This window comes from Bifidobacterium sp. ESL0690, assembly GCF_029392315.1.
In the GTDB taxonomy this organism is placed as follows: Bacteria; Actinomycetota; Actinomycetes; order Actinomycetales; family Bifidobacteriaceae; genus Bifidobacterium.
Genome location: NZ_CP113939.1, coordinates 2,249,188 through 2,364,530, shown reverse-complemented (window position 1 = coordinate 2,364,530; position 115,343 = coordinate 2,249,188). Strand labels below are relative to the sequence as shown.

The 115,343-nt window shown below is 55.8% G+C and carries 82 protein-coding genes and 5 tRNA genes (2 of these 87 only partly in view); 47 read left to right on the top strand and 40 right to left on the bottom strand.

Annotated features, from left to right (window positions below):
- The 6 genes from OZX62_RS09250 to OZX62_RS09225 all read left to right on the top strand — a co-directional run.
- A protein-coding gene (locus OZX62_RS09250) for an NAD(P)-dependent alcohol dehydrogenase (RefSeq protein ID WP_277175890.1) crosses the window boundary here: on the top strand, positions 1-942 show its 3' portion. 108 nt of this gene lie to the left of the window's left edge; 942 of the gene's 1,050 nt are visible here — the last part of the coding sequence; the start codon falls outside the window, past its left edge; it ends in the stop codon at positions 940-942.
- A 235-nt stretch (positions 943-1,177) separates the two neighbouring features.
- Complete coding sequence (locus tag OZX62_RS09245; RefSeq protein ID WP_277175889.1) at positions 1,178-1,522, top strand: DUF1516 family protein; 345 nt, start codon at positions 1,178-1,180, stop codon at positions 1,520-1,522.
- A gap of 237 nt (positions 1,523-1,759) precedes the next feature.
- Positions 1,760-2,134, top strand: a complete 375-nt coding sequence (locus OZX62_RS09240; RefSeq protein ID WP_277175888.1) for a DUF1516 family protein — start codon at positions 1,760-1,762, stop codon at positions 2,132-2,134.
- A gap of 314 nt (positions 2,135-2,448) precedes the next feature.
- Positions 2,449-2,521, top strand: a tRNA-Lys gene (locus OZX62_RS09235).
- Positions 2,522-3,637: 1,116 nt separating this feature from the next.
- Complete coding sequence (locus tag OZX62_RS09230; protein ID WP_277175887.1) at positions 3,638-5,476, top strand: C69 family dipeptidase; 1,839 nt, start codon at positions 3,638-3,640, stop codon at positions 5,474-5,476.
- Positions 5,477-5,819: 343 nt separating this feature from the next.
- The gene (locus OZX62_RS09225; RefSeq protein WP_277175886.1) at positions 5,820-5,990 is read left to right on the top strand and encodes a hypothetical protein; all 171 of its coding nucleotides are present in this window, start codon (positions 5,820-5,822) and stop codon (positions 5,988-5,990) included.
- 56 nt (positions 5,991-6,046) lie between these two features.
- Here OZX62_RS09225 and OZX62_RS09220 read toward each other — a convergent pair whose 3' ends face one another.
- Both OZX62_RS09220 and OZX62_RS09215 read right to left on the bottom strand, forming a co-directional pair.
- Positions 6,047-7,084 carry a glycosyltransferase family 2 protein gene (locus OZX62_RS09220; RefSeq protein WP_277175885.1) on the bottom strand — a complete coding sequence of 346 codons (1,038 nt, stop codon included), beginning with the start codon at positions 7,082-7,084 and terminating at the stop codon, positions 6,047-6,049.
- A 219-nt stretch (positions 7,085-7,303) separates the two neighbouring features.
- Entirely contained in the window at positions 7,304-8,068 is a 765-nt protein-coding gene (locus OZX62_RS09215; RefSeq protein ID WP_277175884.1) for a TetR/AcrR family transcriptional regulator, read from the bottom strand.
- A gap of 356 nt (positions 8,069-8,424) precedes the next feature.
- On the opposite strand from OZX62_RS09215, the gene ftsY reads away from it, so the two are divergent.
- The 3 genes from ftsY to OZX62_RS09200 all read left to right on the top strand — a co-directional run bounded on the left by ftsY (position 8,425) and on the right by OZX62_RS09200 (position 11,902).
- Entirely contained in the window at positions 8,425-9,702 is a 1,278-nt protein-coding gene (gene ftsY / locus OZX62_RS09210; protein ID WP_277177092.1) for a signal recognition particle-docking protein FtsY, read from the top strand.
- Positions 9,703-10,268: 566 nt separating this feature from the next.
- Entirely contained in the window at positions 10,269-11,564 is a 1,296-nt protein-coding gene (locus OZX62_RS09205) for an ammonium transporter (RefSeq protein WP_277175883.1), read from the top strand.
- On the top strand, positions 11,564-11,902 hold the full coding sequence (locus OZX62_RS09200) for a P-II family nitrogen regulator (RefSeq protein ID WP_277175882.1): 339 nt from the start codon (positions 11,564-11,566) through the stop codon (positions 11,900-11,902). Before OZX62_RS09205 ends, OZX62_RS09200 begins: the two co-directional genes overlap by 1 nt.
- Positions 11,903-11,971: 69 nt before the next feature.
- Here the strand turns inward: OZX62_RS09200 and OZX62_RS09195 are convergent, their stop codons facing one another.
- Complete coding sequence (locus OZX62_RS09195) at positions 11,972-12,253, bottom strand: type II toxin-antitoxin system YafQ family toxin (protein WP_277175881.1); 282 nt, start codon at positions 12,251-12,253, stop codon at positions 11,972-11,974.
- Positions 12,243-12,503 (bottom strand): type II toxin-antitoxin system RelB/DinJ family antitoxin, encoded by a 261-nt coding sequence (locus OZX62_RS09190; RefSeq protein ID WP_277175880.1) that lies wholly within the window; start codon positions 12,501-12,503, stop codon positions 12,243-12,245. The genes OZX62_RS09195 and OZX62_RS09190 overlap by 11 nt, the downstream gene beginning before the upstream one ends.
- Positions 12,504-13,042: 539 nt before the next feature.
- On the opposite strand from OZX62_RS09190, the gene OZX62_RS09185 reads away from it, so the two are divergent.
- The 3 genes from OZX62_RS09185 (at position 13,043) to OZX62_RS09175 (ending at position 19,921) form a co-directional block, all read left to right on the top strand.
- Entirely contained in the window at positions 13,043-16,180 is a 3,138-nt protein-coding gene (locus OZX62_RS09185) for a hypothetical protein (RefSeq protein ID WP_277175879.1), read from the top strand.
- A 224-nt stretch (positions 16,181-16,404) separates the two neighbouring features.
- Positions 16,405-18,435, top strand: a complete 2,031-nt coding sequence (locus OZX62_RS09180; RefSeq protein ID WP_277175878.1) for an isopeptide-forming domain-containing fimbrial protein — start codon at positions 16,405-16,407, stop codon at positions 18,433-18,435.
- A 325-nt stretch (positions 18,436-18,760) separates the two neighbouring features.
- Complete coding sequence (locus OZX62_RS09175) at positions 18,761-19,921, top strand: class C sortase (protein ID WP_277175877.1); 1,161 nt, start codon at positions 18,761-18,763, stop codon at positions 19,919-19,921.
- A gap of 334 nt (positions 19,922-20,255) precedes the next feature.
- Here OZX62_RS09175 and OZX62_RS09170 read toward each other — a convergent pair.
- Together OZX62_RS09170 and OZX62_RS09165 are read right to left on the bottom strand one after the other, a co-directional pair.
- Positions 20,256-20,343 (bottom strand) — tRNA-Ser (locus OZX62_RS09170).
- 495 nt (positions 20,344-20,838) lie between these two features.
- Positions 20,839-21,240, bottom strand: coding sequence for a glycerophosphodiester phosphodiesterase (locus tag OZX62_RS09165; protein WP_277142659.1), 402 nt, complete (start codon positions 21,238-21,240; stop codon positions 20,839-20,841).
- Positions 21,241-21,869: 629 nt separating this feature from the next.
- On the opposite strand from OZX62_RS09165, the gene OZX62_RS09160 reads away from it, so the two are divergent.
- Complete coding sequence (locus OZX62_RS09160; RefSeq protein ID WP_277175876.1) at positions 21,870-23,906, top strand: GH25 family lysozyme; 2,037 nt, start codon at positions 21,870-21,872, stop codon at positions 23,904-23,906.
- Between the two features lie 133 nt (positions 23,907-24,039).
- Here OZX62_RS09160 and rfbA read toward each other — a convergent pair whose 3' ends face one another.
- From rfbA to OZX62_RS09125, 7 genes are all read right to left on the bottom strand, one after another.
- Positions 24,040-24,927, bottom strand: coding sequence for a glucose-1-phosphate thymidylyltransferase RfbA (gene rfbA, locus OZX62_RS09155; RefSeq protein WP_277175875.1), 888 nt, complete (start codon positions 24,925-24,927; stop codon positions 24,040-24,042).
- Positions 24,928-24,940: 13 nt separating this feature from the next.
- Entirely contained in the window at positions 24,941-26,389 is a 1,449-nt protein-coding gene (locus OZX62_RS09150; RefSeq protein WP_277175874.1) for a bifunctional dTDP-4-dehydrorhamnose 3,5-epimerase family protein/NAD(P)-dependent oxidoreductase, read from the bottom strand.
- Positions 26,390-26,470: 81 nt separating this feature from the next.
- Positions 26,471-27,490 carry a dTDP-glucose 4,6-dehydratase gene (gene rfbB / locus OZX62_RS09145; RefSeq protein WP_277175873.1) on the bottom strand — a complete coding sequence of 340 codons (1,020 nt, stop codon included), beginning with the start codon at positions 27,488-27,490 and terminating at the stop codon, positions 26,471-26,473.
- A 133-nt stretch (positions 27,491-27,623) separates the two neighbouring features.
- Entirely contained in the window at positions 27,624-28,766 is a 1,143-nt protein-coding gene (locus OZX62_RS09140; protein ID WP_277175872.1) for an acyltransferase, read from the bottom strand.
- Between the two features lie 94 nt (positions 28,767-28,860).
- Entirely contained in the window at positions 28,861-29,967 is a 1,107-nt protein-coding gene (locus tag OZX62_RS09135; protein ID WP_277175871.1) for an acyltransferase, read from the bottom strand.
- 82 nt (positions 29,968-30,049) lie between these two features.
- Positions 30,050-30,820, bottom strand: coding sequence for an ABC transporter ATP-binding protein (locus OZX62_RS09130; protein ID WP_277175870.1), 771 nt, complete (start codon positions 30,818-30,820; stop codon positions 30,050-30,052).
- 1 nt (position 30,821) lies between these two features.
- Positions 30,822-31,685 carry an ABC transporter permease gene (locus OZX62_RS09125; protein ID WP_277175869.1) on the bottom strand — a complete coding sequence of 288 codons (864 nt, stop codon included), beginning with the start codon at positions 31,683-31,685 and terminating at the stop codon, positions 30,822-30,824.
- A gap of 173 nt (positions 31,686-31,858) precedes the next feature.
- Here OZX62_RS09125 and OZX62_RS09120 point away from each other — a divergent pair, with 173 nt between their 5' ends.
- A complete protein-coding gene (locus OZX62_RS09120; protein WP_277175868.1) occupies positions 31,859-32,692 on the top strand; it encodes an NAD(P)-dependent oxidoreductase in 834 nt (277 codons plus the stop codon).
- A gap of 79 nt (positions 32,693-32,771) precedes the next feature.
- On the opposite strand, the gene OZX62_RS09115 is transcribed toward OZX62_RS09120, so the two are convergent.
- Positions 32,772-33,860, bottom strand: coding sequence for an acyltransferase (locus OZX62_RS09115; protein ID WP_277175867.1), 1,089 nt, complete (start codon positions 33,858-33,860; stop codon positions 32,772-32,774).
- A gap of 24 nt (positions 33,861-33,884) precedes the next feature.
- Entirely contained in the window at positions 33,885-35,777 is a 1,893-nt protein-coding gene (locus OZX62_RS09110) for a rhamnan synthesis F family protein (protein WP_277175866.1), read from the bottom strand.
- A 183-nt stretch (positions 35,778-35,960) separates the two neighbouring features.
- Here OZX62_RS09110 and OZX62_RS09105 point away from each other — a divergent pair, with 183 nt between their 5' ends.
- Positions 35,961-37,352, top strand: a complete 1,392-nt coding sequence (locus OZX62_RS09105; RefSeq protein WP_277175865.1) for a DUF6056 family protein — start codon at positions 35,961-35,963, stop codon at positions 37,350-37,352.
- A 68-nt stretch (positions 37,353-37,420) separates the two neighbouring features.
- On the opposite strand, the gene OZX62_RS09100 is transcribed toward OZX62_RS09105, so the two are convergent.
- Positions 37,421-38,464, bottom strand: coding sequence for a glycosyltransferase family 2 protein (locus OZX62_RS09100; RefSeq protein WP_277175864.1), 1,044 nt, complete (start codon positions 38,462-38,464; stop codon positions 37,421-37,423).
- 154 nt (positions 38,465-38,618) lie between these two features.
- On the opposite strand from OZX62_RS09100, the gene OZX62_RS09095 reads away from it, so the two are divergent.
- Together OZX62_RS09095 and OZX62_RS09090 are read left to right on the top strand one after the other, a co-directional pair.
- Entirely contained in the window at positions 38,619-40,052 is a 1,434-nt protein-coding gene (locus OZX62_RS09095) for a DUF2142 domain-containing protein (protein WP_277175863.1), read from the top strand.
- 144 nt (positions 40,053-40,196) lie between these two features.
- A complete protein-coding gene (locus tag OZX62_RS09090; protein ID WP_348519294.1) occupies positions 40,197-41,162 on the top strand; it encodes a glycosyltransferase family 2 protein in 966 nt (321 codons plus the stop codon).
- 34 nt (positions 41,163-41,196) lie between these two features.
- Here OZX62_RS09090 and OZX62_RS09085 read toward each other — a convergent pair whose 3' ends face one another.
- Entirely contained in the window at positions 41,197-42,300 is a 1,104-nt protein-coding gene (locus OZX62_RS09085) for a glycosyltransferase (protein ID WP_277175862.1), read from the bottom strand.
- A 449-nt stretch (positions 42,301-42,749) separates the two neighbouring features.
- On the opposite strand from OZX62_RS09085, the gene mvk reads away from it, so the two are divergent.
- The 3 genes from mvk (at position 42,750) to OZX62_RS09070 (ending at position 45,753) form a co-directional block, all read left to right on the top strand.
- Complete coding sequence (gene mvk / locus OZX62_RS09080; RefSeq protein ID WP_277175861.1) at positions 42,750-43,817, top strand: mevalonate kinase; 1,068 nt, start codon at positions 42,750-42,752, stop codon at positions 43,815-43,817.
- A 170-nt stretch (positions 43,818-43,987) separates the two neighbouring features.
- Positions 43,988-45,142, top strand: coding sequence for a diphosphomevalonate decarboxylase (mvaD, locus tag OZX62_RS09075; protein ID WP_277175860.1), 1,155 nt, complete (start codon positions 43,988-43,990; stop codon positions 45,140-45,142).
- 62 nt (positions 45,143-45,204) lie between these two features.
- Complete coding sequence (locus tag OZX62_RS09070) at positions 45,205-45,753, top strand: GtrA family protein (protein ID WP_277175859.1); 549 nt, start codon at positions 45,205-45,207, stop codon at positions 45,751-45,753.
- Positions 45,754-46,010: 257 nt separating this feature from the next.
- Here the strand turns inward: OZX62_RS09070 and OZX62_RS09065 are convergent, their stop codons facing one another.
- Entirely contained in the window at positions 46,011-47,369 is a 1,359-nt protein-coding gene (locus OZX62_RS09065) for an MFS transporter (protein ID WP_277175858.1), read from the bottom strand.
- A 401-nt stretch (positions 47,370-47,770) separates the two neighbouring features.
- Here OZX62_RS09065 and OZX62_RS09060 point away from each other — a divergent pair, with 401 nt between their 5' ends.
- Positions 47,771-48,442: a histidine phosphatase family protein gene (locus OZX62_RS09060; RefSeq protein WP_277175857.1), complete on the top strand. Its 672-nt coding sequence runs from the start codon at positions 47,771-47,773 to the stop codon at positions 48,440-48,442.
- 81 nt (positions 48,443-48,523) lie between these two features.
- Positions 48,524-49,513 (top strand): hypothetical protein, encoded by a 990-nt coding sequence (locus OZX62_RS09055; RefSeq protein ID WP_277175856.1) that lies wholly within the window; start codon positions 48,524-48,526, stop codon positions 49,511-49,513.
- Between the two features lie 72 nt (positions 49,514-49,585).
- On the opposite strand, the gene OZX62_RS09050 is transcribed toward OZX62_RS09055, so the two are convergent.
- From OZX62_RS09050 to OZX62_RS09035, 4 genes are all read right to left on the bottom strand, one after another.
- The gene (locus OZX62_RS09050) at positions 49,586-49,768 is read right to left on the bottom strand and encodes a hypothetical protein (protein ID WP_277175855.1); all 183 of its coding nucleotides are present in this window, start codon (positions 49,766-49,768) and stop codon (positions 49,586-49,588) included.
- 333 nt (positions 49,769-50,101) lie between these two features.
- Positions 50,102-51,676, bottom strand: coding sequence for a DUF805 domain-containing protein (locus tag OZX62_RS09045; protein WP_277175854.1), 1,575 nt, complete (start codon positions 51,674-51,676; stop codon positions 50,102-50,104).
- A 209-nt stretch (positions 51,677-51,885) separates the two neighbouring features.
- Positions 51,886-52,704: an ABC transporter permease gene (locus OZX62_RS09040; protein WP_277175853.1), complete on the bottom strand. Its 819-nt coding sequence runs from the start codon at positions 52,702-52,704 to the stop codon at positions 51,886-51,888.
- Positions 52,705-52,919: 215 nt separating this feature from the next.
- Positions 52,920-53,981, bottom strand: a complete 1,062-nt coding sequence (locus tag OZX62_RS09035) for an ABC transporter substrate-binding protein (RefSeq protein WP_348519313.1) — start codon at positions 53,979-53,981, stop codon at positions 52,920-52,922.
- A 456-nt stretch (positions 53,982-54,437) separates the two neighbouring features.
- On the opposite strand from OZX62_RS09035, the gene OZX62_RS09030 reads away from it, so the two are divergent.
- Together OZX62_RS09030 and htpX are read left to right on the top strand one after the other, a co-directional pair.
- Entirely contained in the window at positions 54,438-55,901 is a 1,464-nt protein-coding gene (locus OZX62_RS09030; protein WP_277175851.1) for an FAD-dependent oxidoreductase, read from the top strand.
- 301 nt (positions 55,902-56,202) lie between these two features.
- Positions 56,203-57,171: a zinc metalloprotease HtpX gene (htpX, locus tag OZX62_RS09025; RefSeq protein WP_277175850.1), complete on the top strand. Its 969-nt coding sequence runs from the start codon at positions 56,203-56,205 to the stop codon at positions 57,169-57,171.
- A gap of 186 nt (positions 57,172-57,357) precedes the next feature.
- On the opposite strand, the gene OZX62_RS09020 is transcribed toward htpX, so the two are convergent.
- The gene (locus tag OZX62_RS09020; RefSeq protein WP_277175849.1) at positions 57,358-57,810 is read right to left on the bottom strand and encodes a DUF3021 domain-containing protein; all 453 of its coding nucleotides are present in this window, start codon (positions 57,808-57,810) and stop codon (positions 57,358-57,360) included.
- A 322-nt stretch (positions 57,811-58,132) separates the two neighbouring features.
- Here OZX62_RS09020 and OZX62_RS09015 point away from each other — a divergent pair.
- Positions 58,133-58,203: transfer RNA gene (locus tag OZX62_RS09015), tRNA-Gly, on the top strand.
- A 481-nt stretch (positions 58,204-58,684) separates the two neighbouring features.
- The gene (locus tag OZX62_RS09010) at positions 58,685-58,849 is read left to right on the top strand and encodes a hypothetical protein (protein WP_277175848.1); all 165 of its coding nucleotides are present in this window, start codon (positions 58,685-58,687) and stop codon (positions 58,847-58,849) included.
- Here the strand turns inward: OZX62_RS09010 and OZX62_RS09005 are convergent, their stop codons facing one another.
- Entirely contained in the window at positions 58,850-59,017 is a 168-nt protein-coding gene (locus tag OZX62_RS09005; RefSeq protein WP_277175847.1) for a hypothetical protein, read from the bottom strand.
- 348 nt (positions 59,018-59,365) lie between these two features.
- Between OZX62_RS09005 and fbaA the strand changes: the two genes are divergently transcribed.
- Entirely contained in the window at positions 59,366-60,433 is a 1,068-nt protein-coding gene (gene fbaA, locus OZX62_RS09000; RefSeq protein ID WP_277175846.1) for a class II fructose-bisphosphate aldolase, read from the top strand.
- A gap of 25 nt (positions 60,434-60,458) precedes the next feature.
- On the opposite strand, the gene OZX62_RS08995 is transcribed toward fbaA, so the two are convergent.
- Positions 60,459-62,837, bottom strand: coding sequence for a DUF2264 domain-containing protein (locus OZX62_RS08995; RefSeq protein ID WP_277175845.1), 2,379 nt, complete (start codon positions 62,835-62,837; stop codon positions 60,459-60,461).
- 259 nt (positions 62,838-63,096) lie between these two features.
- Positions 63,097-64,206: a LacI family DNA-binding transcriptional regulator gene (locus OZX62_RS08990; protein WP_277175844.1), complete on the bottom strand. Its 1,110-nt coding sequence runs from the start codon at positions 64,204-64,206 to the stop codon at positions 63,097-63,099.
- 168 nt (positions 64,207-64,374) lie between these two features.
- Here OZX62_RS08990 and uxaC point away from each other — a divergent pair, with 168 nt between their 5' ends.
- The 3 genes from uxaC (at position 64,375) to manD (ending at position 68,792) form a co-directional block, all read left to right on the top strand.
- Positions 64,375-65,823 (top strand): glucuronate isomerase, encoded by a 1,449-nt coding sequence (uxaC, locus tag OZX62_RS08985; RefSeq protein ID WP_277175843.1) that lies wholly within the window; start codon positions 64,375-64,377, stop codon positions 65,821-65,823.
- A gap of 112 nt (positions 65,824-65,935) precedes the next feature.
- Entirely contained in the window at positions 65,936-67,363 is a 1,428-nt protein-coding gene (locus OZX62_RS08980; protein ID WP_277175842.1) for a mannitol dehydrogenase family protein, read from the top strand.
- Between the two features lie 181 nt (positions 67,364-67,544).
- Positions 67,545-68,792 carry a D-mannonate dehydratase ManD gene (gene manD, locus OZX62_RS08975; RefSeq protein WP_277175841.1) on the top strand — a complete coding sequence of 416 codons (1,248 nt, stop codon included), beginning with the start codon at positions 67,545-67,547 and terminating at the stop codon, positions 68,790-68,792.
- 78 nt (positions 68,793-68,870) lie between these two features.
- Here the strand turns inward: manD and OZX62_RS08970 are convergent, their stop codons facing one another.
- On the bottom strand, positions 68,871-70,331 hold the full coding sequence (locus tag OZX62_RS08970; protein WP_277175840.1) for a glycosyl hydrolase family 30: 1,461 nt from the start codon (positions 70,329-70,331) through the stop codon (positions 68,871-68,873).
- A gap of 615 nt (positions 70,332-70,946) precedes the next feature.
- Between OZX62_RS08970 and OZX62_RS08965 the strand changes: the two genes are divergently transcribed.
- The 10 genes from OZX62_RS08965 (at position 70,947) to OZX62_RS08920 (ending at position 85,777) form a co-directional block, all read left to right on the top strand.
- Positions 70,947-72,305, top strand: a complete 1,359-nt coding sequence (locus OZX62_RS08965) for an extracellular solute-binding protein (RefSeq protein WP_277175839.1) — start codon at positions 70,947-70,949, stop codon at positions 72,303-72,305.
- Positions 72,306-72,525: 220 nt separating this feature from the next.
- Positions 72,526-73,533: a sugar ABC transporter permease gene (locus OZX62_RS08960; protein WP_277175838.1), complete on the top strand. Its 1,008-nt coding sequence runs from the start codon at positions 72,526-72,528 to the stop codon at positions 73,531-73,533.
- Position 73,534: 1 nt separating this feature from the next.
- Positions 73,535-74,440 carry a carbohydrate ABC transporter permease gene (locus tag OZX62_RS08955; RefSeq protein ID WP_277175837.1) on the top strand — a complete coding sequence of 302 codons (906 nt, stop codon included), beginning with the start codon at positions 73,535-73,537 and terminating at the stop codon, positions 74,438-74,440.
- Positions 74,441-74,667: 227 nt separating this feature from the next.
- Positions 74,668-75,558: a hypothetical protein gene (locus OZX62_RS08950; protein ID WP_277175836.1), complete on the top strand. Its 891-nt coding sequence runs from the start codon at positions 74,668-74,670 to the stop codon at positions 75,556-75,558.
- 119 nt (positions 75,559-75,677) lie between these two features.
- Complete coding sequence (locus tag OZX62_RS08945; protein ID WP_277175835.1) at positions 75,678-79,049, top strand: family 78 glycoside hydrolase catalytic domain; 3,372 nt, start codon at positions 75,678-75,680, stop codon at positions 79,047-79,049.
- Positions 79,050-79,150: 101 nt separating this feature from the next.
- Positions 79,151-80,674 (top strand): glutamate--tRNA ligase, encoded by a 1,524-nt coding sequence (gene gltX, locus OZX62_RS08940; RefSeq protein ID WP_277175834.1) that lies wholly within the window; start codon positions 79,151-79,153, stop codon positions 80,672-80,674.
- Positions 80,675-80,819: 145 nt separating this feature from the next.
- Positions 80,820-80,892: transfer RNA gene (locus OZX62_RS08935), tRNA-Glu, on the top strand.
- A 41-nt stretch (positions 80,893-80,933) separates the two neighbouring features.
- Positions 80,934-81,005, top strand: a tRNA-Gln gene (locus tag OZX62_RS08930).
- A gap of 128 nt (positions 81,006-81,133) precedes the next feature.
- On the top strand, positions 81,134-82,465 hold the full coding sequence (locus OZX62_RS08925) for a metallophosphoesterase (RefSeq protein WP_277175833.1): 1,332 nt from the start codon (positions 81,134-81,136) through the stop codon (positions 82,463-82,465).
- Between the two features lie 441 nt (positions 82,466-82,906).
- Positions 82,907-85,777, top strand: coding sequence for a BspA family leucine-rich repeat surface protein (locus tag OZX62_RS08920; protein WP_277175832.1), 2,871 nt, complete (start codon positions 82,907-82,909; stop codon positions 85,775-85,777).
- 969 nt (positions 85,778-86,746) lie between these two features.
- Here the strand turns inward: OZX62_RS08920 and OZX62_RS08915 are convergent.
- Entirely contained in the window at positions 86,747-86,911 is a 165-nt protein-coding gene (locus OZX62_RS08915; RefSeq protein ID WP_277175831.1) for a hypothetical protein, read from the bottom strand.
- A 669-nt stretch (positions 86,912-87,580) separates the two neighbouring features.
- Between OZX62_RS08915 and OZX62_RS08910 the strand changes: the two genes are divergently transcribed.
- On the top strand, positions 87,581-97,390 hold the full coding sequence (locus tag OZX62_RS08910; RefSeq protein ID WP_277175830.1) for an InlB B-repeat-containing protein: 9,810 nt from the start codon (positions 87,581-87,583) through the stop codon (positions 97,388-97,390).
- Positions 97,391-97,699: 309 nt separating this feature from the next.
- Here the strand turns inward: OZX62_RS08910 and OZX62_RS08905 are convergent, their stop codons facing one another.
- On the bottom strand, positions 97,700-98,524 hold the full coding sequence (locus OZX62_RS08905; protein ID WP_277175829.1) for an IclR family transcriptional regulator: 825 nt from the start codon (positions 98,522-98,524) through the stop codon (positions 97,700-97,702).
- 170 nt (positions 98,525-98,694) lie between these two features.
- Between OZX62_RS08905 and leuC the strand changes: the two genes are divergently transcribed.
- The gene (gene leuC / locus OZX62_RS08900) at positions 98,695-100,098 is read left to right on the top strand and encodes a 3-isopropylmalate dehydratase large subunit (RefSeq protein WP_277175828.1); all 1,404 of its coding nucleotides are present in this window, start codon (positions 98,695-98,697) and stop codon (positions 100,096-100,098) included.
- 68 nt (positions 100,099-100,166) lie between these two features.
- The gene (gene leuD / locus OZX62_RS08895) at positions 100,167-100,850 is read left to right on the top strand and encodes a 3-isopropylmalate dehydratase small subunit (protein ID WP_277175827.1); all 684 of its coding nucleotides are present in this window, start codon (positions 100,167-100,169) and stop codon (positions 100,848-100,850) included.
- A gap of 147 nt (positions 100,851-100,997) precedes the next feature.
- Here the strand turns inward: leuD and OZX62_RS08890 are convergent, their stop codons facing one another.
- Complete coding sequence (locus tag OZX62_RS08890; protein ID WP_277175826.1) at positions 100,998-101,987, bottom strand: NAD(P)-dependent alcohol dehydrogenase; 990 nt, start codon at positions 101,985-101,987, stop codon at positions 100,998-101,000.
- Between the two features lie 485 nt (positions 101,988-102,472).
- On the opposite strand from OZX62_RS08890, the gene murA reads away from it, so the two are divergent.
- From murA to OZX62_RS08870, 4 genes are all read left to right on the top strand, one after another.
- The gene (gene murA, locus OZX62_RS08885) at positions 102,473-103,798 is read left to right on the top strand and encodes a UDP-N-acetylglucosamine 1-carboxyvinyltransferase (protein ID WP_277175825.1); all 1,326 of its coding nucleotides are present in this window, start codon (positions 102,473-102,475) and stop codon (positions 103,796-103,798) included.
- A gap of 602 nt (positions 103,799-104,400) precedes the next feature.
- A complete protein-coding gene (gene dnaB / locus OZX62_RS08880; protein WP_277175824.1) occupies positions 104,401-105,834 on the top strand; it encodes a replicative DNA helicase in 1,434 nt (477 codons plus the stop codon).
- On the top strand, positions 105,834-107,489 hold the full coding sequence (locus OZX62_RS08875; RefSeq protein ID WP_277175823.1) for a Mur ligase family protein: 1,656 nt from the start codon (positions 105,834-105,836) through the stop codon (positions 107,487-107,489). Before dnaB ends, OZX62_RS08875 begins: the two co-directional genes overlap by 1 nt.
- Before the next feature lie 41 nt (positions 107,490-107,530).
- Positions 107,531-108,304, top strand: coding sequence for a glutamine amidotransferase (locus tag OZX62_RS08870; protein ID WP_277177090.1), 774 nt, complete (start codon positions 107,531-107,533; stop codon positions 108,302-108,304).
- Between the two features lie 30 nt (positions 108,305-108,334).
- Here the strand turns inward: OZX62_RS08870 and OZX62_RS08865 are convergent, their stop codons facing one another.
- The 10 genes from OZX62_RS08865 to uhpT form a co-directional block, all read right to left on the bottom strand.
- On the bottom strand, positions 108,335-108,844 hold the full coding sequence (locus tag OZX62_RS08865) for a hypothetical protein (RefSeq protein ID WP_277175822.1): 510 nt from the start codon (positions 108,842-108,844) through the stop codon (positions 108,335-108,337).
- A 107-nt stretch (positions 108,845-108,951) separates the two neighbouring features.
- The gene (locus OZX62_RS08860) at positions 108,952-109,359 is read right to left on the bottom strand and encodes a hypothetical protein (protein WP_277175821.1); all 408 of its coding nucleotides are present in this window, start codon (positions 109,357-109,359) and stop codon (positions 108,952-108,954) included.
- Positions 109,360-109,574: 215 nt separating this feature from the next.
- Positions 109,575-110,711, bottom strand: coding sequence for a hypothetical protein (locus OZX62_RS08855; protein WP_277175820.1), 1,137 nt, complete (start codon positions 110,709-110,711; stop codon positions 109,575-109,577).
- Between the two features lie 24 nt (positions 110,712-110,735).
- Positions 110,736-111,035, bottom strand: a complete 300-nt coding sequence (locus OZX62_RS08850) for a hypothetical protein (protein WP_277175819.1) — start codon at positions 111,033-111,035, stop codon at positions 110,736-110,738.
- Between the two features lie 21 nt (positions 111,036-111,056).
- The gene (locus OZX62_RS08845) at positions 111,057-111,356 is read right to left on the bottom strand and encodes a hypothetical protein (protein WP_277175818.1); all 300 of its coding nucleotides are present in this window, start codon (positions 111,354-111,356) and stop codon (positions 111,057-111,059) included.
- A complete protein-coding gene (locus OZX62_RS08840; RefSeq protein ID WP_277175817.1) occupies positions 111,356-111,841 on the bottom strand; it encodes a hypothetical protein in 486 nt (161 codons plus the stop codon). Before OZX62_RS08840 ends, OZX62_RS08845 begins: the two co-directional genes overlap by 1 nt.
- Positions 111,842-111,941: 100 nt before the next feature.
- Positions 111,942-112,187, bottom strand: a complete 246-nt coding sequence (locus OZX62_RS08835) for a hypothetical protein (protein ID WP_277175816.1) — start codon at positions 112,185-112,187, stop codon at positions 111,942-111,944.
- A gap of 94 nt (positions 112,188-112,281) precedes the next feature.
- Positions 112,282-114,066, bottom strand: a complete 1,785-nt coding sequence (locus OZX62_RS08830; RefSeq protein WP_277175815.1) for an alpha-amylase family glycosyl hydrolase — start codon at positions 114,064-114,066, stop codon at positions 112,282-112,284.
- Positions 114,067-114,233: 167 nt separating this feature from the next.
- Entirely contained in the window at positions 114,234-114,968 is a 735-nt protein-coding gene (locus OZX62_RS08825; protein ID WP_277175814.1) for a histidine phosphatase family protein, read from the bottom strand.
- Positions 114,965-115,343, bottom strand: the final stretch of a protein-coding gene (gene uhpT, locus OZX62_RS08820) for a hexose-6-phosphate:phosphate antiporter (RefSeq protein WP_277175813.1). 1,034 nt of this gene lie beyond the right edge of the window; only the last 379 of its 1,413 coding nucleotides appear in the window; the start codon falls outside the window, past its right edge — the gene reads right to left on this strand; the stop codon is at positions 114,965-114,967. The genes OZX62_RS08825 and uhpT overlap by 4 nt, the downstream gene beginning before the upstream one ends.

Below are 115,343 nucleotides of genomic sequence, written 5' to 3'. Positions count from 1 at the left end.
TGCTGCCATTCCGACGTTTCCGTATTCCGCGATTACACCCCGGAGACCGGTGACCACACCAAGCCGCCGTTCATCCTGGGCCATGAGACCTCCGGCTGGGTCGAAGAGGTTGGCCCCGGCGTCACCGGTTTCAACAAGGGCGATGCCTATCTGGTCTACGGCCCGACCGGCTGCGGCCACTGCAAGCGTTGCGTCGCCGGCGAGGAGAACTACTGCGAGAACATGGCCACCAACAAGTCGCTGGCCATCGGCCTCGGGCGCGACGGCGGCATGGCCGAGTACCTGACCGTCCCCGCGCGCAACCTCGTGCCGCTGGGTGACGCCGATCCGATTGCCGCGGCCCCGCTTGCCGACGCCGCGCTGACTCCGTATCACGCGATCAAGGCCGCGCTGCCTCACCTGCAGGGTGGCGGCAAGTATGCGCTCGTCATCGGTCTTGGCGGCCTGGGCCAGATCGCCATCCAGATTCTGAAGGCCATCACCGGCGCCACCATCATCGCCACCGACATGAAGCCCGAAGCCATGGCCAAGGCCGAGGAAAAGGGCGCCATCGTCGTCAAGGGCGATGAGCATGAGGTTGAGAACATCCGCAAGATCACCGGTGGCCACGGTGTTGATGCCGCCTTCGATTTCGTGGGCATCGCGCCGACCATCGCCGCCGCGCAGGCCGCTTCCGCCATCGATTCCCGCGTCACCATCGTCGGCATCGCCGGCGGCAAGGCTGAGTTCGATTGGTACAGCAACCCGTGGCAGCAGGAACTCACCAGCGTCTACTGGGGCTCCATGTCCGAGCTGCACGAAGTCGCCGCGCTCTATCGCCAAGGCCTGATCACCCCCGAGGTGGAGACCTACTCGATGGACCATGCGCTCGACGCCTACCACAACCTGGTCGACGGCAAGCTTTCCAAGCGCGCCGTCGTCGTCCCTCACATGGCTGAGTGAGCGGTAGCTGCTCTGATTAGCGGGTGGCAAGGCGTTTGTAACGAACGCTTCGCCACCCGATTTTTCGAGTAAAGTCAGCAATCTGTTTTGTAATTTGGGTTTGCCAATTATGCTGTTTTGTTTTAGTACGCCAACAATGAGCAATGTTGATAGTGAGGGCTGCGACCTATATATTGGGTTATAGCTTTATTGATAACTTTTCTTACCGTTGGGAGTAGATATGGTTTGGTCTTGGATGCATTTGGTTGTTGGAGTCGTGCTGATCGTCGCGGTGGCCGTGGGGCTTTTGGGGCCGGCGAGGATGACGAAGATCTGGGCGATGATTGCCCGCGTCTGCTACATTCTCATTATTCTGAGCGGTGTCTTTCTGATTGTGCACGCTTGGCCGCATATTACTGTGCTGTTGGTGGTGAAGATTATCCTCGCAGTCGCGCTCATTGCGCTGGCGGAAATCGGTTTCGCGAAGAAAAGCAAAGATACGGCGACAGCTGTGGCCATTTGGGTTCCGATCGCGCTTGTCGTTGTGGTCATGGTGGTCGGCCTTGTGGTCTCGCACGGCTTCCCGCTCGTCCTGCTGTAGTAAAGCAGGATTTCGTAAAGTAATCGTTTTTATAAAGGCGAAGCGTCATTTGGTTGGCGCTTCGCCTTTTTGTTCCCATTTGGACGTCAGCTTTTGCGACGGATTTGGTGAAAAACCATTCAAAAATCATTATTGCGGCATATTTTCTCGTCTAATCTAGTTATGGAATCGCTACGAAGCGGTTGTCGGGTAATTCCAGAGCATTTCGGAAGTTTGCGGAGAAACGGGAGAAGAAGTATGCGTGTTTGGCGTTGGTTGCATATTATTTCGGCGGTGGTGGCGTTGGCAGCTATGACTATCGGTGTGCTTGGCCCGCAGAATATGGTCGAGAACTGGGCTATGGTGGCGCGTGTCTGCTACATCATCCTGATGGTGAGCGCGGTGCCGACGATTCCGCACGCCTGGCGCACCAACTGGCCGATGGCCATCGTCAAGATCGTTGCGGCGATTGGGCTTATCGGTATGTGCGAGGTCGCGTTCGTGCATCGGCTTCATGGTTCGGCCCCGCTCCAGACACTCTGGATGCCGCTGCTTTTCGGCGTCGCGGTATTCGCGCTTGGCCTCTGGCTTGCGCGCGGCAAGCATCGTGGAAAGACCCCGACGGCACGGTGAAAAAACGATTGTTGGCGCGTCGAAACGCTAAGTGATTTGGCTGGATGATTGCACGCAGTTTGTGTAGATGACTCTGGGCGCGCTAACCATGCTGCTGTCAGAAAAGTGCATTTTAGCGTTGACAAGATGCGCTTTTTGGGCAATAAATGGTGTTGTTGCGGGAAAGTGCATTTTAGAACTTGCAAAAGTCTCTTTTTCAGCATTAGAACCGTGGGGAATGGATAATGGCACGTCGTGCTGAATGTGAAGCTCTGCCAACGACACGCAAAACCCGATACGCAAATCGAGAAGTGACTGTATAATGAAGTTTTGTTGCCCCTCTGGCTCAATGGTTAGAGCAGCGTCCTTTTAAGTCGTGGGTTGTGGGTTCGAGTCCCACGGGGGGCACTTTGTTTGTCCGATGATTCAATTGAAGAGTCATTGCTATTCCTGATTTGGCCTATAACCGGCCGACGAGCTTTCTTTGTTTATATAACAGCGCTTGCGTTATCACAGTGCTGCCAACCGGATTTGCAACTAATGGAATCACTATTTACTAAATTACGATTCCACTATCTGCAAAGTGCACATTGCGGTCATTAATAAGATACTCGTGAGTATCATACGCGTAAGTATCTTAGGGGGGAGAGGCGGCGCTTGTAGGTTGCTTCGGTTATTTCTGGGTGATTGCAGCTGTGACATTTTGGCTGGGACTTTTCGTGCGCGGGATTGCGTTCGGAGGGACTTTGGGCTGTGAAAAGGCGAACTTCGTATATCACTTGCGGAGAACATGCTACTTGAGGGTGAGTGGTGGAATCGTGTGGGTGAGCGGTGCTGAGACAGGGGTGAGCGGATTATATGAATCGCAAGTGGTGTTCGATTATATGCTCACAGAGAAAATCTGATAGTTAATTTTAGATATTTTATATCGGTTATTGGTTAGCTGGGTGCGATGTTGCGGAACCGGTACGGGCAAATATTTCGTTCGTTTCTTTTTGGGTAATGTATGCGGCAAACGTTGGACTAGGGTTTTGAGAAGCGCAAAAAATGTATTAAAATCAGATATCGAAACGTTTTATAATACTTTATTGCTAGTGAATGCTGTCCGAAGCGTTGCTGATTTCCGGAGACCATTTCAGCCAATTCGTTTCTGAAGTCAGCTTTGCGATGATGTCAATTAATTAGACAAATTTTCGATAGTCTGCTCAATTTACAGCATAAATTGTAATAGAATACATTTTGGCAGCTTGCAGTAGGCCCTCCGATCAGTGGACTTGGGGATTCACTTGGGGATTAATCGTGGCCTTCTGCACGCTGATTAATTTTTGGGGAACGAGGAATGCAAGGGCGCGCAAAGTCGTTCGTCCACATTCTGGCCACTATGGCTCACGGCGTTCGTTTCGGCTCTGTCAGCGTAGACGTTCGTTGCGATGTCGACGGTTTGTAGCTGCGTGACGGTGCGGGCACAAAGAAAGTTTGTTGGATGTCAGTGGCAAATTCTGGCGGGAAAAGTAAGGTTAGGGTATGCCTTGCACAACTTTACTTGTAGGAAAAAACGCCAGTTACGACGGTTCGACGATGATCGCGCGCGATGATGACAGCGGCCATGGCCGTTATGATCCGAAACGCTTGGTCGCGGTGCGGCCGGAGGACCAGCCTCGGCATTATCGTAGCGTGCTGAGCCATGTCGAAATCGAGCTTCCGGATAATCCGTGCGCCTATCTCATCGCTCCCAACGCTTTGCGCAACCGGGGGATTCTGGCTGAAGCTGGCGTCAGCGTCCGCAACGTCGCCATGAGCGCGACCGAGACCATCGCCGTTAACGAGCGCGTGCTCGGGGCGGATCCGATGGTGGTGTTGCATACCGTTCCCGTTCGTGGCAACGCAGCGGTTGAGGGCGCTGGCGCAAACGACGAGAGCGACACCAATGCAAGTCGCGATTCTGCCGCTGGTGACGGTGCTGATACGAATGCCGAGCCTTCTGTCGCGGCGTTCTGGGCCTCTGTGGGTGAACCGAAGCCGTACGATTCCGGGGTTGCCGACGATATTGTCAATTGTGGTTTGGATGCCTATCTTGACCATAATTCCGGTAGCTCCTGTACTGCTCCTTCTGCTGGGTCAGCTAGTGGTGCCACCTCTACGGTTTCTGGTGGAAATTCAGCTGCTTGTTCGTCCGTGACTTGCGCTGGTGCTGGCGCTCGCCAAGAGATTCCTGGCGGCATCGGCGAAGAAGACCTGATTACGTTGGTTTTGCCCTATGTCAGCACAGCCCGCGAAGGCGTAATGCGTCTCGGCTCGCTGCTGGAACGTTACGGCACCTACGAATCGAACGGCGTGAGCATTTCCGACACCGATGAAGTCTGGTACGTCGAGACCATCGGCGGTCACCACTGGATCGCCCGCCGCGTGCCTGATGACTGCTACGCTGCCATCCCCAACCAGCTTGGTCTTGATCACTTCGACCTCGATGAAGCGCTGGACGAAAGCCTTGGTGACAAGCGCGACTACCTGTGCTCCGCCGACCTGCGCGAGTTCATCGTCAACAACCACCTCGACCGCAGCATGGACACCACGCCCGAACACTTCAGGCACCTCAACCCGCGCAAGATCTTCGGTACGGCCACGACCAAGGACCATATCTACAACACCCCGCGTGCTTGGTATATGCAACGCTGCCTGAATCCGAGCGATGACTGGGATTCGCCGAACGCCCGCTATACGCCGATTTCCGATGACATTCCGTGGTGCCGCGTGCCGGAGAGCGAGGTGAGCATCGAGGATATGGACAACGTGCTGAGCTCGCATTATGAGGACACACCTTACGATCCCTACGGCCGCCTTGGCACGCCCGAGACCCGCCATCGCTACCGCCCAATTGGCATCAGCCGCACCGGTCATCTCGCCATCATGCAGATTCGTGGGTACGAGCCCGAGGCCTTCCGTTCCGTGATGTGGCTGGCGTTTGGCTCGCAGCCCACCACTTGCGTCGCGCCGTTCTATACCAACGTCGGCCGTACGCCGGACTATCTGCGCCAGACCACGGGCGAGGTCTCCACTTCCACGCTCTACTGGACCAACCGCCTCATCGCCGTGATCGCGGACGCACATTTCGACGCCAACAGCAACGCTATCGAGGCCTTCCGTGAGGACATCGCCGGCCACGGTCACGCTTTTGTCGCCGAAGCCGACACGAAACTGGACAAGGCATCGGATAAAAACGAAGCCCGTCGAATCATGGAAGCGGCGAACCAGCGCATGTCCGACTATCTCGAGGCACGAAGCCAGCAATTGCTGGGCAAAGTCCTCTTCACCTCGAGCGACCTGATGAACAACGCTTTCGCGCTTTCCGACCGTCCGCAGTGAAAGAGTCCATGGATATTTGCAACGAAACGTGGTTCTGAAACCCGTCGAGCCGGTACCCGAATCAATCGGATACCGGCTCGTGGCTTAACAGAAAGGACCATAATTATGCCCTACCGGTTTCGGTACCACCCGACAAAGTTTATAAGGCCACTTCAAATTTCGGATGGGCGATATTACCGTCGCCGATATAGACAATTATAGACTATTCCTGAGATTCAGTCTATTAGATATCATGAAATCATCGTTCGTCTCAGCGATATGACTCGAATGATCGTATGGTTCAACTGTTCCATGCGCCCTCGCCGCGTCCAGCGTGGCGTGGCCCAACAGATAAGGCAGTATTATGCCGAATAATCAGAAAGGACCAATTAGAAGCAACTATTTGCAGGAGTTCATCGCGACGATTCTTGCTGTCTTTGTCGTGAAGGCGGACAATGTCATCGTCGACATCGTATTGGTAGCCGTTGCCGGCTATCTGGTGATGATGGATTTCCGGGATAGGCGCAATCTCTGATTGGTAAAACCTGCCCGTGCAGTTCGGGCAGGGCCTTTCCGGCATGCGACAAAGGTTTAGTTAAATCCGATGATGTTTTCGGCTATGTTATAGCCCATGCGAATAATCCAGCGGCCTACGGAGCCCGGCAGGTTGATGGCCCGTGAAGGCAGCTGCCGGCGCACGTCGCGCGCGATGCGTGGCGAAACGGCCCGCTGGTGTTCCCAGAGTTCCCGCTTGATCTGATAGTTCGCGGGATTGCGCGAGAGGATAAGGAAGACGCTGGCGACGACGGACTCGATGGAAAGGAAATGGATCATATAGCGATAAAGCCCGTCGGGCACGTTCTGACGTTCCGGTGTGGCGGCGACCATCGCGCGATTGACGCGCACAAGTTGGTCCACACGCCGGATCATCACATCGGTCTGCACGCTCTGCCCGTCGCGCCCAATGAAGTAGTGGTACAGCGGTGTGCTGATATACATCAGCGATTTGACCCACGGGAACGGCTGGTAGGCGTAGATGAAATCGACGTAGAACGTATGCTCGGGCAGCTGGGTCTGGGCCGCGCGCAGGACTTCCGTGCGGAAAATCAGCGCGTGCATGATCATGTATTGTGCGATGCCGAAATGTTTGAGATCGTCCCAGTCAAGTTTCCGGTCCGCGTCCATCACGTTTTCGAATTTCACGACGTGCTTGCGCTTCTTGCCCACCTTGTCGTATACGTAATCGGTGACGAACATGTCGATCGGCTCGCTGGCCCCGCGCTGCCGCCGCATTACATTCATGAGCTGCTTGAGTGATTCCGCGCCCACCCAATCGTCGGCGTCGACGACCTTCAGATACATACCTTCCGCGTTGGCGATGCCGGTGTTGACCGCTCCGCCGTGGCCCTTGTTCTTTTGGTGGATGACGTGAATGATGCCGGGTTTCGAGGCCGCAAGCCGGTCCGCAAGTTCGGGGGTGCCGTCGGACGAACCGTCGTCGACAATGAGGACTTCGATGTCGTCGCTATCGGGATTCGCGGTCAACGATGAGACGCAACGTTCAAGGTAGGTGTCCATATTGAACGCAGGCACTACGAAAGTCAGCGTTTTCGAGTTAGTTTGCGGCATGGTTCCTCGTTAGTGGATATTCGCGGCGTTGGTGCGGCGAAACAAGCCCAATTTACCATGCAATCCCGAGAATGGCGGGGCTGAGCGCATGAATTGCGTCACTTTCTCCGTAAGTTGCGTCAAAAGTGTTATCAGATTGATTATTTATTACTGTCTAATTTGTTGGCAGCTTTTGGGATTATACGGATTTGGCATCGCCCGAATCGCTGCCGTTGCTTGTTACTCTTCGGTATTGGTATTATCGTTGCCATCCACGTCGCGAATATTGTCATTGTTGGCGTCTTTGACATCGATGTTTTTAACAGCAGAATCTTTGTTGTCGAAATTTTCGGTGTCAGCTTTTTCGACACCATCTTTATTATTGCCTTTGCCGGTCAAATCATTCTCGAACTGCAACTTCGGCTTGGCTTCAAGACGCGAAAGTCCGTGCCAGGCAAGATTGACAATATGCGCGGCGAGCTGTTCCTTGCTGATTTTCTTCTGGTTCGCGGCCCAGTACTGGCCGGTGAAGACGGTCATGCCGACAAGCATCTGCGCGTAATACGGAACGCCCTTGGCCGGAAGCTTGTGCTGTTTGAACGCTTTTGTGAGGATTTCCTCGACGCGCAAACTTACATCTCCGAGCAAGGAGCTGAACGAGCCGGCCGGGTCGGTGGTGGGGGAGTCGCGCACAAGTACGTTGAAGCCCTCGGAATTCTCCTCAATATAGGTGAGCAGCGCGAGCGCCGTGCGTTCCACGATCTGGCGTGGATGGGTGTCGCCGGCGGAAAGTGCGTCGATCAACGTGCTTGTGAGCTTCTGCATCTCGCGGTCGACGATGACGGCGTAAAGCCCTTCCTTGCCTCCGAAATGCTCGTAAACAATCGGCTTTGACACCTTCGCGGCGGCGGCGATTTCCTCAACGCTCACTGCTTCGTAGCCCTTGGCGGCGAAAAGCCCGCGCCCGACGGTGATCAGCTGTTCGCGGCGCTGGTACGAAGTCATTCTGGAAGCATTTGACATAGTTATATTGTATGTGAGCCTTGAACCAACGTTGCGTCGCGCCTCGCCAATAATCTTGAAGTATGAGTCTTATTATCAATCCGATGTTGATTGTCGCGGCGCTTGTTGTCGTCGCCGTCGTGCTTATTGCCGTGGCCGTGCTGGTGTCGCATTCGCACAAGAAAAACGCCGTTAACCCGCAGAATACCAACGTTTCCGAAGGCGCGAAAAGTGCTGAAGCTGGCGAAGCGAGCGGTGGCAAGGATAAGGAATCGTCTGAAACCGCAAAGACGGATGTCGGTAAGACCGGCAAGTCGAGTAAAGCCAGTGAGCCGAGCAAGTCAGATGAGTCGGGCAAAGTGAAGACCGGCGATACGGCGAAGAATGCCCAGAAAACCGGCGGGAAGAAAGCCAAAGGCGCTCAGAAGCTCAAGGGGGAGAAGGGCTCCGGAGGTAAATCTTCGGCTGGTGAAAAGTCGAGCGCGAAGAACACCACGGAGAAAGCCTCTCGGACGAAGAGCGCGAAGAAAACTCAGAAAGCCAACGATAAGAAGGGTTCTGGCAACAAACCTTCCTCTCAGGATAAGGCAAGTGCCAAAAGCGCGACTAAGGAAAGTTCCGAAGCGAAGAAGGGCGCGACCAAGCCTGATTCTTCTGCCGCAAGTGCTTCGAAGGAAGAGGCTCCCGCGAAGTCTGAGGTCGAGACTCCGGAACCTAAGGCGTCGCGAGGTGTTCGCCTCAAGGAGAAACTCAGCAAGTCTTCGAACCCGTTCGGGCGCGTGCTCTTCAACATCCTCGCCAAGGATCAGCTTTCCGAGTCCGATTGGGAGGACGTCGAAGACACGTTGCTGCTGGCCGATGTCGGCAGCGAGGCCAGCGAGAAGCTGGTGGACGAGTTGCGTAACGATGCCCGCATCACCGGCACCTCCGACCCGAAAGCCGTGCGCGAGGCCTTGCGTTCCAAGCTTATCGACCTGGTCGATTCCCAGCCCGACCGCGCGCTCAACGCGGACAAGCCCGATGCCAAGAAGCCGAGCGTCATCATCATGGTCGGCGTCAACGGCACCGGAAAGACCACGACCGCAGGCAAGCTCGCGCGTCTCTTCGTTTCGGAAGGCAAGAGCGTGATGCTCGCCGCCGCCGACACGTTCCGCGCCGCCGCCGCCGACCAACTCGAGACCTGGGGACAGAAGGTCGGTGTGCCGGTTGTGCGCAGCGAAAAGGAAGGTGGCGATCCAGCATCCGTCGCGTTCGACGCTTCCAAGCAGGCCAAGGAACAGAACGTCGACGTGTTGATTATCGATACCGCCGGCCGTCTGCAGAACAAGGCGAATCTCATGGACGAGCTCGGCAAGATTCGCCGCGTCACCGAAAAGAACCTGCCGGTCGACGAAGTGCTGCTGGTGCTCGACGCGGTTACCGGCCAGAACGGTATGGCGCAGGCCAAGGTCTTCGCGGAGGCCATCGGCATCACCGGCGTCGTGCTTTCGAAGCTCGACGGCTCGGCCAAGGGCGGCATCGTCATCTCCGTACAACAGGAGCTTGGTGTGCCGGTCAAGCTGGTCGGCCTCGGCGAAGGCCCCGACGATTTGGCTCCGTTCGATCCGGAAGGTTTCGTCGACGGTATCCTTGCCTGAGCCACCAACTTGGCTTTTGAATTATTCTGCCGTATTTACGATGTTCAGCCATCTGTTCTTGCGAAAATGACACTTTAGTGCTGGTAAACGGACTTTTATTTGTTGTTGCGTGCAGTTTTCCGGCATGTAAAAGCGTAAAAATATGTATGCTGCTGGTAAACGGACTTTTGGGTGTGGTTGCGTGCCGTTTCCCAGCACTGAAGTGTGGTGCTGCTGGAGAACGGACTCTTATTTGCCGTTAGGTGCGGTTTTCCAGCATTAATCTGTGGTGCTGCTGGTAAACGGATTTTTGGGTATGGTTATATGCAATTTTCCAGCACTAAAGTATGATGGTGCTGCTGGGAAACGTACTCTAAACTATCGTTATATGCGGTTTTCCAGCAGCAAAATATTGCTCGTGTTCCATAAGTGCAAGTAACCATTATGTTTCGATAGTGCCGTGAGTTTTACATCGCCGTAATCTCGCGTCAAACTTCTCCTTACGTTTTCCGTGTTTCATAGCCACATACGGTTCAGGGCGCGTCGAGCTCCGGCGCGCAGACAGGCCGGAGGAGAGGAAACGCGAAATGGATACTGGAAATGCCGCATGGATGTTGGTCTGTGCGTCGCTCGTCTTTCTGATGACGCCCGCGGTGGCGTTCTTCTACGGAGGCATGGTGCGCCGCAAGGCGGTACTGAACATGCTCATGCTTTCCGCGGGTGCGCTCGCGGTGAGCACCATCGTCTGGGCTCTGTGGGGCTGGTCGATTTCCTGGGGTGGTAAGGATATCGGCGGCGTCTTCGGCGACCCGGCCCACGGCTTCCTGCTCGGCGACACGATGAAAGTCGGCAAGGACGGCATCTTCACCGCCACAGGGCTGACGCCGAATGGCAACAAATATCCGGTGAGCATCGACGTCGCCTTCCAGCTGGCTTTCGCAATGATTACCGTCGCCCTGATTTCCGGTGCGCTCGCGGAACGCATCAAATACAGCACCTGGATGATTTTCGTGGCCATCTGGATCACACTCGATTACGCGCCCATGGCCCACATGGTTTGGAACGGTGGCCTGCTTTCACCCGATGGTCCGATTTCCAAGTTCATTGGCGCGCCCGTCCACGACTTTGCAGGCGGCACCGTCGTCCACATCAACGCGGCCGTCGCGGCGCTGGTCATCGTCCTCCTGATTGGCAAGCGCAAGGACTTCGGCAAGGCACCAATTCGCCCGCACAACGTCCCGTTCGTCATGCTCGGTGCGTTCCTGCTCTGGTTCGGCTGGTTCGGCTTCAACGCCGGCTCCGCCTTCGCGGCTAACGGCACCGCCGGTTACGCGTGGGTGAGCACTTCGCTTTCCGCCGCTGCAGCCATGCTGACATGGGGCTTTACCGAGAAAATTCGAACTGGCCACTACACGGCCGTCGGCGCGGCCTCCGGTATGGTGGCCGGCCTGGTCGGCATCACCCCGGCAGCCGATGTGGTCTCCCCGCTCTGGGCCATCGTCATCGGCGCCATCGTCGGTGTCCTGACCTGCCTGGCCTGCGGCTTGAAGTTCCGCTTCGGCTACGATGATTCCCTCGATGTGGTCGGCGTCCACGGCGTCGGCGGCCTGACCGGCACCATTTTGATCGGCTTCTTCGGCCAGGGCACGGGCCTCTTCGCCGGAGGCAGCTGGAGGCAGCTCGCGGTGCAGGTGGTCGTGGCGCTCGCCGCAGTCGTCTACTCAGCAGTGGTCACGTTCGTCATCGCGTTCATCCTGCAGAAGACCATCGGCTGGAGGGTGAACGAGGATCAGGAATTGAGCGGCGTCGACCTTGCCGACCAAGGCGAGAGCGCGTACGATTTTGCAGGTAAGGCCACGGCTCTCCTCAAGGAGATGAAGTAATGAAACTGATAACAGCGATTATCCAGCCACAAAAGTTCGACGAGGTCAAGGAGGCTCTTGCGGCCGCCGGTGTCGAAGGCATGACGGTCAGCGAAGTCAACGGTTGCGGCGAGCAGCACGGTTACACCGAGGTCTATCGCGGCGCGAGCTATTCGGTCAACCTCATCCCCAAGATTCGCGTGGAGGTGGCGGTGCGCGACGCCGACGCCGATCCGTTGGTCGACATCATCGTCAAAACCGCACGCAGTGGCAACATCGGTGACGGCAAGGTGTGGGTCCTCCCGCTGGATTCCGTCACCCGCGTCCGTACCGGCGAAACGGACGGTGACGCCATTTAAGATGCCATTTAGTTACCGAAGTCGGCCAGTTTGATGCAGAAACATCAAGCTGGCCGACTTTTATTTGTCTTATAGTAGTTGGTCGTGGGTTCCGGTACGTAGCAAGATGATAGTCACCGTTGACTTTCTCTTCTTGTAAACCAGTAACCAATCACCTTCAATATGAAGCTCGCGGCAACCAGACAAATCGCCGGTGAGTTTGTGATCCCGGAAATGGCCGGAAAGAAGGGCAGTGTCGTTGACTGCCAGAGCGTCGATTGCCCTTTCCAGCTCCGCCATGTCCCTGTGACGCCGTTTCATCGCTTTCACGTCGCGTTTGAATTGGGGACTGACCTCGAAATTATAAGGCATCGATCATATCCTTCACGTCCTGCGCGCTGCCTACGTATTCGGCAGGTTCGGACTCGGCGACTTTGACGGCCGTAGCGAGCGGGTCGGCGACCGGGCGGAACGGGAAACCGCCTTCGTGCACGGCTTGCGCCACGAACATGCTCACTGCACTCGACAGGTCGGTGCCCATTGAGCGGAACAGCTGTTCACCCTGCTCCTTGAGTGTGGGGTCGATTCGAATCTGCATTCGTGTTTTTGCGGCTGATACCAAATTAATCACCTCTTTTGGGTACAATAATACCCGTTTTAACAATATTTTGCAATATTTAGCTTTGATCAGACAGTGTCATTGCCCTTGACGATTTCAGGACGTACTGACGGATATTCTGAGAGCTATAAAACGTTTGATATTTTATTAGCAATATCACATTTAAAATAGCACAAAATGAAACATTCTTTGTTTAATCTATATTTTGCATAGTATAAATATTCATAATAGATTCTACTGAAATTCCTGCAAAATAAACTTCTATGTATAAAGGACGATGCTGTTAAGTGTGGTCCTAAAATGAGACAATACTCACATCTATGTATAAATATGTCTAATTTTTATTGAGTTTTTATGTCTTATGGAACCCGCACACTAGTACCCGTTTATTCCCTCGCGCGATGCTTAATCGGTAAACGCGCGTATTGCCTGGAACGACAATTTGATGGATTGAACTTGAAAAGAATGACATTTATACGCATATGCGGATAAATATAAAACTTTAAATTTCGATGTCATCCGATGTTGGGGAGGTGATTGCGATGAAGTCGAACGATTTTATAAATAAACAAATAACTCAAAAGCCAGCCGCAATCTCGCACCGTGGCCGCCTGCTTGCGGCAGTTGCCATCGCAGTGTCGCTGCTGCTGGGAAGTTGCGCGCTGAACCCGAATATAGCGACCGCAGTTTCAGGTAATATCAACGCTTTCGCGCAAAACGTCGCGGCACAGGATACGACGGCAACCCAAAGCGTCGCCGCGACGCAGGACGAAGTGACGAACCTTGCTTCCGGCAACAACGAGGCTCCCGATGCCGGCAACGACGTAACTATCGACGATTATCCGGCCTTGTGCGTCCAAGACACCGACAGCACAGTTCCCGCGGACAAACGCGTGGACTGCAAACCGAAGCTTTACAAATTCCTGGCCAACAACGACAAGATGCAGGGCAACAACGTCGACGACGAGTTGCGCATGGATTTCGTGCTGCGCATGCCGCACGGCATGGTGAATCCCAACTGCGTGGCTGTGTCAGCCATTTCCGATATTGGCGGCAATGGCGATTACAAGAAAAAGTACGTCAACGGGGAGAACCCGAAAATCGACTGTGGCATGCAGATGCTGGTCTCCCTATCCGGGACGCCTGGCACCGATCCCAACACCCAGTTGACGAGTTTTCCGTATCTCAACACCTACGGCGGCGACAGCGACCGTGCCGCAGATACGAATGCGCAACAAGCCGCCCTCAAATGGGCACAGAACGCGGAGGAGCGCTACACCATCCACAACGTGCTGGTTTCCGGCGACTACGATTACCTCACCATCTCCATTGTGGGCAACATCTACTACACAGGCAAGGACTTGGCTTCGGGCAACGTCGGCGGCACCGAATACGACCAGTACATCTATGCCGTGGCGGCGCCGGGCAGACAGATGAACGGGAAGATACCGGTCAGCAACCCTTGGGGTGGAGTGTATTCCTACTCCAAGCTCGATTCGCGTTACGTCACCAATATCAGTGAGGGCGTACCTTCGTATATGTATGCCAGCTCGTGCGGTTGGGGGTCTGGCACGGCGGCACAAAGGGTCCAACTGTGCAACGGCCCGACCGCCCATGTCGGCTTCGATGCGCATCCTAACCTGTGGAGCAGCGGACAGGCCAACTGGGGCTTGGTGACCGATTATGGCTTCCCCAGCCAGAAAACCGGCGCGGGCGTCGCTCCGGCCAACTCCTTCTTCGTTTTCTGGTACAACATCGGCTATAACGGCTACCCCTGCTCGCAAGTCACTTCGTTCTATTACCAATGGCTGGCGCTCAAAGATGGCAAGGACTGGGTGCCGGTGCAATCGCTGACGCCGAGCGCAGTGCGCGTTGATGGACAGACGGCTTATTCCAATTATGGAGGAAACGACAGCTATTCGGCCTTCAACAGCCCGAATAACCGCACATACAACAGCACACCGAACCACTTGATGGTTCCCGGCGCCGGTACCGACCCGGACAAACTGCAGGACGCCAAAGGCAACATCGATTTCGGCGCCATCAAGACGAAAGAAAAGCTCGACGGCTATTTTAAGCTCGTGACCTGGCCGATTTCCACCAACCCCGGTGTCAGCAATCAGAACAGCGCTGCGGCCTACGAAGGCTGCACGGTGCAGAACACACCGACCGGCGGACAGACGAGAAGCGTCCACGATGCCTTCAATCCGCTTTACAACAACGCTGATCCGACCAAGCCGCTGAGCATCACCTCCACGTCGACACAGGAGGAGATCAACAAGCTGGTCGACGTCGGCTGGACCATCGACACCGCGTTTGCCAACTACAGCATTCCGCGCCCGAAACCGCCGACGATCAATCCGTTCAACAGCTATGTGCACACCTCTTCGCGTACCATTACCGGCACGGGTATTCCCAAGGATACGGTGACGCTCTTCGCCGAGGACCAATCGCACATTATCAACCTCAACAAGCCGAACGACCCCGCGACGCGAGGTATCCGAATCGGTTCCACCGAAGTCAAACCGGATGGCAGCTGGTCCATTCCCGATAATCGCACGATTGACACCAACCTGCAGCACTCCATCCGCTACCATGCCTGGCAAACCGACAGCAATGATTTCAAGATTTCCTCGCTCTTCTCGAACGTCGTTCAGGGTAATTTCCAGCTCGAGATGAACAAGAACCCCGAAATCAAGCAGCTTACCGTGCCCCACACCGTGCGTAATAAGTCCGGGAAAAGCGAGATGCCGGCGGACGCGAAAGTGACCATCAAGGGATCGGCGGAAACGGTGAACCCGAACGACAGACTTAAGCTTTACGCGGTGGCGCAATCCGCGCCGATTCATCACGATACGATAACCGGCCAGCCGTATGATGACCCGAACAACCCGCAGCCGCCTGCGGACACCTACTTGCTGAAGGATTTCGGCGCGCTCGACGCCGCGGGTCAAGAGCAGCGGCAGGATCAGAGCAGTGGGCATTGGCTCACCGATTGGACCTGGCAGGGGCCGGTATCGACCCTTACGCAAGGTGAGAACGCCGGGAAGGTCCTGTTCACCATCGTCGCGGTGCTTGACAACTCGGACACGCACGTACTGACCTTCGGCCAGGTGCGCAACCAGCTGATCGATACCTATCCGACGGCCGTTCAAGTCACGTCGGTGAGTCGTAGAGACGGGATTTCCGGGACGGTGACCGACACCGCACGCGCCAGCATCGACCCGTCACCGGTCAGCAAGCTCACGGGGATGGAGGGCAACCACGTTACCGCGACTTGGCCGGATGGCAGCGAGACCAGCACCACCACCGACAAGGATGCGAAATGGCATATCGATGTTCCGACGTTCATGCCGCCGGGGAAGTTGAGCGTCACCTCGATGGACCGCGCGGGAACGCTGGACTTTATCTACAACATCAACACGCTCGCGGAGCTTGATGGCAACGAACCGGGCAATCAGTCGGACGCGGTCAGTGCAGAACTGGCGGAGCCGGAACCCGTCTGGGCGCTGCCGTTCACCGGTTGGCGCCGGTGGTGGCTACTGATTGTCGCCGCTGCGGTTGCGCTGGTGAGTGTGGCAGGGTACGTCTACCTGACCCGATTCAAGAAGAAGGTCGGGGCGCATACCGGAGGGCGCCGGTCGCACCAGGCGCACCGCGGAGCGCACATTAAGCGGTGAGTTCGTCGTTTCGTCAACGGTTTCGTATGAATGGACCTGCGTTTCATTTCGTGGGAATCGTTCTTGCGCATGCCGTGATGCGCCTGAATGAGTGTTCGTTGTTCGTAAATCGCGACGCACATAATGCAAAATTTAAAGATTTGGCCTGACGAAACCTTGGAAACAAAGGTGACACGGGCCGATAACCAATATCCGTACCAAGTGAGGAAAGAAAGACAAGGGATATGAGTTTCAAAACCACCATACACAAGCTCGCAGGAGCTGCGCTTGCCGCCGCCACGCTGCTGGCAGTGGCGCCGGTGGGTGCCGCAAACGCAGAGGGGGACGGTGCCATCTCCGTGCCCACCGCCATCGCGGGATCATACGCGGGCGAGACCATCGCCATTCAGGGTGACAAGTCCATGCTCGAAGGCCACCAGTTCAAGGCCGTGCGCATCGGTACCTACGCGAACGCCAAAGGCATTGTGAACGGCGACGGGACGACAGGCGTGCTGAACGCCGTGTCCGTCGGCACCGACCCGCAGATTACCGCCGAGGCCGCCACCGCGTTGCGCGAGGTCAAGGGCAGCGACGCGGATGTGCACTATCAGGGCAACCCCGTCGGCGAGGTCGCGGCTAAATGGCTCGGCTTTGCGGGCCAGGCGAACAGCGACACCGCCAATGAGGACACGACTTCCAACAACGGTGGCGTCGGTCACGCTTGGGACGGCAAGCTGCGTCAGTTCGTCAGCAACGTCTTCTACAGCGCCAAATTCGGGGCTTTGCTGGGTGCCGCTGCGGCACAGCCCACCGATGCTTCTGCTGCTACGGTTACCGGCGACAAGATGACCGTGAGCATTTCCGGCCTGCTGCCGGGCATCTATATGGTCGACGACGTCACCGGCGAGGCGGGCGCTGCTGGTGCGGCCGGCAAGTCCGGCGCTGCTGCTCCGAAGGCCGCCGGCAACTCCATCCCGATGCTTGTAAGCACCGGAATCACTTCCGAAGGCGTGACCTACAACAAGATCGGCACCTCCAAGGAGACGCTCGGCGTGGTCGATATGAAGAATGATGCGCCGACGGTCGACAAAGCGCTTGATACCGATGAGAACAACAACGCTTCCATCGGCGGCAAACTGCATTATAAACTCACCGGCAGCGTTCCGCTGACCACCGGCTTCCACCGCTATATCTACACCATGGTCGATCGTCCTCAGCAGCTCGGTCTGCATTTCGTCTCCGGTTCCGAAAAGGTGATGGTCGGCACCACCCAGCTCAGCGCCGCGAACGGTGACTACAAGGTGACCGCTCATGCTGCGGCAGACGGCAAGTTCCAAGACATCCCGGGTGATGATTCCACCGATTACGTGGTCTTCGACCTTTCTCCGAGCATCTTGAAGTTCCGTTATCGAGATTCGATAGTCATTACGTACACGATGTCGATTACCGATGACGCCGATGGCGGCCAGCTACAGAATGGTGCGACGCTCAGTTATTCCAGCGATATCAACAACCAGCCGAGCGCTGCCAATTCCAGCGATCCGACCGTCGCCACCATCGACCCGGCCACCGGCAACGTGAGCAACGGCGCTGGCAACGGCTCCCTCGCTTCCAATGCCACCAGCCCGGAGAACCCCGCCTCCGTGGCGAGCTTCCGCAAGTTCTCGGTCGTCACCAAGCCCAAGCTGGCGTGGGACAATGCCAAGGATGAGGCTACTCGGGACGCCATCGACGGGCTGACGGGTGTGAAGTACCAGCTGTTTGCGGCCGATGCCAAGCCGTCTGAGGCAAAAGCGGGTGAAGGGTCTGCTATGGCAAGCGCGCTCAAGTTCATCAAGCTGGGCGACGGCCATTACAAGCTGGTTGCCGCGCAGAACGCCAGTAACAACACTTTCGTTTCTGACCTAGAGGTTGGCAGCGACGGCAAGTTGACGTTCGACGGTCTGGGCAAGGGCGATTACTCCGTTAGGGAGCTCACCCGTCCGGCCGGTTACTCCGACACCTTCATGCCCGTGTTCAATGTGCATGTTGAGGCCGATGCAGCCAATGCCGGAAAGTCTATCTATACCAACGAAAGCGACTCCTGGAATTTGGTTGCGCCGCACGCTACGGCCGTTTCGAGCGACAAGCCGATCGTGGTTTTGGCCATCACTTCCATCTCGCAGCTTCCTCTGACCGGTGGCGCCGGCATCATCCTCGCGCTGCTTGTCATCGTGCTGCTGGCGGTGGCTACGGGCACGCTGATCATGGTCCGTCGTCGCCTTCGTCAGGAGTAATGAGCTGGTAAAGCCTTGAAATCATTGTATTTTGATGATTTTGAGGTAAAAATATCGATAAAATTACAAGCGCGCAGCACGGAACAGCAAAAATGAACAAGTTGTGGTTTCTGTGCTGCGCAATCGTCGTGTCCCGCAATCCGAAAATATCAAATCGTTGAAATTCCAACGTTCCTCAAATCCGTGGATTCTCTGCTGAAAGCAAGGAACGCGAAATTCCCATCAATAAACGTTGAGTGCTGAGTGTTAAGCGCCAAATTCTTGATTCCTGAACGTTACTTTTATCTATTCACTACGAAGGATGACAGCGATTGGAGGTTTACCCTTGCTATTCCCCGATTTCGACGCGATTATGCGCGGCAAAACTGCCGAATCGAGCACTGCTCGCAGGGTTGTCATCCGCGTTGTTGACGTGTTGCTGGTATGCTGCGCCGTCTCGCTGGTCGTTGCCATTGCGTGGTTCCCGACTGTGTGGACGATTCAGACGTATCGGCAGAGCCGGTTGGTCGAAAATTCTGCAAGCCGTGTCGAGCGTTGGCCGCGAGGCAAGGTCGTTAACGAATACAATCGCGCCCTAGCTTATAACCGGCGTATAGCGGCCTCCGGGCAGAACGCGTTGGGGGAGTTCGTCGATCCATTTGCGACTGGTTCTTCCGGATCTTCGGGATTTGTAAAGTCGGGTAATTCGGTGGGTGTGCACGGTTCGGTCAGCTCGCCGGGTTCGTCCGGTTTGTCCAAGATGACCGGCTCACTTGGTGCGTCCGGTTCGTCGGGTGCGTCCAACGCGTCCGGTTCGTCTGATTCGACACCATCCAAGCCGAAAACACTGAGTGACGACGACCGCGAATACCAAAGTCTTCTCAATGTCGGCGACGGGGTGATGGGCAATGTCCGCATCCCCAAGATTTCGGTGAACATGCCGATTTACCACGGCACCTCTGACGACGCGCTGCTCCATGGTGCCGGTCACCTTTACGGCACAAGCCTGCCCATCGGCGGCAAATCGACGAACGCCGTCCTAAGTGGCCATCGCGGGCTGAGCAGCGCCCTGCTGTTCACGCGCCTCGACGAGCTCAAGCGCGGCGACATCTTCTATGTCCAGACGCTCGGACGCACGATGGGCTATCGCGTCACCGGCATCCACGTCATCGACCCGCAAGACACCCACCTTTACCGCGTGGTGCCTGGCCGCGACCTGGTGACGCTCATGACCTGCACCCCTTACGCCATCAATACGCAGCGCCTTGTCATCACCGCCACCCGGCAATCCATCCCTCATCCAATTCCCAATCCCAATAATGCTAAAGGAGATCCCATGCTCATCGCCATTCTCATCGCTCTAGCCGTCCTCATCGTCGGTCTCATCGCTGTAAAACTGTCGCGCCGCAGCTTCGTCCCGGCACGTCACCGCCGTGTTAATTCCGTCTTTCAGAAGGCGAAAAAACGGAACGGCTACCCAACTGATTCGCAGAATATTCTGTATTAGTTTTATAAGAAGTTGTTTAAATATTCTCGGCGGTAAGTCGATATTCTGGCCGGTATCTACGATATTTTCTGGGCGATACCGGATATTTTTTGGCTATCACTCATAACCGGACATTTCTAACAATAGAGTTGTAGTTTCAACCCGATAGGGGGTAAAGCAGCTGCACTTTTCCGGTGCCTTTTTCTCGGTGCTTTCCCCGGGTTATAGGCCAGAATATTTGGTTTGTAATCCGGGGTTTGGCCTTATGGAAGTAAGTGTTTCGTCCTGTTATTTTTCCCACCGTTTTGGCAGAAAAAATCCCGGAAACCTTGGTATTTCAGGGCTTCCGGGCTACTGGCGGAGAATACGAGATTCGAACTCGTGAGGCTGTTACACCAACACGCTTTCCAAGCGTGCGCCATAGACCACTAGGCGAATTCTCCAGCATGCACATTGCCAAGTCTGCAAGCAGACCTCACAACACACAACTTAAATAAGATACCATGAGCCCGCGAGCTTCGCAAGCAATTTCGGCGTCGGCGTGGCGGTTCGATGATATTTTGTAAGCCGATGTCCAAAAAGTGCGTTTTGGGGAACGTAATGTGCACTTTCCTGGCGGTAGTGCGTGGGAAGTGCGTTTTGCGGAGCGTGACGTGCACCTTTTTACGGGAATGTCCAAAAAGTGCATTTTGTAGAAAGTAATGTGCACTTTCTTGACGTAAATACGCAAAAAGTGCGTTATGGATGGTGTTAACTGCACTTTTTGGGTAGCGACGTGAAAAAAGTGCAGGTCCGATGGATGGGCTGTGGTCACCTATTCCGTGATTTCCGAATTGGTTGAGGCGCACAAAATAACGCTATGCTCGCTGGAGCCCTCCAATGGAAAGAGCATCAGCGAACATAGCGTTATCGCGTTCGCAAAGACTAACTAATTACTTTCAGTCTTCCTTGAACTTGATGTCGAAATTGCGCTCATAATGCAGGAACATTGTGGCGCCGTAACGATCGACATCACGGTGCGTGAAGAGCATACGAATTGCGAACGCGGTCTGGGCGTCATAGGGGAGGGACTTGAAAGCCGCATGCGCATCCCAGTTCGGCGGCGCGATGGCCTTGTCGGGGACGTAGGCATAGCCGTATCCGTCCTCGTCGATATAGCCCATAAACGGCAAATCCCAAGCGTTATGGTCGGTCAATTCCTTCTTGAAATCCTCGACTTTGGCAAGGGCGTCATCCCCGATGCCGAATTTGCGGGCTACCTTGTTGGCCTCTGCGGTCTTCTCGGCTGCGGTTTCGCCGTAAAGCGCCGGATCAACGACGATGGTTTTGTCATCTGCCATGATGCATTCCTTCCTATCGGCTTTTGCCAATAGACGACGGGATGTTTTGCTCGACGGATGTTACAGTGAACATCCTTTGCACAAGAACAACTCGTTCAGATTGTTCCGACACTTTGCTGTGCCGACTCATTTAGTGTAGCACACGAATAATGGCGCGAGGTGCTGAATTTTGTAGAATTCGTTGTGGTGCGATTTATCCGCTATTATTCCGACAAAAACTATTGACTTGATGAATTACTATAGAGTGAATGTCTGAAAGATAACATTAAAAATGTTCTATTTAGCTGATATGGAATCAAGGAAAGTGCTAAGAAAGTATATTTTAACCACGTGTATTTAACAGTATTCAAAGGCAGCACAAGGTGTTGGTTTCTTCTTGTCTGTAATAAACTGTTATGATTTCGCTAATATTTCGGTCTTATGCCTGTATTTTTTGTTGATGGCATTACTATTACATCAGATTGGACGCGTTTGCTCTTATTGAAGAGCTGGTAGATTGGTTCATCGGGCAAAACGAATTTCAAGATAAAAGAACGGAAATGTGTCAAATTGAGAACTTTCGGTAAACGCGCAAGGCGGATGTTGGCAAACCGGGTTCTCCAATGAAAATGACCGATTTGAGAGGCGAGATGATGAAGACTAGGTTCACGCAGTTGGCTACCAAACTTGGGGTGGTGATAGCGATTCCGGCGTTGGGACTGGCGTTGACTGCGGTTCCGGCACAGGCGGCGAGCGACACGAACCTGAGCGGTTTGGGCCAAGCTGGTATCGGTTCCACGACTTCTAGCCCGGCGCTGGGCACGCAGAGAAACAGTTTTGGCAGCAACACTATCGGCAATCAGCGGGTATCTCCTGCAGCCGATGATGCGAAAGACACCATGCCCGATAACCCGAGCCAGAAGTTGCCGGACAAGGTCAGCGCCGCCGTTCCCGACGATGCCACAGTCGTTTCCAAGGATCTGGCTGTGACCAAGGACGGTCAGGTCAAGAATGTGGAAACCGGCAAGCCGGTGACCGACCCGAAGTTGGTCGGCACACCAACCAAGCAGCCCGACCCGCTTGCCAAAACCGGTGGCAAGCACTTCATTCCTGTCGAAGCCGGCGAAGTGAAGCAGGCCGTGCAGAAAAACGGCGGCGATGCCAATGCCGGCAGCAATGGCAGCAGCGGGAATAATAGTAGCGCGAATAATGGCGTAAATGGCAGCGCCTCCTCTCCATCTTCCTCGTCTTCAGCTCCTTCTCCGTCGCCCAATGCTCCCAGTGGCAGCGATTCTTCTTCTTCGAATCCTTCAAATACGCCGGCCGGCAATGAGCCTTCCGCCAAATCCTCAACCGGGAATAACGCATCGTCTCCTTCGGGGAATTCCTCGTCCAGCCCATCTTCACAGAGTGCCAACGGCGCTGCCTACGTTCAAAAATCGAATGTGGCCAGCGGCAATGTGCACAATGTCGCTTTGCAAAACAACCAGTATGGCGCCTATTGGGGCTGGTACAACGGCACGCAGGCGTTCTTCGAGTACGGCGGCAATCTTTTCGCCCAGCAGGCCAAGGGCGTGGTTGACGTTTCCGAGCACCAAGGCACGATTGACTGGCAGCGGGCGAAAAACGCGGGTGTCGAAGGCGCGATCATCCGTATCGGTTTCGGTTGGGGCAATAGGCTCGATTATCAGGCCCAGCGCAATGTCAATGAATGCAAGCGTCTGGGAATCCCGTTCGGCGTCTACCTTTACTCGTATGCGTACGACAATAATTCCGGAGCCGCAGAGGGCAGTGATACCGTCCAGAAACTCCGCCAACTTGGCGTAAGCCCCGGCGACTTGAGCTATCCGGTATTTTACGATTTGGAGAATTGGACATGGACGGGTCATGCCCCTCCTACTTCGCCTTCGGTCTACGATGGCGTTGTCAATAACTGGTTCATGCAGGTCCAGCTCAGCGGATACGGCAATGTTTCCGTCTATTCATATACGTCTTATCTCTACGGCCCGCTTAATTCCGGAAATATCCATTCAAGAACCCGCTGGGTGGCAAGCTATGGCTCGCGGGTAGGGTTTAATTTCCCGACCAACGACCGCGGCTGGCAATATGCCGACAACAATTGGATTGACGGCATAGGCACTGTCGACGCGAACGCTTTCGGCAATTATCAGAGTGATCTCAACATCATCTGGATTATGCGTAACGATTATATCGACATCGGCACATCCGCAGGGCTCAATGGCAGTCCTGTGGATTACAAGTGGCAAAGTTACGATCTGGGTAGTCGTACGTGGCGTGACATCACCGGTTGGGTAGGAGGCAACTGGGCCAGCTGGTACGCCAATTCCGGCGATTATTGGCTGCAGCTCGAGGTCCGCGATAGGGCAACCCAACGTTCCATAGGCACCAAAACGATAGCGTTCCACTATACCGCCGGAAATACATATATAACCGGCACCTATTCCGGGTGGAGTAATGGCGGTATTCTTTTGGGCATGAGTTCCAGCAATCCCTGGTCTCATTACCAGATGAAGATTTATGATTACGGCGCTGGGCGTTGGGTGCAGCAATTCGGCGGGCAGTGGGCCATGTGGCATCCGAGAAGAGGCGTGTATTGGACGCATTACGAATTGTATACTTGGGATGGCCGGTTGGCTGACACCAAGACCTATGCATTTGGCGTCTGATAAGTTGATGTAATATGCTACTTCATTGTGGCAGATAAAGTGGGTGGGAACCGAATCACTTGTTCGGTTCCCACCCACTTTCCATATTTATTTATTTCGCTTTTCCTGACGAATATCATCCGCCAGGGGAACTTTAGATATCCGAGGCAAGAATCTTGTTCTCGGCCACTTGCAGCAGGTGCTGGCCGTAAGGGCTCTTGCCATATTTGTGGGCGGCTTCGAGCAGCTGGTCGCGACTGATCCAGTTGTTCTCATAAGCGATTTCCTCGAGCACTGCAATCGGCAGGCCCTGTGCGCGCTCGACGGTGCGCACGAATTCGCCGGCCTCGTAAAGCGAGTCCATGGTGCCGGTGTCGAGCCAAGCATAGCCACGGCTCAGCGTCAGCACATTCAAAGAATCGTCTTCCAGATACATCTTGTTGAGATCGGTGATTTCCAGCTCGCCTCGCGCCGAAGGACGAACCTGCTTGGCGAAATCGACCACGCGGTTGTCGTAGAAATAGAGACCGGTGACCGCGTAATTCGAGGCCGGATGTTCCGGCTTTTCGACGATGCTCACTGCCTTATGATTCTTATCGAATTCCACGACGCCGTAACGTTCCGGATCGTCGACGTAGTAGCCGAACACGGAAGCGCCATGCTTCACTTTGACAGCGCGCTTAAGCACCTGACTCAGGCCGTTGCCGTAGAAGATGTTGTCGCCGAGCACCAGCGCGCAGGAATCACCATCAATGAAGTCTTCACCGATGATGAACGCCTGGGCAAGGCCGTCAGGGCTGGGCTGCACCTTGTAGGAAAGGTTGAGCCCGAACTGGCTCCCGTCGCCGAGCAAGCGTTCGAAGTTCGGCAGGTCCTTTGGCGTGGAAATCACCAGGATGTCGCGAATTCCGGCGAGCATGAGCACGCTCATCGGATAATAGATCATCGGCTTGTTGTAGACGGGCAGTAGTTGCTTCGAAGTCACCGTCGTCAACGGATAAAGACGTGTGCCGGAACCTCCGGCGAGAATAATGCCTTTCATAACGTCTCCTTAGTTAGTCCTGATTACGCTTGTGGTCGGCCAGATACGTTTCGAGAAGCTGCTCCCAATCCGCAGGCTCGAAACCGGTGCTGCGAATCTTGGAAAGGTCCAGCGCGCAGTGGTGTGGGCGCTTGGAACCGCCGGTCTGGGCGGCGTAGGTATCCACGGAATTCGCGTCGATATATTTGGTATCGACGCCTTCCAGCTCGAAGATCTTGGCGGCGATATCGTACCAGGACGCCACACGGCCGGAACCGGTGAGATTGTAGGTGCCGTAATCGCATCCGGAATCGAGCAGGTGGAAGATGCCCTTGACCAAATCGCCAACGAAGGTGAGGCGTCCGCTTTGATCGTTGGGCGCCTGTGCGGTCTGCTTTTGGGTTTCGGCGGCCTGTTCGGCAAGCCCGAGCATACGGGTCACGAAGTTCTTGCCGTCGCCGACGATCCAGCTTGAGCGGATGATGTAGTGGCGGGGGACAGTGGAGACGATGGCGTCGGCAGCGGCCTTGGTCTCGCCGTATACGCCCAAGGGCGCGAAGCCTTCATCTTCCGTGTGCTGCTCGGCGGTTCCATCGAAAACGTAATCGCTGGAAATATGGACCAAAGTGATGCCGTGGCGCGTGGCAACCTTGGCGAGGTTTGCTACACCGCTGACATTCGTGTTCCAAGCTGCCTTCCGGCCGGCAGGGGTTTCGGCCTTGTCCACTGCCGTGAAGGCCGCGGTGTTGATGATGGTGCCGTAGAGGTCCCAGTCATAGTTCTCATAAGCAGCAGGATCGGTGATGTCGAACGTATCGGAATCGACGAATTCAAAGCTGTCGAGATGATGTTCCTGAACATACTTTCGAATGGCGTGACCGACCTGTCCGTTGCATCCGGTGACGAGGGTGCGTTTGGGGGCCATGGGCTTGGCGTCCCTGAGCATCGGGTGGTGCAGGTCGGCCTCGCTCCGCTCGCTCTGCTCCAACGGGATCGGCCAGTCGATGCCGAGGTCCGGGTCCGCGAGGTTGACGAACGTGTACGTCTTCTTCTGCTCCAGCGACCAGTGCGCGTTCACCAGATACGTGTACACCGTCCCGTCCTGCAAGGCCTGGAAGCTGTTGCCCACCCCGCGCGGCACGTAGATCGCCCGCGACGGGTCAAGACGGGTCGTATAGACCTGGCCGAAGCTCTCCCCGGGACGCAGGTCCACCCACGCGCCGAAGATCTCGCCGGCCGCGATCGAGATGTACTTGTCCCAGGGCTCGGCGTGGATGCCACGAGTCACGCCCTTCTTGTCGTTGTAGCTGATGTTGTTCTGCACCGGCCCGAAGTCCGGCAGCCCCAGCGCCGTCATCTTGGCCCGCTGCCAGTTCTCCTTGAACCAGCCCCGGTTGTCGCCGTGCACCGGCAGGTCGAACACCAAAAGCCCCGGGATGTTCGTCTTGGTGACCTTCAGGTCCTTCTCAAATTCAAATGCCATATCTAGCCTCGTTTGCGTTGCGTAATTGCCGAACTGTTGAAGACAAAGCGCGCCACACCTTGCGGGTGACGCGCAATGAAATCACTGGCCTTGCTTCTTGTACTTGGCCTCGGTGGCCGCCTTGGCGGGCCTCCACCAATCCTCGTTGTCGGTATACCACTGGATGGTCTGTTTGAGCCCGGATTCGAAGTCCGTGTGCTTCGGTTTCCAGCCCAGCTCCGTCATGAGCTTGGTCGGGTCGATAGCGTAACGGCGATCGTGACCGGGGCGGTCGCGCACCCAGTCGAACGCGTCTTCGGGCTGGCCCATAACACGCAGAATGTCGTGCAGCACGTCAAGGTTGTTGCGCTCGCCGTCGGCGCCGATCAGATAGGTTTCGCCAATCCTGCCTTTGGTCAGAATCGCCCAGACCGCGCTGGAATGGTCTTCGGTGTGGATCCAGTCGCGCACATTCAGGCCGTTGCCATAAAGCTTCGGGCGGATGCCGTCAAGAATGTTCGTGACCTGACGCGGAATAAACTTCTCCACGTGCTGGTAAGGGCCATAGTTGTTCGAGCAGTTCGAGATCGTCGTGCGCAGGCCGTAGGTGCGGTGCCAGGCGCGAACCAGCATATCGGCGCTGGCCTTGCTGGAAGAGTATGGCGAAGAGGGACGATATGGGGACTCCGGCGTGAAGCGATGCGGGTCGTCCAGCGCGAGGTCGCCATAGACCTCGTCGGTGCTGATTTGGTGGTAGCGCACGTCGTATTTGCGCGCCGCCTCAAGCAAACGGTAAGTGCCCACGATATTGGACTGAATAAACGGTTCCGGGTCAGCAATCGAATTGTCGTTGTGCGATTCGGCCGCGTAATGCACGATGGCGTCGTGGCCGGGGACGATCTTGTCGAGCAGCTCGGCGTCGCAAATGTTGCCGTGCACGAACTCGACCTGGTCTTCGGGAAGCCCCTTGATGTTCTCGATGTTGCCGGCATAGGTCAGCGCGTCGAGCACGGTGACGTGCGTCTCGGGATGGTTCTTCGCGACATAATGCACGAAGTTCGAGCCGATGAACCCGCATCCGCCGGTCACAATAATATTCTTAGGCATAAATTCTTCAGTCATGCTCACCATTCTACCTTCGAGCTCGAACCGTAAACACCCTTACTTGATAACTACAAGGTTCAGGCACAATTATGCGGTACTTAACCGTGTGGCGGATCCGCGTAAACCAGAGGTTCGGCTTGGTATCGTCAGCTCATAGCATTTCGTCGCCGGTTTTGGCTGTCTGGTTGTTCTTAGCCAATTTTTTGGCAGCCCAGCTCCAGACGATTTCGAACCAACGACCTTTATGCCGGTCGACGGTGAGCTTGAAAATCGCCGATTTAATGACGTCAAGCAGAATACAAACCACACAGAGAAACAGGACCACGGCTATCGGGTAAATGACGGCCATGATTCGGCTTTGATAATAAGGTCCGTAGTCGAATACGCTTTTCCAGATCCAGTCTCGAATCGGGACGAATTCGGTAATGAGATAGATGGCGAAGACGTGGGAAGCAATCCAGTTGATGATGCGGCTTTGGAAGTGTATATGTGAAAAGAGAACGAACCATCCAAACGCTTGCACCAGAATGCCGAGGTTCATCATTTTAGGGAAGATAAAAACCGAAGGATTCTGGGAGAAAACGGTGTCTGCAGTCGCTTCCTGGACGCCGACGACCAGATAGCCGAAAGCGAGGCAGGCCAAGCCGATTCCGATGGAAGGAAGCTGTTCATGGTACCAACGCAGATAGCAAACCAGTACCAAAAGGCACAGCATTTCCAAAAGATCGTCGTTGATCATAAGGTTATTGAGCCCAGGAATATCGCCCATGATAGGGCCGATGAAGAAGATTATGCAGGCAAGAATGAAATGTTCCCGTTGGGTGAGCGCACCTAAAACCTTGACCAGCATGGGCAGCATAAGAAGAATGATGACGTAGACGGTCGCATACCACCAGTGATTAGTGAGCAGCGGCAGAAACATTTCCAAAATGAAGGCTGTGTTGATCGGCGTAAGTCTGAAGATTATACAGGCAACGCCTAAAACCAGGGACCAAAACAAGAGCGTTCGTTCGAGAATCCATGAACGTTTTGCAGCACTATGCAGAGTGATTTGTCGGTGCGGTTTGCACAAAAACCAGATTGAAATCGCAAAGAACAAGTCGACGCCGACCCGCCCTTCGGTAGCGAGGAACGTCTGAATCAGCAGTCGTTTCCTGCTTAAAGGTTGGGCATAGAGAGGAAATTTATTGAAGAAAAAGAAGTGATGCATGATGATCATCACCATGGCGACGATACGCAGCAACTCCAAATTCGACTGACGAACTTGAAGCTTGCGACCCTCGTTTTCCTTCATTGACGCTCCCTGTGGTCTTATCTGCACGATACCGAATACGATATTTCAATCAGTGTGAAAACACGTATTGATTCTAATTGAAAAATATACGTTTTTAAGAATCCAACTCCCTGATTGTTTTGTTGTTCATCGAGATTTTCGACCAAAGCAATTCGAACCAATGGCCTTTATTGCGGTCGACGGTTAACTTGAAAATTGCCGATTTCGCTATATCGAATAAGATGCAGATCGCGCTAATGAGCAGGGTGACGGCAATAGGATAGAAAATGGAAGCCAGACCGTGATAATAGGGGCCGTAATCGAATATGGTTCCCCACAGCCATTGTCTGATTGGTATGAATTCGGTGATCAGATAGATGGCGAAGACATGCGAGGCAATCCAATTGACGAACCGGCTGGAAAAGCGCAACTTCGAAAAAAGAATGAACCAACCAAGAGTTTCCAATAAAATACCCATGTCCATCATTTCGTAAACCTGAAACCCGAAATAGGCTTCAACCCCGATGATGAAGTATCCCATTGCCAGGCAAATTACGCCGATAAGGGGTTTGGCCGGTTCGCAACGATACCAACGAATATACGTCACCAGTGTCAAAAGAGCCAAAAAGCTCAGCAGGCCAGTGTTGAGCAGGTGATGTTCGAGTCCGGGTATCGTTGCCATAACAGGGCCGATAAAAATGATGATGGCGCACAGAGCCATGTGTTCTTGTCGGCTCAAACAGGCAAGACCTTTGACGGCAAAGGGCATGAGCAAGAGGATGACGATATAGCAAGTCGCGTATCCCCAGTCGTTGCTCAAAGTCGGAAGAATCGTATTCAAGATCATGTAGATATTTTTTGGCGCGATTTCGGTGACCATACACGCTATACCGAGGATGACTGACCAGAAAAGCAAGGTACGTTCAAGAATCCAGGCTCGCTTTGCCGCATCGTGAAAAGTGATCTGACGTTTTGGCTTGCACAGAAACCAAATGGAGATTGCGAAAAATATATCGACACCAACCCTGCCTTGGCTGCCCAGAAAAGTTTTAAGGACGATTCTTTTGAGTCCCATTGGCTGTTGGTCGAGGGAAAACTTGTTGTAGTAGAAGAAGTGGCATAAAACAATCATCATCATCGAAATGATGCGCAGCAACTCCAAATTCGATTGACGCATCGTTTGTTTGGATTGGCCGGAATTACCCCTTTGTAAACCTTGCAATTCTTTCCTCTAATTTTGATTGTTGTTTTCCCAATCAGATAATTGTCTATGCCAATCCAGACAACTTCAAAAGACAGCAGTATTACAAGTTCTGGCGCATCACGTTGAAGGCCTCTTCCGGATCGCCGTCGAAGATGATGTGGGAATGGGCGAGGACGATGCAGCGTTGGCAGAGTTCTTTGATCTGGCCTTCACTGTGGGAAACGATGACCATGGTCTGGCCTTGCTTCTGCTGTTCCTTGAGGCGCTCGATGCACTTGTGCTGGAAGGCCTCGTCGCCGACGGCGAGGATTTCGTCGATCAGGAAGATGTCGGGATTGCTGTAGACGGCGACCGCGAACGCAAGGCGCAGGAACATGCCGGAGGAGTAGAACTTCACTTCGGTGTCCATGAAAGGCTCGATGCCACTGAATGCCACGATGTCGTCATAGCGTTCGTCGATCTGCTTTTCCGAAAGACCCAGAATAGCGCCGTTCAAGTAGACATTCTCGCGCCCGGTGAGTTCCGAGGCGAAGCCTGCGCCAACTTCGATGAGGCCTGCGAGCCGACCGCGAATCAGCACATCGCCGCTGTCGGGCTGCATCACGCCTGAAATCATCTTGAGCATGGTGGACTTGCCGGAGCCGTTGACGCCGATGAGGCCAACGGTTTCGCCCTTGTCGATGGTGAAGGAAATATCGTCGAGGGCATGGAATTGCTGGTCGTGGTGGCGCTTCTTCTTGGGCGTGAACAGCTTGATGATTGATTCCTTGATGGAGGAATTGGCGCGCAAGGAGAAGTGCTTCGAGACATGACTGACCTGAATGGCCACGTTTTCAGGCAAGGTAAGTTTGGGATTTGATTTTTTCTTCATATCAGATCTCCTGCGCGAAGCGGCCCTCAAGATGCTTGAAGGTCAACTCGCCGATGATAAGGAAAAGCAACGAGACCAAAAGGCTTTCTCCGATTCGCATTGGCCAGGCGCCGGCAAACTGGAATGTACGGTCCGTGGCTCCCCACCAGAAGCCGCGGTGGAAGGATTCCACGCAGATGGCAATGGGGTTTGCGTAGTAGATTTCGAGCACCCACCACGGCACGTGGGCCGCGACCATTTGCCAAGTGTAGAAGCACGGGGCCGCCCACACGGAAATCATGGCCACAAGGTCGGTGATGTTTTCGGCATCGCGGTAGAAAACGTTGATGGAGCCGAAAAGCAGACCCAGTCCGAATGCGAAGAGGCATATCGAAACGAGTCCGGCAAAGGCAATGAGCAGACCTTTGATGTCCGGCCGCCAGCCCATAAGCGCGGCGCCGATGATAAGCACCACGAGCTGCGGGAAGAAGTGGACGAATGCGACTCGCAGCGAGGCCAGCGGGAACAGCTCGCGTGGCAGATAGATTTTCTGGATAAGCCCTGAATTGCCAAGGATTGAGCGTGTGCAATTGCCGAACGCTTCGGTGAAGAAATTCGTGACGATGACACCGCTGAACAGATAAACGGGATAGACCTGAATGTTACCGGCGCGTCCCATGCCCATGAACACGTCCATGGCCACGTAAAAGACGATGAACTGAGTGAGCGGCTTGACGTACGTCCACGCCATGCCGAGCCAAGACCCGCGATAGCGAATCCTGACCTCTTTCTTTACCAGCAGATCAAGCAGGTAAAGGTAGTGAGGCACGTCCAGCAGCCCCCTACTTTTACCTGGGTGCGAGACGATTTCAGATTCTGCTGTCATCGTGACCTTTCCGTTACCTTTGCCGTTTCGTCTGATTTTTATGAGCAAACAAGTTAATTTTAGGCTCTGGCATAGAACTGTAGCGCATAAGTCATGGTTGATTTGTGAAAAACCGAACTTCTTCTACAAACTTGGAGCACCGCGTTACGCCTACGCTGATAGACTAAGGAGTTATGTCAAAAAGAATTCTTGTAACCGGGGCCGGAGGCTATATCGGCCGGCATGTGGTAAAGGCGCTGTTGGACGGTGGCCAGGAAGTCATCGCAGCCGACCGGCACCCTAATGATCTGGACCCACGCGCCAAGCAAGTGGCGATTGATCTTTTTGCGCCCGACGATGATTTGTTTGAAAAGCTGGGGAGCCCGGATGTCTGCCTGCACATGGCTTGGCGAGACGGCTTCAAGCATAATTCCGATGCGCATATGGGCGACCTTTCGGGGCATTACCGCTTTATCAAGCAGATGCTCGACAGCGGCTTAAAGCAGATTGCCGTGATGGGCACGATGCATGAGGTCGGCTACTGGGAGGGCGCGATCGACGAGAACACACCCTGCAACCCGGCTTCGATGTATGGTATCGCCAAGAACGCGTTGCGTGCAGCGACTTTGCAGCTGGCCGACGAGCACGACGCCGTTGCCCAGTGGATTCGCGCCTACTACATCGTCGGCGACGATCTGCGCGGAAGCTCGATTTTCTCGAAGCTGCTGCAGGCGGCACAGGACGGCAAGAAGACGTTCCCGTTCACCATGGGCAAGAACAAATATGACTTTATTAACGTCGATGTTTTAGCGAAGCAGATTGCAGCCGTCGTTTCGCAGGACAAGATCAACGGCATCATCAACTGCTGCAGCGGCGAGCCCGTTTCCTTGGCCGACCGCGTCGAGCGCTATATCAAGGAAAACAATCTTGATATCAAACTTGAATACGGCGCTTTCCCGGACCGTCCGTACGATTCGCCGGCCGTTTGGGGCGACGACACCAAGATTCGTCAGATTATGGCTGAATAAAGAACCTCATACATACTGATAAAGGGCAAGATCGACCATTCAGGTAGATCTTGCCCTTTATCAGTATGTGATTAATTATCTAAGCCGATATTTTCGCAGCGGAAGCGTCGGTTTTCTTGAACATTCGCGCAACATACTGTTTGAACCCGGCGTCTGCTTTGTATAGCAATATTGACAGGATCATGATAATCACGCAATCCGCGAAGAAAAGCACGTAGGCGCCGGACATGTACTTTGCATATCTGGATGCCTTGACCACAGTGAAAATCTGTTCGATGACTACGTGGTGGGTAAGGAAAATAGCGTAAGAATATTTAGAGATGGTCCCGATCAGCACTTTGACCGGCTGGCATTCAAGCAGCGGCCCTATCCATGTCAGAGCCAGGAAGAAAGCGATTCCTGTCAGGGTGGTGGTCACCATGGCATTGGGAATGGGATTGAAAATCTGCTGAAGAACAAGAACAACAATGGCGATAATTCCAGTAGGGGTGTTCGCCTTGTTGAAGTACTTTACGAAATACATGCCAAAAAGCAGTTCGGGCAGGCGAGATGTTGGCAGCAGCTCAAGCGGGAGAGTGCGGAAAGTCGGCTTCAGGATTATCGTCGCGAGATAAAGCGCGAGGACGATTGCAGCGGTAATGGCAGGATGCTTTTTCACCCCATACCGAAGCAACGGGAAAATCAGATAGAAAATGATGATGAAGCCGATGAACCATTCGCCTGTGGTCGCAAAGGTAATGTAACCGGCCGCAGCGGCGTAGCTGTCCACTCCGAAAATCGAGAGGATAATCGTCCAAAGCGGTGCCTTTACCGAGGGCGCACCACCATTTTTGATGTAAAGGAAAGTGTTGGCAAAAAGGAACGCAAGCCAGAACATTGGGAAAATGGACTTGAAACGCTTCCAATAGAATTCTTTGAGATTGAGATGTTCCGTATCTCCGTAGGTGTACATGAGTGCAGCGCCGGAAATAATCAAGAATTGTGAGACGCCTAAATCACCAAGAAAAATACGAAAAGGGTAGTTGACGAAAATCGGGTGTTTCAGCAACTCCGGGGTGTTGAAGTGTGTAATCAGTATGAAAACAACGGAAATTGCTCGCACCCAATCAAGGTAAAAGAGGCGAGGTTTTCGTGTCGGTCGCGTCTTTTGCACTTCTTCTTTCGTCAAGTTTTATTCTTCCTTATCGCTCTGTTACTTGTTGACTTGCTTTTTGCGGGCTTTCACGAGTTGTGGTCCGATAATCGGTGTGCGCTTGATGAGGTTCTTGATTACGCGCAGCAGACTCTTGCGGAAACGCTTGCCATCGGTTACTGCGCCCTTGGTTTCCTCGAGATTCTTCTTCATCCAAGGGTCGGAAACGGCGCGGGTGAGCTCGCGCATGCCGAACGCAAGATTCGTGATCTCGATGCGCGCGAATCGCTCGGAGAAGATGTAGGCCGGGAAATATCCATTGGACTGGGGAACGTAGCAGTACGAGCGTTCGATGTAGTGCAAAAGCGTGTTGTCGATTTTGTTGGGCTCTGGCGGAAAGTCTGTGTATTTCCAATTTCGGTCGAGCAAGCCCCGCATTGCTTCCGGCCTGAACCAGAACATGGTGCCAAGAGGCGCGACTGCTTCCTTTTTGACATCGAGAGGAACGTGGATGCCAAGGGTGTGTTCGAGGAATTTCTTGGTGCCTTTATAGTTCGGGCCCCAGGTGAAGGTGAAGTTGGGGAAATAGTCGCCGTGGTTCGGCGGCGAAGGCATGGCGATGCCCAAACGCGGATTATCTTCGAACAGCTTGATGACGTTCTGCACATATTCCTTGGTGGGCAGCATGTTTTCGAAGCATTTGTAGCGGAACCCGTCGCCGACGGACTGCGGGGAGACCTGCGTCACTTTCTTGTCGTGCATGAAGCAGACATAATCGTAATTGAAGAGGTCCTTGCCGCCGCCGATGAGCAGAGCGCTGACGTCACGGCCGCGATTCTGGATGACACGAACGTCGACGTTATACGGCAGATTGTTTTCGTTGCAGTAATCCCGGACGATTTTGGCGTTTTCCTCGCTGCCGACGGTGAGAATGAGGTCACTGCCTTCGGGCATCGAGCGTGCATATTGCATGGTCTGATCGAGCAGGTCCATATAGTAAAGGTGCATGACCAGCGCGATCTTCTTGCCTTGAGGAAGCTCGGTTCCTTGATTTTGCGGCAGTACATAGTCAAGATGAAGGTTTTTCATCAAGTCCGCCAAGTTCATACTGCGCAAGGCGTTCTGCCAAATCAGATCGGTGTCGTAATCGGTGTGGTCTCGTAGATATTCAAAAAGATCCAGGGCAGGGTTGCCGACGGATTGCGAAATGACGTCGCCATACCACTGGAAGAACGAGCGCCGCTTGATGATCGGGCAACGCTTCTCTTCCACCAATTGCTTCGCCGCGAAGGTGATGGGGCCATATGAGAAGCCTTCAAGATCGTCGGTATTGACGTAGACATCCCACTTGAAGCCCTTGTCCGCGAAGCGCTTGGTGAAGAGGGACTCGTGGTAGCCGACCGAATCATAGTAGCTTTTGATTTCCGGCAAGTTGTCCCAATAGTCGCGGAACGCCTTGCTGGTGTGCAGACTCTTGCGGTAGGCGTGGAAATGCGACTGGATGTGCTCGGGCAGGTAATCGAAGGGGCTGCGGCCGAACGGGTCTTCTTCGACGCGATGGAATTTGGTGATGCCCCAGAAATCGAGGTCGCGCTTGTCCATCGCTTCGAACATTTCGGAGAACGGGTAGATAGGGCCCATGATCGTGGCGTTGAAGAGCACGATTTCGTCGAATTTCGCGAGCTTGTCCCAGCCGTAGGAATCCATGGCGGTCTTATAGGCCCAGGCGTCGTAGCCTTTGTTGACCCGGACGATGAGCTTGGTGCTGTCCACGAATTTCAGTAGTTTTATCCGGCTTTCGTTGGTAAGCTTGCCGTTGACGACGACAGTGAAATCCGAGAAAAACGGCGTAAGGCCTTCGAGGAGTGTCGAAATGTAATCGTCAACGATGCCATCTTCATCATAAAAGAAAAAGATGCCGAGACGATTCACGCTGGTTTCAGACAATTTCATAAGATTTTGCTGCTCCTCATAGGCATATTCACAACGATGCCTTAACTTTACACGTAACCTAGAAAATTTGCCTTTTAAATAATAAGGGGTTTATTGAGACAAGTCGAATCTGAAATTTGCTGACAGTAGGCTATAGTTAAATTGTCTATTCCACGAGTCGATACAGGATCGGAAGGAAATCTCTTGAACCAAGCACAACTGATGAAAGTCCTGCATAAGGATAAGTTCCGGACAGGTTCTGCGTTATTTGTTTGCTGGCTGACGACTTTTGCGATTTCCTTCCTCGTACTTCGAGCCCCTGGCGACGATGCGAAATACGCTCGCGAACTGCGGCGGATGAACGGCATCCAATGGGTGATCATGCGTTACAAGACTTGGTCCGGGCGCGTGTTCTCCGAAATTTCGGCCGCTTTTACCGTCCCGTTCCCGCAGACCGTCTGGCGCTTTTTCAATGCCTTATTCCTTACCCTGCTGGTTTATAGTATCGCTCGAATTGCGTTCCATAAGGTTCAAGCGAGTTCCGTTCTGTTTGTTTATGCGGCATATTGGCTTCTGGCGCCGACGATATTGCTCAATTCAAGTTTTTGGCTTGCCGGTGCGGTCGTCTATTTGTGGCCGGCCTCTTTGGCGGTCTTCAGCGGCATTCTTTTGTCCGATGCGGTGCGCGGACAGAACACCAAATACAAATTCCTTTATGTGATTGCCGCATTTTTGGGCTCGATGGGCGTTGAGCAGGTCGGCCCCTGCGTTGTCGCTTTTTCGCTCATCACCTTGATTTACCTCTATGTCAAGCAGCATAAAGTCAACGTCGGGGTCGCTGCGAATGCCTGCGCTTCGATTGTCGGATTGATCATTGAACTCGTCTGCCCCGGTTCCAAGCTGAGGTCTGTCAGCGAGACCAAGCACTGGTATCCTAATTTCGATCAGCTTCCCTTGACGACGAAAATCTATAAGGGCGTTGTCTGGCAATATGGCGAGGTCGCCAACTACTTGTTCGGGCTTATCGCTTTTACGACTGTTGCGGCAGTCGTTTCCATCGTCGCTTCCCGGCACAACGAGCATGCTGCATCTGCGCAGAATGATTCCTCGTTGAACGAGCAGCGTACGTTGCAGCCGCTTGACTATGGGCTGATGGGAGTTGTCGTCGGTCAGCTCATCCTGCTCGCCGCCGAACCCAAGATGCAGCTTTGGACGTCTCTTTTCATATTCAAGGTTCACGGACCGGGAGAGCCTGTGGCCGACTGGCTGTTCCCGTACATATTCTGGACTGTTTTCGTAGCCTGCCTTGTGGTGCTTCTGATGAGGTTCCTTGAACACAAGTATGTGGTTCTCTTGTTGGCATTGGCGTCACTCTGCGCCGGCATGGTTATGTATTTCTCGCCGACGATTTATGCGACCGGCGCTCGCAGCATGTACGTTTCCGCGGTATTGATCATCATTATATTGGCGATGATTCAGAGCAAGTTCAGGAATAAGGTTATCTATATCGCTGTCTTCATCCCTGCTGTGCTCAATATAATCAGCTTCATCACGAGGATTATGAGGGTCGGATACCAGCTCTATATCTTCGGCTAGGACGAACGTCTGGCTTATTAGCCTATTGGAATCGGTATCGGATGTTTCTTCCGACTGTTAGGCGCCCGTTAGATCGTTTTCTCAATGATGTAACGCGGACGCTGCTTGACTTCCAGGTAGATGCGGCCGATATATTCGCCGACGATACCGAGCGCGGTGAGGATGAGGCCACCGATGATCCACAGCGAGCACATGATTGAGGCCCAGCCTGCTTGGGCATGGCCGGCACACAGGGATGCGATGGTGTAGATCAGCATGATGATGCCGAAGATGACAGATATCGCGCCAATGGCCGTGATGGCGCTGAGTGGCTTGACGGAAAACGAGGTGACGCCATCGATGGCGAAAGACACCATCTTGCGCAACGGGTATTTTGATTCGCCGGCGACGCGCTCGGAACGTTTGTAATAGACCTTAGCTGTTTTGAAACCAAGCGAAGGCACGATGCCGCGCAGGAAAAGATTGACTTCAGTGTACTCCGATAAGGCATCAAGAGCTGCACGGCTCATCAGCCGGTAATCCGCGTGGTCGGGAATGGTCTCGGTGCCCATCCAGTGCATGAGACGATAAAAAGCGTGTGCGGAGCTGCGTTTGAAGACAGTGTCGGTGTCTCGGTTGTCTCGCACGCCGTAAACGATTTCGGCACCTTTTCGGTATTCTTCGACCATGGCATCGATGGCGTTAGGGTCGTCCTGCAGGTCGGCGTCCATGGAAACCGCGGCGTCTGCTTTCAATGCACGGGCCTGCATGAGCCCAGCGTACAAAGCATTCTGATGCCCACGGTTATGGGAGAATTTCACTCCGTGGAAGAGTTCCGGTTCCTTGTCGTGAAGCGCGGAAATCTCCTGCCAGGTCTTGTCGGTGGAGCCGTCGTCGACGAGGATGACGAAACTGCTGGGGTCGATCGCATGGTCTTTTTTCAGCGATGCAAGTTTGTCACGGACTACTTTTGAAGTCTCTTTGAGGGCGTCTTCTTCGTTGTAGCAGGGAATGACCAACGCCAGAAGCGGCGAAGGCTTCAGTGAGATAGCGACTTTCGGGTCATCGTTCGAATTGGATGAGACATTGCCCGAATCTTTGTCGAGGTTCGTGGATTTCCCTTGTCTGGTCATGTTTCCAGATTATACCGTGGGGTGGCAAAGGAAAAGATCCCAACCTATGCTTATCGGGTTTGTCTGACGTTGTTTCCATGTGTATCTATAGGATATTGGTATAGATAATTTCTTTTCGCGTGTATAGCGTGCATAGGTTAAAGGTGGTTGGCCATTGAATGATCGGCTGAAGCGATTGCTGGAGAAGTGGTCAGCGAAACCGACTGTCGGCGCGAAACGAAATCTGCTGATTGTACTTGTGTTTGTGGTGGTTTGCGCCGCCGAGGGTGCCATGTTCATCCAGACGACAGGGCCTTTGAGCATTCCCGATACTGATCTTCATGCCAATTCGATTTACGCTGTCGTCACCGGTCAGGAGTTCAACCCGGTTCAGGGTCACAAAGACCCATACGGCAATCAGGTCAGGGTACAACACATCACCGGAGACTCGCGCTATCTGTTTCGTACCGGCATGCACAACGGCATGGTATCCGATTTGCTTGAGGAATTTCATCAGGAGGCTTCCCGTCAAAACGGCAGACATTCCCATGCTTCGTTCCTGTCGCATTTTCTGTATGATAAGCATCGTGTGATTCAGGAATCGACGGACCGGCAGCATGCCCTCACCGTCACCATTCCTGTTAAAACCCTGACCAACCGTTCCAATCAGTATTTCCCGATTGTCTATGCGCCCCAGGCTTTAGGCGTTTGGATTGGTATGAAAATAGGGCTTTCGCCTTTTGCCAACTGGCAGCTGGGCCGAATTACCAATTTCTTGCTATTCCTGGCGTTGTATGCGTTGGCGATTGCGATATTGCCTCGAGGCAAGGCATTTCTTGCGATCCTCGGTGTTCTGCCGATGACGGTTTTCATGGCTTCGAGTTTGATGGCTGATGCCCTTTTTATCAGCGTGGCCACATTATTCGTCGCCCTTGTGTTGAAATGTGCGGAGTCGGGCGGGCGAATGGGCAATGGTGCGCTGGCCGGCCTGGTTGCCCTAACCGCATTGTTGGTATTTTGTAAGGGCGTGTACGTCGCGCTCGCGTTGCTGGTGATGGTCTTGCCAAAAAAGGTGTTGTCCACCAAACGCAAGATCGGGTTCGTTGCTGTTTCGATGTTGGTGTCCCTGCCCATTTATGGAGTCTGGAGCGTCATGTTCAGCAGTACGTTCCCCAACGTGAATGTTGCCCAAAATGTAGCATATGCGGGCAAAAGGCCTGTGAAAATAGTAGCTATGGTGCTTTATAGCACCCTTTCCGCGTTTTGGCAGAATGCGCCCAAGTACTCGTTTGATGTCATGGCTTTCGTTGTTTTAATCGTTGTGTGGCTTGGCTATATCGCCTACAACCGGCGTGTATTTAAAACGAAGAAAAATGAATCTTGGATTGCGGTTTATCGTTATGCGTTGACTTCCCTTGTCATACTCGCGCTCATTCTTCTAGCGATTTATGCCATCGAAGCGCTGATATGGAACAGACTGTATTATATGGGGTGGAACGATTATTTGATGGGTATGGAGGAACGGTATTTCTTCCCACTCTTGCCTCTCCTGCTTACTGTTGCGTATACAGATAAGGCGGCACGAGCCGATTTGGATTATCGGCAATAACAGCTTTTTCTGCAGGTACAATAATACGGATTGTTCTTGATTGATCTTTGTCGGTTTATTCCTTGATAGAGGATTGTTGAATTTCTCGAATCCCTTTGAGCTTTATGATTGATATTGGCAAGTAGTGGACGGAAAGGTGGGCGGATGGACATGCGTATAGCGGCAGGGATGGTGACGTTTAACCCCTCTTTGGACGATTTGCGGGGGAGTGTGCCTGCGCTGCTAAAGCAGGTCGAGGCGCTTGTTATCGTCGACAACGGGTCGAAAAACGTGGACAAGGTGGCTGACTTTGTGGCCGGGTATCCGCAGGTTACGCTGTTGCGTAATGAAAAGAATCTTGGCGTTGCCGTGGCGCTGAATCGCATTTTCGAGTGGGCCGAAAAAGCTGGGTTCGACTGGGTGCTCACACTGGATGATGATTCTGAGATTCCTAGCGGGATGATTGACGGGTATCGACGTTGTTTGAAGGACCGGGACGACGTGGCGGCTGTGGGGAGTGGTGCGTCGAGTGATTCTGATGGTGTCTTAGATTCGGCAAATTCCGTGAATGGTTCTAAACGAGCCGATGATTCCAATGGTTCATCTCGGGTCGGCATCGTTTGCCCGTTGCTGATTAACCGTAAGGACGGTACGGTTTTCCATAGCAAGCGTTCAAAAGATGAATGTATTACTTCCGGTAGCTTGACCAATGTTGCTGCGTGGCGGGCGATTGGTGGGTTTGACGATTGGCTCTTTATCGACGGGGTGGATTTCGATTTCTCGCGTCGGCTGGTGGCTGCGGGATATCCGATTGTCGAATGCAAAGCTGTGGTCATGCCGCACCAAATCGGTGAAAGCCGGACGATCAATCTTGGCATCAAGCATCCGATTGCTTGGAACCATGCGCCGTTCCGCTGGTACTATATCGAGCGCAACGCCCTGTATATCGATAAAAAACTTGGTGTGTATTCATGGCCTCACGCCGTGGCCCGCATCGTCGGTGACGCGCTCATCGTCTTGCTTTTCGAACACGACAAGGCTAAGAAAATCGGCGCGATGCTGCGAGGCTGGCGTGCCGGCAAGCGCAAGATTCGAGAGATGAACGCCTCGAAAGGCACGGATAGGGAATAGTAGGTTCTGTTCTCAGAGCGAAGGCCTTGGCGTCCTACTTCATGTTCTTGATTTCGCGGTCGTAGACGAATTTTTCGGCCAGGCGGATGGCGCGGAGCGTTGCGCATTCCAGACGTTGGAACGTGCTCAGCCGTTGCAGAACTTTTTTGGTCTGTTCGTTGTCGTTTTGAGCAGTGTCAAGCGTTTGCGAGGTTTTGTTTTCCGTCGTTGAGGCGTCTGAGGCATTGGTTTCGTTGGTATTGCCGATGCCGTTTTCTGCCGATTCCAACTTCGCTGCTTGCTGCTCATATTTATTATTACTTACTAAGGTGTAATAGCTGCGAGCGGGGAGCACGTCGTCTTCACGGCAGATATCCATGTTCTTGAGCGACGCGGCGACGTGGTCGTGGTAGAACGAAGCGCTGCGCATATTGTGGGTCACCGAATCCGGGCGTTGCAGCCAGTTGTAGAGGTTGACGTCGATGTCGGCCACTTTGCTCATTCGTGCGTAAAGCATACAGGAAATAGCGGTGTCCTGCGCGTAGACACCTTCGGGGAAGCGGATACCGCCCCAAAGTTCGCGGCGATAGAGACGGCACCAGTTGGCTTCGTTGAAGTATTTCGTTTCTGTCGCGCGGCCGAGTGCAGAGCCCAGAAGCCGCAACGATTTGCAGAACACCGTTTGATAGGCGTGAAGCGGGTGGGAGAAAACGGTGGTCTTGTCTGGGTCGGCAGCGCCTTTCTGCGCTTCGTCGGCGACATCGTCAAGCTGCGAAACCCCGAACTGGCGCCAACGTGCCTTGCTCATGTCGGCACCGGTGGAGACGAGCGCGTGCAGCAGTAGCTCGATGTTGCGCCGGTCGAGGATGTCGTCGTTGTCAGAGAACGCGATGTACTCGCCGCTCGCCGCGTCAAGCCCGGCGTTCTGCGCCTTGCCGATACCGCCGTTGGCCTGGTGGATCACTTTGACTCGTTGATCGGCGCTCGCGTATTTGTCGCAGAGTTCACTCGACTCATCCGTGGAACCGTCGTCGATGAGAATGATTTCAAGATTGCGATAGCTCTGCCCGATGATTGAATCCACGCAATAATGCAGGTAATCGGCCGCGTTATACACAGGCACGATGATGGAAACAAGCGGTTCTGCGGTGTTGGTCATATCCATAAGTGTAGAGACTGGTGGGGAAGGCAAAAGCTGTATGGAAGGTCGGAAGGAATGATGAAATATGGTGAGATGAATGTGAGGCGGTGAAGCAAAGCAGTAGAATGAGGCCACTACTTGAGACTTGCAAAGTAGTGAAGGAAAAGTAAATGCACAAAACTAAAGTTCACACAAATCCGGGTCGCCTTTCCACTATCTTCACGCTCGTTTGCGCACAGTTCACAAATCGATTTCTAGACTCGGGAATCGGTAGGCAATCAATGCCGATATTGGTGACGATGAAAGCCGCGATGAGCGATTGATGCGCAATATTCTGTATGCGTTTCGCTGTTTGTGTCTGTCGTTTGCTAGTCCGTTTTGGGCTTGAAACCGCGATTTATCGCAGCCGGAAGTGAAGTGTTGATAGCCATTTGAGATGTATGAATCATGAAAGGTGATGGCTCAAGATGGTGCACATGGGGTATGGCGAGACCTGGGCGAAGGTCATTCTCATGGGCGAACATTCCGTGGTTTACGGGTATCCCGCTGTCGCCGCGCCGCTGCTTTCGCTGAAAATGCGGGCTTGGGTCACGCCGGTTGAACCGGTGCGTGCGTCGCATACCGTGATTAGCGATTTCCGTCATTCCGAGGATTCTTCTCAAACATCTCTTGGCACCCTCAAGGCTTTGAATTATAAAGGCTCGTTTTCCGAAGCTGGAAGCCGTTTTGGCGGGCTGGAACGTGCGGTCAAGGTCGCCACGGAATTTGCTGGTTATCCGGGCCTCGCCTTCGACGTTGTGACGGACAGCTCGTTCCCGGCAGGACGTGGCATGGGTTCGTCGGCGGCCAGCGCAGGTGCGGTGATCCGTGCGATTCTCGACGCCTGCGATGTCAAGACCAGCGAAGAACAGATTTGGAAACTTACCAACGAGGCCGAAGTCATTACACACGGCAATCCTTCGGGCCTTGACGCGGTGACGACGTGCTCGCGCGATTTGGTCGCATTCGAATCCGGCGATATCGAGAAAATGCGTGTTGATATGCCGGCTTACTTGATCATCGCGGATTCCGGCATCGCCGGCAGCACGCGTGAGGCGGTCGGCAACGTCCATAAAGAGGACGAGCAGGATCACGCGCACGTCAAGTCCATTATGGACGAGCTTGGCGAACTGGCTCGTGCTTCCGAAACTGATCTTGAGCTAGGGACGGTGCTCATGCTGGGCGAGCGCATGAACCGCGCGCAGGGTTTGCTCAACGAGCTCAATGTCAGCCATCCTTTGGTCAATCATCTGGTCGCTGCGGCGCGTGCGGCCGGTGCCGTCGGTGCGAAAATGACCGGTGGCGGCCTGGGTGGCTGCCTGATCGTGTTGGCACCCGACACGCAAACTGCGCAAAATATCAAGCGCACATTGCTGTGCGAAGGCGCTCGCGAGGTCTGGATTCACCCGTTGTTCGATAAAGATGAGAATGAACAGTCTGTTGATGCTGATGAAGTTAAGAATCATTACGACAGCAGGTCTTTCGTAGCTGCGTGATGAAGCGTTTCGCAACGAGGCTTGCGTAGTGGCAGATTCATGAAATTACAGGATTTGACGATAATGGATTATCTTGAATTCTGCGGGTTTGGTAGATAGTCTCGGATTTGTATAGTCTTGCCCGCGTTGACGGAATACACTCATGAATTGTGAAGGTCAGTGCATCGGATATGGCGGAAACACGGGAATCGCAAAAGCGCTCGGGTTCCGTTTCGTGTATCGAATCCATGAAGCAAGCGGGGTCTGGGAAGAAAGTCACCGCCGTGGCGAACGCCAATATTGCGCTGATCAAGTATTGGGGCAAAGCGAACGAACACTTGATTATTCCTCGTGCTTCCAGCCTTTCCCTAACGCTGAATGGACTTTCCACGCGCACCACGGTCGAATTCGGGGAGCCTGATACGGCGTCGCTCCCGTTGGTGCGATCCCCATTCTTAGATTCATCGACAGGTGGGGCGACGAGTTCGCTAGACGATTCAGAGAAGTCGGATACCCAGTCGATTGCCGATTTCCTGACTATCGATGGTAAAGCGCAACAAGGTCCGGCGTTAACTCGTGTCTCGAAATTCCTTGATATTGTGCGCGATAAAGCGGGTATCGCATCTCCTGCACGCGTGACTTCCTCCAATACCGTACCGTTTGGAGCTGGCTTGGCCAGTTCGGCGTCGGCCTTTGCGGCGCTTGCGGCTGCGGCTTCCAGAGCTGCCGGGCTTGAGCTGAGCCCGCGTGACCTCTCCCGTTTGGCTCGCCGCGGTTCGGGTTCGGCCTGCCGTTCGGTTTTCGGCGGATTGGTGAAGTGGAATGCCGGACATGACGATGAGAGTTCGTACGCTGAGCCGGTTGATTCCAGTGACATGGATTTGGCCATTATCGTGGTGCTGATTTCTGGCGCGAAAAAGCCGATTTCCAGTCGTGAGGCCATGCGCCGCACCATCGCCACTTCGCCGCTCTATGACGCATGGATCGATTCGTGCGGGCAGGATATGGACGATGCACTCGCGGCGATTCGCGAAGGTGACGTGCAACGCTTGGGGGAAATCACCGAAGCCAATGCGCTCGGCATGCACGCGGCGATGATGGCTTCGCGCCCCGCTATTTTCTATTGGCTTCCGCAGACGGTTGCCGCGCTAAGCGCCGTCGCCTCGATTCGTGAAACCGGTTTGGGCGCGTGGTCGACGATGGACGCCGGTCCGAACGTCAAAGTGCTGACCGACGGCCGCGATGCCGAGCGTGTGGCCGACGAGCTGCGCAACCGCCTGCCAGGCTGTGAGATTGCGGTCCATCGGCCAGGAGCCGGCGTGCGTTTCGAAGATTCCATGCGATGAATCAGTGGTAATTATGCATTCTTGCATAAAGTTGGCAGGCACAGGTAGTTAAATGGTCTCTTGTGAAAAAGCTTATTGAACAACTCGTGAAATTCGGTATCGTTGGTGTCATCGCAGCCGTTATCGATTTCGGTGTGCTAAATATTCTGGTGGCCGCTTTCCATATGAATAACGTGGTCGCCAGCACGATTTCGTTTCTGGTTTCGTTGGCGTTCAATTACTGGGCAAGCATGAAGTATGTGTTCAAGCGTCGCGCCGATATGGCCCGCTGGATGGAAGGTTCGATTTTTCTTGCGGCAGCGGTGGTCGGTCTCGGTATCAATGATCTGATTATCTGGATGAGCACGCTCGGAATGGTGGCCAATGCCGCCATCGTGCAGCACGGAATGTATGTCCTGCGCACCAATATCGGCAAAATCGTGGCCACTGTGGTGGTCGCCGTTTGGAACTTCGTCATCCGCAAGTGGCTGCTTGATGACCATTCCAGCCAGAACGGCAAAGCCGCTGGTTCCGTGTCCTCGGCTTCAGCGTCCACGGCTCCCAAGCGCAAAACGTTCGCGCAAAAGCTGGGTGAGTGGTCGATTGCCCACACCCCGAAGGGTTGGCAATAGAAGCGTTTTTGTTATTGCGTGAATAATTAGTCTGTAATAATAGCAAAATACGTCTTTTCTAGCACTAAGTAGGGGATAGGTGCTGGGAAAGACGTATTTAGCGCGGCTAATTAGGACTTTTTCAGCACAAATGTGTGCGGAGTGCTGGAAAAGACGCATTTAGAGATGTATGAGGTATCGGCTTGCGCGTGGAGTGAGTATGGTCGATTAATCTCATGCATCCGCTCTGTTGCGCTCCGCATCTCTGAACTTGTGTCTTAAACCTCGACCTGCGTAAGCATAGGAGTTTCGGTGCTTTGCTTGATCTGCTTGAAACCAAAGAACGACAAGGCCAGCGAGGTAATCGCAAGCGCGGCCACCACGAGGAAACCGCCGTGCGAACCCATCCGGTCGATGAAGACACCGGCAATGGCCGAGCCCGCGGAACCGCCGATTGAGTTCATCGCGCTGGTCCACGCCATGCCTTCGGTAAAGCGGGTCGGCGGCACGAGATGCAGCATCAGCTGGTTGCCGTTGATCCATGTCGGGGCCTGACAAACGCCGATTAGCAGGTAAACAATCATAATCGTCCAGATATTGTGGGCGAACATGAATGTGGCCGTGCCGAGGTCGACGACGATCAGGCAGAAGTAGAAGCGTTTCCACAGCGGAATCGTCCAGTTTTTCGCGCCGTAGAAGATCGCGCCAATCATCGAGGAGAACGAAAAGCATGCGAAAACGAAGCCCGTGTATTGCTTCATGCTCTGTTCGGTGGCGAACGAGATGATCGAAATCGATGCGGCCGACTGGAAGGCGCCGAGACCGAACCAGGTGACGCACATGGCAATCAGGCCCGGTCCCCAGATGGATTGCCCGGATTTCAGCAATCCTGCTTTTTCCTCCGCGGCCTCGGCCTGCCCGCGCAACTTGGCGGCTTTCAGAGCCTCGCGCCTGCGGTATTCCTTGCGGGAGATGCCGGCTTTTCGGGCCAGTTGCGTTTGCGAGGGCGGTTCGGTGGAGAGTTCGGTCAGGAACATCAGTGCGCCGACGATAACGCACATGCCGGTCACGGAAAACGCGAGCACGCCGGAAATCACCGCTAAGGTCGAGGCCAGCGGGTTGCCGATCACCCACATCGCCTCGTCGAAGACGCCGGAAAGCGAAAGCGCCCGGTCGGTGCGCACGCGGTCGCCGCGCAGTAGATTCGTCCAGCGGCTGCGTGACATCGCGCCCCATGGCGGTATTGCCGACATAAAAGGCACGATGACGAACAATATCCAGGAAGGAACCCGTGCTGTAATACATGAAACCAGCGCCGTGGCCGCTACGATCCACACGATGATGGTGGGAATCGAAACCTGCCGCTGCCCGAATTTGTCGACCAGCTTGCCGAGTACAGGGCTCATAATCGCCAATGCGATGGCCTGTACCGCGCTCAACGCTCCGGCGAGCGTGTAGTTGCCGTAATAATGCTGCACCGAAATGGTGATGGTCATGCCGACCATCGGGAAAGGCATACACGCGATGACCGAACCGACGGCGAAGCGTGCGGTGTGCGGCATACGCAAGAGTTCGGCATAGCCACCGAAGAGGCGGTGGGAGGCGTCTTTGAGGCCGGAAACAGGTATAAAGCGCATGACTTTACGGGTTCCTTTCAGGGTGTGTGGTGGAAGTCTTGCGGTTTGTGGCAGCAGAGAAATCCGGTTGGCGCGCGAGCGGTTTGTGTGGATTGTTTAGGGCATCGCTTTGAGATTCAGAAGGGTGGTAGATACCCAATTTCTCTACTCTCAGCCTCGATACTTTAGCGGTCATACGCCGCGACACGCGGTAGATTGCGCGGTGGACGAAGAATAAAACGTAAAACTTTTGCAAACGTATTCATCGGGTTGTTCGGGGCTTTAGATCTCGCAAGAAACACGGCTTACGCTACGAGATGCCGGTACCCTCGCTGGTACCCTGTTACTAGTTAAAAAGGACGTCGCTATTGGTGACGTTCGAAATGAGTAATGGTTATCGGGTTATCAAGGAAAGGCCGTTCATGTCGTCAAGCGGGGAACAGACCACGTTGCATTTCGTCCGTCACGGCAAGGTCGAAAACCCTGGTCATTTGCTTTATGAGCGCCTTCCCGGCTTCCATCTTTCGGCGTTGGGATTGCGCATGGCCCAAACCAGCGGACGTTACATTGCTGCCGATTCGCAGATGAATCAGGCGGTGGCGCTGTATTCTTCGCCGCTGGACCGCACGCGTGAAACCGCCCAGGCGATTCTCGCCGAACTTAACCCAGTGCGTCTTTCGCGCGGGGAAACGGAACTTTCCATAGAAACCGACCCGCGACTCATCGAAGCGGGTAACGAGTTCCGCGGCTTGCGTATCGGCTACGGCAAAGCTGCGCTGTGGCGTCCGCGAAGTCTCAAACTGCTGCGCAACCTTTGGCGGCCGAGCTGGGGGGAAAGCTACCAGCATATTGCCGCGAGGGTCGGCGATTTCGCGCAGGAAGCGGTACGCAACCATCCGGGCGCGCAGGTCATCATCGTCAGCCACGAGTCGCCAATCTGGAGCTATCGACATATGCTGGAAACTGGCCACCCCGAGCACAACATGCTCCTGCGCCACACCGCGCTCGCCTCGATCACCTCGATCACCTACGACAGCAAAACCGGCAAGATGCTGCGCATCGCGTACGTCGACCCGGCCAAAGACGTGAAGTAGATCTTTCGGCGTCGTCATAGCAGCGTATGGATTACGATAGAGTGAGGAAACCGGCAGTTGGCAGAAGGCAAAGGAGCGAATATGGCGGTTGATATTGAAGGCGGGATAGTCAAAGATGGCTGGTTGGCTCGTCTGGCTTTGATGCCCGAGGTGCGGGATGCTGCGCAGGCCGGTGTTGATCTCATCGCGCTTTGGCCGCTGGACACCGCCCAGAAGCTGAGCAATGACGCGAAATACGCCGAGGACCTGCAGGTTCTGGTCTGCCGTGCGGTGGCCGAGGTCATTACCGGCGAGGGAATCCCGATGGCCGATGCCGAGTTCGTTTACGAGGGCGCGGTTAGTATACCGGGCCGCCCGCAATCGATGGTCGACGCGTTGATTGACGTCAACGATGCCTACGAGCAGATGGAAGACTATTCTCGCAACGGTGACACTTCATTGGTGATGGCAGGTGCCGGAGACCTCCACGTCGGCTGGGACGAGAAAACGGTGAAGGCCGTGGCTGTGGCTCTTGAGGAGATTGAGCAGGCTGCAGGTGTCAGTGCCGTTTCGAATGAAGACGGACAAGACGATGGTTCCGCCGCCGATGATTCCACACCGCACGGCCCCGACGTCGAAAGCGTGGCCCAGCGTCTCGCGGTGGTATTGGCCGCCATTGACGGGCTGCTTGGTTTGGTTGAACAGGATGTCGAAAGTTCCGGCGACACGGATAGTGCTGATGCTGCCGCCGCTCGCAATGCGACTCCAATCATGCTCTATATCAACGAGCTGTGCGAGCGCATGTCGATTCCGCGCATGTACCTGACCAGCCAGCAGTTCAAGGATCTGGTCGCCAAGTACAGCGATGCGGCCGGTTCCGGCGACGATGCGCGCGCCCTTGACGCGGTGGCCGAATTCGTCTCGCCGCTGGCTAAGGCTGAGTGGGAGAAGCACCGCAACGACGTCGTCTATGATCCGGTTGCGGCACAGAAGGCCGAAAAGGAAAAGGAAGACAAAATCAAGAAGGCCAAGTTGGCCGAAAAGTTCAAGGACATTCCGGAGGACAAGAACAAGCCGCCGGTGGAGTTGTAGATATATACGAAAACGTGCGCTGCCAGCAACATTGCGGCAGCGCACGTTTTCGTATATATCGAATAGCTTGTATCAGTTTCTGGATTTCTTGGAGCCCATGTCGGTGGGTCCCATGTATCCGCTTGCGGGTTCCCCGCCGGAACCGGGCAGGAAAGTCTTGCCGTCATGGCCTCCGCCTGGTCGCGTATTCGCGTCGTATGGCGGTTCCTTAACGTTGGTATTCTGGGGATTTCCGGTTGAATCAGCTCTGCTCATTTTGTTTTCCCTTCTGATCGGCTACGCACGCCGCAGTGCGCCGGATTGGCTCCAACAAGTGCTGGACGTACGTATCTGTGTACATTGAATTCTTATGATACTGAATGCGGTTTATTTAATAAACAAACCGCAAATTTCGAATTATTGAGATTGGTCATAAATCCGAACAATTGTTTGACAGACGGGTGAACGAAAACGTGATGAACAGCGATTTTCGCGGCACCGTCAGGCGGTAGCGTAATCGGTTTATTTGTCAAGACCGAAGGCCTTGGATTCATTCATCTGATATCCGGCAGACGGATTCAAAAGGCCTTCAGGCTTAACGGTTGCCGCTTATTGTGCGAAGTTATTGCCGTTGCTGTTTGTGTAACCTCCGTAGTTTCCATAATTGTTTGCGTTGTTATTTGCGTTGAAATCGTTATATGGCTGTGCGTACGAATTATTCGCAGCAGTTTGCTGATACGGAGCCTGCGAATACGAATTTCCTGCGGAAGCGGACTGCTGCTGAGCCTGCGAATACGGCTGGTTGGCGGGATTCTGCTGCGGAATGAACTGACCGTACTGGTCGTACTGGCCTGCCGGATTTCCCGGATTCACTGGATTCATCGGCGGCACATCCTCGTCGAAACGTACACCTTCCGGTTTCGGGCCAAGTACCATAAGAACGATTTGCAAAATGAAGCCAACGAGGAGGAAGAGGAGACATAAAAGCGACCCTCCGATGACGCCGGCTCCGAAAGTGTCGGCGACTGCGGATGATGGGTTGGCCAGGAGTCCGCCGAGGCTGAATCCAACGGAGAATCCAAGAATCAACACGCCTGCGAATTCCAAGCCGTAGGGGAGTATCCACCACCAGCCGGATTTGTTCGAATCATGGAGACGGCGAATGGCGATGGCGATTTGCGGTATGAAAATCGCAACTTCCCAGATGTAGTCGATAAAGCTTGAACCGGTACGGAACAGCAGCTCGTCGAACACGAAAATAATGACGTAGACAATGAAGATGAACAGCTGCACCCACCAGTATTCGCTGCGGCTGGCGCGGCCGGAGAACTTCGCATACTTGCGGAAGAAACGTTTGACGGCCTCGAATGGCGGGCAGCCATAATACGGCATGTTCAGTGGGACGGCCATTGGCGATGCGAAACCACCTTGGTTCGGGTTGCCGTAGGGTTGGCCGGGCATGCCTCCGTTGAACGCAGGCATGCCGCCTTGGCCGCCTGTGGGTGGGGTTGCCTGGAATTGAGATTGGAAGCTGCTCTGCGATTGCTGGGGATTGTCGTATTGCGGAGCCTGCTGGGGCTGCTGGAGATTATCGTACGGGGCTTGCTGGAAAGTGTTGTACTGTGATGCCGGTTGCGCGGCGTTATACTGCGGGGTTGATTGTGCGGCGTCGTATTGAGATGTAGACTGCACGGCATCATATTGAGATGAAGATTGCGCCGCATTATATTGCGGAGCCGCTTGCGAATCGCTGGATTGTGGCGTGGGCTGCGAGCCGCTGTACTGTGAATCCGTCTGCGAGGCGTCGGACTGCGCAGCTGGTTGCGAAGCGTGATATTCCGGTGTGTCATATTGTGACGTTTTATTGTACTGCGGCAACGAACCGGGCAGAGGCGGAAGATCCGGGGAAAACGCAAATTGTGAAACCCCTTCATGCTGATTGGATTGAGAAGCCGAAGACGATGCTTCTTGCGTTACCTGCTGATTGGAATCATCGGTTGATGATGAATCGGACGAATCTAGCGGCGCAATCGAAGAGTCCTCGTGAGATTGCGGCGAAGTCGATGATGACGAGCCGGCGGGATTCTCGGAGTTGTCGGATGCTTGGGAAGCGCCTTCGCTTGATTGCTGATTCTGCTCCGGATTTATGTAATCCTCGTTCGTTTGAGGGTTGGTGTCGTTCATCGATTTCCTTTCGTTGAACCATTCCGTCTTCTATGCATATTTTTCATAGCCGATAATACCCGCACCGCCTAGATACAGCGTGGAGATACGACCTCATATGTCTGTTTCAGTTTAGCGGAAGATGTCGAGAGTCAGCAACTTTGGATAGATTTTTGGTCAAACGATTTAGGAATAACTTATGGAACGCCTAATGGCTGCCGCCGAATTGATCAGTATTCACTGTCATCGAGCGATATCGCGTCATCTTTGTCGGCCGGGCCAAGCAACAGACGTTCGGCGAGCGAGACCAAACCAAGCAGAATGCCGGTCAACGCCACCACGACGATGGCGGCGGAGAAAATCAGCGACGTCTGGAAGGAATTGAACGCTCCCTGCAGCCAGACGCCGAGGCCGTTGGTTGCCCCGAGGTATTCAGCGGTGACAGCCGTACCAAACACGTAAGCCGCGCTGATGCGGATGCCGGAGAAAATCTGACGGCCGGCGACGCGAAGTTTCACATGGAACAGGGTCCATGGCTTGGTTGCTCCGCAGGTCAGCGCCACGTCCTGATAGAAGCGGGGAACGGCGGTGAGCCCGCGCGAGGTGTCGACGGCAATCGAGAACAGGCCGAAAATGGCCACCAGCGTGATTTTGCCGATTGGATTGAAGCCGAACCAGATCATGAACAGCGGAGCGATGGTGATGATGGGGATGGTCTGCGCGGCCACGAGCAACGGATAAATGGCGCGATTGGCGGTTTTCGAGACGTAAAGACCCATGCCGATGGCGATGCCGACGACGACTGCAATCGCGAACCCGGCCAGTGCTTCAACGGTGGTCACGGCCGTCGCAGCCATCAGTTCTGGCCAGGTGGCGATCATCGATGAAACGATGGCAACGGGGGAGGCGAGCGTGGTTTCGGAAACGAGGTGGGCGCTCGCTGCTACCTGCCAGACGACCAGTACCGCACCGATGGTGATAGCCGGCGGCAACGCCTTGTGCCACCAACTTTGCGAGGACGTTGACCGGCGTTTCTGTTTCGTTGTCATCTCATTCTTTCATTGTGCTGCTGCTGGTAAACGGACTCGTATCGTCACTAATATGCGGTTTTCCAGCAGGAATGTGTGGTTCTCCGTCTTTCTTGCAATTCGATGCTGGTAAACGGACTTTGACCGTGCACAAGATGCTGTTTACCAGCACCAAAGTAAGGAGGACGGGATTATTTTTTTAAGTTCTCGCAGTGGGAGTCGAGTTGTCGGGAACCTTATTCCACGTACTTGTTGGTCGCAAGCTCGGCGGCTTGGGGCGCACGGGCGAGCTTCTTTTTGTGGGAATCGGTGTAGGTGCCGGCGTTGTACTGGAAATCCAAGTACTTCTGGCCGTCTTCGGTGTTGACCGTGGCGGTGAGCTTCTGGTCGGGCTTGCCGTCCGTGGTGTCGTCGTTCATGCCGTTGCCGCTCCAGTAGCCTTCTTTCACGACCTTTTCCATCGAGGCTTTGGCGAGTTTCGGGTCGAGGTGCGAGGTTTTGGTCTGGCTCACGAGGATGTCGGCGGCCTTATCGGGATTGGCCAGCGCATAGTCGTAACCGCGGCGCGCGGCCTTGAGGAACTTCTTCAGATTGGCGACGTTCTGCGGGTTGTTGAGCCATGAATTCTTCACCGCGAAACCGAGTTGGTCGGGATTGCCGGGCACACCCCATTTATCGGCGGCGAAGCAGTTGAGTGCCGGGCCGTTGAGCTGTGATTCTACTTCTTCCCAGTTGGCGTAGAAGCCGGCGAAGTCGCCTTTGCCGCTGGTCAATGTGCGGAAGGTATTGGTGCCGGCCGTAGCGGTTTTGAAGTCACCGTCGCCACCGGCGTAACGGATCATTTGGCGCACCGAAGCGCTCTGTTCGGCCGACCCGAAGGTAACGAAGGTCTTGCCGGCGAAGTCCTTGGGCGTCTTGATGTCCGTGCGGCTCTTCAGGCTGCACCAGCGGGCGATGGGTTTCTGCGTCAGGTCGAAGACGAGCTTCAGGTCGGCACCATGCGCGTCGGCGTTGGCGAGGTCGGTCAGTTTCGAGAAGCCGATATTGGCCACGCCGTTCTCCACGCTGGTTTCCGCCCCAGCTTGGGCGGTCGGCAGGATTTTCACATTGATACCGGCATCCTTGAAATAGCCGAGCTGCTGGGCCACATACAGTCCGACGTGATTGGTGTTCGGCGTCCAGTCGAGCATAAACGTCAGCGTCGGCTTGCCGTTGGCGTCGGTGGCATTGTTGTTTGCTGAACCATTACCGCAGGCTGCTAGCGAAAGCCCCAGCGCCGCCGCGCCGATGACCGACATAGTCTTGCGAATTATTTTGCGATAATAGTTGAAATTGTTTCTGGCATCATTTCGGGAACCGCTGAATCGTTCGTTGCCCTTAAAAATCCTCGAAAAACCGGTTTTGATACTCACTGTGAATCACCTTGTCTGTTCTGCGGCCTGAGGCGACGCATGCGGAAAGGTGAGGAGTCCGCGCGACGAATCAAACCGGTGCATCGAGCTTGGAAAGCGTTGTATACCAATTGGTTTTGCGGTTACGGCTGGGTTTTATCTCAGCCAATGTCACCGCAAAATCGCTATTCCCGAGCTGTCTGCGTTGTTAAATCGTCTTGGCGCAGCTGCTGCCACCAACCGCGCGAACAGCTTTAAAGTATAGGCATCAGGGGGCACAAATGTAGTGTTTGACGTTGAAATATAAGTAATCTCTTAACGTTTGGTCTTTCGCGGTGGCCCCGGTTGCGTTAATCTAGGACTATGAGCGAAAACAATAGCAACACACTCCGTATCGCCGTCGTCGGTGCCGGCCCTGCGGGAGTTTATTCATCCGACATTTTCCTACGCGAGCTGAAGAAGAAGGGCGAATCGCTTGGTCTGCCCACCAACGCGCGCATCGACCTCTTCGAGAAGCTGCCGGTGCCGTTCGGCCTCGTCCGTTACGGCGTTGCGCCCGACCACCCGGCCATCAAATTCATCGCCGATGCGCTGGAGAAGACGTTGGATAATCCGGATATTCATTTGTACTGTGATGTCGAATTCGGCAAGGACGTCACGCTTGACGACCTGCTGCCGCGCTATGACGCGGTGCTGTTCGCCACCGGTGCTGTTGCGGACCGGCCGCTGACCATCCCTGGAGCCGATTTGGACGGCGTGCATGGTGCCGCAAGGTTCGTGGAATGGTACGACGGTTATCCGACCGGCGCTCGCACGTGGCCGCTGGATGCCGAAAAGGTCGCCGTCATCGGCGGCGGCAACGTGGCGATGGATGTCTCGCGCGAGCTGATGCGCAATGCCGACGATCTCAAGGCCCGTACCGACATTCCAGACAATGTTTATGACGGCATCAAAACCAACAAGGCGCGCGAGCTGCACCTCTTCATTCGCCGTGGTGTGGCCCAGGCCAAGTTCAGCGTGCAGGAGCTACGCGAACTCGAGAAGCTGCCGGGCGTGCAGATCATCATCAATGAGGATGATTTCGACCTCGACGATGCCACCGTCGAACAGGCCGGCAAGGACAAGCTCACCCGCCAGATGGTCGAGGAGCTCTACGCCATCCGCGACATGGCCGAGGATATGGAAGATGATGGCGGTGTCGATTTCGAGGGCAACCCTGCTCCCAAGAAGTACTATATGCACTTCAACTCTGCGCCCACCGAGGTGCTGGGCAAGGATGGCAAGGTTGTAGGCCTGCACGTCGAGCACACCGAAACCGGAGCGGACGGCGTGATGCGCCATACCGGTGAATTCACGGATTATCCGGTTGAGGCCGTTTACCACGCCATCGGCTACAAGCCGGCGAGCGTACCGGGTGTGGCCTACGACGAGCAGCGAGATGTGCTGGCCAACGAGGAAGGCCGCATTCTCACCGCCGAAACCGGCAAGAGTACCGTTCGCCCGCGTCTTTACGCCACCGGCTGGGCCAAGCGTGGGCCTGTCGGCCTGATTGGCTCCACCAAGTCCGATGCGCTTCTGATTGTCGGCAACATGCTCGATGACCTCTCCAAGGCCGAGGATGTTGATGGCGCCGGCAAAGGCTGCATCGCCGCCGACCGCGACCCCGAGTCCATCGACCGCCTGCTCGCGTCGCGCGGTGTCAAGCCCATCGACTTCGCCGGCTGGAAGAAGGTCGACACTTACGAGCGTGCCGAGGGCGCGAAGGAAGGCCGCGACCACAAAAAGGTCATCGACCCTGCCCAACTGCGTGCTTTGGCTCTGGGCTGAGTGTACTGACTGATTAGTCGGCATGGTGGTGGCGCCAGGTTCCCACTCTGGGAGCTTGGCGCCGTTTTGCATACTTATGCCACAGTGAGGGTGCTTTTCTCCGTAGCCCAGATCAACTTCAGTGGGAAAAGCACCAAAATCCTCTCGAAAAGGTGCTTTTCGCACTGGAACCGGCTTCTACTGAGGCGAAAAGCACCAAAAACGGGCCGAAATGGTACTTTTCGTGCTGGACGAGTGCCTGCATGCATAGTTCCAGCCATCGTTCAGCAAAAGTACAGGCTGAGCCGTTAGGCTTCAATATATGGACGGCAAGATTAAAGTGCATGGCCATTTGAACGGCCTCAAAACCACACTGCTTTTCGGCGTGATGTGGGCCATTATCATGCTCATTTGGTGGCTTACCGGAGCCAGCCGCGACACGCTTATCTATTACATTTTCATCGGCCTCGCCTCAACGTTCATTTCCTATTGGTTCTCGGACCGCATCTCCATCGCTTCGATGGGTGCGCGGCGGGTCTCCGAAGCCGAAGCTCCCGAGCTGTACCGTATCGTCCGCGAACTTTCCGCACGTGCTGGCAAGCCGATGCCGCGTATCTACATCGCGCCAACCATGAGCCCAAACGCGTTCGCCACCGGCCGCAACGAACGCCACGCCGCCGTGTGCTGCACGCAGGGTATCCTGCAGATTCTGAACGAGCGCGAATTGCGCGGTGTGCTCGGCCACGAGTTGATGCACGTCTATAACCACGACATTCTCACCTCGGCAGTGGCCAGCGCGATGGCGACGGTGATTACTTACCTCGGCTATATGCTGATGTTCTTTGGCGGCGGGCGAGACAACGATGATCGAGATTCCGGCATTTTCGGCTTGATTGGCGTAGTGCTAAGTTCGATTCTCGCGCCGATCGGTGCCTCGCTGATTCAGCTGGCGATTTCCCGCACGCGCGAATACGACGCGGATGAAGACGGCAGCAAGCTCACCGGCGACCCGGCAGCGCTCGCTTCGGCCTTGAGCAAGATTACTTCCGGTGCGCAGGCGAACCCGATGCCGCAGACCGCCGGCACTCAGTCCGCTGCCGCGATGATGATTGCCAATCCCTTCTCCGAGGAGGGCTTCAGCCGTCTCTTCTCCACGCATCCGCCGACGCAGGACCGTATCAATCGCTTGATGCAAATGGCACGTGAGATGCAAGGCGTCAGTGCCGCTCCGAATGGTGGCGCGCGTTTCAACCGCTTGGGTCAGGATGAATCCGCGCAGGTCGCGTACTGAATTGGGTTGCGGCTGTTGTTGCGGTTGCGTCCGCGGCGGTTCAGCGGCGCGGAGCCAGAATTTCGGGTATTGGTTCGTTGTAATTAGGGAATCTGCTCGTTCTTATAGCGCGAGAAATCCCGTAACGCAAGACTTCGCCTTATATAAGGAATACCCAAAATCTTGCCAGCCAATAGGCCTGTCGTTTCAGCGGCTTTCCCGTAGTTTCCTGTTCATCCTGCCGACGTCAATTTTCATGTCTGTAATGACGACGAGCCAGATCGCCACATAAATGCCGACAAATGTCGCAGCGATACTGCCCAGACCGCCAGGGATTTGCCTGAAAGTCCAGCCATTGGCCAGAACCCAGGCAATGGTCAGCGCGAAAGTCAGCGCGAAGTGGGCCAAATAGCTCCAAGGATATCCGTCATCGAGCAGGAACGTCAGTTCGCCGATAAGCGCGCTCATAACGAACATGGTCAGAATGCTCAGCCTATTGAGCGGTATCCAGCCGGGCGCGATTGCGGTGAGCAGCATGAGAAAGAATGATCCGAAGCCGATTCCGACGGCAGCATAACGAATGATTTTGCGTAGAGGCGTTATTTTATGTTCCATGTTGCCTCCTTCGTTGTTGCCGGGCTTGGAGGCTGCCTGAAACATGGACTCCCATGTATTCTGCCGTCTTTCGTCCAAGGCTTTAGGTTTTTATCGAGCGTTTATATAATTAATTTGATTATAACCCCAAATCGCAAATGTGTTATACAATGTCAAATGATTGACGATAGTATCACAAAATCATCACATATCTTGTAATTACTGGGAATCGGGCATCTAGTGATTCCTTTTTTGTCTAAATATATTTGGTATTGCATCAATCGGTCGATGTGGCGACGAATCAATTGTTTCATCACGGTTCGGCAGAGGTTTCGCAGCCCTGTGCTAAACTCTTCTTCTGTATGTGCGCGGCATTGCGTGCGTCACTGCGGATGTAGTTCATCGGTAGAATGGAAGCTTCCCAAGCTTCAGAGGCGGGTTCGATTCCCGTCATCCGCTCTTTACGATTCCCTTATTTTCCAATGATTTCAAGCTTTTTGTTGATTGCATGATGAGCTGATGCAACACCGATGCGACAATTCAAAAGTTCTCTTTGGGTTTATAGCCTGAATGGGAAGGACGCACAACTCTCGGCTGTATTGTTGCTCGTTTGCTGTGGGTCTGTGATGTGGCAGAAACACCTCGGCCCCAGTGCTTGTTTCCAAACATCGAGGCCGGCGGCATACATTGAAAAGGACTTGCATCCCAATATCGGTTGTGACCCCTTCCGGTAAAAGCTTTATTGCCCGCCTAATGGTCCGGAAGGTTTCCGATGCCACAACCAACAAAAACATCATATCACCGAAGGTATGATATTCATCTTTCGCGGTAGGATGAGCCTGTTGCGCTCTGCTTTTGCAGGCGCAATCATGCGGTTTTCCGGCCGCATGACCTCGCCGCGTCCATCGTGGCGCGGCATACATTGAAAGGACATTCAATTATGTCCCATAAAAGAAAAGGCTCTGACGGGCCTGAGGCTATCCAGGCCATCGTGGCGCTGGCTGTCGTTCTGGCGCCCAACGCAGACAACGCGGTGGTGGACGTGCTGCTCGCGATCGTTGTCGGTTGCGGGCTGGTCGTCATCTGGAGGTGGCGCAGGCGTTAATTAGGGCCGGCCCGGCACGGGGCGACCCGCGTCGGGCACTTCCTCCTTCTGCTTTTCGGCTTTGGTGCTGTCGAGTGCGCGGTAGATGGCGGTACGTCCGACGTTGTATTGGCTGGCGATCTCGTTGACGGTGACGGTGCGAGAGTCGTAGAGTTCGACTCCCGTCATCCGCTCTCTTCTTTGAGTATCTCCAAGCCGTTGTTTTTTCAGCCTATTGGTATGCAAAGGTTTTCTTGTTTTGAGCTGTTTGATATTGCGAGATGAAAATTGATTATAGCTTCAACGGATGAAGAAGGAAGTGGAGGAGGCAGGAATCGAACCGTGCATCTCCGCCTTGCGGCGGGCTCTACCATTGAGTTAATCCCCCAAATCGTGCATCGCCAAGCTTCGTTTTGCCGGGCCTGACGTTGAACGCTTAGTTACTATACCATAGTATTTTTCATTTTGTTATGGGCGAAGTGTCGGCGATGGCGTAATCCGCATGTCAATGGCGAGGCTCGCGGCAATAATGGAAACATGACCATTGCAACCCCTGAACGATATCGTGAAATGCTGGAATCCGCGCGGCACAACGGCTATGCCTATCCTGCGATTAACGTGACCAGTACCCAGACGCTCAACGCCGCGCTGCAGGGGTTTGCTGAGGCTGAGTCCGACGGCATCATTCAGGTTTCGGTGGGTGGGGCGTCCTACTTTTCCGGGCAGTGCGTCGGCGACCGCGTCACCGGATCGCTCGCGTTCGCGGCGTTCGCGCACGAAGTGGCCGCCAAATATCCGAACATTTCCATCGCTCTGCACACCGACCATTGCGCCAAGCCGTATCTCGACGGCTGGGTGCGTCCGCTGCTTGCGCGTGAGGCGGACGACGTGGCGCACGGGCACGAGCCGATGTTCCAATCCCATATGTGGGACGGCTCGACGGTGCCGCTCAAAGAGAACCTTGATATCACTGAAGAATTATTGGACCTTTCGGCGAAAGCTCACACCGTCTTGGAAATCGAGATTGGCGCGGTCGGCGGTGAAGAGGACGGGCATCGTGCGGATATCGACGAAAAACTGTATTCCACGCCGGCCGACGGCATCGAAGTCGCTCGCAGGCTCGGGCTGGGGGAGCGGGGAGCCTATATGGCCGCGTTCACCTTCGGCAACGTGCATGGCGCCTACAAGCCGGGGGTGGTGAGGCTGCGTCCGGAATTGCTGGGTGAGATTCAGCGCGAGGTCGCGTCCGCGGCAAAGGCGGGCAAGTTGGGAAGCAGCTATACGGATGCTGATTTACATGACAATAAGCCGTTCATGCTCGTTTTCCATGGTGGTTCAGGCTCGTCGAAAGGTGACATTACCGCGGCGGTCCATTATGGCGTCATCAAGATGAACATCGACACCGATACGCAGTATGCTTTTACCCGTGCGGTCGCCGGCCACATGTTCGAGCACTATGATTCCGTGCTCAAGGTCGACGGGGAGGTGGGCGAGAAGCGTTACTATGACCCGCGTTCGTGGGGACGCACGGCCGAGGGTGCGATGGCCAAGCGCGTGGTCGAGGCCTGCGTCGAGTTGGGTTCGGCGGGCAAAGCGCTGAAATAGTCTCGTTCTGCAATTGCCGGCGAGGTCAGGTTCTTTGGTTTGCCAATTCGGTAAGGTCCACTACGCGGGTCTCGCCGCGATATCCGATACACAACTCGTTGCCGGCAAGCGTTGCGGTCGGCATGGCTATCGAACCGTCGTCGCCTACGCTTTCCAGCTCTCGGTCGCCTAAGTAAGCGGAAATGAAGACGTAATGGCCGTGGTCGATGGTGCGCATTTGCATCGGTATTCGTGTCTTGGGATACAGCAGGTTCGTGTTCGGCTCGGGGGTAGATAGTTCCAGCGCGAATCCTTGTGCTCCAATCAGCCCGGTGAGTCCAACTTCGGTGCGGTAGAAGAGGGAACGTTGGGGTGTTGAGAATGTCGCTGTCGGACGCGAGATTATTTCGTTAGCCATTGTTTTCGGAATTTCGCTCCTAATGTTCCCAGATTCCTGTTTTTGATTGGGATTTTCGGCTTGGATATTGGCGTTTGGTAAGGTTTCCGACTCGACAATGATGTTTAGAGCTCTCGTTGCGGAAAACAGGTTTTCCATATCATCGTTGCCGGTATCCCAACCCGACGCAAACGAACCGTCGGCAGCGTGCTGAGCCGCCGCTTTGGCGACCTTACCGACCGCGTTGATATTCGGTCCGGCCAGTTCCTGCCCGAAGTCCGGCATAGCGAACCCGCCTTCCGCCAAGTGCAACGCTCGTGCCGAATCGATGACGTGGACGCGGATATGCCACGGCATCAGCGGCACGATGAAATTGCGGATCGTGACGTCACTCCACGGCTCCCAGCGCGAATAAACGTAATCGCCATGAACCGCATAATCGGCGTAGCCAAAGGCCATGCGCCAGTGATATTCGGATTCTGAAACCGCCAACGTATTGTCGCAGGCAAGCTGCTTCAAAACCGTCGTGGCTTTCGGCGTCGAGAAGCCGAAGGTCGTGGAATAGACGTATTTCTCGTATTTCGCATCGGTGTGGTTGTGTTCCGGCGCGTGCTGGCCGGCGGTGAACGCCTGCACTTCCAGCCCGGTGCGGCTGTGCGCCACCAGCATGCGCGGTTCCGGTTGCAGTTTCAGCGGCTCGAATTTGAAATCATCGCTTTCACGGGTGGTCCAGAAGATGTCGGAATCGGGAATGCACAGGAAAATGAAGGTTTTGAGCGCCCAGTAAGCTGAAGCCGGCCCATTGTAGCCTTCGGCCATGTTCATATTTGGATAGGCATAACCGATAGGAATCAGTCCGTCGGACTGGAAAATATTCTGACGGAACCACCAACGTAAGTTGCCGAGCAGCAGATGTTTCATGTCCCCAAGTGACCAGCCGGTTGGCAGATCGATGCTGGCAAAGGCCGCTGCTCCCCAGAACGCTGCCTGTGCGAATCGGTAATCAAGGCTGCGTCCGAACGGCAGGCAGGCGCCATCGGCTGCGAACCAGTTGGCGTAGCTCGGTACAAAGGCGGTCGCGCGTTGTTTGAGCAATTTATAGCGTTGCGTCTCGGCGCTGTGCGGTTCGTCGGTGTTGCCGGTATTTATCGCGTCGGAAGCTTCTTCGTTACTGTCTTCGTCATCGCTAAGTACGGCAGTCTTGGAAGAGATGCTGAAGCTGGAGGTCGCGCAATCAGCGGTTTCGGCGGGGAAACAAGTATTCTCCTCGACTGATTTTGCATTACGTCTTGGTGAGGTGTCGTCAGCATCGTTACAAGCGCGATAGTCCTGTTCCGCAAGCCCGACGGTCATCAGCGTAAAGAACTGATAAGCGAAGGGAATGTAGTTATCGATTTGGTTTTTATAGCCGTCGTACGACCATCCGTGGGCGAGATAATGCGAGGTGGTGATGTCGAAATCAGCTTGTACCAAGGCGTCGTATTCGGGGTGGCCGGTATGTACGAACCAGGTGTTGACCATCTGCCGGAACCAAAGCCAATTCGTTTTCGGCAATTCATGAGCGTTGATCTGGTCGAGCCAGGTCAGGATATTGCTTTGTTGGGTATCGCTCAGATGGTCCCAGAAATCCTGTCGCGTTTCGAAGAGGAATGCCGTAATCGCGCCCATTTCCACGAACAGTTGGTCGTAATCATCCAGTGGATTGCCCCAGAAATCCGGGTCGCCGGGCGTGGTGCCGTGAAGAATCCCCCCGCACGAAAGCTGCCACCAGCGCGGGAAACGAGAGATGTTGCCGCGGTTGGCGAAAAGCGGCCCCAGCCCCCAAAGCAGGCGGCAGAAGCCCTCGATGGAGGTGCGGTCTTGGCTGTAGACGGCCCCGCTATCGCTCATGCGGAATCGGCCGTATCGTCTGCCGCTTTCCACCAGGCGCATGGCCGGCGCGAGAATGTCGACAAGCGCTTGCTCGCAATCCGCCTTCGTGCGCAGCGGGTTGGTGGCGACGTTTTCGTTGAATGGCTTCGTTTCCATCGGCTTCTTCGCTTCTTTCCGAAATCCTCTAGACACACTCTATAAACTCTATAAAAAATATGGTCTATCGGACGATTGGCCTTGTGCAAGTTGCAGGAGTCGAAAATGACCTCAACAATAAGCGCTGTGCACCGACGATTGAAGCCCGGTTTTATTTTGTGATTACGCGACAAAATCTGGCAACATTTATCAATTTCGGTCAACGAAGGTCAACGTTTTTCAATTTTCCAAACCATGGCGTCATCGCCATATTCCATTATCAGATCCGGATTGCGGATATCAGCGAGGAATTGGCCTTGCCGGTGCTGGCGCGCACGACGTACGAGGATTGCAGCATGATCGGCTTGCGGTCGTTGACCGACTTGGTGTGGTGAATGAGATCCAGCACTTCGTCCACCGCTTTCGAGCCCAGCTCTTTTCGTGGCAGACGGATGGTGGAAAGCGCGGGGGAGACCAGCGAGCTGACCTGCACATCGTCGATGCCGACCACCGAAACTTCGCCGGGAACGCTGATATTGCGCGAATGCAGGGCCGCGATGAAGCCGATGGCCATGATGTCGTTGTAGGCGATGACCGCGCTGGTCGGGTTGTTCAGGAACACCTCGCCGGTGCGAAATCCGCCGCTGAACGTCGGTGCGTTTGAGGGAATGCGGCGCAGTTTCAGGTGCTGACGCTGACAGATCGAGGAAAGCGTGCGCCAACGCACGCCGTCCTGCCACGAAGATTCCGGCCCGCTTAGGTAAGTGAAGTTGCGATGTCCGAGCGAGGCGAGGTGCTCCACGGCCTGCGTGAGCCCGGTTTGCACGTCGCCGATGACCGACTGGATGCCGCGGATGGAGCGGTTCAGCGTCACGAGTGGTTTCGTCTGCGCGAGCTTGCGAATGCCGGCGTCGGAAAGGCGGGAAGAGGCCAGAATAAGACCATCGATATGCTGGATTGCAGCGTGAATGGACGTTCGTTCGATTACTGCGTTTTCCTCGGAATCGAGCACCAAAAGCCCGAAACCGTTGGAAAGACACTCGTGCTGGGCCGCACGCGTGTACTCAGCGAAAACGGGGTTGCTGAGGTCGGCGACCACAATGCCGAGCATGCCGTTGAGGTGGTCGTCGTTGGTATGCGCCCTGATGGCGGTGGCACGATAGCCGATTTTGTCGGCGATGTCGTAAATTCGCTGGGCCGTGGCCTCGTTGACCCGACCTGGCCTTGCGAAAGCTCTTGAAACCGTTGATGGAGCGACGCTAGCAGCCTTGGCGACGTCCCGAATCGTTACTTTCGCAGGCATCTCTGCCTGTGTCTCTGTCGCTGTTGCCGTTTCTGTTCCTATCCGCGCGGAATCTGGGCCGGTTGGGGTTGAATCGTCTGCCGTCATTTCCACCACGCTCCTTCGCGATGCCAAGTATAACCAGTTTCTGGCGAGTAATGGCAAGTAATGGCAACAGAATACAGCACCAAGACGTGTCACGTACACTAAAAGGCAAATAGGGGTTTTGACATCGCGGTGAATCTCTGGTTCGCCGCGGAATGTGAGGATGGTGCCATGGTTGGCCAGACGGATATATCTGAACCTGTTTTGTCTCCCGATCGTTTGCTGCCGGCGGAAGGTTTGCCGTTGCGTGTGGCCCGGGAGCTCTATGAATCGGTGAAGGATCTTCCCATCGTTTCGCCCCACGGCCATATCCCGATTGAATGGTTTGCCCGCGACAAGCATTTCGCGAACCCCACGGATCTGTTCATCACGCCAGATCATTACGTGACCCGAATTTTGCATGGCCAAGGCGTGCCATTGAGCGCTCTTGGGGTCGGTCAAACCGATTTTACCGACGAACAGGCGCGTGACGCGTTTTTGCTTTTTGGCAAGTATTGGTTCGCTTTCGCTGGTACGCCGATGCGTTATTGGTTTGAGGACTCGTTGGTTCGGGTCTTTGGCATCAACAAGAAGTTCGGTCCCGATTGCGCGGGCGCGATTTACGACGAACTCAACGAAATGCTCAAAACCCCGGAATTCAGCACTCGGGCGCTCGCCAACCGTTTCAATATGGAATTCGTTTCGACCACCGACGACCCGGTCAGCGACCTGAAGCTGCATGATCAGGTCAACGCGGATCCCGATTTCAAGCCGTTTGTCGCCCCTGCGTTTCGGCCCGACAAATATCTTGAGCCGTCCCGTGCCGATTGGCCGGAGTTGGTTCGCGCTTTGGGTGCCAGCGCCGATGTTGACGCGTCCACATACGTCGGTTTCACCGAGGCGATGCGCCGCAGAAGGCGGTATTTCAAGGATCACGGGGCGGTTTTAAGCGACCATTCCCACGCCGACCTCAACTCGGAGCGACTTTCGGACGGCGAAGTGCGCATGCTGTTCGCCGAAGCTTATGCGGGGAACATTGAGGCCGGTGATGCCGTTCGTCTGCGTGCCCACCTGTTCAACGATCAGGCCAGGCTCGCTCAGGAAGATGGCTTGGTGATGACCGTGCATCCCGCCATCGCCCGCAACTATGACGCTGCAGCCTTCGCCAGCTACGGTGCGGACGTCGGCGGCGACATCCCGGCCCGGGCCGAGTTCGTCGAAGGGTTGCGCCCGCTACTCAACGAATACGGCAATAATCCCGATTTCCATTTCGTCGCATTCACCGATGACGAAACCGTGTATTCCCGCGAACTTGCGCCGCTTGCAGGCTTCTATCCCGCCTTTTATATCGGTGCTCCCTGGTGGTTTATCGATGCGCCGGATTCGATTTCGCGCTATTTCCACGCCGTCGTTCCATACGCCGGATTCACCAAGCTTTCCGGGTTCATCGACGACACCCGGGCGATTTGCTCGATTCCCTCCCGGCACGACATGAACCGCAGGGTCACCGCAAGTTTCGTCTCCTCGTTGGTCTGCGACCGCCGGATTTCGATGGACGAAGGGCTTGCGATTATGCGTGCTCAGGTCTCCACCCAGCCAAAGCGAGTGTTCAAAATCGGTGGTGCCGAAAAGGCCGAATAAACCGAAAGAATCGAACGAGCCGAAAGGGACTAAAGGAGCCGAATAAGCCGAATTAGTCGAAAAGACTTAAAAATAACGTAGGATATGACCGCGCTTAAGGAGAGGGGCAGCAATGTCAACAGATAGCGTTTCAATTCCTCAAATCAGCCGTGAAAAGAACGGTCGCCCGGCCGCGCCCGAAAGAATCATTCATCTGGGAATCGGTAATTTCACGCGTGCGCACCAGTCTTGGTACACCGAACACGCTCCCGATGCGGCGGAATGGGGTATCGCCGGTTTTACGGGCAAGGGCCCTTGGATGCGTGATTCGCTTGAAAAGCAGGGTTGCGCGTACACCTTGATTACTTCCGGGGCGAAAGGCGACGAATTCGAAGTCATCTCCTCGATTTCTTCCATGCATAGCGGCGTGGATACGGCGGCGCTGCGTGCTTGTTTCGCCAATCCTGATATTTCCGTCGTCACTTCGACCATCACCGAAGCCGGATATACGCGCAACCAGAATGGCGATCTGGACGTTGCCAACCCCGATGTCGCTTCCGATTTGCAAGCTTTGAAAGCTGACGCTCAAGCCGATGGTCTCAAAACCGTCCCCGTGCGTATGGTTGCCGGTTTCCTCGCTCGCAGAAGCGCGGGGGCTGGCCCAATCACTGTGCTGCCTTGCGACAATCTGGCTGGTAATGGCGCCGCGTTCCGCAAGGTGGTCGAGCAGGCCATCGCTGAGGTCGATCCGTCATTGCTGGATTGGACGCGGCTCAATGTCGCTTGGGCTACTTCCATGGTTGATCGCATCACCCCAGCCACCACGCAGGGCGATATCGAACTGGTCGAACGGGTCAAGGGCTGGCACGATGCGGTTCCGGTGCGCACCGAGCCGTTCCATGAATGGGTGATTGCCGGGGACTTCCCGGCCGGCCGCCCGGCTTGGGAAGAAGTCGGTGCCGTGATTACCGATGACGTCACGCCGTATGAGGAACGCAAGCTGTGGATGCTCAACGGTTCCCACTCGACTTTGGCTTATTGTGGGTCGCTGTTCGGCTATGAGACCGTCGCCGATGCCGTCGCCGACCCGACCCTGTGCGCTTGGATCAACGAGTGGTGGGATTTGGCCGGGCGCTATGTCAGCGTGCCCACCGAGGAATACCGGCACCAGCTGCTTGAGCGTTTCGAGAACCCGAATATCCGCCACCTGCTGATGCAAATCGCCTCCGACGGAAGCGAAAAACTGCCGGTTCGTATCGTGCCTGTCGCTCGAAAAGCGTTGAAAGACGGTGCCTCAATCGTTCCCCCTGCTCGTGCCATCGCCGCGTGGATACAGTTCCTCACCCGTTACAGTGACCGGCTGGCCGACGTCAATAAAGACAAGGTTGTCGCGTGCGCGAGGGCCTGCAAGGCGGCCGATGGGAGCATTGACCGGAAAGCCGTGAAATACGTGGTTTCCTATCTTGATCATTCTCTTGGCGGCTCTTCGGCGTTCGTCGATGAGGTGGTCAACCAGATGGACGAGGTGAGCGGGGCTGCCGCGGCTCATCTGATGTCGTGATTTGGCGGATTCGGTTTGGGGCGATTGAGCTGGTTGGTCGGGTTTGATTGGACCGGCTGGAGCTGGTCGGTCGCGTTGAGCCAATATCGGCACAAACGGTTTGGTTATCAAAATTTAAACGGAAGTAAACAGCAACGCACGGTTAAGGAAGCCGCAAGTTGCGCAATAGAAAGGAATCGATATGGCTATCGAAAAGGCCGAGGTTTTCGTCACGAGCCCGGGGCGCAATTTTGTCGTCCTCAAGCTCACGACTACGGACGGGATTGTGGGACTTGGTGACGCAACGCTCAACGGGCGCGAACTGGTCGCTGCAGAATACCTGAAGACCATTGCTCCCGCCCTGATCGGCAAGGACGAGGACAACATCGAAGACATGTGGCAGTACCTCTACAAGGGCGCCTACTGGAAGCGCGGGCCGGTGACGATGGCCGCCATCTCGGCCGTCGATGTGGCTCTCTGGGATATCAAGGGAAAGAAGCTCGGCGTTCCGGTTTATGACCTGCTCGGCGGCGCGTCCCGCAAGGGCATCCTGACCTACGCGCATGCTTCCGGCACCGACCTGCCAAGCCTGTTCGACTCGATCGATATGTACCGTGACATGGGCTTCAAGGCCACGCGTATCCAGTACGCGCTGCCCGGCATCCCTTCGACCTACGGCGTCGCGGCTTCGGCCAACGCCCAGACCGGTGAGGGTGAGAAGGGCATGCGTTACGACTACGAGCCAGCGCGCCGCACCAGCGTTCCGGTCGAGGAGGTCTGGGATGCGCGCACGTATCTCAACACCATTCCCGGGGTTTTCGAGGAAGTGCGCAACAAGTATGGCAAGGATCTGATTCTGCTGCACGATTCCCACCATCGCCTGCGCCCGATCGAGGCCGCCCGCTTCGGCAAGGCGCTCGAGCCCTATGACCTCTTCTGGATGGAAGATACCACGCCTGCGGAGGACAACCAGCAGTTCTTGCGTCTGGTGCGTGAGCACACCACCACCCCGATCGCCATTGGCGAGATCATCAACTCCTGGACCGACTACATCACCCTGATCGAGGAGCAGCTCATCGATTACGTGCGTTCGGCCGTCACCCACACCGGTGGCCTGACCCACATGAAGAAGCTCATGGCCTTCGCCGAGCTCTTCGGTGTCAAGTCCGGCTTCCATGGCCCCACCGACGTCTCGCCGGTCGGCATGGCCGCGAACCTGCACTTGGACCTGGCGATTCCGAACTTCGGCATTCAGGAGTACATGAAGCACAGCGACGAGACGCTCGAGGTGTTCCACACCTCCTATACCTTCAAGGATGGTTATCTGCATCCGGGTAACAAGCCGGGCCTCGGCGTCGACTTCGACGAAAAACTTGCCGCGAAGTACCCGTATCAGCCGGCTCCGTTGCCGGTCGACCGCCTTCTCGACGGCACCATGCACGAGTGGTGATTTTTCGCATACTAAATAAATAAAAAAGGTCTGTCGAAACTTGATTGTTTCGGCAGGCCTTTTTTATTGACTCGGAGACTAGAAAATGCGCTCGTCGTGGTCGTCGGCGGGGTGCGGGGTGTAGGTGATCTTGAAATCATCGTCTTCGGGCACCGAGCTGGTGTTGATTGGCGAATCCGACAGATGGAAGGTGACGGTGCCGTAGGCGGGGACGGTGACGTGGCGCCAGGCCGCGCTTTCGCCTGCGAACGTGACAGCTGCTTCAATCGGTTCTTCAGTCGGGTTATAGAGGAAGCCGGCAAATCCGCGTCCGTCCGGCTCGATGAATGCTACCGAACCCAAGCCACCGTGCCTTCCGTCGGGGGTGTGGCTGGTGGAAGCCACGCGACGTGACCCAGGGCGTACGTCTTGGCCGAAGTTGCGCAACATGAAGTACTCGAGATTGCGTTTGACCTTGCCGGTGGTCGAATCGATGGTGATGACTCCGCGGCGACCGCGCGTCTTGGCGTAGCTGGGGAAGCCCTGTTCGTCCAGCGCGATGTTCCACAGGTTGATCAGCCCGACGTTGTTGCGCACCAATCCGGTGCCGATCTCGCCGAACATCACGTGGCTGGCTTCGTCCACCGTTTCGTCAAGCATGCAGCGGCGCTCGCTCATTGCGGCCTTCCAACCGGGGAACTGGCGCGTGCCGTTGAGCACCCACTTGGGCAGGCCGGAATAGGTATGGAACGCGACGCCCGCGAAGCATTCGGCCTGGGCCGGGGTCATGTAGTCGCTCACCGGGCGTTGGAAGAAACGCAGCCCGTCGTCGCCGAAATAGATCTCGACATCCGGGAACGTGGCGTCGAGGCAGGGCCGCAGGTATTCGCTGCCCCACTTCGTCAGTTCCTCGGGCGTCCAGATGGCCATCGGCCACTGCGGTGAATTGCTCGGTTCGTTCTGCATGGTCACCGAGGTGATGGGAATGCCATAGCTGGCATAGGCGGCGATGAATTTGACGAAATACCGCGCGTAGACGAAATCCACCGTGTCCTGTCGGCGATAGCCGTTGCCCACGTATTCGCCGAGCCGCAGCCTGCCGTCGCCTTCGAACTTGCGGTTCGTCTTCATCCAGGCTGGCGGGCTCCACGGCGAGGCCATCACCTTGACGGCAGGGTTGATGGCCATGATCTCCTGCAGCACAGGAATGACGTTCTTGAGGTCTTTGGTGGCGTCCGGAGCGCCGGGTTCACCGGTACCGATGGAGAAGTAATCGAGGTTCGGGTCCGTGCCGACGCCTTCCGGCAAGTCGTCGTAGCTGTAATATTTCTGGCTTACGAAATCGCAGGAACCGATGGAAATACGCACTGACGAGAAGCCGCCCTGTTCAGGGCTGAACATCTCCTCGAGAATGGCGTGGCGTTGCTCGGCGTTCATGCTATTCATCAGAAGCGAGGCGCTGGAATCGGTGATGGCCGCTCCTGCGCCCTCCCAAAGCTGGTATTGCCGGCTCGGGTCGATGACTACGGTGGTCGCGCTGCCAGGCTTGGCCGTAGGCACGGGCGTATCAAGGCGCTGTCGCCGTTGGCTCAGATCCCCGCTGGTCTCCGTCCATAATTGGCTCGGTTCATGAGTCGCCGGCGAAAGAGAGCTTTGCGTGTTTTGTTGCAGTGATGGGTTGGTCGCGGGTAACCCAATTACCTGATTTTGTTGTGAAAATGGCTCAATCGGGTGTAAGCCAATAACTGGATTCTGTTGTGGCGATGTTCCATCGTCTATTACTGCCATGGGCTGATACTCCTTCGCTATCTGTCCGATGCTTCGTTCCTCCCGTTTAAAGGGAGAAATTATCGGTTTGGATGAATTCGCTTCCGTGGTGCCAATTACGAATGCTGTTGCCATCCCCTGCCTTCGAGCCTAGCAGCGCATGACGTCCGATTGCTGAGAAAAGCAGGGCAAGCTCAAAGCTTAAAACCAGCGTATCGGCGGATTTTCAAGCTTCCTTGAATAAATATTTAGTAATATTATCTAGTCTAATCTGACAAATAATGGCAACAAACAATTTCCTTGTTGCCATTTGTGTACTCTCAAAAATGAAGGACAAAGCGGGCTACACCAATGTAGAACGTTAGTCTTTTGTGATAGGCGAGGAAGCCTTGAAGAAAGGATTTGAATATGAAAGTCTCACGTCCAGTAGGCGCCTTGGCGGCGGTCTCCGCACTCGCAATGCTTCTCGCGGGCTGCGGTGGCGGTGGCGCGCAAAAGAGCGGTGCCTCTGATGCCAATGCATTTGATAAGAACGCGAAAACCGAAATCACCATGGGTGGTTGGTCGCTGAAGATGACCCCTGAGTTCCAAAAGCTGGTCGACGGTTTCGAAGCGGAATATCCGAACGTAACAATCAAGCTCAAGGAATACAGCGCAGATGATTACGACAAGCAGCTTACCGCCGATATCTCCGCCGGCGCGCAGCCCGATGTCTTCCCGCTGAAGAACACCGTGAAGTACGATACGTACGCCAAGTCCGGAGGTTTGGCCGATATCAGCGATATCGCCAAGAAGTACGCCGATCACAAGGGCTTCGACGATTCGATGTACAAGACCAAGGACGGCAAGTACTACGCGTTGCCGTATCGCGCCGATCACTGGGTCCTCTTCTATAACAAGGACATGTTCAAGAAGGCCGGGGTCAAGACTCCCGATGCCACTTGGACGTGGAACGACTACACCAAGGCCGGCGAAGAGCTGAAGAAGAAGCTCCCTGCCGCCGGATACGACGCTAATTCCGTCTACCCGATGTACCAGCACAACTGGCAGTCCCTGATCCAGTCCTTCGCGCTTGCCCAGAACGGCCAGCCTGCGGAGAAGACCTATCTCAAGGGCGATTTCGGCTACATGAAGCCTTATTACCAGCGTGCGCTGAAGTGGCAGGACGACAAGCTGACCATCAACTACAACACTTCCTTCACCAACAAGGTGCAGTATCAGGCGCAGTTCGGCACGCAGAAGGCCGCGATGATGCCGATGGGCACCTGGTACGCCGCTTCGTTCCTGAGCCAGCAGAAGACCGGCGATGCTCAGAAGTTCGATTGGGGCATGGCTCCGGTTCCGCAGAACCCGAGCAAGAAGATTCCTTCCACCCCGATCACCTTCGGCAGCCCGACCGGCCTGATGGTCTCCGCCAAGTCCACCGGACAGAAGGCCGCCGCGGCCAAGAAGTTCGTTGAATGGGCCGTCGGCGAAGGCGGTGCGGACGTGCTCGCCAAGCTCACCACGACTCCTGCCTACATCAACGACAAGGTCACCAAGGACTTCTTCGCGGCCGATGGCATGGCCACCGATCAGGAATCCAAGGACGCCTGGTCGAAGTTTGACATGAAGCTCGAAGCTCCTGTCAGCGACGCCACCGATACGGTCCAGACCTTGCTCAAGACCATGAACTCTTCGATTCTTACCGGCACCTCGAAGCCCGATGCGGCCATCAACCAGTGCCAGCAAGATGTCAAGAACCAGGGCGTGCTCAGTAGTAACTGAGTCTGAGCTGTATTAAACAAGGAGACCGGCAGGTCCGTATCGGGTTGGCAGGTTTGGTTGCCGGATAAGGGCTTGTCGGTCTTCAATTTTTATAGCAAGAATTATCGAAAAGTAGTAATAAATAATAATAAGTAATAAATCATAAAATGTGGCAAGCCGGCGTCGACGAAGCGGTCGGCGGCTTGCATGCATTGGCTGCATATTCAAGGAGGAGGCAGCGATGTCGGATTCTTCTAGTTCGGATATTGCCGAGGTGGGTGCCGATCTCGCCGCGGTAGGGGAGGCGGGTGCCATCGAGGCACACGACCAACCGCCGGAACCGCAACGGCAAAAAGGCGGGAGATTGGATGCGAAGGCGATTTCGCATCGTAACCTTCGCAACGGGTTGATCTTCATTTCGCCTAACTTCATCGGCTTCATCCTGCTGACGCTGGTCCCGGTGCTTTCGCTCTTCTACATCGCGTTCACCAAGTGGTCCGCGTTCGGTATGCCGGTGTTCAACGGCCTAGTCAACTGGGTTCGCCTGATCCATGACCGCATCTTCTGGCAGACCGTTTGGCACACGTTCTACTATTCGCTGGTCCACATTCCGCTGACGTTGGCGATCGCCTTCGGTCTGGCGGTCTTGCTGAATTCCAAGCTCAAAGGCCGTGGCTTCTTCCGCACGGTCGCGTTCATGCCGTATGTCACTTCCATGGTGGCGGCGGCGCAGGTCTGGGCCATGCTTTTCGACCCGAAGTCCGGCCCGATCAACCAGTTCCTCAAGCTTTTCGTCGGCGACGGCAACGTGCCCGGATGGCTCGGTTCCACCAAGTGGGCAATGCCCGCGGTCATTATCGTCGGCACTTGGCGCGAGGTCGGCTACTACATGATTCTTCTGCTGGCCGGTCTGCAGACGATTCCCAGCGAGCTTTACGAAGCAGCCGAGCTCGACGGCGCGAATGGCTGGAAGCGCTTCTGGCACGTCACGGTGCCCTGCATGCGCCCGACGCTGTTCTTCGTCATGGTCACGTTGACCATCGGCTCGTTCAAGATCTTGGATCTGACCTTGATCATGACCGATGGCGGACCTGGAACGACCACGGAAGTGCTCGCCCAGTACATCTACTCGGTGGCCTTCGATAACGGTGATTACGGCTATGCTTCGGCGGTTTCGTTGGTATTGCTGTTCATCTGTATGGTGGTCACGCTGATCCAGTTCTGGTACAACAATTCGAAGGAGAACTAATATGTCTACGCAAGCAGTAGCTCCTCAATTGGCTGAGGCCGGTGCCGTAGCGCCCGAGATCCCCTTCAACAAGAAGCCCAAGTCCCCGCTGAAGATCGTCGGCACGATTGTCGGCTATCTTGCCATGATTTTCGTGGCCGCGTTCACGCTGTTGCCGTTCTTCTGGATGGTGCTTTCGTCCCTGAAGCCGAACAACGAAGTCTATACGGTGCCGATCAAGTGGTTCCCCTCGGCATGGCAGTGGCATAATTACGCGGCCATCTGGACGAAGTCCAACATGACCACATGGATTCTGAACACGCTGTTCTTCGCGATCATCGTCACGGCGTTGCAGGTCTTCACTGGTTCGTTCGCTGCCTACGGCTTCTCGAAGATTCCGTTCCGCGGCCACAACGCCCTGTTCCTGGTCTATATCGCGACGATGGCCGTGCCGTGGCAGGCCTACATGATTCCGCAGTTCAAGATGATCGCGGCCGTCGGCCTTTCCGACACCCGTTGGTCGATCATTTTGCTACAGGCGTTCGGCGCGTTCGGCGTGTTCATGATGAAACAGTTCTACGACACGATACCCGAGGACTTGTCGGAAGCGGCAAGACTTGACGGCCTGAGCGAGTTCGGCATCTACTGGAAGATCGTGCTTCCGCTTTCCGGCCCGTCCATCGCGGCGTTGGCGATCATCACCTTCACCAACACGTGGAACGACTACATGGGCCCGTTGATCTACTTGCGTTCCGCAAACCTGTGGACCATCCAGATCGGCTTGAAGCAGTTCATCTCGCAGTACAACGCTGATTACGCGATGATTATGACCGGCTCCGTCATCTCGGTGCTCCCGATTATCATCGTCTTCCTCATCGGCCAGAAGCAGTTCATCGAAGGCATCGCAACCTCCGGCATGAAGGGCTGATTCTACCGGTTTCGTGAAAGGTGAGAATCCGATGTGTGCAGAGTGCAGTGATGTTTTTGCGGCGCACGCATCGGATTTTCGCCGTTATTTCTGTATTTCTATGGTTTCGTATTGCTGTATTTTATTACATATATAGATAATAAATACTGCAAATCGATAACCATTATGACGTTGCGAATAAGGCATTCCGGAACGTTCCATAACCCAAGACGGAAGGGGAGTGCGTGATGGCTGCAGCATCAAACGGCAAGAACCACAACCTTGGTGAGGCTTTCGGCCTGATAGCCAACAGCGTCTACGTCCTGCTGATGGCGGGTTGGTGCATTTTCGTCGGCATTATTCCGCTGATCGCTATTTGGGTGGTGGTGCAGAATCTGGACTATTACCCGGCGTTGACCTTGGCACTGGTTCTCAGTTCGCCCGGTATCGCCGCCGGTTTCGCGCTTTTCCGCGACCAACCGACATTATTCGGTCGTGCGAGCAAACGCCGCGTCCGTATGCTCAACGAAGGCTATCGGCCTCCGGATTGGATTGCCGGCCCCTATGTTCCGCCGGATGACAGCGCGGCCTGCATCCGTCCCTATTTCCGCGCTTTCATCCGTCTACTTCCCCGCGCGATTGTGCAAGGTGCGATTTACGGGTTCTTCATTTTCGCGTTCTCCTATTCGATGCAGATCATGATGAAGCTCGGTTTCGGCGCTTTGATGGTGCCGGTCCTTTCTATCTGCATCATCTTCCTTATCCAGTCCCTGCTGGTTTCGCTCGTGCTCGTCGTGGAATATCCGAACGCGAAATGGTACGCGGTCGTGAAAAACGGCGTGCTGCTTTCCGCTCGGCGAATCTATATGATCGTGATCAGCGGCATCGCCGTCTTCGGCTACTTCTGGGGGATGGCAAGCTCGCCGATTATCACCGGCCTGCTGTTCACCGGCATCATCTGGTATATCGTCTGGGCTTCGGCGCGTTGGCAGGCTGACGTGCTTTTCGAGGCGTTGGCCCGTGAGTCCGGCGACAAGAAACTCATCGAGCTCTACACTGGCGACAGCGAAAAGCCGGCGAACGGCGGTGGTGGCGGTATGTCCGGCTTGTTCTCGTCAATGAGCGATTATCGGCAGTAACGGGCTTCGTGACGGTGTATGTTTCGATGTTGGTTGCAAAGTTTTGATATACAAGATGGCTTCATTGGTCTTGCTACGTTTGCGGCAAATTCCGAATCTGCACAAGGAAGTGTGATTTTGTGATACAAATTCTGATTAACGACAGGGTAAATCCGATCGATTTGGCCTGCGATTCCACTCCTGTGCTTCGATGGCGGGAAAGCGGTGATGATGCCGAAGCCGGTGATGCGGTGGCCTATCAGGTCGTTGTCGCAAGCACTCCGGCAAAGGCCGCGGTTGGCGTTGGCGATATCTGGGATAGCGGCAAAGTCGTCGGCGACGGTTTCGAAGGCGTTCCGTTGTCTGCAGTGCCGTTGGAACCAGGCCATAGATATTGGGCATCACTTCGTTTGTGGTATGGCATCGCAGAATCTGCGGAAACCGACACGTCGAACAAATCTCGAAACGTTGACGTCAGAACGGTTTTGAACGCTTTTTCTTCTGAATCTGATGCGATAACCCTTGGCTATAGGCACAACGTAAGTGAAGAAAGTGCCAGTAAATTAGACACCACTGATGACGACGAATTCGAGTGGGCCGTTCCTGTTACTTTCGGTTTCTGGCCGGCGGAACGATGGCAGGCGACACCGATTTGGGCTGATGTTTCAAGCATTTCCGAAAATTCCGAAAACTCACGCGGCTGGGCTTTTCTTCGCACCGAAATCACGCTGCCCGATAAGCCGATATTGTGGGCGAGCCTGTACGCCACCGGGTCTTCGACTCGTCCGGCCCGTCAGTTTATCTATCGGATGTGGGCTAACGGTTCGTTTGTGGGCTGCGGGCCTGTCTTTCCGATTGGCGATGAAACTCGCGTGGATGGTTACGATGTCACGGATTTGCTGCACCCCGGAGCCAATGCTCTTGGCGTACTCGCCTACACCCTTGAAGATCAGCGTTTTGCAGCTCAGCTCGATGTCGAATTTATCGATGGCGAAGTGCGCCATTATGTCACTGATTCCAGCTGGAAAGCCATGCTTGGCATCCGTGTCTATCCAGACAGCGCTTCGATAGGAACGCAGTATTTTGAGGCACCCGCTGAAAACATCGATTCGCAATATTACCCATTTGGTTTCGATGAACCAGGTTTTGACGATTCTGCATGGTCCAATGCCGTAGAAAAGCCGGCTTTCACAAGGCTTGAGCCGACTCCGACCGACAAATTGCAGCTGCGTCACTGGAATCCGGTTGCTGTTTCCTCCCTAACTGACGGGGGAGTGGTGCTTGATTTCGGCAGTGTGCAAATCGGTGGTGTGCGGGTGCGCTCGCATTGTCCGAAATCGCTGGAATTAGACATCAGATATGGTGAAGTGCTTAATGACGATGGAACCGTCAAATACCATCTCAACACCTCCAACGTCTATGAGGACCGTTGGCATATCAAGTCAACGGATGGTAGCGGCGAAGGCAACGGAAAGGCCGATGGTGCGCTGGAAACATGGGGAATGCGTGTTTTTCGTTATGTTGAGCTTCATGCTGCAAAGAGTGACGATTTCTATAACTCTGATTCTTGCGGTAATGATGATTCTGCTACACAAAATGACCAAACCATACAAGGTGGCGCGGAAGCTCGCTTCTTCTCTCGTGCGATGGATCGAGATGGTACAGAGGTGGCAGGATTCCATGGTGCAAATGATTCTTGGCTAAACATCTCCGAGCTCATTGATTCGGGGCAGTTTGAAGTCGAAGCTTCGGCGTTGGTTTATCCCAAGACGACAAGTGACGCCGATTTCTGTTCTTCAGATCAAACTCTGAACGACGTCTGGCGGCTTTGCGCTCACACCATCGATGCTTGCAACGGCAATATTTATGCGGATTCCTGGACCCGTGAGCGCGCCCCCTACGAGGCGGATGCATGGATTCAGCAGCAATGTCACTTTGCGCTTGATGATGCTCCGACGTTGGCTCGTTATACCGTCGATTATCTGATCGCTAACCGAACGTGGCCTACCGAATGGCCGATGTATCTGATTCTCGCGGTTTACGATTGGTGGATGCATACGGGCGAAGACTCGCAGGTGCAGGCTCAGTATAAGCGTCTTAAAACCTTGCTGCCGGAACGGTTCTGGAACGAGACCTTCGGCTTTATTGTCAAAGATCCCGGCGAATCGAGTCATACCGATGGCGACTTGGTTGACTGGCCGCAAAGCGAACGCGACGGTTTTGTTTTTGGCCGCGTGAACACCGTCGTCAATGCGTTGGCTTCGCAGGTGTATGCCGATATGGCAGGGATGGCGCGGGTCGTTGGTGAGAATGACGATGCCGAATTATTCGACACACGTTCAAAACGTATTCGCAAGGGTATCAATACTTGGCTTTACGACGAATCACAAGGTGCGTATTGCGACGGCCTTATCGACGTCCCTCAATCAGCAAATGGTAAATCAGGGATTTCGCATTGTCTGAAGCCGGAGAGTTCTCCGACAAATATCCCTCAAAAAATGGGCAATGAAAACGCAACAGAAAATCGACAGGGTTGGAATTCTGCCGATTCGGCCATTACCCAAACTGGTAATGATGCTGAACTCAGTCAATCAATCAGGGCCCTGCGTATCAACCATTGCTCGCTGCATGCTTCCGCATTTGCGCTCGCATTCGGACAGATTCCGGAAGAAGGGTTGTCAAAGGTGGCCGACTACTTGCGTTCGCGGGGGATGGCCTGCAGCGTCTATACGGCCGCGGTTTATCTCGACGGCCTCTATCGTGCCGGTTATGGAGCGGATGCCAATGCGCTGATTGCCGCTCCGGAAGGCCGCCGAACCTGGAGCAATATGCTTCACGCTCAAGGTGGCGGCACAATGGAGGCCTGGGACCCGGGCCTTAAGCCGAACCTCACCTACTCGCATCCCTGGGCTGCTTCGCCCGTCTATCTTCTGCCACAAGGTCTGCTTGGCGTCCGTCCGATTGAACCTGGTTATCGCACGTTCTTGGTCATGCCGCAGCTTGGCGACGTCCAAGAGGCTGAGGTAAAAGTCCCCGTTCGCTCCGGTACCATCGAGATCCACTGCCGAAAAGCAGGCAGTGGCATAATTTCGACGGCGATGGATTCAGTGGATTCTTCCGGACCTTCCGAGAATGTGGCTGCAGGTAAGGGGTGTCCGCAACTGGAGATCGACGTACCCAACGAGACGAAACGCCATAACCGTCCGGCACGGGGCGAGGGATGTCTGCAACTGGATATTGACGTGCCCCCAAATTGCAGCGCTCTGGTCGTTTTGCCTCCGCTGCGCGACGACTCGATTCAAGTCCGGCACGAACAGCTACATGATTGTGAGTTGCAGGTGCTGCACGACGGCTCGATGGGCATGGTCTTGGTCGACCACAAGCCCTGCGACGCCGAACAAATCACTGAGCCCAGATCCATCGCCGGCGTTCGTTGCCCGCCCAATTCATGGCTTCTGCCCCCACTCGAGTCCGGTCACCACACCATCAGAACCGTCGCTTTGCCAGATTGATTGACAGTGGTATCTACTTTTTTGCTTACAAAAGGCGGTATATCGGGCTTTTGAGCCGCGAAACCTGCACTCCCGTCAATCACGCGCGGCATAATGGGGCTATGACTGAAAACGCTACTGATTCAAGACCTGAACTGCCCAAAGACGTTCGTGTTCGCTTCTGTCCGTCACCGACTGGCACGCCGCATGTCGGCATGGTGCGCACCGCCCTCTTCAACTGGGCCGAGGCGCGGCATACGCACGGCACCTTCGTCTTCCGTATCGAAGACACCGACAACGTGCGCGACACCGAGGAAAGCTACAACCAGATCCTCGATGCCCTGAACTGGCTCCATCTCGACTGGGATGAGGGTATCAACGTCGGTGGCCCCGACGGCCCGTACCGTCAGTCCGAGCGCGGTGACATCTATAAGGACGTTGCCCAGAAGCTGCTCGATGCCGGCTATGCCTACGAGTCCTATTCCACCTCCGAGGAGATTCAGGCGCGTAACGTCGCCGCTGGTCGCCCCAAGGCCTTCGGTTACGACGGCTACGACCGCAACCTGACCGACGAGCAGAAGGCCGCGTTCAAGGCCGAGGGCCGCAAGCCCGCGCTGCGCATCAAGATGCCCGATGAGGATATCGCTTTCGACGATCTTATCCGCGGCCATATCGAGTTCAAGGCTGGCAGCGTCCCTGATTACGTCATCGTGCGCCCGAACGGTGACCCGCTTTACACGCTAACCAACCCGGTCGATGACGCGCTTATGCGCATCAACGTCGTGCTGCGCGGCGAGGACCTCCTGAGCTCCACGCCCCGCCAGGTCGTGCTCTACCGTTACCTGATGAAGCTTGGCATTGCCAAGGAGATGCCGCTCTTCGGCCACATGCCCTACGTCATGGGCAAGGGCAAGAAGAAGCTCTCCAAGCGCGACCCCGAATCCAACCTCTTCCTGCATCGCGAAAATGGCTTCATTCCCGAAGGCCTTTTGAACTATCTGGCGCTGCTTGGCTGGTCGATCGCACCCGACCGCGACGTCTTCAGTATGGACGAAATGGTCGAGAAGTTCGACATCCGTGACGTCAAGGCCAACCCGGCCCACTTCGACATCGACAAGGCCATCTCCATCAACGCCGAGCACATCCGCATGCTTGAGCCGCAGGACTTCCTCAACCGCTCCGTGCCGTACCTGCACCTCGACGGCGTGGTCTCCGCCGATTCCTGGGATGCGCTCACCGACCGCGAACGCACGATTCTCACCGCTGCCGCTCCGCTGGTTCAGCCGCGTGTACGTCTGCTTGGCGAGGTCGCTGGCATGGCCGGAAGCCTGCTGAGCGAGGCCGAGTACATCGAGCCGGAAGACGACGCTCGCAAGACTCTCAAGGACTCCGCCCCTGAGGTGCTCGACAAGGCCATTGCTGCGCTCGCTGAGGTTGACGAAGCCGATTGGAAGACCGACAACCTGCATGAGACGCTCAACAAGGCGCTGGTCGAGGACGGCGGTTTCAAGCCGCGTCTGGCGTTCGGCCCGGTGCGCGTGGCCATGTCCGGCCGTCGCGTCTCCCCGCCGCTCTTCGAGTCCATGGAGATTGTCGGCAAGCCGCTGACCCTCGCCCGTCTCAAGGGCTTGCGTGAGCATCTGTAAAGCAGGCGAAATCCATTAAGTGAGTTTTCGGTAAGGCACAACCCGGCGTTCGGCTTCAGGCGAAGTCAACACGCCGGGTTGCGCTTATTCGACCTTTCCTATAAACTACTAGTTTGTTGCCTTGGGAAGGGCAGCGATAAGTTAAGCCTCCATCGTCTAGCGGTCTAGGACTACGCCCTCTCACGGCGCCAACACCGGTTCAAATCCGGTTGGAGGTACGAAGTGCTATAGTTGCTTTCGGCTACAGCACCAAGCCAATTGGGGTATGGTGTAATTGGCAACACGGCTGATTCTGGTTCAGTTGTTCTTGGTTCGAGTCCAGGTACCCCAGCAAAGATGCAAAAGCCTCGCAGCTTTATAAGTTGCGAGGTTTTTTATTATTGTGGGATAATGTTCCAGTAATGAGGTAATGATGCTGGTGGTATTGGTGGGATTGTCAACGACACGAAGGTTGGAATCATGACTGAGCAGACACGCGGAACGCATGGTCTTTCGTCTAAGCCGAGGATTCAGCCTGTACAGGAGGGCGACACCCGGCCAGTTTCCGTCTCGGTGCGTCTCGGCCGCCTGCAGTTCCACGATTCCGGCAAGTTCCGCGTCCTGGTCTTGGCCGATATACAGGACGGCCCGAAGGTCAACAAAGACACCATCAAACTTATCGAAGCCGCGGTCGACAGCTCCCGGCCCGATATCGTCATTTTCTCCGGCAACCAGATTGCCGGCTACGACAAGGCGTACGCGAAGACCTTCCGTAAGCGTACGTGGACGCCGCAGAAATGGTCGATGGGTACAGCGGCGACAAACCAGCGCAACACCGAGCTCGAGCACACCCGAGAGCTTGCGCGGCAGGAGATTTCGCAGTTCCTCGCCCCGCTGATTGAGCGCCATGTTCCGTGGGCCGTGACCTACGGCAACCATGACTTCCAGTGTGGTCTTTCCAACGCGGAACTTGATGAGATCTATCGCGAATTTCCCGGTTGTCTGAACCCGGAGCCGCCCATCAAGCGTTCCGACCGGCCGCGCAAACAGCCTGGCAGCGGTCTGCCGGATCAGTACATCTATCCTTGCGAGGCGGGTACGTTTGTGCTCCCGGTCAGCGAGGACCACAAAAGCGACAATGTGCTCGGCCTGGTGATCTTCAATTCCGGCGATTACGGCAAGCTCGGCGGCTATGGCGCGCCCAGCCAGCGGGCGCTTGACTTCCTGAAAGTGGCCCCGAAGCTGGTCGGCGCCAAGTCGATTGTTTTCCAGCACATTCCGGTGCCGCAATATTACGATCTGCTCAAGGAGGTGCCGGCCACCGCCGCGCACGCTGTGGAGGGCTATCGCACGTTCGCCGGCCATAATTACGTCATCGACAAGTCCAAGACGCTGCCCGGCAGTTTCCTGGGGGAGGGCGTGAGCTGCCCCGACACCGATACCGGTGAATTCGATATCCTCAAGTCGACGGACGGCTATTTCGCGCTGCTGGCCGGCCACGACCACCGCAACCGGTTCGTCGGTACGACTGACGGTCTGACGCTTGTCGCCACGCCCACCTGCGGTTTCGGCTCCTACGGCCCGGCTCCGGCGCAGCGTGCGGCGCGTCTTCTTGAGTTCGACATCCGTCACCCTTATGAACCGCGCACCCAGCTGCTCGAGTTCGGCGACTTGGTCGGCAAATCGAGCTCGAACAAGGTCTACACCTACTCCCTTAATGGCGCTCCCGACGCCGCCAAAGAAGGCACGAACCTCCTGCGCCGCCCGCGTCTGCTTGCCCAGATTTTGCGCAAGATGCATCTGAAGAAATAGACGATAAGCAGCATAGGTGAAAATCGTTCTATATGGGGCTTCGATATTTCGTTTTATCTGCCGCTAAACTCGTCTGTGTCTATTTTGCCGGGCGTGTCTCGATTCATGCCTTTATTTTTCCGGGATTATCGCAGTTAATGTAACGTTTGCCTAATTTATTCAATGAGCGCTGGATGGAACGATATATTTATCGCTTGCGGCCGAATTTAAAACGAATAATTATGCAGTTATATGTAAAATTATTGCATAAATAACCATAAAATACTAATAACTTCACTATATATACAATATCAAATGAATATCAAGATTATCCTAAACGCCCAATAAAGACATGGCCGCAGACGGGTAAGAATCGGTTGGCTTGAATTTTTTGTCTGAATTTCCTAGCATTGCAACGTGCATTGTTGGTTTATGATGCATTTCACAAAACTAGGGGGAATTGTGAAAGATAATTTAAAGAAGAAGAAAAATACGGCAATCGGTTTACTTGTTGCCGTAGCGCTGTTGGCGGCACCGGTTGTCGCCTCTGCCGGTGAATCCGGTTATATCAATCTTGATGCTGGTCAAAGCAAAAGCGCGTCCGACTCGACGCGAGGTCCCGCGTCTCAGCCTTCAGGCCTGCGCACCCGTGGGGGATGCCTCGGCTCGGCTCCGGCGCAGAACGGGTTTGCCGGCTGGAGAAAGACGGTCGACAGCAACGGCGAATGCACGCTGACCATCACGGCGGACGCTTCCGGCAACAACGCCATGCCCAACAGCAGCGACGTCATTTCCGTCAGGACGATCTATGGGGTGACGATGCACCAGGTCGATCCAACGGTGGACCACATCGTCTTTCAGGGCCCGAACAAGACCAAGCTGAACAACACCGCGGCGCAGTATTTCCACGGATATAGCAACAGCGGCGGGTTCAAGACCTTCGCCTCCAACGGCGCCGTCGATACATCCGCAGTGACCAATATGAACAGCATGTTCTCGTCCGATTACGCGATGACGTCGTTGGATGTCTCCGGTTTCGACACCTCGAACGTGACCAATATGAACAGCATGTTCGCCACCAACAACAACATGCAGCTGACCACGATCAAGGGCCTGACCGATTTCCATACCCAGAATGTCACCGACATGGGTGCGATGTTCTATGGTTCAAGATACAGAACCTTGGATGTCTCCAGCTTCGACACTCAGAAAGTCACCTCGATGGGTTCGATGTTCCTGTACGATGGGTTCCTGACCTCCATTGTCGGCCTGGATCATTTCAGCACCCCGGCTTTGACCAACACAAGTTTCATGTTTGACCACGTCGCCGCGCAATCGTTGGATCTTTCGAGCTTCGATACCTCTCATGTGACCAATATGCAATCCATGTTCACTGACGCGAAGGGACTGAATTCCGTCAAAGGTCTGGAAAAACTCAACACCTGCAAGGTAACGAATATGGGTCAGATCTTTACCGGAACCGGATTTACCTCTTTGGACCTGTCCGGTTGGGACACGGTCAACGTACAAGGGCAGCAGGGAGTGGCTCTTCCATCCGGACTCCAGAAATTGACGATTGGAGTGAGGGGCACACCTGATCCCTATCCCGGGCAGTACAAGTCCCTTCAGGTCAATGGCCTTCCCGAAGCGAATAATGGTCTTGAAAAAAACGGCTATACCGGCAAGTGGGTCAAGGTCGTTGACGCGCCTGTTGCCAGCAATGACGCCCTGAAAGACAATGAATATAATTCCGCAGCCGATTTGGTGAAGGCCATCAACATCTTTTCGCGCACCCCGATTCCGGCAGTGACCTACGTTTGGGAGAATTACCGCGATATCAATGCGAAAGTGACGGCTCCGAGCGACAAGTACAAGGTCGACGGCAGCAATTCGACCTTGCGTAGTCGCGGTTATTCTGCGAACGTTCCGCAGAGCGACGGCACTTCCAAGTTGGTAGAGCGTTTCGCGCCGATGGCGTTGCCTGCCGGACCTACCAATCTTCGTTACGCCAATGGCGGCCATGCTTCACATGATTACACGTTTGCCGGCTGGAAGGATGCCGCAACCAATACATCGTATGCCGCGGGCGATTCCGTGACTCCGGCTGAGAATGATACGAGCGTCACCTCTGCGTGGACGCTGGTCCGCGACGCCAGTGCTCTGAACGACGAGATCGTCCAGGACGCCAAGCTGGTTCAGGCCGATTACACGCCGGCAACCTGGACCACCTTCAAGAAGGCGCTGGATGCTGCGAATGCCGTGCTCGATGGCAGTGGCAACCAGAGCGAGGTTGATAAGGCCTTGAGTGCTTTGCAGTCCGGCCACAGCGGCCTTGAAGTTCTGCCCAACAAACTGGGCCTCACTACGCTGCTTGATATGGCCAATGCCAAGCACCAGGCCGATTACCGTCCATCCACGTGGACCGCTCTGGTCAATGCCATAGTCAGTGCGAACACGGTCAATGCCAATGCAAACGCGACGCGCGGTGACGTCAACGCTGCGCAGACCGCGTTGAAGAAGGCCATCGACGGGCTCGTGTTGAAAGCCGACAAGAGCAGTTTGGGTGTGCTGATCGGCAAGGCTTCGGCTGCGCATCAGAGCGATTACACTGCTGCTTCCTGGAAGCCGTTGGTTCGGGCGTTGAGTGATGCCAAAGCCGTGATGGGCGATGCAGATGCCACGCAACAGAACGTCAATGACGCTCAAGCCAAGTTGCTTGATGCGTTCACCGGTCTTGACAAGCCTGCGAAGGTGGTTGAGAAGCCGGTGGAGAAGCCTGGCAACAACGGCCAGTCCGGCCAGTCCGGTAATAACAGCCAGCAGAGCAACAGCAACGCGGCTTCGTCGAACCAGCCGGTCCAGACCAGCGGCAATAACGGCAACGCCGCAAACGGTGCTCCTGCCGCGCAGCCCGCAGCGCAACCGCAAACGACGGTGAACCGGATTGTGGTCCAGCGTCCCGTGATTGCTCCCGCGCCCGTGCTTGGCGCTAAGCCTGACAGCAGTCAGAACAATTCCGGCGCCACCGGCAACGACACCGTCAAGGAACCCAAGAAGAAGGATTCCGGCAAGTACGTCTGCAAGACGGATACGGGCAATTACGTCACCCTGAGCGGTTGGCTTGAGCCTGCTTCGTCGATGGGTCTGCCGCGTTGCTCGGTGCACCAGTTCGCGCCCGAGACTTCCAGCGCGCCCAAGACGCAGTTCAACTGGTGGATCATCGTGGCCTTGGTATTCATCGTCGCCACTGCTATACTCGCGGTCCAGTACTACCGCAGCGAGCATTCGCAAGAGTCGAAGGTGGCTACTTCCCAGCACGCGCAGCAGCGCTGATCGGTTCGACGCTCGAAAGTTCGCCAGCCGATAGTATCTAGCCAGTAGTGGCTGCCCGCCCGAATACGATTTCGAGTTGAGCGGCCACTATTTTTATGTCTGAAAATGGCTTGATAAAGCGCCATCGCGCTGTCTACTAGTAAGTTATGGTATTTCCTACTTTCGGATTATGGTATTCCTTACTTACGGATTATGGGAAAACAATGATATAAATTATCAGATTCGATTATATGTTCTAGAATTTGGTTGAAATTAAATCCGGCCAAACCTATCATGATCGTTTCGCGAAGCATGTCCGCAAAATTGCCGGCGATTTAGGGGTTTCGCAGGATCATCAGTGGGTCGTCTCGCGTGTCGAGTCCAGCTACACGTCCAACGGAGTAAACGTGTGCACCGCCAAGGACTGGCTGCTCAGATAAGTGGGGGTTATAGGCCAGTAACCTAAATGACCTGTAAATCGCGCGGAAGCCGGGCCCCACGCCAACGCAGGGACATCCGGCTTCCACTTCCGTACCTCCTCGAAGGCAGGCATAGCCTCAGCATATCGGATGACGGGGAACCGCGCAACCTGCGCACGAGTATTGCGCCGCAGGTATGTGGCGGTATCTGACCTCATAGAGCAGGTTCTATAACACAAAAGTAGGGGCCCGAATCCGAAGATCCGAACCCCTACTAGCCCTTTTCTGTCGCCTGCGAACGACCAATCGCATCCCTGAAAGAATGCATGAAGCCAATAAATTAATTGAATTATCATTAATCCCGCTGGCACGGGGTCTGATACGTTCTGAGGCTTTTCAACCTCAACGCCAATCGTATCGGGCGTCAGCTTCGTTTAACGCGAGGGCCACACGCGGAGGACTGCGGAACGACCATCCCGAGGCCTCAGAAACCACTATACGCCATTCGAGCATTTTGCAGGTCGAAGCCCCGGCGGAATTGAAAGAGCTGCTTTGCTTGATATCCTGTTATTCAGGCGTTTTTCTTGCGGAATAACAATGCGGAGAGCTTGTGCTTCCCGCTCACCATTTTTACAGCGTCCTCGTAAGCCTTTCGCATCTCGGGGTCTTTCAGGTTATTGGGATCTATGACCTTGTTGAGGCTCGGGGCGATTCTACTGCCGCTCGTCTTGTTCATTGTTGTTGGTCAAACCAGAACATTTAAGTAAGTGCAATATTCCGGAATGGCAGTCATCGCCTTCTCTCCCTGCTATCTTCTCTGATTTCATTTCAGGCTACGTTTTACTTCAGACATGGAAGTCGACGGGGATAAAATCTCGTATTTTGCCTATAGCCCACGTTTTGGGTGTTCGGCGTGTCTAATTATTTTGTCGGGGAATTTTTCGAAAAAAATTTTCGGAATTTTCTTAAAACGTTATACATGGGCAGGTTGGTGGAAGACAGTCGGATGGTGGGGTAGTGAGTGGGAAGATGTGGCGTGGGTGGTTGAAGTATTGCAATGCAAGGCGTCCGGGGTGAGATAGACGGTCCGGGGAACGGTGCTGCTGTTGTTTTGCAAATCAATGATTATTGTCTGAATATAAAAATCCGAAGAGTCGTATTAAACGTTTGAAAAAGGAAATTGTGTTTTGTTAATTGGGCAGAAATGCGGTGCTCGTGTCGTGGTCGTGTTACAGTTTTGCGTGTCTGAAGTGTAGTTCCGCGTCGGGGTGGTTTGCGGTGCGGGTGTTCCTACTGGTACAGGGAGAAGAAGGATGATGTCTTGTTTTACAAAGTGGTTGCGCGGTTTGCGTGACTTTGCCTCGCATCGCGGGGGGGGGGTGCGTTTAGGGCTCTAGTTTGCCTTGTGGCGGGTGTGGCGATGGTGCTGCCCGGCACGGCGACAGCGGTCGAGCCCGAGAGCGGACAGGCCTCCGAGCAAACGCAATCCCAACAATCTACTTCACCCGAGCAGGGTCAGGCAGCGTCGCCTGAACAGTCGCAATCGGCCCAGTCTCAACAGTCGCAGAAGGGGCAGAAGACTGCTGAATCTTCGAAATCTGCCAAGCAAGGCAAGAGTGGTGTTTCCGCGAAGGGCGGCTTGCAGCCGCGCGGTGGTGGTATGGTTGTCGGCCCGCAGAGCGTTTGCACGCCCGGTACGAGCACGTTCCTACAGTGCTTCACCGATACCTATGGCGATAGCGCAGGTTCGGTGGTGAATGCCGTTGCTTATTCATTAAGACCGCCACAATATGTTAACTCTCATGGTGCCGCTGGTCCTAATATTTTTGCTGTAGTTACCCAGCAGATGCTGGACAGCATCACCAGCCTCAGTCTCCATAACGGGCCGATCGATGATCTTGGGAACATCCGTTATATGCACAACCTGCAGTCGTTGGACACGAACGACAACCGTGACGCGTCCTTCACCGATTTGTCGGGCCTGTCGGGCCTGTCGAACCTGCGGACGCTTGTCATACACCGGGCGGGTGTCACCGATTTCTCCCCGTTGGGGGGCCTGTCCCTTTCTTATTTTTCTGTCAGCCAGCAGGTGCGCCGTGAGGCGGCTTACGATGACGGACAGTATGTGACGTTGTCGACGGCGGACGTGAAGAACGCCGACGGCTCGTATGTCACCCCGACCAACATCAGCTACGGCGGCGTGTACGATTCCGCCGCCCATGTGGTGCGCTGGCCTACCGGCACCACTGGTCCTCAGTTCAGCTTCGCCGATACTGTGCCGATTGCGGGTGTCTTGCCCTCCGGCATAGTCGTGGGCAACTCGGTGACGCATGTCACTGGTCATCCGACGGTACGCTTTGATTCGCAGGGCGGTAGCATCGTGCCGGACCAGGAGGTGCCGTGGGGCGGTACTGCGCATGCCCCGGCGAACCCGACCAAGACCCATTACATGTTCGAGGCCTGGCATACGGGTAGCTCGACAGGTCCGGTTTATGATTTCGGTACCGCATGCAGCAGCGCGACGCCTTTGACGTTGTATGCCTCGTGGGTTCCGGCCCATTACGATGTCACGTTCGATCTGAACGGCGGCACGTGGAACGGCACGCCGCAGGGTGCGGTCTCCACGGCGTATGACGCTATGATCTCCGAGCCGTCGAATCTCTCGCATCTGAAGGCCCCGGTGCACAAGCAGCGCAGCGGCTGGCAATATCGGAAGACCGATAGCACTGATAATTGGGCGGCGTTCACGTTCGGCTCGACCCACATGCCGGATTACGCCATCACCATCCGGCCGACTTGGGAGGCTATCCCGCGCCACGTGACCTATGACAAGAATGGCGGCTCGTGGTCGGACATGCCCGCTTCTCCTGTTCGTGTGGATGAAGATGACATGGTGTCCCAGCCGAGCCTGACCGATTTCGCGCCTCCGAGCAACAAGCATCAGGATACGGCTACGAGTGGCTGGGAGTATCGCAAGACGGGTGCCCCCTCCACTGATCCTTGGCTGGAGTTCAAGTTCGGTGTGACGCATGTGCCGGCTTATGACATTACGGTTCGTCCGAAGTGGGTGACCGATCAATATAACGTGAGCTATGCGACCGGCGATGGTGCTTCGTGGTCTTCGATGCCTTCGGGTTCGACGGCGTACGACTATGGTTCGACGATTCCGACGGAGCCCCCGACGACGGGTATGACGGCCCCGGCGCACAAGCATCGCGACGGCTGGGAGTATAAGGCCTCGACCGGCGGCTGGCAGACGTTCACGTTCGGCGCCCTTGGCACCGGCACGGAGATTCCCGCCTCGAACATCACGATCCGCCCGAAGTGGGTCATGGACCAGTTCAACGTTTCCTATGAGCAGGGCGAGGCCACGTGGGCTCCTGTGCCCGCTCCAGCGCCGTATGATTACGGTTCGACCATCGCCAACGCTCCTGCGACCACGGGCATCAGCTTCCCGGCGCACAAGCATCAGGATGGCTGGCAGTATCGCAAGACCGGCAGCAGCGACGAATGGGTAACGTATACCTTCGGCAGCACCACCCTTCCGGCTTACCCCATCACAATCCGCCCGCACGTGGTGTGGGATTCCTATGACGTCAAGTACGAGGCCGGCGAAGCCATGTGGGGTTCCGTGCCTTCGGGTACGACCTCGCACGACTATGGTTCGACCATCGCTACGGCCCCGAACACCACGGGCATCACCTTCCCGACGCACAAGCACCAGGACGGTTGGGAATACCGCGAAACCGACGGCTCCGGCACCTGGGACACGTTCACGTTCGGTACGGGCGGTTCCGCCACCACGATTCCGGCGCACGATATCACGATTCGCCCGCATGTGGTCTATGACAAGTACCAGGTGCGCTACGAGGACGGCGGCGGCACCTGGGCCTTGATGCCTTCCGGCACCACCTCTTACGATTACGGCTCCACCATTGCGAACGAGCCGAACATCACGGGCATCACTGCTCCGAGCCACAAGCATCGTAACGGCTGGGAGTATCGCGAGACCGGCGGCAGCGGCGAATGGGATACGTATACGTTCGGTTCGACCACGCTTCCCGACCACAACATCACGATTCGCCCGAAGTGGGTGTTCGACCAGTACGCTGTTTCCTACGAGACCGGCGATGCTAATTGGCCGAGCGTGCCGCCGACCGCGACGCAGTATGACTATGGCTCAACCATCGCCAATCCGCCGGCAACCGGCGACCTGACCATTCCGGCGCACAAGCATCGTGACGGTTGGGAGTATCGCAAGACCGGCAGCAGCGACAGCTGGGTGAAGTTCACGTTCGGCACGGGCGGCTCGGCCACCACGATCCCGGACCATCCCATCACCATCCGTCCTCGCGTGCTTTCCGACCAGTACGACGTGTCGTATGAGGCGGGCCCCGGCGCGACATGGGGTTCCATGCCGACGGGTACGACTTCCTATGATTACGGTTCGACCATTCCCAGCGCGCCTGGCACGGGTGACCTGACCAAGCCGACGCACAAGCACCAGTCCGGCTGGGAGTATCGCGAGACCGGCAGCAGCGCCAGCTGGGAAACGTATATCTTTGGCGCCACCACACTTCCCGCGCACAACATCACGATTCGTCCGAAGTGGGTTATGGACCAGTTCGACGTCTCCTACGAGCAAGGCGAGGCCACGTGGTCCGGCGTGCCTACGGGTTCGACGGCGTACGACTATGGCTCGACCATCGCGTCTGCGCCTTCGACCATGGGCATCACTTTCCCGGCGAACAAGCGCCAGGACGGTTGGGAGTTCCGTGAGACCGGCAGCATGGCCGCGTGGACCACGTTCACGTTCGGCACTGGTGGCTCGGCCACCACGATTCCGGATTATGCCATCACGATTCGTCCGCACGTGGTGTGGAATTCCTATGACGTCAAGTACGAGGCCGGCGAGGCCACGTGGTCCGGCGTGCCAACGGGTACGACCGCTCACGACTATGGCTCGACCATCGCGTCTGCCCCGAACACCACGGGCATCAGTTTCCCGGCGCATAAGCACCAGGACGGTTGGGAGTTCCGAGAGACCGGCAGCAGCGACTCGTGGACCACGTTCACCTTCGGTACGGGCGGTTCCGCCACCACGATTCCGGCGCACAACATCACGATTCGCCCGCATGTGGTCTTTGACCAATACACGGTGACCTACCAGCGCGGCGAGGCGACCTCGTGGGCCGGCATGCCCGCGGCCACGCGCTACGATTACCATTCGCAGCTGACCGTTCCGGGCACCTCGGATCTGATGGCCCCGCAGCACAAGCACGCGAAGGCCTGGCAGTATTCGCAGGACAACGGCGCGAACTGGGATTCGTTCACGTTTGGCACCACCCCGGTGCCGGCGCATGACATCCTGATCCGTCCGACGTTCGCGTGGGACCAGTACAACGTGTCCTACGAGACGGGCGACGCCAGCTGGCCTGGCGTGCCGCCGACCGCGACCGCGTACGACTACGGCTCAACCATCACCAACGCTCCAGGCACCGGCGACCTGACGGTTCCGGCGCACAAGCACCGTGACGGCTGGGAATATCGCGAGACCGGCAGCAGCGCCCCGTGGGCGAAGTATACCTTCGGCTCGACCACGCTTCCGGACCACAACATCACGATTCGTCCGCGCGTGGTCTCCGATCAGCACGACGTTTCCTATGAGGCCGGCTCCGGCGCGACATGGGGTTCCATGCCGCCGGGCACGACCGCGTATGATTACGGCTCCACCATCGGTTCCGTGCCTGGCACGGGCGACCTGAACGCGCCTTCGCACAAGCAGCAGTCCGGCTGGGAGTACCGCAAGACGGGCAGCAGCGATGACTGGGTGACATATACGTTCGGCGCCACCACGCTTCCGGATTATGACATCACGATTCGCCCGCATTGGATCTGGGTGAAGTACAACGTGTCGTATGAGCAAGGCGACGCGACGTGGGCTTCCACGCCTGCGACTGCGGGCCACGACTATGGTTCGACCATCGCATCCGCCCCGAACACGACGGGCATCACCTTCCCGGCGCATCATCATCAGGATGGCTGGCAGTATCGCGAGACCGGCAGCATGGCCCCGTGGGCGACGTTCACGTTCGGCACCGGCGGCTCGGCCACCACGATTCCGGACCATGCCATCACGATTCGCCCGCACGTCGTCATCGACCAGTTCACCGTGAGCTATTCCAGCGGCGACGCGACATGGTCTTCCGTGCCGACTGGCACCACGCAGCACGACTATGGTTCCACCATCGCCTCGGCTCCGCCTACCACTGGTCTCACTGTTCCGGCGCACAAGAACTGGAACGGCTGGGAGTATCGCGAAACCGGCGGCAGCGGCAGCTGGAACGCGTTCACGTTCGGCGTCACCACGATTCCGGATTACAACATCACGATTCGTCCGCATGTGGCTTTCGACCAGTACCGCGTGGGTTATGAATCGGGTACGGGTGCCTCGTGGGCCACGATGCCGACGGGCACGACTCTGCACGACTATGGCTCCATCATCGCGTCGGCCCCGCTGACCTCCGGTATCGTCGCTCCGGCGCACAAGCACCAGGACGGCTGGGAGTATCGTGCTTCCTCCGGCGGCTGGCAGAGCTATACGTTCGGCTCCACCACGATGCCTGATTCGGACATTACGATTCGCCCGAAGTGGGTTGCCGACAAGTTCCCCGTTTCCTACGAGCAGGGCGAAGCCGCATGGGCTTCCGTGCCGCCGACCCCGACGCAGTATGACTACGGTGCGACCATCCCGTCCGCACCGAACACGACGGGCATCAGCTTCCCGGCGCATAAGCATCAGGACGGCTGGGAGTACCGTGCGACCGGCAGCAATGACACATGGGCGACGTTCACGTTCGGTTCGACTCAGATCCCGGACTACGCCATCACGATTCGTCCGCATGTGGTCTTCGATCAGTACCGCGTGGGTTATGAAGCGGGTACGGGTGCCTCGTGGGGCTCAATGCCTACGGGCACGACCCTGCACGATTACGGTTCCGTCATCGTGTCCGCGCCTCCTACCGGTGACTTGACCGCCCCGACCAATATGCATCAGGACGGCTGGCAATACCGCGCTTCGTCCGGCGGCTGGCAGGACTATACGTTCGGCTCCACCACGATGCCCGATTCGGACATCACGATTCGCCCGAAGTGGGTTGCCAACCAGTACCGGGTCAACTATGAGGCCGGTGACGGCGCGACATGGTCCACCATGCCAACGGGTACGACCCCGTACGACTATGGTTCCACTATCCCGACGCCTCCGTCGACCTCCGGTATCGTCGCCCCGACGCACAAGCGTCAGGACGGCTGGGAGTACCATCGCGCCGGCAGCAGCGCCGCATGGACCGACTTCACGTTCGGCACGGGCGGCTCGGCCACCACGATTCCGAACTACAACATCACGATTCGTCCGAAGTGGGTGTTCAACAAGTACGGCGTGTCCTACGAGACCGGTGACGCGACATGGCCCGGTGTGCCGTCCACCACGACGCAGCACGACTATGGTTCCGTCATCGCCTCGGCCCCGCCCACCGGCGACCTGACCGTCCCGGCGCACAAGAACTGGAACGGCTGGGAGTACCGCGAGACCGGCAGCAGCGCCTCGTGGACGACGTTCACGTTCGGCGTGACCACGATCCCGAACCATGCCATCACCATCCGGCCTCACGTGCAGTGGGACCAGTACCAGGTCTCTTACGAGGCGGGAGACGGCGCAAGCTGGCTTTCCATCCCCGCCGTGAGCCCGTATGACTACGGTTCGAAGATTTCGTTGGCCCCCGGCACCGGCGACCTGACCAACCCGGCGAACAAGCACCAGGATGGTTGGGAGTTCCGCAAGACCGGCAGCAGTGACGAATGGGCGAAGTACACGTTCGGCACCACCACGCTTCCGGCGCACGATATCACGATTCGTCCGCATTGGGTGACCGACCAGTATGCGGTTGGTTACGAGTCCGGCGACGGTGCGACGTGGCCAGGCAGGCCTACGGGCACGACCGCGTATGACTACGGTTCCACCATTGCGAACGCCCCGTCTGTTTCGGGCATCACGGCCCCGAGCCACAAGCATCGTGACGGCTGGGAGTACCGCGAGACCGGCAGCAGCGCCCCGTGGACGACGTTCACGTTCGGTACCGGCGGCTCCGCCACGACGATTCCGGCGCACAACATCACGATTCGACCGCATTGGGTGACCGACCAGTTCGACGTCTCCTACGAGGCCGGCGCTGGCGCGACATGGAGCCTGATGCCTAGCGGCACCACAGCCTATGACTATGGTTCCACCATCCCGAATGCTCCGTCTGTTGCGGGTATCGTGGCCCCGAGCCACAAGCATCAGTCCGGCTGGGAGTATCGCGAGACGGGCAGCAGTGACGACTGGGCGACGTATACGTTCGGTTCGACCACGCTTCCCGACCACAACATCACGATTCGCCCGAAGTGGGTCATGGACCAGTTCGATGTCGGTTACGAAGCCGGCGAGGCGACTTGGTCCGGCGTGCCGACGGGTACGACCGCGCATGACTATGGTTCGACCATCGCTTCCGCCCCGTCGACTTCCGGCATCAGCTTCCCGGCGCACAAGCACCAGGATGGCTGGGAGTATCGCGAAGCCGCCAGCAGCGCTCCGTGGGTGACGTTCAAGTTCGGCACCGGCGGTTCGGCCACCACGATCCCGGATCATGCCATCACGATTCGTCCGCACGTGGTTTCCGACCAGTTCAACGTCGGTTACGAGACCGGCGAAGCCACGTGGTCCGGCGTGCCCGGAAGCACGACCGCCTACGACTACGGTTCCGTCATCCCGAACGCCCCGAGCACTGCGGGTATCAGCTTCCCGGCGCACAAGCATCAGGACGGCTGGCAGTTCCGCAAGACGGGCAGCAGCGATGAGTGGGCAACGTATACGTTCGGTTCGACCACGCTTCCGGCCTACGACATCACGATTCGTCCGCATGTGGTCTTGGACCAGTTCAACGTGGGCTATGAGCTCGGCGATGCCACTTCATGGACGTCGATCCCGCTCGGCACCACTGCGTATAACTACGGTTCCACGATCTCCATGGCTCCCGGTGTCGGCGACCTGACCGCTCCGGCGCATAAGCGCCAGGACGGTTGGCAGTTCCGCAAGGCTGGCAGCAGTAATCCATGGGCGACGTATACGTTCGGTTCGACCACGCTTCCGGCCTACGACATCACGATTCGTCCGCGCATCGTCTTCGACAAGTTCAACGTGAGCTACGAGAACGGCGGCGGCACGTGGGCTGTGATGCCATCGACTCCGGTCGCGCACGACTACGGTTCGACGATCTCCAGTGAACCGAACACTACGGGCATGACCGCTCCGTCGCACAAGCATCACTCCGGCTGGGAGTATCGCAAGACTGGCAGCAGCGACACATGGGTTGCGTTTGAGTTCGGCACCGGCGGTTCCGCCACGACCGTTCCCGACCATGCCATCACGATTCGTCCGCACTGGGACTGGGATCAATACAACGTGTCGTATGCGGCCGGCCAAGCCACTTGGTCCTTGATGCCGACGACTCCGACCGCCTATGACTACGGTTCGACCATCGCAACGGCCCCGAACACTGCGGGTATCAGCTTCCCGGCGCATAAGCACCAGGACGGCTGGGAGTATCGCAGGACCGGCGGCAGCGGCGACTGGGCCAGGTACACGTTCGCTTCCACGACGCTTCCGGATTATGCCATCACGATCCGCCCGCGTGTGGTCTTCGACCAGTACCGTGTCAGCTATCAGCAAGGCGACGGCACATGGGCTTCCATGCCCGGCGGCACCACCCTGCACGACTACGGCTCCACCATCGCGACGGCTCCTGTCACCACAGGCCTTACGGCCCCGGCGCATAAGCACCATGCCGCGTGGGAGTATTCGCAGGACAACGGCGCAAGCTGGGCCGACTACACGTTCGGATCCACCGCGATGCCGGCGCATGATATCATCATCCGCCCGACCTTCGCGCTCGACCAGTACCGTGTGGGCTACCAGCTCAACGGCGCCACGTCGTGGGGCTCGATGCCTGGGGTGTCGCGCCACGACTATGGTTCCGTCATTGCTTCGGCCCCCGGCACCGTCGACCTTGCTGCTCCGGCGCACAAGCACCAAAGCGGCTGGGAGTACAAGACCACGTCCGGCGGCTGGCAGGCCTTCACGTTCGGCACGACCACGATCCCGGCTTCGGATATCACTATCCGTCCGACCTTCGCGCTCGACCAATACAACGTGACGTACGATGTCGACGGCGGCAGCTGGGCGGCCATGCCCGGCGCGTCCCCGCACGACTACGGTTCGACCTTGGCCGAGCCTGCCGGCGGGTACACCAAGACCGGCTTCCTGCCTCGCGGCTGGGAGTATTCCACCAACGGCACGGATTGGAACGCGTTCACGTTCGCCGGTGTCCATTCAACGGGCACCACGATTCCTGCGCACGACATCACGATCCGTCCGGTCTGGAAGGCGCAGCTGACCATCACGTTCGACGTCGAGGGCGGTAGTGCAATTGCTCCGCGTATCGTCGCCGAGGGTGACAAGTTCGGACAGCTGCCTACGCCGACCCGTACCGGCTACCGTTTCGACGGCTGGTTCGTGGAGAGCATGCTGCGCAGCCTGGTGCCGTATGACCCGAATGCGACTATCTCCGGCAACGTCACCGTGGTGGCGCAGTGGACGAAGATTGCGCCTCCGGCCCCGAGTAATCCTGTGGTGACGACTCCGCCGAGCTCCGGCTGGCTTGAAACGCCCGAGGGCCACCAGTGGCTGCCATCGCAAGAGGGTCAGCATTGGCTCAGCACTCCTCAGGGTCATCAGTGGGTCTCCAGCGATCCGGGCCACGCCTGGCTCCAGACGCCACAAGGCCATAGCTGGCTTAACACCCCGAATGGCAGTGCATGGCTCGCTACGCCTGGCGGCCACCAGTGGCTGGGCACGAAACCGGGTCAGATTTGGGTCTCTTCGGCTCCGGGTCTTGCTTGGCTGAATACGCCGGCAGGACAGGATTGGCTGAAGACTCCAGAGGGTTATGCTTGGCTTGCTACGCCTGAGGGCCAAAAGTGGCTCGCGTCTCGGCCGAAGCCGAAGGTCGTGGCGACCACCGGCTCGGCAGTTGCGGTGCCGATGGGCCTGATGGTGTCCGCCATGATCATGGCGCTCGGTCTGCAGATTATTTGCAGGCGTCGCCGTGGCGAGTAATTAAATACTGGCCGCGCCCCACACACCCAACCTAGGCGCGGCCTCAGCTGGCAGCTGCATCCTGCCGGCTCTTCTAGGGCCGGGCATTGTCTGAAGGAATCGGGGTTCTGCCCCTTGTATTCCCGAAGACAGTGCCCGGCTTTCTTTATTCTTACGCTGGCATCGAGAGGGAAGACCCGAATCGGTTGCCGTTGCCGAGCCATATTTTCGGTGTTTTATCGGTTGACCGAAGAATTGATATGTAAAAATCCGTGTGATCATAACATGTGGTCACACGGATTTTATGTATATATATGGTCTATATGTTGGTTACCGGCCGGCGCTGGCCTTCATCAGGGCGTCGGTCAGGTATTTGCCGCCGGCCATAACGTACGGGGCATAGCGGCGACCGGGGGAGGGACCCATGCGGCCGGAAGGGCCGGAAATGGAGATGGCGGCGATGACCTGGCCCGAGGAGTTGCGGATCGGCGCTGAGACCGAGCAGACGCCTTCCTCGCGTTCGTTGACCGAATCGGCCCAGCCGCGGCGACGGACGGTTGCCAGCGTGGAAGTCGTGAATTTGGCGTGACGCAGGCCCTGATGCAAACGCTCGGAATCCTCCCAGGCGACGAGTATTTGCGCGGCGCTGCCGGCCTGCATGGAAAGCATGGCGCCGACCGGGATGGAATCATGTAGTCCGCTGGCGCGCTCGACGGCAGCGATGCAGACACGCTGGTCGCCTTGACGGCGATAGATCTGTGCGGATTCGCCGGTGCGGTCGAGAAGTGTCTGAAGAATCGGTCCGGCGGCGGTCAGCAGTCGGTCTTCGCCGGCGGCGGTGGCCAGTTCGGCGAAACGCGAGCCCAGAATGAAGCGGCCATGTTGGTCACGCAAAACGAAACGATGACGTTCCAGCGCAATGGCCAGACGATGTGCGGTAGGCCGCGCAAGGCCTGTGGCTGCGACGAGTTGACCTAGAGTGGACGGCCCGCTTTCGAGGGCCTCAAGAATCTTGACTGTCTTATCGAGGACCCCGACCCCGGAATGAATCTCGTCATGAATAGGGGCGCGATTCGAATTTTGGGCAGCATTGCCGGTTGCTTGGGGCGCGCGTGAGGCCCGCGCCGCTTGGGGATCCTTTGATAGTGAGTCCATATATGAATATTATACAGTGGGGTCTATCATTTCATTCATCTCACGATATGGAACAAAGATGTCCATATTGTTGACAAACGCCGATACTCGGAAATGCACATCACCATAAAAATCCGCGTGGCTGAAGTATTGACGGAGAGGCGGCTCCAAAACCAACGATAGGAGGTCGTATGGCAAGCACATTGGCTGAAAAAGTCTGGGCCGATCACCTGGTGTACCAGGGCAAAGACGGTGCACCGGACCTGATCTATATCGACCTCATGCTCATGCACGAGGTCACTAGTCCGCAGGCGTTCGAGGGCCTGCGACTGGCCGGGCGCAAGCCGCGCCACACTGACCTGCTCATCGCCACCGAAGACCACAACACGCCTACGGTCGACATCGACAAGCCGAATCCGGACGAAACCTCCGCCAAACAGCTGAGCACGTTGGAGAAGAACTGCAAAGAATTCGGGGTGCTGCTGCATCCGCTTGGCGACGCCGACCAGGGCATCGTCCATGCCTTCGCGCCGAATCTCGGCTTGACGCAGCCGGGCATGACCATCGTCTGCGGCGATTCGCATACTTCCACGCACGGCGCGTTCGGGGCGCTGGCGTTCGGCATCGGCACCAGCGAGGTCGAGCACGTGATGGCTACACAGACCTTGTCGTTGAAGCCGTTCAAGACCATGGCCGTCAACGTCGAAGGCGAGCTGCCCGAAGGCGTCACGGCCAAGGACATCATCCTGGCCATCATTGCCAAGATCGGTATCGGCGGCGGGCAGGGCCACGTCATCGAATACCGCGGTTCCGCGATTCGTTCGCTTTCCATGGACGCGCGCATGACTATCTGCAATATGTCCATCGAGGCCGGTGCCCGCGCTGGCATGATCGCCCCCGACGAGACCACTTTCGAGTACCTGAAGGGCCGCCCGTACGCTCCGACCGGCGAGATGTGGGACAAGGCCGTGGCCTATTGGAAGACGCTCAAAACCGACGACGACGCGAAATTCGACAAGGAAGTCACCATCAACGCGGCTGACCTTTCGCCTTACGTCACCTGGGGTACCAACCCCGGCCAAGGCGCGCCGATTTCCGCTGACGTTCCCGATCCGGCTGATATCGCCGACGCCGAGCAGCGTCAGGCCACGCAGTCCGCGCTGGACTACATGGGCCTCAAGCCTGGAACGCCGATCAAGTCGATTCCGGTGGACACCGTCTTCATTGGCTCCTGCACCAACGGCCGCATTGAGGATCTTCGTGCCGCCGCATCGGTGATGAAGGGCCATCACAAGGCCGATTCCATCCACCGTGTGCTGGTCGTGCCGGCCTCGTCTCGTGCTCGCCTGCAGGCCGAGGACGAAGGGCTTGACAAGATCTTCAAGGACTTCGGCGCGGAATGGCGTAACGCCGGCTGCTCGATGTGCCTCGGGATGAACCCGGACAAGCTCGTTCCTGGTGAACGTTCGGTTTCGACTTCGAACCGCAACTTCGAAGGTCGCCAGGGCAAGGGCGGGCGCACGCACTTGGCTTCGCCGCTGGTCGCCGCCGCTACCGCCATTCGCGGCACGATTTCCAGCCCCGCTGACCTGTGAGGCTCTCGACGATTTACTCGTCCGTAATAGGAACAATTCGTTTTTAACTTTTAGAAGGTTTATCGATTATGGAGAAACTTACGCAGGTCACCGGCGTCGGCGTTCCGCTTCGGCGCTCGAACGTCGACACCGACCAGATTATTCCGGCCGTCTTTTTGAAGCGCGTCACCAAGACCGGCTTCGAGGACGCGCTGTTTTACGCGTGGCGACGCGACCCGGATTTCATCCTGAACAAGCCCGAATACCAGAACAAGGGCAAGATTTTGGTCGCCGGCCCTGATTTCGGCATCGGTTCGTCGCGTGAACACGCCGTTTGGGCGCTGCGCGACTACGGGTTCCGCGTCATCATCAGCCCGCGTTTCGCGGACATCTTCTACGGCAACACCGCCAAGAACGGCGTGCTGGCCGCCATCATGCCGCAGGAAAGCGTTGAGCTGCTGTGGAAGCTCTTGGAAGAGGAACCCGGCCGCGATATGACCGTCGACCTGAAGGAACGCACCGTGACCTGCGGCGACGTCACCCTGCCCTTCGAGGTCAACGATTACACGCGCTGGCGTCTGATGAACGGCTACGACGACATCGATTTGACGCTGCAGCACGAGGACGCCATCGCCGACTACGAAAAGATGCGCGCCCAGCGCTTCCCGTTCAAGCCCAAGACTCTCCCCGCCAAGCATGCTCCCGAGCAGCAGGTCAAGTCCGCTCGTCCGGTTGATGACAGTACGTGGAGTGGTCCACTGGGATTGAAATAGATTCCAATTCGGATATAAAAGTTGAGCCGCTATCCCAATACATTCGGGATAGCGGCTCAATTACGTTCGGTTACGTTTGGCGTTTGGAAGTACCCGCGTTCGGGCGTACTCAGCGCCGGTATGTCTAGCGTTTAAACGTATTAATCGCTAGAAATTGAAGCTCAGCGCAATCTTGCCCTGCGGGTGGTGGTTGACCGCGAACGTGATGGCATCGGCGATGTCGGTGATGGCGAAGGTCTTGTCGATCACCGGCGTGATGGCCTTGCTTTCGGCGAGTTCCTTAATATAAGGATATTCCTTCTTCATCTGCGCAAACCCGATGCTGCGCAACGATTTGCCAGTGCCTTCGAAGCATTCCTTGCCGCGCTGGTGGGCCTCGCCTGACTGCTGCATGCCGCCGACGGGAATGTAGACGCCGCCGTCTTTAAGCAGGTCACGATATTGTTCCAGCGTCGCGTAGCCGTTGACCGCGAGAATGCAATCGTAGCGGTCGGTCGACTTGGTGAAATCTTCCTTGGTGTAATCGATGACCTTGTCGGCGCCGAATTTCTTCACCAGATCGACATTGTGAGTGCTGCACACTGCGGTCACCTTGGCACCGAACGCCTTGGCGACCTGTAGCGTGAACAGCCCGACACCGCCGGTAGCGCCATTGATAAGCACGCTTTGCCCCGGCTTCACATCAGCCAGACGCACCTCGCTCAACGCGACCTGCGCGGCGGCGGGCAACGTGGCCGCTTCCTCGAAGCTCAGGTTTTCAGGCTTCAGGTAAAGGTCGCCGTCGTTGAGCGCCGCATATTCCGCCCAAGCGCCGATAAGCATTGGGGTGGCGCCAAACACCTCATCACCCGGCTTTACGTCGGCTACTTTACTGCCGACCTCCTCGACCACGCCGGCAACGTCGACGCCCAGCACCTTGCCCAGCGCGTGGATGACGTTCTCGTCCATGTTGCGCATCATCGGGTTCATCTCTTTACCCATCACCGGCTCGATGAAGCGCATATAATCGGCGAGGTTCAGCGACGAGGCTTTGACGCGCACCAGCACCTGATTGTCCGCAATCGCTGGTTTGTCGATTTCCTTGACTTCCAGTGCTTCTTTGGGTGCTCCGAATTGTGTATAGACGATGCCTTTCATGTAATGTCCTTTCATTGATATTGTCCCGGCGCAATCGGTGTCGGGTCCCATTATGGCCTATGTCGGTTTGAGTTTAGGCTTTGATTATTATGGATTGAACTTTATCGTATCCCGAATCTCTGACCCCTTAGGCGAAGAAATAATCGGTTGCACACAGAAACGGTCAAAGTGGGAAGTCATGCTTGACGATTCTAAGATCCGCCGCCTCTTTTGGATTTCCGACAGTGTCAACTTTGCAAATTCGGCTCAATATTTTTTATTTGCCGTAAACTTATCGCAAATAACGAGACAGTAATAATAATGTCTGAATATCGGTGCTAAATGGCGGTTTTGCAACGTTTTAAGCGCTGAAACCATACAAAACAGAAAAGTCCGTTCGGCCTCAGGCGCATTTTGGGCCGAGCTTCACCGAGCCACCACAACCACTGTGGCACACTATGTAGTAGTAAGCTCGCTTAGTAGAGGGCCGACGAAAGAGGTTGATTTTGGCAGATACTACAGATGACGTCCTGCACGTCGAAGGCGGAAAGCCGCTCAACGGTACCATCAAGGTGCGCGGCGCCAAGAATTTCGTGAGCAAGGCCATGGTGGCCGCTCTGCTCGCGCCCGGCGTCTCCATGCTCAAAAACGTCCCCGAGATTCGCGACGTCCACGTGGTCTCCGACCTCCTGCGTCTGCACGGCGCGACCGTCGATTGGGACGATGCCAAGGGCACGCTGCGCATTGACGCGACCAACGTCCAGCTGGCCGACGTGGCCGATGTGGACACGCTTTCGGGCTCATCGCGCATCCCGATTCTTTTCTCCGGCCCGCTCCTGCACCGTTTGGGCGAGGCGTTCATCCCGCAGCTCGGCGGCTGCAATATCGGTGGCCGCCCGATTGACTTCCATTTGGAGACGTTGCGCAAGCTCGGCGCCAACGTTGACAAGGAACACCACGACGGCATCCATATCACCGCTCCCGACGGCTTGCACGGCGCGAAGATTCACCTTCCGTATCCGTCGGTAGGCGCGACCGAGCAGACGCTTCTGGCTGCGGTTCAGGCCGAGGGCAAGACGGAGCTTTCCGGTGCCGCCACCGAGCCTGAGATTATGGATTTGGTCGCCGTGTTGCAGAAGATGGGCGCGATCATTTCCGTCGATGTCGATCGCACCTTCCGTATCGAGGGTGTCAAGGAACTCAAGGGCTTCACTCACACCGCACTGACCGACCGCATCGAGGCCGCTTCCTGGGCCTCCGCTGCGCTTGCGACCCACGGCGACATCTTCGTCAAGGGCGCCACGCAGCCCGAGATGATGACCTTCTTGAACGTTTATCGCAAGATCGGCGGCGAGTTTGATGTCACCGACGAAGGCATCCGTTTCTGGCATCCGGGCGGGGATTTGAAGCCCGTGGCCATTGAAACCGATGTGCACCCCGGCTTCATGACCGACTGGCAGCAGCCGCTCGTCGTCGCGCTGACGCAGGCCAATGGCCTGTCAATCGTGCACGAGACGGTCTACGAGAACCGTTTCGGCTTCACCAAGCCGCTGGTGCAGATGGGCGCGACCATCCAGCTGTACCGTGAATGCCTCGGCAGCCTGCCGTGCCGCTTCCAGCAGCGCAACTACAAGCATTCCGCCGTCATCTTCGGGCCCACCCCGCTCGAAGGCCGCGACATCGACGTGCCGGACCTGCGTGGCGGCTTCAGCCACCTTATCGCGGCGCTCGCGGCCAACGGCCCGTCGAACGTACAGGGCATCAGCTTGATTGATCGTGGCTACGCCGACTTCCGTGGCAAGCTCGCCGCCCTCGGCGCCGATTTCGACTGAAGCTAGGCGCGCTTCCTGACCGTTTGCAATCTCCTCGCTGGATATTCCAGTGGGGAGATTTTTCTATGTTCGACAGAAATTTTGAGACAAAATAAGATAAATCTGTCTCTAAAATGGCGGTGAGAAAGTGTTCGATGAGCATCATTTCGAAAAATGAATCTCGTATCACAAAATAGAGTATTACGCAAATCGCAAACTGACGAAGGAGTCTCTGTCCCCATCTTGTACACAGAGTTATCCCCATGGTGTGGATAACTTTGTGCATTGTCCCCAGTGACACGCCCAAAATGTGGATAACATATTTTCTTATCCACAGATAACAATCCGTGCGTGTCGCCATGTGAGGGCTGTAGAAAAGGACATCCGCAATTTCGATGGCGCTTTGATAATGTGACGAATGATGATTACTGAAAATAGGACTTTTCCCGCACTCCACACACATTCATGCGGGAAACAACCTATTTAGAAGTTCTAAATGCGACTTTTCCGGCATAAATGTGTGGGGAGTGCGGGAAAAACGCATTTTGCAGTGTTGTAGAGCTTTGGGAGGAAGCGGGGCCGAAACGCTGACTTTTTACGGTAGTTTGGTTAAGCTTGACGGCATGGCAGACGGAAATTCTTGGGACTCAACGCGGTCGGGCGGCGACTTTAATTCAGGCAAGTTCGACAGTGACACTTCGGCGAACAATACGACGCTTTTCGACCGTGTGCCGCCGCATGACGACGACGCGGAGATGGCCGTGTTGGGGGGGATGCTGATGAGCAAGGACGCCATCGGCGAGGTCTCGCAGATGATCGACGTCTCCGATTTCTACCAGCCCAAGCACCAGACCATCTACGAGGCGATCATCACCCTGTTCTCCGCCTCCGAGCCGGTGGACGCCGTGCTCGTCGCCAACGCGTTGCTCAAAGACGGAAACCTCGAAAAGGTGGGCGGCGTCGATTACCTGCATAGCCTGGTGGCAGCGGTCCCGACGGCCGCCAACGCAACGTATTACGCTGAAATCGTCCACCAGCGCGCGATCTTGCGCAACGTCATCGCCGCTGGTACGAAAATCGCCCAGCTCGGCTATTCCGCGGAAGGCTCGCAGGCCGAGGATGTGGTGAATCTGGCCCAGTCCGAGGTCTATGAAATGAGCGTGGGCAAGGTGCGGCAGGATTACGAGGCCATCGGCCCGGTGGTTCACGACGCGCTCGACCAGCTTGACGCCCTGCAAAACGGAACCATCGAAAAGGGCGTGCCGACAGGCTTCAAGGGCATCGACGACGAAACGCAAGGCCTGCAACCCGGCCAGATGATCGTTGTCGCGGGCCGCCCGGCGATGGGCAAGTCCACGTTGGGAGTGGATTTCGCACGTTCGGCTGCGCTGCACAACAACCTGACCACCGTCATCTTCTCGCTCGAGATGAGCAAAACCGAGCTGGCGCAACGTATCATTTCCGCCGAAACCGGCATCCCATTGGTCGCCCTGCGCCGCGCGGACAACGACAGTCTGACCCCGGAACGCTGGAACACGCTGAACGACTTCTGGACGGCCATGCAGAACGCGCCGCTCTTCCTCGACGACAGTCCCAACATGAGCCTGATGGAAATCCGTGCAAAATGTCGTCGTCTGAAGCAGACCAACGACCTCAAACTCGTCATCATCGATTATCTGCAGCTCATGAGCTCGGGCAAGCAGGAGGAAAGCCGCCAGCAGGAGGTCTCGGGCTTCTCGCGTGCGCTGAAGCTGCTGGCCAAGGAACTTGAGGTGCCCGTGGTCGCGCTTTCACAGCTCAACCGTGGCCCCGAGATGCGTAATGACAAGAAGCCTCAGCTCGCCGATCTGCGTGAATCCGGCTCCATCGAGCAGGACGCCGACGTCGTCTTCCTCGTTCATCGTCCTGACTTCTACAACGAAGAGGACCGACCCGGCGAGGCTGACATCATCCTGGCCAAGCACCGCAACGGCAAAACCGGAACGTATCCGCTCGCTTTCCAAGGCGAGTATTCGCGCTTCCGCGATATGCCGCAGGATTACAACCAGGGGGTCTGATGCAAGGTACTTCAACTTCAAAACTCCAAATCTCAACACCCCAAACTTCAACACCCCGAAAGCCGTGGAATGCGTTCGCAACCCCGACCATCGGCAAGGCGGTCCGCAGGCTTTCGCGCCTGCTGCATCACGGCGGCAGCGCGTTCCCAGGCAAGGTCGTCGAGACGATAGACCCCGATTTTCTGGCGCGCACGCTCGGCCAGTTGCGCTACGGGGTCGTGCTGGTTTCGGGCACGAACGGCAAGACCACAACCACCCGCATGATCGCCTCGATGTTGAAGGATCTGGACCTCAAGGTCTTCACCAACCCTACCGGCTCCAACTTCACGCGCGGTGTCGTCTCGGCTCTGCTCACCGAGGTTTCGGCTTCCGGAAAGCTCGACGCGGACATTGCCGTGCTGGAACTTGATGAGGCCTACGCGGTGCATTTCGTGCATCAGGTCAAGCCGCGGTATTCCTTGCTTTTGAACGTTATGCGCGACCAGCTCGACCGGTTCGGGGAAATCGACAACACCGCGCGGCTTTTGAGCCATGTTGCCGAGGCGACGACCGGAACCGTGGTCTTGAACCGTGAGGACCGGCGGATTGCGGCGCTTGCTTCCGTTGTTCCGGAGGGTACGCAAGTCCGGTATTTCGGGCTTTCCGACGAGTTGCGCAAACTTTTCCCCTCTGATGACGACATGCATGCCGGGGATTTGTCGGCCGCCGAAAAAGCCGCTGCGAAAGTGGAAGGAGTCAACACGGCGTTGGCCAGTGCCGTCGCGCCTGCCGCTGCTGTTACGTCTGCGTCGCAAGCTGATGGGCCAGCAACCTCGCAAGCTAGTGCGTCTGACTCCCAGGCTGGTACTGCAACTTCGCAAGATGGGGCGGCAACTGCCGCAACCTCACACGATGTATTCGATGCCGAAGGCAACAGGATTATCCCCAAACTCGATGCGCGCGAGACCGTTTCCGCTTCAGCGGCCATGGCGGATTCGTTGGCATCGCAGCGTTTTGCGGACGTGGTGCTGAGTCACGTGGGCGATCGTGAGGCCGAATTCGTGATGGACGACGCCGAATTCGACACCAAGGTCCAGCTCGAAGGGGTCTATAACCTGTTCAACGCGGCTGCGGCGCTCGCCGTGGTTCGTGCGGTGACCGAGCAGATCGAGAATGCCGACACCACCCAGCCCAGGGCGCGCGACGAACGGCTGATGCGGGCGCTTTCCCATGTCACCCCGGCATTTGGGCGTGGTGAGGTCATCAAGGTTGACGGCGCGCCGGTCGAGCTGCTGCTGGTCAAAAACCCGATGGGCTTCAGGATGTCGCTGGCAAGTTTCGCCCCTGAGGGTCACGACACGATGATTGTCATCAATGATGAATATGCCGATGGGCGCGATATGAGCTGGCTCTGGGACGTCGATTTCACCTCGCTGCGTGGCACCGGCGTTGAAATAGTTTCGGGCGTGCGCGCGTGGGACATGGCTTTGCGCTTGGAATATGAAGAAGTCAAGGTTGTACAAACCGACCCGAACATCGAAGAGGCCGTGCGCAAGTTCGTCACTGCCAATCCCGGCAAGCCGAAACATATCTATTGCACGTATACCGCGATGCTCAAGGTGCGTTCGGAACTTGGCAAATACGCCAAAGTCGCCGACGCCGGAGTGGGGAAGTGAACGCAATGGGCGAAAATCGTAGCGAGAACCAGAACGCAAATATGCAAGCTTCACAACCTTCGCAAGCCGCCAGGCCGATTGACGTCATGTCCATCTACCCGAAGGATATGAACATCTACGGTGACTGGGGCAACGTGCTCGCCGTCAAGCGTCGGCTTGCGCTATACGGCTACGAGCCGGTTATCCACACCTATAACCAAGGTGACTCGTGGCCGGAGCACGTCGATATGATTCTCGGCGGCGGCGGACAGGACAACGGCCAGAAGAAGATTTCCGAAGACTTCTTCAAGCGCGCGGACATCCTGCGAAAATTGGCCGAAGAAGACGTGCCGATGCTCATGATCTGCGGCATGTATCAGCTGTTTGGTGAGTATTTCGAGACCATCGACGGCACGAAACTTGACGGCATCGGCATTTTCGGTGTCTACACCGAAGGCCGCGAAACCCGTATGATCGGTAACCTTCTGGAACATTCCGACCAGTTCGGCAACGTCATCGGCTACGAAAACCATTCCGGCCAGACCTTCCTGCGCGATGGCGTTCAACCGTTCGGCCACGTCGACCACGAGGGCTGGGGTAACAACGGCAAAGACGGCACTGAAGGCGCCCGCATCCACAATGTCATCGGCACCTACATGCACGGCCCGCTGCTCCCGAAGAATCCGGAGGTCTCCGACTTCCTCATCCGTGCCGCCGTCACCCATCGCTACGGCGAATTCCATCCGCAGCAGACCGAGTCGCAAAAGGCGGAACTCGCCCATATCGACGCCCTAGCCGCCAATGCCCGCCGCGTCGCTATTTCAAGGCCTCGCTAATTTAGTACTCAACAAAATGTTCGTCTGTTTTCATTCCTGTTTGTCGTCGTTCGTGCTTGCATCTTCGTTGAAAGTAATGGATTCGGCGATATCCATAAACTGGTCGGAACGCACGAAGGCGTTGTCGTAAGTGCAGGTCATATAGAGTATCGCAGTTCGGCTTTCGACGGGGAAGGCGAAGAGATTGGCGAACCAGTTCTTGTCGGAGGTGGTGTACGTGAATTGGAGCATCGCCAAAGTGCTGCCGTCATGCGGATTAGGCCGCGCGGCCATGGCTACGTTGTCGAAGGTCGGGAGGCTGCGCGATAGGGTGTTGGCGTAGAGGTTGAGAAGTTCTTCCAGTTTTTCCTCGTCCCAGGCACGTTTTGATATGCCGCCTACGATGCTGGTGTCTGGGTCGTTCTGATAGTCGAAAAGCCGCTTGCCTTTGCCGGCGCTGTACTCGTCGGTTTCATTTGAGGGATTTCCCTGCCCCGTCGTCGATTTATCTGCCTGATTGTTTGATAGCTGCGGTTGTTCTTCCTTCGATTCATGGTTCATGAATCCTTCAGGCAGACTTAGGGTAACGTTTCCGTTGAAGATTGTGGCATCGGTGCTCATCTGGTTCGTCTTTCTTCAGATAGTTTGTGAGTTAACACGGGCAAGGTTCAGTCTCCGAATTGGTCGATGGTGTAGTTGCTGCCTTGGCTCCACTGGTATTGGTAGACGGTCTGTCCGGTGTGGCAGTTGTGGAAGGTGACGGTCATGTCCCAGTCGCCCTTGCCGCCTTTAAGGTAGTAGTTGGTTGCATAATCCTGGGGGAGGTCGAGGGTCATGCCTGCCTCGCCCATGGCCGGGATGTGTTTGTCGAGCCAGAGGTCCATGGTGCGTCCGTCCTTGCCGATTTGGTAGCGGTAGTCCTTACCTTTGCTGAGGAAGTCCTTTTCTGACGCCTTGATATCATCGTCATTCTCTTTGATGAGCTTGTACAGTTGCTTTTTGGTGACCACGATGGTGATGTCTCCATTTTTGTGGGCGTAGACGTCTGTGTAATATTCCGGAACGGTATCTTTCATTCCCTGGACATATGTTTGTGCTGTGGGTTCGTCTTTACTAAAAAAATGTTTGATGAAGTTTGCAGGGTAGGTTATTTCCTGTGTTGCTGGTTTCGGTGCGGGTTTTACGGGTTGCTGGTTAGCTCCACATCCTGTTAACGCTACGGAAAGAAGAAGCGTCATTAGCGCTATCAGGATGGAATTTAGTTGTGATTTTCTGTGTTGTATTTTCATGATTATGCCGCCAAAATTAAATCCACGACCGCGATTTCTGCTGGCGTTGCTACTTCGCTGTCCAGTCCGACCGTCAAAACCACACTAACCACTGCTATACTTGCTGTAGCAATGATGGCTGTTTTCTTCCAAGGCGGTAGCTCCTTCCAGTGTTGTCTGATAACAGCGACTGGAGGATTCGCCGGTTCAAGTGGGTGGTAATTAAGAGGATGCCAGTCTGTTTTGTCGTGGAGGTCAAGTCCAACATGGCTAGAGACTGTACCATTGTCAGTTTCGGTTCCTGCTTCATAGCTGATATTGGTTTTCTTCTGAATCGAATCCTTTGTCACCAGGATCTTATCGATCTTATCGCCGTTCTTTTTCGTCCAGCTGTACTCTTTGGCAGTTCCATTGATTTCTTCTTTGTACTCCCAACCGTCCTTTTCCAGTTTGACGGAGGCCATGTGTTCGAGTTCGGCGGTATTGCCTTTGATGGTCGAAGTAAAATCAAAGTTAATCGGTCCCTTTCCTCCGCCTTCGATACTGTTGCCGACTTCGATATTCAGGTTTTGGCCTACGGGTATTAACAGTTTCTGGCCGACTGCCAGGCTTGGGGCGATTTTTGCATACGCTTCGACTAATCCACTGAACCATCGGGCGATGTCCTCCGGCTTCTTTGATTCCAAATCGTTCAAGGTAAGCCCGTTTTCAACGAGCTTCTTGAACATTGCTGATTCGTCGGTGTAATCGTTAATGCCGTTCTTGAGTGTGGAGTTGATGTACGAGGTGTTGAATTCGCCGGTCGCAGGATTGATGGCGTCAGTAAGGTTCCTCACCTGTTGGGTCAGATCTTCCAGCGAGGTAACAATTGCGGCAAGACGTGAGGTGTGTTGGGTGTTGACTTCGTAGACATTCGTCCAAATCTCGTTGATTTTCTGAGCCGACATATTGTTCATATCGATTACTTTACGGTAATACGTTTTTTCGGTATCGAGGGTTGATCCCATATCAAAGCCATTGAGGTAGTGCTCCAGTCCGTACCATTTGTCAGCTATCGCGTCCCCGAACTGTCCTAAGGGGTAGTTGTCCTGCCCTGCAACATCATTGACTATTCCCAACAGTCTTTGTTTTGTGGCATCACTGAAATCTCGTTTTGTCATGGTTTTGTTACCTTGCTTTAGGATTCATTTATCTTGTTTAGGTGCCGGGACAGGTGAGCGGTCCAATGAGTTCTCAATGGATTTGGCGTTATCTTCGTCCGCTTTCTCGTAGTCCTTAAGTGCTTGTTGGAAAAATTTGATTGCCTCTGACACAAGGTTGTCAAAGACGCTTTGCAGCGTTAGAAAATCGCGGTCTATCAGCGCGATGGCTTCGATGCTACTACCATCACCTACTTGGTCCGTATTGTTGTCACGTTTAACATTAATTGTCTGAAGTTTTTTGATTTGTTTGTCGAGCACATCGGTGTGAATGGTGATTTCCATGATTCCCCAAACTGTATATATTTAACGTTCGTAGAGTTTGTCGTCGGCTTGATCGACCGAGGCGATAAGGCTTTTGCATACATTGTCAGCTTCGGTGCCAAGGGATTTGAACTGCCCTTTGAGCCCAGCCGCTACGGATCGATAAGCGACGGTGGCTTCATGCAGTGAGCCGCTTACGATGCCTGTCTGTGCAATGTCGTCAAGGGTTTTCAGAAACGCGTCAAATTGTTCTTCCAGTGCATTGCCTCTATCTGAAAAGGCCTTGCCTCTACCCAGTACGTAATCGTCGTCGATGACCAGGTCGCCTTGCGTCTGTGCCATTACCATTCTCCTCTCGCGCGCATTGCTGCTTTTTTGGCTTCCTGTTGGGCTTCCCACTGCTCTTCTGCCAAGACTCGTTGCAGATGGCTGACCTGATCAGCCCGATAGTTTTCGGCGTTGGCGATACTTCGTTGAAGGTCGCCGATTTCCTCTTCGGCTCTTTGAATGCCTTGATTCACGCTTTGTATGCCTTCGGAATATGCTCCTGCCACATTGTTGGGAGCATTGCCGAACAATATGTCTCCCATGACATTGCTGTAGCCAACAGCGGAACGGCAATTGGCGCAATCTTGCCAGATTTTGTTGAAGCTGTTTTGGCGTCGTCCTTGTTCATTCAGAAAACTATTTTGCTTATAGGAGACGTAAGAAAGCAGTTCACGAAGACGGTTGAGGTTTTGCTTGGCGGCATTGAGTTGATCTGACAAGTCGGAGATACGTTGATCTGTGCGCGCTATATCGGCGCGCAGATTATCCGAATACGGCATCGTGGCCTCCCCCCCCCAAGATAGCCATGTTATTTATATTGATATTTTATAGCATTATATAATAACCAATATCGCCGTATTCGCTAGCTGAAATATGAAATCAGTTCGACATCTTGGCTTTGCCTCTTTCGTAATATTTCAACGATTCGACTCGGCCGATGATGCTGAAAGCCCAGTTTTTGTAGCGCAATTTGGTGACTGCCGCATTGTCCATTCCCTTGGAGTTGAGGGTTAGGTCGATGGCGATGAGGAAATGGACAATGCTCAACCCGGAACTGACGACCAGCGCATTGCCGCCACCATGCGCAAGAGCGGCCTCACCAATACGCTTCATCCCGCGGTTCATGCGTTCCAGCACCTCGGCCGCGGTTTCCGAGCGAATCTCATTGTCAAGCAGAACGCAAATGGCGATTGGCGCGAGAGTGTAGTCGAAGACGGGATTATTTGAGTTTCATCCACACCGAAGTGTCTTGCGGGAGCTTGCCGTCAGCAGTAAGTGGGCTGGAGCTCAGCAGCACTTCGCCTTCCGGCAGATTCATCGGTTCGGCGCTGAAGTTAGTGATGTTCGTCCAACCGTTGGCGCGGCGATAGGCGATGGAACCGCCGAGATTGCCGTCGGCGCCGTCGTGGGCTTCGGTGGCGTGGTCGTAATCGTCAAGCCACGTCAGGGAAGTGTCGTGCGTTTGCAGCTCGTGGCGCAGCTTCAGCACACGACGATAATGCGAGAGCATGGAATCGTCGTGTGCTTCCTCACCGTCCACCGCGTAGTCGGAGAACCATGAGGGCTGTGGCAGATGGGGCTTTTCGGCGTTGCTGCCATCGTCCTGCTTGGTGGGGGAGAAGCCGAAGGAATCGTCCTTGCCGTCGGTCTGCCACGGAAGCGGCACGCGGCAACCGTCGCGGCCCTTCTTGGTCAGGTCTCGGCGGGTGCCGAAGGCCCACGGGTCTTCGAGCTCGTCCCACGGGATATCGGAAACTTCGAAGAGTCCAAGCTCTTCGCCTTGATAGATGTATGCCGAGCCGGGCAAGGCCATTTCCAGCATGACGGCGGCGCGGGCTCGTTTGGTGCCGAGCTCACGGTTTTCGTGGTAGGTGGCGCCGTTGCGCAACAGCCAGTCGTTGGCGATGGCATGGTAGAGGCCGTTGTCGGTCTTGACCTGCGGCAGCGCGTAACGCGAGGCGCTGCGCGGCACGTCATGGTTGCCCATCACCCAAGTGGAGGTGGAGCCATTGGTACGGGCGGCCGAGGCGATGCCGTCCTCGATGGCCTCGTGCATCTCGTCGCGCAGCCAGTTGCATTCGGCGAACTTGAAATTGAAGACCTGTCCGAGTTCGTTCGGACGGGCGTAGAGGTATTGCCGCGAAGCTGGAACCCAGGCCTCGGCGATAGCGAATCGTGCGGGCGTGTACTTGTCGAAGACCTCGCGGCGCCATTCGCGGAAGATCTCGTGCACCTCGTCGCGGTCATAGACCGGGTGGCTGCCGTCTTCGACGGTGATGTGCATGGCGTCGATGTCGTAGTTGTCGAGGTCGTCACGGTCGAGATCCTTGGCTAGGCCTTCTGCCACGTCCACGCGGAAGCCGTCGGTGCCGTGGTCGCACCAGAATCTCAAGGTCTTGAGGAAGTCGTCGTGCACCTCGCGATTGTTCCAGTTGAAGTCGGGCTGTTCCTTGGCGAACAGGTGCAGGTACCACTGGCCGTCGGGCACGCGGGTCCAGGCGGAGCCGCCGAAGTTGGCGATCCATTTGGTCGGAGGCTCGTCGCCGTTGGGGCCTTTGCCGTCGCGGAAGATATAGCGGTTGCGGGCGGGGGAGCCGGGCTCGGATTTCAGTGCTTCCTGGAACCATGGGTGCAGACGGGAGGAATGGTTCGGAACGATGTCTACGATGATCTTGATGCCGGCTTTGTGCGCGGCGGCGACCATCGCGTCAAAATCGTCCATCGTGCCCAGGCGCGGATCGACGTTGCGATAATCCTGAACGTCATAGCCGCCGTCGGCCAGTTCGGAGGGATAGAAGGGCGAAAGCCACACCGCGTCGACGCCGAGAGCCTTGAGATATCCCATTTTATCGGTGATGCCTTTAAGGTCGCCCAAACCAGAACCGGTCGAATCCTTGAAACTTCTCGGGTATATCTGATAGACCACCGCTTGTTTCCACCAAAGGTTTTCCGAAATATCTGTGGGCTTGGATGTGGCTTTTGCCTTCTGGCTGACGGATGACATTCTGCTCCTTATCATTGTCATATTTTCTGATTATCGATGATTCAATGACCATGTGTGAGCCCATATTCTTCAGGCAGAGTCTCGGAAGGGAACATGAGCCCGCACATGGGATGGTTGGTTGCGGCAAAATCAACGTTCGCAACCAACCATCATGGTATTGTCAATTGCTATTCGCGGCCGCGTTCATAATACTGCGTCGAACCCACGGGGCCGATGATGGTGAAGCGTCCGTCGGCATAGCGCAACTTGGTGGTTGCGGTGTTGCCCTGATCGGAAAGATCCACCTCCGGGTCGATACGGAAGAGGAACTCGCGCAGGCTCAAGCCCGAACTGACCACCAAGACGTTGCCGCCGCCTTGCGCAAGCGCGGATTGTCCGATGCGGGTCATGGCCGCGAACATGCGGTCCTGAATCTGCTCCGAGCTTTCCGCGCGGTCCTCGTCATCAAGGTCGGTGTCGAGTACGTTGCGTTGGTCGAGCGCGTACAGGCCGTCCTGCAGGTCCAGATTGGCTTTGGTGCCGATGGCATCGAGAGCCGCCTGCAACGAGGCATATCCGAGTTCTTCCATCGCGGCTTGCACGGATGCATTGATATCGCGTCCTTCGAAGCTGCCGAAGTTGGCCTCGCGAAGGTCCGCGTCGCGGGTGATGGACACGGATTCGTTGCCCGAGTAGTCAAGTGCGCCGCGAGCGGTTTCGTAATGGCGTTGCAGGGTACCGCACCATGCGGCTTTGAAAGTGATGCCTTTCAACCCTCGTCCGAAACAGCGGATGATTTCTCGTCCCTCAGGAGTCACTGGGAAATCAGACCAACCCTGCATACGGCCCATGGCATTGGAGGTGGTTTTCGTGTGACGGGCCAGATAGATGGTCACCGGCTCGGTATTGTTCATCTCGCTCATTGTGCCTGAACCTCGGGCTTGCGTGCCGCGCGAATCTTCTTCTCCTCGGCGAGCGCGACGATCAGCTGGATGACGAAGGCGCAGGCGATGGCGACATAGATTACCGTGAAGGTATCGCCCCATCCGTGAAGCACGTGGCCGAAGAAGTTGATACCGCTTGCGGAGGAATCCGCGATCTTGGCGAGCAGGGCCTTTGCCGTGGAGTCGCCAAGCAGATAGGCGAAGGCGCCGAGCAGGCCGCCGGCCAGTGCCGCAGCCTTCTTCGGGACCTGATTCAACAGGGAGATGCCGATCAGCACCTGCGGGCCGAACGCGAAGAGACCGACGAAGAAGATGGCGATAAGCACGCCCGTCGGGGTGGTGCCGCGCTGGTAG

What these genes read in the sequence shown, in the direction of transcription:
- OZX62_RS09245 (WP_277175889.1), top strand. Translation starts at nt 1,178, where the DNA reads ATGCATTTGGTTGTTGGAGTCGTGCTGATCGTCGCGGTGGCCGTGGGG.
- OZX62_RS09240 (WP_277175888.1), top strand. Translation starts at nt 1,760, where the DNA reads ATGCGTGTTTGGCGTTGGTTGCATATTATTTCGGCGGTGGTGGCGTTG.
- OZX62_RS09230 (WP_277175887.1), top strand. Translation starts at nt 3,638, where the DNA reads ATGCCTTGCACAACTTTACTTGTAGGAAAAAACGCCAGTTACGACGGT.
- OZX62_RS09225 (WP_277175886.1), top strand. Translation starts at nt 5,820, where the DNA reads ATGCCGAATAATCAGAAAGGACCAATTAGAAGCAACTATTTGCAGGAG.
- OZX62_RS09220 (WP_277175885.1), bottom strand. Translation starts at nt 7,084, where the DNA reads ATGCCGCAAACTAACTCGAAAACGCTGACTTTCGTAGTGCCTGCGTTC.
- OZX62_RS09215 (WP_277175884.1), bottom strand. Translation starts at nt 8,068, where the DNA reads ATGACTTCGTACCAGCGCCGCGAACAGCTGATCACCGTCGGGCGCGGG.
- OZX62_RS09205 (WP_277175883.1), top strand. Translation starts at nt 10,269, where the DNA reads ATGGATACTGGAAATGCCGCATGGATGTTGGTCTGTGCGTCGCTCGTC.
- OZX62_RS09200 (WP_277175882.1), top strand. Translation starts at nt 11,564, where the DNA reads ATGAAACTGATAACAGCGATTATCCAGCCACAAAAGTTCGACGAGGTC.
- OZX62_RS09195 (WP_277175881.1), bottom strand. Translation starts at nt 12,253, where the DNA reads ATGCCTTATAATTTCGAGGTCAGTCCCCAATTCAAACGCGACGTGAAA.
- OZX62_RS09185 (WP_277175879.1), top strand. Translation starts at nt 13,043, where the DNA reads ATGAAGTCGAACGATTTTATAAATAAACAAATAACTCAAAAGCCAGCC.
- OZX62_RS09180 (WP_277175878.1), top strand. Translation starts at nt 16,405, where the DNA reads ATGAGTTTCAAAACCACCATACACAAGCTCGCAGGAGCTGCGCTTGCC.
- OZX62_RS09165 (WP_277142659.1), bottom strand. Translation starts at nt 21,240, where the DNA reads ATGGCAGATGACAAAACCATCGTCGTTGATCCGGCGCTTTACGGCGAA.
- OZX62_RS09160 (WP_277175876.1), top strand. Translation starts at nt 21,870, where the DNA reads ATGATGAAGACTAGGTTCACGCAGTTGGCTACCAAACTTGGGGTGGTG.
- rfbA (WP_277175875.1), bottom strand. Translation starts at nt 24,927, where the DNA reads ATGAAAGGCATTATTCTCGCCGGAGGTTCCGGCACACGTCTTTATCCG.
- OZX62_RS09150 (WP_277175874.1), bottom strand. Translation starts at nt 26,389, where the DNA reads ATGGCATTTGAATTTGAGAAGGACCTGAAGGTCACCAAGACGAACATC.
- rfbB (WP_277175873.1), bottom strand. Translation starts at nt 27,490, where the DNA reads ATGACTGAAGAATTTATGCCTAAGAATATTATTGTGACCGGCGGATGC.
- OZX62_RS09140 (WP_277175872.1), bottom strand. Translation starts at nt 28,766, where the DNA reads ATGAAGGAAAACGAGGGTCGCAAGCTTCAAGTTCGTCAGTCGAATTTG.
- OZX62_RS09130 (WP_277175870.1), bottom strand. Translation starts at nt 30,820, where the DNA reads ATGAAGAAAAAATCAAATCCCAAACTTACCTTGCCTGAAAACGTGGCC.
- OZX62_RS09125 (WP_277175869.1), bottom strand. Translation starts at nt 31,685, where the DNA reads ATGACAGCAGAATCTGAAATCGTCTCGCACCCAGGTAAAAGTAGGGGG.
- OZX62_RS09120 (WP_277175868.1), top strand. Translation starts at nt 31,859, where the DNA reads ATGTCAAAAAGAATTCTTGTAACCGGGGCCGGAGGCTATATCGGCCGG.
- OZX62_RS09110 (WP_277175866.1), bottom strand. Translation starts at nt 35,777, where the DNA reads ATGAAATTGTCTGAAACCAGCGTGAATCGTCTCGGCATCTTTTTCTTT.
- OZX62_RS09100 (WP_277175864.1), bottom strand. Translation starts at nt 38,464, where the DNA reads ATGACCAGACAAGGGAAATCCACGAACCTCGACAAAGATTCGGGCAAT.
- OZX62_RS09090 (WP_348519294.1), top strand. Translation starts at nt 40,197, where the DNA reads ATGGACATGCGTATAGCGGCAGGGATGGTGACGTTTAACCCCTCTTTG.
- OZX62_RS09085 (WP_277175862.1), bottom strand. Translation starts at nt 42,300, where the DNA reads ATGACCAACACCGCAGAACCGCTTGTTTCCATCATCGTGCCTGTGTAT.
- mvk (WP_277175861.1), top strand. Translation starts at nt 42,750, where the DNA reads ATGGTGCACATGGGGTATGGCGAGACCTGGGCGAAGGTCATTCTCATG.
- mvaD (WP_277175860.1), top strand. Translation starts at nt 43,988, where the DNA reads ATGGCGGAAACACGGGAATCGCAAAAGCGCTCGGGTTCCGTTTCGTGT.
- OZX62_RS09065 (WP_277175858.1), bottom strand. Translation starts at nt 47,369, where the DNA reads ATGCGCTTTATACCTGTTTCCGGCCTCAAAGACGCCTCCCACCGCCTC.
- OZX62_RS09060 (WP_277175857.1), top strand. Translation starts at nt 47,771, where the DNA reads ATGTCGTCAAGCGGGGAACAGACCACGTTGCATTTCGTCCGTCACGGC.
- OZX62_RS09055 (WP_277175856.1), top strand. Translation starts at nt 48,524, where the DNA reads ATGGCGGTTGATATTGAAGGCGGGATAGTCAAAGATGGCTGGTTGGCT.
- OZX62_RS09050 (WP_277175855.1), bottom strand. Translation starts at nt 49,768, where the DNA reads ATGAGCAGAGCTGATTCAACCGGAAATCCCCAGAATACCAACGTTAAG.
- OZX62_RS09045 (WP_277175854.1), bottom strand. Translation starts at nt 51,676, where the DNA reads ATGAACGACACCAACCCTCAAACGAACGAGGATTACATAAATCCGGAG.
- OZX62_RS09040 (WP_277175853.1), bottom strand. Translation starts at nt 52,704, where the DNA reads ATGACAACGAAACAGAAACGCCGGTCAACGTCCTCGCAAAGTTGGTGG.
- OZX62_RS09035 (WP_348519313.1), bottom strand. Translation starts at nt 53,981, where the DNA reads ATGTCGGTCATCGGCGCGGCGGCGCTGGGGCTTTCGCTAGCAGCCTGC.
- OZX62_RS09030 (WP_277175851.1), top strand. Translation starts at nt 54,438, where the DNA reads ATGAGCGAAAACAATAGCAACACACTCCGTATCGCCGTCGTCGGTGCC.
- htpX (WP_277175850.1), top strand. Translation starts at nt 56,203, where the DNA reads ATGGACGGCAAGATTAAAGTGCATGGCCATTTGAACGGCCTCAAAACC.
- OZX62_RS09020 (WP_277175849.1), bottom strand. Translation starts at nt 57,810, where the DNA reads ATGTTTCAGGCAGCCTCCAAGCCCGGCAACAACGAAGGAGGCAACATG.
- OZX62_RS09010 (WP_277175848.1), top strand. Translation starts at nt 58,685, where the DNA reads ATGTCCCATAAAAGAAAAGGCTCTGACGGGCCTGAGGCTATCCAGGCC.
- OZX62_RS09005 (WP_277175847.1), bottom strand. Translation starts at nt 59,017, where the DNA reads ATGACGGGAGTCGAACTCTACGACTCTCGCACCGTCACCGTCAACGAG.
- fbaA (WP_277175846.1), top strand. Translation starts at nt 59,366, where the DNA reads ATGACCATTGCAACCCCTGAACGATATCGTGAAATGCTGGAATCCGCG.
- OZX62_RS08995 (WP_277175845.1), bottom strand. Translation starts at nt 62,837, where the DNA reads ATGGAAACGAAGCCATTCAACGAAAACGTCGCCACCAACCCGCTGCGC.
- OZX62_RS08990 (WP_277175844.1), bottom strand. Translation starts at nt 64,206, where the DNA reads ATGACGGCAGACGATTCAACCCCAACCGGCCCAGATTCCGCGCGGATA.
- uxaC (WP_277175843.1), top strand. Translation starts at nt 64,375, where the DNA reads ATGGTTGGCCAGACGGATATATCTGAACCTGTTTTGTCTCCCGATCGT.
- OZX62_RS08980 (WP_277175842.1), top strand. Translation starts at nt 65,936, where the DNA reads ATGTCAACAGATAGCGTTTCAATTCCTCAAATCAGCCGTGAAAAGAAC.
- manD (WP_277175841.1), top strand. Translation starts at nt 67,545, where the DNA reads ATGGCTATCGAAAAGGCCGAGGTTTTCGTCACGAGCCCGGGGCGCAAT.
- OZX62_RS08965 (WP_277175839.1), top strand. Translation starts at nt 70,947, where the DNA reads ATGAAAGTCTCACGTCCAGTAGGCGCCTTGGCGGCGGTCTCCGCACTC.
- OZX62_RS08960 (WP_277175838.1), top strand. Translation starts at nt 72,526, where the DNA reads ATGTCGGATTCTTCTAGTTCGGATATTGCCGAGGTGGGTGCCGATCTC.
- OZX62_RS08955 (WP_277175837.1), top strand. Translation starts at nt 73,535, where the DNA reads ATGTCTACGCAAGCAGTAGCTCCTCAATTGGCTGAGGCCGGTGCCGTA.
- OZX62_RS08950 (WP_277175836.1), top strand. Translation starts at nt 74,668, where the DNA reads ATGGCTGCAGCATCAAACGGCAAGAACCACAACCTTGGTGAGGCTTTC.
- gltX (WP_277175834.1), top strand. Translation starts at nt 79,151, where the DNA reads ATGACTGAAAACGCTACTGATTCAAGACCTGAACTGCCCAAAGACGTT.
- OZX62_RS08925 (WP_277175833.1), top strand. Translation starts at nt 81,134, where the DNA reads ATGACTGAGCAGACACGCGGAACGCATGGTCTTTCGTCTAAGCCGAGG.
- OZX62_RS08915 (WP_277175831.1), bottom strand. Translation starts at nt 86,911, where the DNA reads ATGAACAAGACGAGCGGCAGTAGAATCGCCCCGAGCCTCAACAAGGTC.
- OZX62_RS08905 (WP_277175829.1), bottom strand. Translation starts at nt 98,524, where the DNA reads ATGGACTCACTATCAAAGGATCCCCAAGCGGCGCGGGCCTCACGCGCG.
- leuC (WP_277175828.1), top strand. Translation starts at nt 98,695, where the DNA reads ATGGCAAGCACATTGGCTGAAAAAGTCTGGGCCGATCACCTGGTGTAC.
- leuD (WP_277175827.1), top strand. Translation starts at nt 100,167, where the DNA reads ATGGAGAAACTTACGCAGGTCACCGGCGTCGGCGTTCCGCTTCGGCGC.
- OZX62_RS08890 (WP_277175826.1), bottom strand. Translation starts at nt 101,987, where the DNA reads ATGAAAGGCATCGTCTATACACAATTCGGAGCACCCAAAGAAGCACTG.
- dnaB (WP_277175824.1), top strand. Translation starts at nt 104,401, where the DNA reads ATGGCAGACGGAAATTCTTGGGACTCAACGCGGTCGGGCGGCGACTTT.
- OZX62_RS08875 (WP_277175823.1), top strand. Translation starts at nt 105,834, where the DNA reads ATGCAAGGTACTTCAACTTCAAAACTCCAAATCTCAACACCCCAAACT.
- OZX62_RS08870 (WP_277177090.1), top strand. Translation starts at nt 107,531, where the DNA reads ATGCAAGCTTCACAACCTTCGCAAGCCGCCAGGCCGATTGACGTCATG.
- OZX62_RS08865 (WP_277175822.1), bottom strand. Translation starts at nt 108,844, where the DNA reads ATGAACCATGAATCGAAGGAAGAACAACCGCAGCTATCAAACAATCAG.
- OZX62_RS08860 (WP_277175821.1), bottom strand. Translation starts at nt 109,359, where the DNA reads ATGAAAGATACCGTTCCGGAATATTACACAGACGTCTACGCCCACAAA.
- OZX62_RS08855 (WP_277175820.1), bottom strand. Translation starts at nt 110,711, where the DNA reads ATGACAAAACGAGATTTCAGTGATGCCACAAAACAAAGACTGTTGGGA.
- OZX62_RS08850 (WP_277175819.1), bottom strand. Translation starts at nt 111,035, where the DNA reads ATGGAAATCACCATTCACACCGATGTGCTCGACAAACAAATCAAAAAA.
- OZX62_RS08845 (WP_277175818.1), bottom strand. Translation starts at nt 111,356, where the DNA reads ATGGCACAGACGCAAGGCGACCTGGTCATCGACGACGATTACGTACTG.
- OZX62_RS08840 (WP_277175817.1), bottom strand. Translation starts at nt 111,841, where the DNA reads ATGCCGTATTCGGATAATCTGCGCGCCGATATAGCGCGCACAGATCAA.
- OZX62_RS08835 (WP_277175816.1), bottom strand. Translation starts at nt 112,187, where the DNA reads ATGAACCGCGGGATGAAGCGTATTGGTGAGGCCGCTCTTGCGCATGGT.
- OZX62_RS08830 (WP_277175815.1), bottom strand. Translation starts at nt 114,066, where the DNA reads ATGTCATCCGTCAGCCAGAAGGCAAAAGCCACATCCAAGCCCACAGAT.
- OZX62_RS08825 (WP_277175814.1), bottom strand. Translation starts at nt 114,968, where the DNA reads ATGAGCGAGATGAACAATACCGAGCCGGTGACCATCTATCTGGCCCGT.